Source organism: Eremococcus coleocola ACS-139-V-Col8 (genome assembly GCF_000183205.1).
GTDB lineage: Bacteria > Bacillota > Bacilli > Lactobacillales > Aerococcaceae > Eremococcus > Eremococcus coleocola.
Genome location: NZ_AENN01000015.1, coordinates 403,700 through 502,470 on the forward strand (window position 1 = coordinate 403,700; position 98,771 = coordinate 502,470).

Consider the following 98,771-nt stretch of genomic DNA (forward strand, 5'->3'; position numbering starts at 1 on the left):
CAATCATAGCCTTGGTCCGACGTTTTTGCTTATAAGGCCGGTAAATGTCTTCTAAGGTTTGTAATTTAGTCGCCTTAGCAATCTCTTTTTGCAAGTCTTCCGTTAACTTACCTTGTTCATCAATCAAACGAATAATTTCATCTTTACGGTCAAAAAGTTGAGTTGCATAATGGTGGGCTTGTTCAATATCATGGATTTGAACTTCATCGAGGGAGCCAGTGACCTCTTTCCGGTAGCGGGCAATAAAGGGAATGGTATTCCCTTCACCTAAAAGGTCCAAAACGGCCTTGACTTGACTGGCTTTAATTTTAGTGGCGGCCGCTACTTCTTTGATAAATGTTTGAGTTTGTTCTGGGCTATATTCTGTCATAGGTCTCCTTCTTTTCTGATCTGATTGTCACGTCAATCGACACGGTTGGGCACTCATTAAACACCTATTGAGCCGACGAACGAGTATCCCTTGCTGATTCAACCGGGTCTAGTTTGTCATTCGTGGTTGTTTCTTGGCCTTTCTTTTTACCTTTAAAAGTCTGGGTAGCTGGATTGACTACTTGGTCTTTGGTTGAGATGGTAAAAGAGTCAATGACTTCTTCCCGATTAATTTTAAGGCCAATTAACTTCTCACCGTAGACTGCTCCACCATCAATACCAATCTTACCATCATCGGCGAACCAAATTCCGCCCCCTTTTTGTAAGAGAATGGTTGGGGTGTGGCCAAAAATAATGGTTTTTCCGGTATTATTCGGTTCATAATGGAAACCATCCCGGATCCATAAGAAATCATGTTGACTCGACTGCCTCCAATTATCCAGGGTTAAGTTCACCCCAGCATGGGCAATGATAAAGTCACCAAACTCAATATAATAAGTTAAATGGTCGAGCCATGGCCGCAACCAAGGATAATAACGATCGACTTGGGTTACATAGTTAGCAGCCCGCTGACTAAAGACCGCATCTTCATTAAGCTTCAATAATTGGCTCAGGGTTGTGGTGCCATGATTCGCAAAATAAACCGGCCACTTTTGCTCAGGATCTTTCAAATAATCCAGAAACATCTGTTCATGGTTCCCCCGCAAAGCATGAACGGACGGATCTTGGCTTAATTCATAAACACGTTTTAGAACTTGACGGGCATTAGGACCACGGTCAATATAGTCGCCAACAAAAATCAGCTCTTCTTGAGCCGGGTTCCAGTGGCCTAACATGTCTTCTAGGGCCTGATCCATACCGTGGATATCCCCAATAATAAAGGCTTTGTTCTTCATAAAAGTGTCAATCTCCTCTTAGCAATACTGCTTCTAATTATAGCATAAATTTAAAGATTTTCTGGAAATAATTTTTTCCGAACATTATTTTTTAAATTTAAAAATTAGTTTGTCTTTGTCTGATTTTAATGCTATACTTGACCCATCAAATTATTTGGAGGGAATCTTTTTGGACACAATCAAATCTTTCTTTAAAATTGAAGAAAATGGCTCTAGCATTTCGACAGAAGTCTATGCTGGGATAACCACTTTCTTGGCCATGTCTTATATTATTTTCGTGAACCCTGCTCTTTTATCTTTATCCGGCATGCCAAGTCAAGCAGTTTTCTTAGCTACCATTTTTGCTTCAGCTATCTCTACTGTTTTTATTGGTGTTTTTGCTAATGTACCTTACGCTCTAGCCCCAGGTATGGGACTGAACGCCTTCTTCACCTATACTGTTGTTTTTGGTTTAGGTTTTACTTGGCAAGAAGCCTTATCCATGGTTTTCATCTGTGGTCTTTTCAACGTCTTAATTACTGTAACTAAGATCCGTAAATTGTTGATTACTGCTATTCCAGAAATGTTACAACATGCCATTTCTGGTGGGATTGGGATTTTCATTGGTTATTTAGGAATTAAAAATGCGGGTTTACTTCAATTTACTTCTGAAGCACCCAACATCTTATCGATCAATGGTGGCGATCCTTTAGCCACTGAATTCGCCGACGGCGTAAATACTGTTGTGACGAATGGTTCTGCCCTTCCTGCCTTAGTTAATTTCACTCAACCCGGTGTCTTAATCGCTTTATTCGGTTTATTCTTAACCATTATCTTAATGTTACGCAATACTAAGGGTGCCATCCTAATCGGTATCTTAGCTGCTACTATTTTAAGTATCGTTACGGGTGTGACTGACTTATCAGCCATTGACTTCAATCAAAATTCTTTAGGGTCTGCCTTTGAAGAATTCGGTCAAACCTTTGGTGTGATCTTTACTTCAGCTGGTCTCCCTGCCTTATTCGCCGATGCTAGCCGGATTCCTTTAGTCATCATGACAATTTTTGCCTTCTCACTTTCAGACGTCTTCGATACAGTTGGTACTTTCATCGGTACCGGACGTCGGACTGGTATCTTCTCTGACGAAGACGAAGAAGCCCTTGAAAATGGTTCAGGTTTCTCTTCTAAAATGGATAAAGCCTTATTCGGTGACTCTGTCGGTACGATCTTTGGTGCTATCTTCGGCACTTCTAATACCACTACTTATGTTGAATCTGCTGCTGGTATTGGTGCGGGTGGTCGGACTGGCTTAACCTCTGTTGTAACTGCTATCTGCTTTATCGTCGCCATGTTCTTATCACCAGTGATTGGTATCGTCCCTTCACAAGCCACTGCCCCAGCCTTAATTATCGTAGGTATCTTAATGGTATCTTCTCTCCGTGAAATTGCTTGGGATAATTTTGAAGATGCTGTGCCAGCCTTCTTCACTTCCGTCTTCATGGGCTTTGTTTACTCAATCTCTAACGGTATTGCTGCTGGTTTCATTACATACGGTTTAGTTAAAATTGTCAAAGGTAAAGCCAAAGAAATCCACCCAATCCTTTGGATTTCTATGTTACTCTTCATTTTGAACTACATCGTAATGGCATTTATCTAATCGAATTCAAAAATGAGCCTCTGCCGTTGCGGCAGAGGCTTTTTGTGTGGCGTGAGTTTGGATAGACTTGGGTAATCGGGTTCCACTGGGTGGGACTTGTGACGACTTTTGACTCAACTCATCCTAAAAGAAAAATTTATCTGACTTAGCTGGGGTCACCCTAATTGATTACTCCCGCTTTAAATACCCACTACAAACGCCGCCGATTGAAAACCGGAATCGCAAGCACAAGCAGAACAAGGCCCATAATCAAAGTAACAATTACCGGAGTAATTAAATCGTCGGTAGCTAATTGCTTTGTAATCAGCTGTGACCCTTGACCCAGCAGTAGAGGTGAGAATTTTTTAAACTTAGGCCACAAAGATAAAAGATAAATCAAGCCAAAAGAAAGCCCCGTCCCTAACAAAGCACTGGTACTGGTCTTGACGACAACTGAAAAGAAAACAAAGAAAGTAATGACTAAAAGCCCTAAGAGCCAGACCCCCAAGGCGGCTGAAAAGACATGGAGTACAGTTGCATTATCCCAATAATAATCACTATAAATATAGGTTAATCCGAAACTTAAGAGCAAGCCCAAGGTCCAAGCGGTGACTAAAACCACAAATTTAGCCAGCACAATCTTATAACGGGACAATCCTTTAGTCACACTAATAAGCAAAGTACCCACGGCATATTCCTTACTGAAAATATCCCCTTCTACCAACAAGAAAATAATCAAAACCAGGAACCAATTTTTGAAGAATTGGAGCCAAGCATCCAGCGCCGTAATCTTCATGGCATGAATTTCTAAACCAGAGCTAGCCAGCGAATCTTTAGCTAATTCCAAGAGTTTGGGAGTTAATTTGGCCGTCGCGGGATTTAAAATACCAAACAGCATAAATACAATGACTAGGATCACAAATTGACCATTGCGGATGTGGGATAAAATCTCTTTTTTCAAAAAAGCACTCATAATGACACCACCTGCATGAAAAGATCTTCTAGATTCATGGCCTGCTTTTCAATTTTTACGAAGGAGATTTGCTTTTCAGCCAAATAGGTTAACAGGCGAAATTCGGATAAATCCTGTTGGTTAAATTCTAGAAAGTTGCCACCCAAATCCTTAAGTCCGGGGAAGGTAGCCATCAAATGAGCTTTATCTGCTGACGCTATTAATTCCACTTGGAAGCTATGATGTTGATAGGCTATTTTAAGATCTGCTAAAGACCCTTTAAGAACAATTTTGCCCTTATCTAAAACCGCAAGGTCGGTACAAATGCGTTCAATATCCGAAAGAATATGGGTAGAAAATAAAACAGTTGTTTCACCCTTGATCCCTTTCAAAATATCCAAGATTTCTTTACGACCCAAAGGATCGAGGGCAGAACTCGGCTCATCACAAATCAATAATTTAGGCTGATTTAATAAGGCCTGAGCAATCCCCAGCCGTTGCTTCATCCCCCGCGAATACCCTTTAATCCGGTGACTTTCCTGGCCTAAACCAACCAAATCTAATAAGTATTTACTCCGTTGTTTAATATCATACTTGGATAAACCTGTAATTTCACCGCAAAAATTCAAATATTCACTTGCTGTCATAAAGCCATAAAATTCAGGAACATCCGGTAAATATCCGATAAAACTATTACTAGCCGTTTGACCATAAGTCACTGGCTCCCCCGCCACTTTTATTTGACCGCGCTCTGCTTTAAGAAGACCTAGAATCAGTTTCATGGTGGTCGTTTTACCTGCTCCATTCTTACCAATAAAGCCAAAAATACTATTTTCTGGCACGGACAAAGAAATATCATCGAGAATGATTTTTTCACCAAAAGCCTTATGAATATTGGTTAATTCTAAAATGTCCATTAGGCATCTTCCTTACCAAAGACTAAATATAAAATCGGACCGACAAAATTCATTAAGATGATACTAACCATTAACCAAAGCGTACGACTGCCTTGTTTATAGTGCGAATGGGTCATAATATGATGGATAACATAAAATAACAAACTAAATTGGACAATGATCAAAGGAATCAATAAGGGTAGGTATTCATGAATGTCTTTCATCTTGCTCTTCCTTTCGGTAAATTTCGACACAAAAACCTTGGTGATGACAATGAGGACAGGTTAACTGGCGCATAGTTGGAGTATGTGAAGCCCAAAACACTTGTTTAAAACTTGGTTTGAAGACTTCATGACAATTAGGACAAATATAGGCAGTCGATTTAAAATAATAACGGGAAATGATAATACCATAAGGGACTGCTACGGCTAACCATATCAGCACATAGCCCCAGTTTCCATGAGCGAGTCCTTCATATAAAGCAAACCACTGCAAGAGAGTGACCGGAATACCTGTCATGAGAATAACCCACCGCATTTGACTCAATTCTTTTTTTGATGCCATAATCCTTGAGATATCTCCAATTTTTTCTAGCGAAGCTTCACTCCCTTTATCAAGCTGACTCTTTAATTGCTTGATTTTGTTTAATTTTTCATGGATATCTAGCAGCTGAGCGTGTAAATCTTTACTTTGCTCTTCAAGCACTAAATCAATCACATGCCCTGCATCTTCTTCTTTAAGTAATGACTCAATCGCTTTGAGTGACAGACCTAGCTCACGGAGGAAACAGATAAGTTTTAATTGCTTCACATCCGCTTCGGAATATAAACGTCTGCCGCCCTCACTTAGGGTAGTGGGGCTTAAAATTCCCCGCTTGTCATAGTATTGCACCGTCCGCACCGTTACCTGACAAATTTTTGCAATTTCTCCACTGGTATAAGTTGCCATTTCCTGGTTTCCTCCTTTAATTACCCATATTTTACAATATGACCTTAGGTCACAAGCAATACCTTCCACTCAATTTTCTATTTATTTTTTCAACTTTACAATAATTATCATAATTTATTAAAAATAGTTTGGTTTCAAAGATAAAAACTATCCTCCTGGATAGATGATAGACTGAAATTGTATTTTTGGTCTAAAACTTTTTTAACCTTCATTCAGCAAAATAATTTGTTATAATAAAACAAATTCAATCAAAAGGAGCACACCATGAGTTTATTAGACGTATCCAATTTAACCCACGGTTTTGGTGACCGTGCTATTTTTGAAGATGTATCCTTCCGCCTGCTTAAGGGCGAACATATCGGTCTGGTTGGGGCCAATGGCGAAGGAAAATCCACCTTTATGAACATTGTCACCGGCAAACTCCAACCCGACGAAGGAAAAATTGAATGGGCCAAACGGGTCAAGGTCGGCTATCTAGACCAACATACGGTACTTAAGCCAGGTATGACCGTCCGAGACGTGCTCCGCATGGCTTTTGACGACCTTTTTAAAGACGAAGCCCGCATCAATGAAATCTACATGCAAATGGGGGACGCCGACGATCAAACTATGGCCGACCTGATGGAAGAAGTCGGCGACCTGCAAGAAGGCCTAGAAGTCCATGATTTCTATAGTTTGGATGCTAAAATCGACGAAGTCGCTCAAGCCTTAGGTGTGACCGATTTCGGCATGGATTCCGATGTCACCGCCCTATCTGGGGGACAACGAACTAAAATCTTATTAGCCAAACTCCTCTTAGAAAAACCTGACATCCTCTTATTAGACGAACCGACTAACTACTTGGATGCCGAACATATCGAATGGCTGAAACGTTACCTACAAAATTACGATAATGCCTTTATCCTTATTTCCCATGATATTCCATTCCTTAACCAAGTGGTCAACCTGATTTATCATGTAGACAACCTCCACATTGATCGCTATGCCGGTGACTACGACCAATTCCAAGAAGTCTATGCCATGAAGCAAGCCCAATTGGAAGCCGCCTATAACCGCCAACAAAAGGAAATCGCCGACCTTAAAGACTTTGTGAACCGTAACAAGGCCCGGGTAGCCACCCGGAATATGGCCATGTCCCGCCAGAAAAAATTAGACAAGATGGATATCATTGAACTCAAGGGGGAGAAACCGAAGCCTAAATTCAATTTCAAATCAGCTCGGACCCCAGGCCGCTTTATCTTTCAAGCAGAAGGCTTAGAAATTGGGTATGATTTTCCTTTAACTAAACCCTTGAACCTGGTTTTTGAACGTAACCAAAAAATTGCTATTATTGGGGCCAACGGGATTGGTAAAACTACCCTCTTGAAATCCTTAATGGGCTTGATTCCTGCCTTAGGTGGTCAAGTTGAACAAGGTGACTACTTAGAAATTGGTTACTTTGAACAAGAAACCGCTTCTGGTAACCGGCAGACACCCTTAGAAGCCGTTTGGGATACCTTCCCAGCCCTTAACCAAGCCGAAGTCCGGGCGGCCTTAGCCCAAGTTGGCCTGACTGCCAAGCACATCGACAGCCAAATCCAAGTCCTTTCCGGGGGTGAACAAGCCAAGGTCCGCTTCTGCCTCTTGATGAACCAAGAACACAATGTTTTGGTACTGGACGAACCGACCAACCACTTAGACCCCGACGCCAAAGACTCGCTCAAGACTGCCCTCCAAGATTATAAGGGCTCTATCTTGATGGTCTGCCACGAACCCGACTTTTATGAAGGCTGGGTTGATGACATCTGGGACTTCAACCAATTGCTTTAATTAATCATGTGGCTCCCCGGATTGCGGGGAGCTTTTCTTACTATATTATGATATTAAGCCTGACTGGCTATGGCGCCAGGTCAGTCTTTTTCCTTTATTTGATCAAGGGATTTGAGACTGATTTTGGGGTAGGGTTACCAAGATTCTAATCTTGGTAACTTTTCCTAGCCAAGAATTGCGAAGAATGAATTTTTGACAACTTTTCCCAACCAAGACTTGCGAAGAAAAATTTCTTAGCAACTCACTCCTCCTGCTTGAATCCCACCCAAAATCGTGCTACACTCTTGTTAGTTTATAAACTAACAAGAGGAGTGATTTTATGTTTTCCGGAGACCAATTAAAGCGCCGCCGCCAAGAACGCCAACTGAGTCAAGCTGACCTAGCCCGGCAACTGAACATTGCCCGGTCATCCTACTATAACTGGGAAACCGGCAAAACCCAGCCCAACCAAGCTAACCTAGAACACCTAGCCAAACTATTACTCGTCACCCCTGACTACTTTGACCAAGACTATCGTCTTCTCCACCCCTACCACCAACTCCAATCCGCTCGTCAAGACCAGGTCGTCGACTTTACTGACCAACTATTAGAAGAGCAAAAACGGGCCCAAGCTCCCAAAATTGCCGCCCTTTTTGCCTACAAAGTCTACGAAAAACTATCAGCCGGGACTGGTTATGGTTACTTTGAAGACCGGTCTTACGATACCGTCTTCCATACTGAGAAAATCGACCACGACCTAGCTTCCTGGGTATATGGTGATTCCATGGAGCCCCTCTACCTCAATGGATCGGTGGCCTTGATCAAGGATACTGGTTTTGATTATGATGGTGGGATTTACGCCGTCGACTGGGACGGTCAGACCTACCTTAAACGGGTCTACCGCGAAGCCGAAGGCCTCCGCCTAGTCTCCCTCAACCAAAAATACCAAGATAAATTCGCCCCTTATAGTGAAGAACCCCGCATCATTGGCAAACTAGTGGGCAACTTCATGCCCGTCGTTAACTAATGGGTCTTATTGACTATAGTCGCGAACCCCGGTCAGACATCGCCTTTGTGGACATGAAGTCTTTCTATGCCAGTGTAGAATGTGTCCAACGAGGCTTAAACCCTCTTACGACCAGCCTCTGTGTTATGAGCCGGTCGGATAATTCTAAAGGCCTGATTCTGGCGGCCTCTCCTACTTTTAAAAAAGTCTTTGGCCGCGATAATGTCAGCCGGTCTTATGACCTGCCCTTTAATATCCACACCCGGCGCTTTAATTTCTACCGGGCCAAACAAGCTGGCCTAGCGATTGATCCAGACTATATTCATTTTATTGAAAGTTGGGCTCGGCGGACTCTGATTGTTCCACCCCGCATGGGACTTTATATCGAACAAAATATAGCCATCCAAAAAATCTTCCAAAACTATGCGCCTAAAGAAGATATCCTACCTTATTCTATTGATGAAGGCTTTATTGACCTCACCCATTCACTCACTTATTTTGCCGGCCGTCCTAGCAAAGACCGCCGCCAAGACTTGGACGATTTGGCCGACCAAATCCAACACCAAATCTGGCAAGAAACGGGGATTTATTCGACCATCGGATTGTCGAATGCTAACCCACTTTTGGCCAAGCTAGCCCTGGATAACGAAGCTAAAAAAACTCCCACCATGCGGGCCAACTGGTCCTATGAAGATGTAGAAAGCAAAGTTTGGGCCATCCCCAAGATGACTGACTTTTGGGGCATTGGTCACCGGATGGAGACCCAGCTTAATAAACTCGGAATCCGTTCCATTAAGGACTTAGCCAATGCGAATCCTGACTTGCTCAAGAAAGAACTCGGCGTCATCGGTTTGCAATTATTTTTCCACGCCAATGGGGTCGATGAAAGCAAGGTCCGCCAACCCTACCAACCCAAAAGTAAAGGACTTGGCAATTCACAAGTTCTCCCTAAGGATTACTACCGCCAAGAAGATATTGAATTGGTCTTGGCCGAAATGGCCGAACAGGTAGCCATCCGCCTGCGCAAACGCCGAAAGCAAACCGCCTGTGTGGCCATCTATGTGGGCTTTAGCCTGGACTGTGACCACCGCCCCATTTCTTGCCAGATGACCATTGATCCCACCCAGCACACAGGAACTTTAATCCAGCACGTCCTCTATCTCTTTCGCCGCCACTACCAAGGAGGGCCGGTCCGTAATATCGGCGTCCGCTATGATAAGCTGATTGACCAAGATATCGTATATTACTCCCTCTTTGATGACCCGGTCCAAGCAGACCACCAGCAAAAATTAGACCACACCATTGATCAAATTCGCACCCGCTTTGGCTTTATCGCGGTCCAAAAAGCCTCAGCCCTCAAAGAAAATTCCCGCAGCATTGCCCGGTCTAAATTAATCGGCGGCCATTCCGCTGGGGGATTGGATGGCTTGGTATGACGGTTGACCGGTCTTACTTACCCTACCCATCGGCCCGCCACTACCAGGACCGCAAGATGGCCAAATGGATGGGCTTTTTCCTATCGGAACACCAAACTGCCCTGGCTAAGCATGCCCACCCTCAAAACCTACCCGATAAACTAGCTTGGGATCAAATCTTACTCTACCTCGGTCAAGCTTATAGCCAACAGCTTCCTATCCAAATTGACTACTTAAGCTCTGTCCACGGTCAAAAAGAAGCCGTCCTCGCCCATAGCCAAGGCAAGGTCCTTAGCTTAAGTGCTGACCGGGTAGACCTTACAGGCCCCCATACTTTTAAGAGTATTCCCTTAGAACAAATTATCGATTTACACATGATTGAGGAGGAGGATTATGACCCAAAATAAAGTTGACCAAGCTAGCCTACAATTTGACTACTTTAGCCAAAATTACCGTCAATTCCAAGAAGACTTTTATACCTATTCCCGCATCCCCCTGCCCCTCACCTTTATGCGGGATGACCTCTTGCTGAACATGGCCAATGGCCAGCGTAATTATTTCAAACTCAATGCCCAAAATGCCCAAGATAACCATGACCATTATTTTCACTTTACCCTCCATACCCAAAAGCAAAGTCCTTATATCAGGACTTATAAGTATGTCGGCCATACTCTTGAATTTCCCACAAACTAACTCCGAAAACCCTAAGTACACAAAAACAGCCAAGTAAGTCATTGCCCTCCTTAAAGGATAAACAATGGCCAACTTGGCTGTTTATTACATTAAAAATAAGGATGAACTTTCTTCAATACACCATACAAGAGATTCCAAAATATATTAACCAACAAACACAAAATCACCGTTAAAAGCGTACCCCAGACCAACTTGATTAAATCCATGGTCCGCAAGCCTTCAAACAAAATCTTACCTAAGCCACCGCCATTAATCACTGCAGCCATGGTGGCGATTCCCACTGTAGAAGTGGTGGAAATTTTCAAACCGGTCACAATCGTAGGCATGGCTAAAGGAATTTGGACCCGATGCAAGACTTGGCGCTGGGTCATCCCCATGGCATCAGCCACTTCCAAGACTCTGTCATCTACCTGATCTAAGCCCAATAAAATATTCCGTACTAAAATATATTGGACATAGACGACTAAAACAATTATAGCGGTTGTCTTCCCTAAACCGGTCACCGGTATCAATAAGGCAAAGACTGCTAAAGAAGGAATGGCATAAATAACGGATAATAGGTAAATTGAACCATTCCGCAAATTGGGCCAGCGTCGAATCAAGGCAACCAAGGCCAAGGAAAACAACAAAGCAAACATCATAGCTAAGCTCACCAACTGCACATGCTCAACAAAAGCTTGGATTAATTTATCTGAGGATTTTTTCCAGTATTCCATCATGATAATTCACTCCATAAACGACTTTGTTGCTTGACTGTATCCATCAAAGCCGCCACAAAGGGTGTGGCCGGTGCTTGGATAATGGCTTGTGGCCGGTCAAATTGACATAATTGCCCTTGGTCCATAATCATGACCCGGTCACCTAAGGTGAAGGCCTCCATAATATCATGAGTCACCAAAACAAAGGTCTTGTCATCAAATTGTTGTTGAATTTCCTTTAATTCGGTCTGCATGGAAGACCGGGTGATGGCATCAATGGCACCAAAGGGCTCATCTAATAACATCACCTTGGGATTGGCTGCCAAGGCTCGGGCCACACCCACTCTTTGCTGTTGGCCGCCGGACAATTCCTTGGGATAACGGTCGCGGTAATCCGCTGCTGGCAAATGAACTAAGTCAAGGACTTGGTCCACCCGGGCCTTAATTTGACCTTTGCTCCAACCCAACAGTTCTGGCACCACTGCAATATTGCCAGCCACAGTAAGATGGGGGAAAAGCCCCACTTCTTGGACCACATAGCCCATTTGCCGTCTTAAGTCCGTGACATCCTGACTTTTAATATCTTGGCCGTTGAAACGAATGGTTCCTGAATCTGCCTCAATGAGGCGGTTAATCATTTTTAAGGTAGTGGTTTTACCCGACCCTGACGTGCCCAAGACCGTGATAAATTCACCCGAGAAGATATCAAAGGACAGGTCGCGTACGGCCTGAGTCTTCCCTTGGGGGAAATTTTTATTAACATGGTCAAATTGAATCATTGGTGCTTGCATGTATTTACTCCTTTAAGCTGAAGGTGACTTGATTGATGCGATGAAGCTGACAAAAATCAGCAAGACTCAGTCCGGATTTTTGCCTAGAAAGCCTAAGGCCGAGTCAATCTACTTAAGTGATTGATAGAATTCTTTAGCGACATCTTCATAGTCTTGACCATCCACATCCACTTTGGCATTCAATTCAATCATGGTCTTAGTATCGAGCTTGGCTGACAGTTTATTAATAATATCTGCCACATCTTGATGGTCCTTTAAGAAATCTTGACGAATCACTGGGGCCAAATTATAAGGTGGCCAGAAGGCTTTGTCGTCCTCTAAAACCACATATTGGTCACTGTTCACTAATTGTCCTTCCGTCGTATAGGCCGGTGCTAAATCAGCTTCATTTGAGGCCAAAACTTGGTATTTCAAACTATTATCATAGATGGTAGATGATTTAAAAGCGAAGTCACCGTAAGTTTGGGCTAAACCAAGTAAACCATCTTCCCGTTGGTCAAATTCCCCTTGGGAGGCAAAACGCACGTCTTTGGCCTTAGCTTGAAGGTCAGAAATAGTCTTAATACCTAATTTATCGGCACTTTCCTTACGCATCACTAACCCCTGGCTGTCAGAAGCAGGTGAATAATCTAACCAAGTTAATTTAAATTGCTTTTCATACTCGGCTTTAACCATATCGTAAACCTTTTGTGGATCAGTTTCTAAATGTAATTTCAAAATAGATAAAAGCGCAGTCCCAGTATATTCAGGGTACAAGTCAATTTCATCGTTAACAATAGAAGTATGGATGACCGAAGAGGCAATCGAAGAAACTCGGTCAACCTTATAGCCTTGGTCTTCCAGGGCTAGGGCATAAATTTCCCCAACAATTAAAGATTCGGTAAAATCTTTAGATCCCACGCGAATACTTTTATCCGCCGCTAAAGCGCGACCAGGCAATAAGGCTAAGAGACTAACTAAAACTAAAATAGACATAAGAACTTTTTTCATGATTTTTCACTCACTTTCACTAAATAATCCATCAGTATCAAAGAAAACAAGGATAGGATGGCCACCGAACCACCACCAATAACTAAAAGGTCCATCCGGTAAAGGCCTAGACCGGTAACAATCAAAGAACCCAAACCACCGGCACCAATATAGGTAGCCAAGGTGGCTGAAGCAATGATTTCGACCAAGGCTAATTTAATCCCCGTTAAAATATGAGGTAAAGCCAAAGGCAAGGTCACCCGTTTAAATAATTGACCACTCGACATGCCCATAGCCAGACCGGTTTCTTTTAATACCGCCGGCACTTCCATAAAACCTAGGGTCATATTCATAATTAAGGGTGGCAGGGCTAGAAAAACTAAGGCCAGCAAGGCAGGCGTCCGGCCAACGCCCAAAAAAGGAATCATAATAAAGAGGACCGCCAAGGAAGGAATGACCCTTAGGCCTTGAGCCAGAAAGAAAATCATTTGCCGACTTAATTGATGACGACTAGCCCAATAGGCCAAGGAAAAAGCTAGGATAAATGCTGCTCCTAAAGCTGTCAGGCTTAATCCAATATGTTGGCCCACATAGAGCCAATACATTGAACTATTACTTTGAAAATATGTAATCATATCATTGAGCATGGCTGATCTCCTCGACTAAATTTGTTTTTTCTATTTCTACTCGCATCAAAATTATCCTTAATTTTTCCATCAATAATCTTTCTGAGCCAAATTATGTTGAATCCGTTGTAAATAAGCTTCAAATTCTTTAATTTCAGCCGGCAAAAAACCTTGATAAAAAACCTGGTCCAACTCTTCTGATATATGCAAGGCAATTTCTTCCTGCTGACGACCCAAGTCTGTTAGGAAAAAGACTTTTTTACGTTGGTCTTGGGCGTGAGCCCGGCAATCAACCAAGCCTAGGGATTCTAATTTTTTTAACATAATGGATGCGGTGTTGGTGGCTAACCCAGTAGCTAAAGCCAAGTCTGTACCAGTTTGGTCCCCTTTTTCATAGAGGACAGCTAACAATTTATTTTGCTCCGCTGTAAATAAGATATCTTTTTCTTGAGCCAGTAGCTTGTTATAAAGCCGGCCATTTAATAATTTGATGTTATGAATGAGATAACCGCCATTTTGTAGTTGCGACATAGAATCCTCCCCTTTCACTAACTTTTTAATCTAAATAAAATTAGTTCTATTTAGATATATTATAGTTCTATATAGACACAAAGTCAATTTACTTGCTCACAAAAAATCAGCCACCTTCTTTCATAAGAAAGTGACTGATTTTTTATCGAATAATTCGTTTTAACCATCTGAACGATGGAAAGAATTTTGCATGCGGTTAGAAGCAAGGAAGAGGATTTGATCTAATAATTTGTCCGTTGCAGCCTTAGCTAGATCCGCCATGGCCTGGTTGGCTTCTTGGCATAGGTCTACTACCGCCTTATTCTCAACATAAAGACCATCAAATTTGTGTAGATGGGCGTGGCCTTGAGCCTGTAAATTCAATTGATAACGTTCAATTAAAGGTAGGGCCTTTTGATAGTGGGGATCGGCTAGGGCCGCGATTAAGCGATTAGCCCAATAAAAGTTATCCGTACGAATCATTTGGTTAGTCTGGCTAAGATAAGATGGCATGGTCTTAACATTGGCATAAAATGGAATTAAGGCATTAAAAGGATTAGAACCAAAAGCTAACCATTCGATGGCTTGAATGGCAGGAGCGACATAAGGACGAATTTGAATCAAACCAAGCACATTATTCCGATTAATCCCAATCGGCCGATACGGCTTAGAACTTTTTTTATCATAGACATCATAAGGAGTGCCTTGATAGTGGTTAGACAGAATGGTTTTTACATCCTCAATCGTAATCTTACGGTCAGGGACCAAAGCCCAAGGAATATTATCTGAATCAGGGCCAAAATCAGCTTGAGGACCATCCCAGGCATAAGATTTTCCATTAAAATATCGACCCATGACCCAAGCTCGTGGCGTATTATAAACATGGTCAGCATCACTTTGACTACCAAAAGCCCAGCGGGGATTGAAGTCGCCTTCTTGACCTAAGTCTAAATGATGATCCTGAATAAAATCCTTTAAATCTGCTGAACATAAGTGATTATTTTGAGCGCCGAAAGCATCTTCTAAGTCAAACTGGTCAATACCTAACTGGTTAGGCATCATGACATAAGCATCGTCGGGAACCCGCTTAGCAATCCAATGGTGCCCCCCCACAGTTTCTAGCCACCAAATTTCGTGTTTATCTTGGAAGGCAATCCCGTTCATTTCATAAGTTCCAAATTCCTCTAGGAGACCACCTAAGCGCACCACCCCTTGACGGGCTGATTTAATATAAGGGAGAACCAGGGTGACAAAGTCTTCTTCGCCAATGCCACCAACTTGTTCAGGGACATAATCCGCTTGTCCTGGCTGACCTTGACTCGCATGGTATTCAACCAAGGGGTCAGCCCCTAAGACGCGGGCATTTGAAGTAATCGTTTCGGTAGCAGACATGGCCACATTGGCTTGGTTGACCCCAAAAGCACCATAGATACCATCTTTACCCAAGGCATCCGGTGTCACCGTATAGGTCATAGGGTTATCTGGTAGGTCAATTTTCACATGGGATAATACGGATTGATAGTGTCGTGGCTGGTCTTGTGCTAAGACCACCGTTTTCTTTTTCTCAATAAAAGAACCGGCGCCAGAGTCCTCATTCCGTGCCACCATCGTGGACCCATCATAAGAAGCTCCTTTACCGATTAAGATTGTTGTACATGCCATTTGCTTATCCCCCTTTTTAATGTGACTCTATTATAGGCGGGTCGACAGCAAATTGCAAAAATTGGTGTTGAAGTGCGCGCGTTTCTAAGGAATAATCACTGCGCACACCTGCTTCCAGTATCTTGAAAGTAGAACTTTTCTGAGGTATTTCATGCGAGTTTTTCAAAAACTGGAACTTTTCTGGTCCTTTTCATAAAAGTATTCATAACCTAAACCTTAGATTTACCATTTACCCGCCCTTAATTAATAACGAAAATCAAATTCTAATTCAGTTGGATCAACAAACTTATAATGGCGTTCAACCAAAGCGGGAACAAACATACCTAGCGCATCAATTGAAGCTTGATGGCTATCATGGAAAAGTACCAACATATCATCCGAAAGTTGCGACATAATCTGATCATAAATTAGTTGGCCCTCAGCGAACTTCCAATCCATGGTATCTGTATTCCAGGTAATGGAGGTCAAATCAGGGATTAACTGGTAAACCCGCTTGCCCCCAGATCCATAAGGCATCCGATAATAACGCGGCGTCACCCCAGTTACTTTTTGGATAATCGCTTGAGTCTTATTAATTTGGTCTAAGACAGCTTGGTCCGAAATCTTAGCAAAGTCTGGATGGTCATACGAATGGTTGCCGATTTCATGACCCGCCTTAGCTACCCGTTGTGCAATGTCTGGATAAAGTTCAACCGACCGTCCCACCATAAAGAAGGTTGCCTTAACATGGTATTTATCCAGAATTGCTAAAGCCTGATCGGTGGTATCTAGAGCAGGACCATCATCGAAAGTCAAAGCGATTTTCGGGCGAATATCTAGATCAGTATCATTCAACTTCTGGGCTGCATAATCAATATCAAATATATCAAGTATTTCAGCTTTAGTGAAAACCTTTTGTTGATGTTCTTTAGCTAGCTTATCAATGAATTGATCCAAGAATTGATAAAATTCAGTCTGGTCTTGGTCAACTTGAGGATGGTGGGCTACCTTTTTTAACGACAGATTAAAGTTCACAGCCGTCTGAACAATTTCTTTTACTTGCGACCGGTCAAAGTTTCGATACTTTTCTAACTTAGCCAAGGCTTGATTCAGTCCGATGATAGTCTGCCAGTCCGCCTGGGCTTGTCTCTTTGCCTGATCTAATAGCTCAGTCATAGCATCCGAGTTTGACCAAGCAAAATCTTGGTCTAAAAGCGCCACTTGCTCAGAACTTAAATCTGCTTTAAATTTCGCCTGACCTTCTCTCAATTGAGTGAGGTTGGGTTTTTGGTAAAGTGAAAATAGGTCCGCTTGAATCTTAAACTTTGCTTTGCCTTGGTCCAAGATTCTTTGCCATTGATATCTAGGTTCACCTACCAAACGCTTAACCGCACCTTGAGCCCGTTTAAGATCACCAGAATCTAGCTTTTCATTTAAAAAAACAAAGTCCTTATCCTGATAAAGCTGAGCAACTAAAGCTTCAGCATGGTTGAGTCGATAACTGGTATTAAACGGCACAAAATGAAAAAGCAAGACTAAACAGACCAGGGTAAGCAAGGTTAAAACGAGGTGCTCACGTCTAATTAACCTTTTTAGCTTGTTTGAACTTGCTTGTCTGTTGAAATCTTGCTTCATGGCTCTATCTCCTTATTAAATCCCAGCTTCTCCTTTCCTTATATTTTACCAAAATAAACCGCAATATCTATTAATTTTTTTAATAATTGGAGCAATTTATCTCAATAAAACTAGGTAAAAACCAAGGAAAGTCTTCATGCATATTCTTTACTCACAATTTATGATGATAAGCCTAAGGAATAATAAGTATTTGGCCAGGGAAAATTAAATTTGATGTTAAATTATTTGCTTGCTTCAGCGCATCGAGACTAATCCCAAATTTACGCGCTATATTATAAAGATTATCGCCGGACTTAACGGTATACTGTTTTTCCGGACTTGGATCGGGATCTGGTTCTGGTTCCGGATCTGGGTATTCTTTTGCCGGATCTGGAATAATGAGCACGTCACCTATCTGGATAAAGTTTGAGGTTAATCCATTAATTTTTTTAAGGGCATCGAGACTCACACCAAAGCTCCGAGCAATATTATATAAATTGTCGCCGGCTTTAACCGTGTAGAGTTTTTCCGGACTTGGGTCGGGATCTGGTTCTGGTTCCGGATCTGGGTATTCTTTTGCCGGATCTGGAATAATGAGCACCTCACCTATCTGAATAAAGTTTGAGGTTAATCCATTAATTTTTTTAAGGGCATCGAGACTCACACCAAAGCTCCGAGCAATATTATATAAATTGTCGCCGGCTTTAACCGTGTAGAGTTTTTCTGGACTTGACTGCGGTTCTGGATTAGGCTCTGGATTGGGTTCTGGGTCGGGATCTGGTACCGGATCTGCCTCTCCTTGACCAGAATCAGGAATGATTAAAATATCCCCTATTTGGATAAAATCAGAATCTAAGCCGTTAATCTCCTTAAGATCTTGCAAACTTATTCCAAACCTAAGGGCAATTTGATAAAGATTATCCCCCGCTTGCACTTCATAAGTTGTTTGACTTGATCTGGAAGTTGTTACTTCATCCTGTGATTGATTGGCATACACTAGGTCATAATCCGAAGGACCTATGGCTAAAAAACTTACAAGTGCAATACTCGCTAAACTCATTGAAACATATGTCTTTTTCATTTTCCACAACTCCTTCTATAATTTTCAATTTTATTTCCCTACACTTCAATTTTAACGGAAACAATTTGTAATGTAAACGTAATAAACAAAAATTCAATAATTATTCAAAATTGTAATGAAATAAGCGTTTTTCTTAATGAACAAATAACAATTATTACAAATAAATTACATGAAATCGTTTTATTATCAAAATAAATAAAAATCATAAGTCAACTTTTATCATAAATATAAGACAAATTATTGGTAGATTTTAATTTTATATGATCAATAAATTGGTAAAGCTTTCCTATAAGTCAGTCTAATACCCTCCACTAATTTTTATAGAATATTCATAATTAATCCTAAATTTATAAAATATGCCAGACGAGTCATTTCAGTTAGATTTTCAAACATAAAAAATAAGCCTCGAAAAGACTCTAAACTAGTCTTTATCGAAGCGTAATTTATGGTGTTTTCACAAAAATTATTTAAACAATACCTTTTCTATGCTTTTTCCCTTATACAAGTTATCTACTAACTTATCCAAATACCGAACATTTTGCACTAAAGGGTCTTGGATTTTTTGAACTTTCACCCCACAGATTGACCCTGTAATCAAACTCCGATTAGGATTCATTTGAGGAGCTTGGTCAAAAAAGCTTTCCAATGTTAATTCTGGGTTAATCTTCATGGCAGCAATCTCTGCAGGACTATAACCCGTTAACCATTGAATGACTTGGTCTAATTCAGCCTGGCTCCGATTTTTGCGAGCTAACTTAGCTACATACAAGGGATATACTGTCGCAAAAGTCAACTGGGCCATTTTATCATCTTGGTTCATAAACTTCTCCTAATCTACCGGGACTTGCCAGTGAGGGTCATGGTGGGCTTGAAAACACAGTTGGATTTGCGCTGCCGTAGTCTTACCCACTGATAAGTTAGGCAACTTATCTAAAGCAAAATATTGGGCATCAATAGTTTCACTATTTGCTTGAAATTGACCGCCTAAGGACCGACACTCAAAGAAAACTTTTTCGATATTGTGCATGGTTTTGACGGGATTATTTTTGGCATGGTCTTGAATAGCAATTAAGCGCAGGACTTCAATTTCAAGACCAGCCTCTTCATGAGCTTCTTTAATCATGTTGGATACCAGGGTTTGATCCACATCAACCCAACCACCCGGCAAGGACCAGCGTTCGTCTTTTTCTTGAACTAATAAAATTTGGTCTTGGTCATTAAAAATAGCAGCTCGACAATCCAATTTAGGGGTCTGATAGCCCGTTTCATTCGCAAAAACCGCCACCAATTGATCGCTAGGATAGTCACTCTGGCTAGCTAGCATAAGGCTTGCAATCTGCCGAATTTCTTCAAACCGTTCCTGGTCATAAACATCCTTGGTGTAGTGTAAACCTGCTTGGGCCAAGGCTTGTAGACGAATAGCCCATTCAGATAATTGATTACGTTCCATTGAGAAGCCTCCTAGAAATTATCCCGTAAATCACGTAGCGCCTTAAAAGTGTCCACTGATGAAGCCCGCATAAAAGGATTACAATTTAGTTCAATGGCAATCGTGGAAGGTAAGGATGGAAATCCTGCTTGGATGCGGCGGTCCACTTGTTGACTTAAGGCTTTGACATTGGCTTGGAACTCCTCATCATCTAGGTTGACGGTTTGGGCAAAAGCAAGATTCGTTTGGGTATATTCATGACCGGCAAAAACTTGCACGCCCCCTTCCATGGCCGCAAATAATTGGAGGGTCTCAAATTCCGCATGGTAGTCCCCAGTAAAGACTCGACCACACCCAGCCATAAACAAGGAATCCCCACAGAAGAGGTTTTTGTCATCAATTAAATAGGAAATATGACCAGAGGTATGACCGGCCGTCAAGTAGACAGCAAGCTTATGATTTTTGAGGGTGATAGTGTCCATAGGTGCTACTTGAACGCTATTAAAATCAGCCGTTTCTTGAGGACCATAAACTGGCAGGTCCGGAATTTGCGCAAGGATTTCCCTAACCCCACCCGTGTGATCATCGTGATTATGGGTCAAAAGAATAGCATCAAGTCTTATATTTTGATCTTGGATATAATCAAGGACAGGTTGAGCCTCACCGGGATCAACAATAAAATTAAGGTCAGGACTTTGATAGACCCAAATATAGTTATCAGATAAGGCTGGAATTGGATGAACTGGCATAAAAATCTTCCTTTCTTCTTATGTGGACTGACATCTTAAAAACGGAGCTTAACATTATTGGTTATGGTCATAAGTCCAAGCGGCAATTTGGGTCAATAAGTGACGGGGGACCAGCTGGTCATAAGGAATTTTAATCGTACCTTTGGACAAAGCATAGTCTTGGAGCTGGTCTTTAAAATATTCGATGGCAGCAGCAGCCGGATAGATACCGATATGTTTACTTTGGGCAGAAAAGTGAATCAAATTCTTCCGGTCCCGGTAGGTTGGCATTTGATAAGCTAAAGTAGTCGTAAATTGTGGTAAGCCTGCCTCAATCGCTTGGCGCACTTGCTCTAGCGCTTCCTGATGTTCCGGCTTTTGGTCGGCTATATATTTGTTAATTAAATCCCTGGCGCCCCTCCTCATCTGTATTATTATACCATCTAAAATTTTTTATTAAAAAAATTCGTTTAAAAAGACTTTACTTTTTAGAACTTTATATATAATTATCCACAATATTATCATACTAACTCATCCTTGGCCGCCATGCAATTCAAGGTTATGCTAGCTCTAAGGTTATCGAAACTCTTGGCTTAGATCCTAATTGCTATGTGCCAGGTATGGCCATTGCCATCGGTAAAGAAGATATGGAAAAACGTGGCGAAGCCATTCGTTCGTCCGCTACCCTGTTTCCAATGTTCTTTCTTTCATGTAGCCCATCTTATTTATATGCAGCGTCTGGTCTTTAGCTAGACGCTTTTTTGTATTTAATATAGAAAGGGAGCGGGCAAGAAGTAGAAAATCTACGATTTTCGCTTGCTGGAGCACTCGGAGCAAAGCGACATAGTGATCCAGTAGCTGAGTGAACAAGTGAGATCAGCTGCCTTGATTCCCCGCCCAGCGCACTCTTGACTAGGATAGAACAAGTCGTTTTGCGACGCAGTTTCCATCCAGTCAACCACTGCTCAAAAACATCTAGTATTTAGTGAAAAGCACAAGACTGTTTTTTCCCAAGACCCCTTTAATGTGTTGATAGGGGTGGATTGGCTTGGGCGAATCCAGGGTCCTTATTAACTGTAGTATAAATCTTTCCACTTTTTGAAAACTTGAATCTTTTTTGGATAAATCATTCTACTTGCTCTAAACTCGAATCTTTTGCAGCAAATTCATGCCACTTTGTAAAAATTCGAATATTTTTCAGCCAAATCATTCTACTTTTTCTAAACTCGAATCATCATTCAAAAATCACTCCACCGCCAACCACAATTGCATTTGGTAGTCCATGGCGGTACGGTCGCCGGCCGGATACACTTCCACACTCCACTTGTAATCCTCAGCTATACCTTCTTGGGGACAAACTTCATCAAAGAAGTAGCCATAAGCCATAGCTAAGCTAAACCCGGCGGGCCCTTCTAAATCAATGACCACATATTTGCTAGCAGGCACCACTTTAGCTTCCGCTTGGTCTACCGCAACGACTTGACCCAGCTGATAAATCACCGCACCATATTCTTTAATCTCATAAGTATAGCCATAAGTAAGACCGGCCTCGGGATTTTCCTCCAAATAGTCCTGCCACAAACCCAAATAATCAGTCTGGGCATTGGCGGGATAAAAAGGCCCGCTCACAGCAAAACTTTCTTTTTCTTCAATATGATAATCCATCTTAGTCCCCCTCAATCAAATTAGCTAGCCCGTAAGTCCGTAACTGGTCCATACTTTTCAAAGTTTGGGGTGGATTAGCCAGGGGCGCTAATTCTTTATACATCCATAAAATATCAAACCATTGGCCAAACTTATAACCGATTTTGGGAAAATGGCAGATATATTGGTAACCCAAGGCTTCATAGAATTTAGGGCTGGCCCCAGTCACATAAGCTTCTTGCTCGTCGGCACCAGTGATACAGGCATAGGCGGTTAAGACCCCTTGAACCCGCAATAATTTCTCCAAGGCTTCATACAAAAATCGGCCTTTGCCCTGGTCCCTAGCATTCATGTCCATATAAATTGATAGTTCCACCACCCAGTCATAGGCTGCCCGGGTCCGGTAACGAGAAGCATAAGCATAGCCTAAAATCTGACCTTCTTCTTCCAAAACTAGATAAGGATAGTGCTTAAGGGTCGCTGCAATCCGGCCCTCAAAATCAGCCACCGTTGGAATCTCGGTTTCAAAGGTAATGGCAGTATTTTCAACATAAGGTTTATAAATCGCTAGGATAGCAGCCGCATCGGTGACTTGGGCATAACGAATCATGATTGAGCTCCTTCTATTTGACTAGGCAACTGATTCCAAGCAAAAAACATCTGGGCGATTTCTTGAGTCGATTCTTTGCAACCCTTGCGGATCCAGTGCAAGATAATCCCAATATTGGAATTAATAAAAACCTCGCGGGCATACTCAGGGTTAAGTGCGGGACGATGGTTCAAGGCTTGTTCTAGCTCCGGCACCCGGTCAATCAATTCTAGTAGAAAAGACCGCAAAATATTAGAGATATAATCCGGGCGGGACAAAATTAATGATTGGACAAAATCAAAATCAGCTACGACTAAGTCTAAAACTGCTACCACCGATGGTAGCCATTTCTCTTTGGCTTGGCCAATCGGTAACTTGGACATAATTTCCTGTAAGATATCGGCAATAATTTTATCAATCATATCCAGTTTATCCAGATAATGTAAATAGAAAGTGCTCCGGTTGATGCCAGCCGTCCGCGTAATATCGGAAATAGTGATGGCTTCAAAATCCTTTTCTTGGAGCAATTTAACCAAAGCTGCCTTTATATCAGCCTTGGTCGAGGTTTGTCTTGCTTGGGTCATGGGTTTTCCTCCTTAAATCAACAGATTGTTGATAATTGTCGCTTGTAATTTTCTCCAGTTTATTATAAAGTACTAGCAGACAAAAATCAACACGTTGTCTATTTAGTTAATTTTAAGCAGGGTCACCATGGTGACCACTTAATAATATTTGACGACGTTAAAGAAAAGGAGTTCAAGAAATTATGGCTTATATAGAAATGAAACACAGCTACAAACGCTATCAATCAGGCGAATCTGAAATCATCGCCAATAATGATATTTCATTTGAAATTGAACAAGGAGAACTTGTCATCATCTTAGGCGCTTCAGGGGCTGGCAAGTCAACCGTCCTAAATATCTTAGGTGGGATGGATTCCAATGATGAGGGTGACGTCATTATTGACGGCAAAAATATTGCCCAATTTAACAATAAGGAACTCACCTACTACCGGCGCGACGATGTCGGCTTTGTCTTCCAATTTTATAACTTGGTGCCAAACCTAACCGCCAAAGAAAACGTGGAATTGGCTTCTGAAATTGTTAAAGATGCCCAAGATGCCACTCAAGCTCTTGAATCTGTGGGTCTTGGTCACCGACTCAATAATTTCCCGGCCCAACTATCTGGGGGCGAACAACAACGGGTTTCCATTGCCCGGGCCATCGCCAAGAAACCTAAGCTTTTATTATGTGATGAGCCTACCGGTGCCCTAGACTACCAAACGGGTAAACAAGTCTTACAAATCCTACAAACCATGTCCCGTCAGGATAATGCAACCGTCATAATCGTAACCCATAATTCAGCCTTAGCCCCCATCGCTGATCGGGTCATCCGCATGCATGATGCCAAAATCAAATCGGTTGAACTCAACCCTCATCCTCAAGACATCGCCAGTCTAGAATACTAGGAAGGTGGTTATGGTGAACAAAAAACAACTTAATAAAGAAATCTTCCGATCTCTTAAGGGCTCCCTAGGCCGTTTTTTCTCTATTCTTTTCTTAATGGCTCTGGGTGCCTTTGCCCTGGTTGGCTTAAAGGTGTCTGGTCCCGATATCGACCATTCAGCCTCCAGCTACTATGACAAATACCATACTTTTGATTTGGCAGTCATGTCCGATTACGGCCTAGATCAAAGTGACCAAGATAAATTAAACCAGCTCAAAGACCAAGCCAAGGTAGAGTTTGCTTACTTTGCTGATGTGGTCATTAAAGACACACCTAAATCCATGCGGGTTTTCTCAAACACTAAAGATATTTCCCAATTTGAATTGGTCCAAGGCGACTTTCCTAGCGCAAGTGATGAGATTGCCTTAGGATCAAGCTGGCAAGACCAATACAAGCTGGGGGACCAAATCGAATTAGAGGAAAACCAAAGCGGTCTAAACCTAGACTTGTCGATTGATCAGGACGAATATGAAGCAGACAAAGAATCGGAAGCTAAAGACCAAGTCCTCAAAAAACATCGCTTCACCATTACCGGCTTCGTCAATTCTTCTGAAATTATTTCAACCGGAGCCATGGGATCTTCTAATTCCGGATCCGGGACTTTAGCCGGCTATGCCGTGGTAACTCCAGAAACTTTTGATATGGATGTCTACACTATCGCTCGCATTGCTTATAATGACCTCCGTGACCTAGAAGCTTACTCCGATGACTACACTGACCGCTTAGCCCAACATCAAACTGACCTAGACAAATTAATCGAAGGCTCAGGTCAAGCGCGCTTAGCAGATATTAAGGCCGATGCTCAGGAAAAAATCGATGACGGCCAGGCCGATATTGATCAAGCTAAAGAAGATATAAAAGAAGCCGAGCAAAAACTTAAAGATGGTCAAAAAGAAATCAACAACAACCAAAAGAAACTCGATGACGGTCAAAAAGAAATTGCCGACAAGGACCAAGAAATCCAAAGTGCTAGCCAGAAATTAGAAGATGGCCGCAGTCAGTTAGCTGCGTCTAAAAGTCAACTTGATGCCGCTGCCGACCAAATCAACCAAGGCTATGCCCAATTAGAACCAGAAAAGGCTAAACTCGATGAGGTCGCCGCTCAATTAGCCGGTCCGCAAGCACAGTTAGATCAAGCCAAAGCTGATTTAGATTCTAGTATGTCACAATTAGACCAAGCCCAAGCTCAGATTGATGAAGGCCAGGCTCAGTTGGATGCCCTAGCAAGCCAACTCCAAGAGCAAGGGATTGACCCAGCGACTTCGCCAGATTATCAAGCTGGCCAAACTAATCTAGACTCTCAAAAACAAACATTGGCAGCTGGTCAAGCCCAATATGAAGCTGGATTAGCCCAATACCAAGAACAAAAAGCTTTATTTGGCCAAGAAAGTGCCCCTTATCAAGAGGGCTTGGCCCAATACCAAGCCGCCAAGGCCAAGTTAGATGCCAGCTTAGCTGAATATAATTCAGGTTTAGCCAAGTATAACCAAGGTTTAGCTGACTTCCAAAGTCAAGAAGCTAAATTCAAAGAAGGTCAAGCTAAATTGCAAGCAGCTAAGGATGAGCTGGCTACAAACCAAAAGAAATTAGATGATGCCAAAGATGAATTGGCTGAAAATAAAGCGACTTTTGCTGACGAAAAAGCCAAAGCTAATAAGGATATCAAGAATGCCGAAGACGACTTAGCCCAAGCACGTGATAATATTGAGGATTTGGCCGAACCCGCTTATACCTCTTATACCCGCAGGACCCTGCCTGGTTCCGATGGCTATGTCAAAGTTTACACCGCTTCGCATGGGATTTCCCAAGTGGGTAATCTATTTCCAGTTGTCCTCTACCTGGTTGCTGCTTTAGTTACAGTCACGACCATGACCCGGTTTGTTACCGAAGAAAGAACCAATGCCGGTGTGCTTAAAGCCTTAGGCTACCAAAACAAGGATGTTTATAAGAAATTTACCGTTTATGGTTTTACCGCTGGTATGCTAGGAACCCTTATTGGGGTCTTTGCTGGGATGTATTTACTCCCTTATCTTTTGGACAAAACCTTAATGGCAGACACCACCCTGCCCGCTTTATCCATGCCTTTCCACTGGACAATTACCTTATTTGCTCTAGTCTGCACGATTCTAGTATCAGTTTTACCACCCCTATATATTGCCCACAAGGAGCTGAAAGAAACTGCTTCACAATTACTATTACCTAAACCACCTTCTAAAGGCTCAAAAATCCTCTTAGAAAAAATTCCATTTATTTGGAACCGGCTCTCCTTCACCCATAAGGTAACGGCCCGTAACCTCTTCCGCTATAAACAAAGAGGCTTGATGACGATTTTTGGGGTGGCGGGATCAGTCGCCCTCCTCTTCTCAGGCCTTGGTATGCAGTCCTCCCTCTCCACCATGGGTCAACGGCAATTTGGCGATATTATTAAATACGATGCCATTGTCGCCCTACAAGATGATATTAATGAATCTGACCAAGCTGATTTAGACCAAGCCTTAGCTTCAGATACCATCAAGCAAAAAGAGGCTATTTATACCGAAAACTTCAGCAAGGAAATTAAAGAGGTTGAAGACAAGCAAAGCATCACTTTGATGGCCATCGATAATGATTCCTTCGCCCCATATATTCACTTGGCTAACCGCAAGGATGCGACAGACACCGCCTTGAAAGTGACCGATGACGGTGCCATCATTAATGAAAAATTAGCCAAGCTCATGAAATTAAAAGTTGGCGATAAATTTACTATTGAAGATAATTTAAATAATTCTTATGAAATTAAGATTGCTGGTATTAGCGAGATGTACGCCGGTCACTTCATTTACATGAATAAAGGCTACTATGAAAAGGTCTTCGGAAAAGATTTTGCCCAAAATGCCTACCTCATGACTTTTAACGATTCTTCTGCTGATAATGTCCAAGAAGAAACAGCAGATTTCATGCGCTTAGATGCAGTCAAAGCTGTGGTACAAAACACCTCGGCCATCTCCCTAGTGAATTCAATTGTAAATTCCTTGAATACTGTTATGAATGTCTTAACCATTGCCGCCTCCTTGTTGGCCATTGTTATCCTTTATAACTTAACCAACATTAATGTCAGCGAACGGATTCGCGAACTGTCCACCATCAAGGTTTTGGGCTTCCTCAACCAGGAAGTCACCCTATATATTTACCGCGAAACGATAGTACTTTCCTTAATCGGGATTGCGGTCGGTATGCTGGGTGGGAAGGTCCTCCACCGGATTATTTTAGAAACCGTAGCGCCTGACAACATGATGTTCAGTCAACACGTTTCGACCTTTATCCATTTGTTTCCAGTGGTCTTGATCATACTAATACTGATTGCCTTAGCATTCATGGTCAACCATATCTTAAAACGGGTGGATATGTTAGAAGCTTTGAAATCAGTAGATTAATGCTCTATTAGAAATCCCCGGGTGACTTGCCCCGGGGATTCTGCTTATTTAAGAATATGAAAACACTTCTAGCCTTAGATGGCTGGAGGTGTTTTTTCTTTATTGGGCTGATTTGGGATGTGGACTTGCAAAGATTTGATTTTTAGCAAGTCCCACGCCATCTTTGTTGCGAAGAACTTGTTCTTGGTAACTCTAGTCAAAAATTAGTGCAAAGAATCAGTTCTTGGCAAGTCTTACTCTAATTTAGTTACGAAGATTCGCTTTTTCACACCACTAAACCAAAAAACGGTGCCTAACCTTAATCCTTCGCACTACCAAACCACAAAACAGTACCAAACCCCAATCCTTCGCACCACCCTCCAATTCATAATAAAGAAAAACGACGGGCCAAGCCCGTCACTTCTTAATATCAAAATTATAATTACCAATCCACCTGCAAATACTTATTATCCTTATCCGCTTCCTTCAAAATCATCTGTGGGTACTGGGTTAAGAAGAAGGCCTTGGTTTCCGCTAAGTAGGGTTCATACTTAGCATAGTCTGCCGCTAATTCATCTTTATGTTCGGACACGGTACCAGCAAAAAAGTATTGGTTGAGGCGGCCGATAAAGGCCACAATTTCATCCTTTGGCGCCTGGTCCGACAAATAATTGTCAGTATAAACTGACTCAGCCAACTTAACCCGGTTAGCTGCTTGATACACTTGTTCAATATAAACCGGATAATTCAACAAATCATTATCAGTCTGTCCGCTAGCTTGGGCCCAGTCCGCCACATCTAAGACCTGACTGTCATAGGTCAAGCCTTGATCATCCATGACAATATGGCCTACTGAATTAGGATACACCGCAAAAGATCCTGTCGCAACATCATAGCGATCAAGTCCAGAAGCGGTCGTCCGGCGACCGATATTCTGGGCATGAATATGACCGCAAAAAGTCACCGCCATATGATAACGGTCTAATAATTGTTCTAAATCGGCCCAATTATCAATTGCGAAGGTCCCCTCAAAGCCTTTAAAATGGTTAAAAGCATTATGGTGGAGGACAAAAATCACATGCCGACCATCGGCTTGGGCTTGCGCTAATTCTTGGTCAAGCCAAGCCATAGTTGTTTCACTAATTCGCCCGCCGGCTTGGGGAGGATTGGTATTTTCTTGACCTTCATAAATATTCGAATCTACCATAAAAAGTCTATTTTTCTGGTCTAAGTCTACCGTATAGGAACGAGACTGTGGATCCTTACTTAGAGCTGTCTTATAGCCAAAATCAGCCATTAAACTTTCGAAATCCTCTGGCATTATTTGAGCAGTTTTAAACAGGTCATCTTTAGTAAATCCACGCGCCCAACCATTGGCTAGATCATGATTACCTGGCATGGTATAAACCGGCACCCCTAAATCCTCAATCCGTTTAAAAACTACCGCCAAATCTTTTATGGAAGCTAATTCCCCATTAAAAGTTAAGTCACCTGAAACAATGAGACCATCGGGCTTAGGCTCAGCCTGGTCAATAGCATAAACGAGGGCTTCTAAACGGTCAGCTGAATGATAAATCTCTAAACCAGCTGCAGTATCTTGCATATATTGAATCTTGTCACCTACCTCATAAAGGGTCGGCGATAGATGATGAATATCTGTAACTAACCATAAATTCAAGGACTTTCCTTCTTCCTCGGCCGCGATTTGGCCAAACGTAATTAATCCAAACAAAAATATGGTGATCAAGGCGACAAAAAATAATTTACCAAAAAATTTTTCATAAAACTCCATTCTAATCCTAAAAATTAAACAGCCACCTATAAAATTAGGCAGCTGAAGTAATTTAAAAAGCAAGTCCATCATGATTTTTGATAGGCAGCTAATAATAACTGGGTTACTTGAACTAGCCTTTCATCCACTTGGTCTTTCCTGATTAATTCATCTAAGTCGCTCAAGTAAGTCTTGATTAAATATCCGGGTAACTGCTTTAACAAAGCTTGATAATTTTCTAATAAGACTAGAGCTTGGTAACGGATTGAATCAGGTAAATTTCTTGCTAAGACTCGGCTCAGGGCGTCAAAGCCCACTTGGTCATTGCCGGCCCGGTAGGCTAAGTCAGCCACATCGAAGTCCAATAAGTAGTCAAAAACCGGCTGGTCTCCATCAGCTAACTGGCTAGGACGTGGTAACCCGATAATAGGCTTTAATAAATAATAGGCTAGAACCCAGTATCCTTCTTCTTTAAGGGTGTGGGCAGCATAATAAATGTGTTGGATCTGATCAGGGCTTTGATCAAATGCCAATAAATTAGCCAAAACGCCGTCAGATTCAGACGCTGAATGTTGATGATTTCTAGTTTCACTTGGCCGGCTGGATAGATTGAGGTCTTCCCAATCTTGTCTTTGAGCTAATTCTTTTGGAATTTCAACCTGCTTATATAGTTTTAAGTCGCCGGCTAATTTTTTCCAGGATATGCCTTTATTGGCATCAGTGGTTTGTAAAACTATGCCCTGCCATTGGAAGCGACCATCATTTTTGAAAATTAAGGGTTCTAAATATTCAGGCCCATCTTGGTCGGTCACTAATACCTTATAAAAATCGGCCGTCAACTCGCCCAAATCAGCCTGACCAACTAACCAACGTTGTCCATCTAAGCGGATCAAATAATCGCCTAAGCCTTGGGCATAGGCCAAGGCTTGGTTTTGGTTGTGGGTCCAGGAAACCCAGGCATCTTGGTGGTAGTGGCCTGGCAATCCTTTTTCCTTAAAAAATCCTTGAATGGCAGCTGCCTGGTCTTGGTCCCCAGAGGAATCAGACACCACATAGGTTGCCAAGTCAAAATGATCCAAAATATGTTGTAAATACAGGTCTAAATGGGTGAGTTTGGTCCTTAGGACGAGTAATAAAACCAATTTTTCGGTCATGACTTGACTCCTTTCTCAATAGGGCTAAAAAATAAAAGATAAAATCAAAGTAATAATAGCTAAACCACCTTGTTTAAATAAGATAGCTGGTTGGCTAGTGGCGCCACCATGGGCGGCAACTGCAATAATATAGACCAGTAAAGTCCGTAGCCAGAATAAGTCAGGGTGGATAAAGCTGGCAACTAAAATCAAGACAGCTAACAGTCCATTGTAAACCCCTTGGTTTTTAAATAAGGTGGTCACAGAGGAACGGCTTAATTCAGCTTGATCCATATTAAACACCCGACTGGTCGCGTCTGACTGAGTGGCGAACGTTTCTAAGTACATAATATAAAAGAATTCTAAGGCTACTAGCGTAGCGAATATTTTAATGATAATTGACATGTGTTTTCTCTTTTATATTTTAAATGAGGATTCCGGCTAAATGATCCATTTCATGTTGGATAACTTGGGCCAAGGGTCCTTGGAAACGACGATTTTTGGGATGAAAGTGTTCATCTAAGTATTGAACTTGAATTTCTTGATAACGTTGGGTAGGTTTTTGACCAGTGTGGGACAAACACCCTTCCTGGGTCTGATAAGGTTTAGCTTGAGACGTAATTTCCGGATTAACCATAACTAGGTCTAGCGGCCCCATGGCTACAATGATGATAGCCTTGTTGATCCCAATCATATTGGCAGCCATACCCACACAATGATGGCGGTGAGCCTTTAGGGTGTCTTTTAAGTCTTGAATCACGGCTTGGTCTTCCTTGGTCGCTGGCTTAGCCTTCTGACTCAGGAAAAAATTATCGGTCACTATTTCTTTAATCATGACGATCCTTTCTATCTGCCGCGGTTAGAGAATATCTAGGTAGAACTGGTTCCCGACATCCAAACCATAATCGGTAAAGTAAATATGATCCCCCTCGATTTGAATCACCTTGTACTTCAAGTGTTTTTCCAGCGCATCCTTATATTTTTCCTTGAAATCAATGCCAAACCGTTGGTTAATAACCGAAATATCAAAACCTTTACGCAAGCGCATATTGAGCATGATAAATTCTTTTTCCCGTTCTTCTAGGTCCATCATTTCTGAACTTTCAACGGGCATCTGCCCTTGGTCAATGGCGGCAAAATAATCTTTAAAACGACGGGTATTGGTAAAGCGGCGTAAGTCAATATTAGACGAGGCCCCCATCCCGACACCCAAGTAATTTTCAAGTTGCCAATATTTTTTATTATGCCGGCTTTCTTTACCATCCCGGGCAAAGGAAGAAATCTCATATTGGTTAAAGCCAGCTTGACTTAGGCGGTCCTGAATATTGTGGTACATGTCGCGGTCGGTTTTTTCATCGAAGAGTTTAATCCGACCAGCCTTGAGCCAGCGTTGGAAGTTGGTATTATCCTTAATCATCAGTGAATAATAAGAAATATGGTTGGGATTGAGTTCGATAGCTTGGTCAATATCCCTATTCAGGATATCCATATCTTGGCGGGGATTATTGAACATAAGATCAATCGAGACATTATCGCAACCTAAGTCGCGGAGTAAATGGAATTTATCAATGGCCGTTTGCCGTGAATGGAGGCGACCCATAATTTGCAAAACCTTGGGGTCAAAGGATTGGACTCCCATGGAAAAGCGGTTAAAACCCTTGGCCTGGTAGGTCTTGATTTTTTCTTCAGTGACAGATTCAGGATTCATCTCGATTGAAACTTCGCAATCATCGGTTACCTTGAATGTGGCATAAATCCCGTCCATAATTTTGGCCATCAAGTCTGCCTCCAAGTGGGAGGGAGTCCCCCCGCCAAAATAAATAGTATCCAAAATGTAGTCCCGGTCTTGGTAAAGTTGCATTTCTTTAATTAAATAATCCACATATTGGGGAATAACATCATCTTGGTCTTCAAAAGTCAAGAAGTCACAATAATGACAGAGCTTTTGGCAAAAAGGAATATGTACGTAGAGGCCAATCGTTTCAGCCATGGATTTCACCTAATTTCTTTGGGTTTAGCAAGGTCTACGCCAAGCTCATTAGATTCATTATATCATTTTTGCAATGGCAAACTAATATTTTTTGAACTTAAGAATTTTCTAGAGCTGCGGCTAAGGTTTGCTTAGCGGCTTCATAATCTGAAGCCATTAAAACTGTGGTTGGATGACTGTCCGCCACCTTACCTGAAGCAAGGGTTCCACCAAAGGTTGTATTGAAGGCTTTGACCACCTTAGTTTCTGGCAAAGCAGCTTGTAATTCTGCAGCGGCTGAGCTATCAGCAAAAATAAAAGCCCCAGTCCAGATAATTCAATAGTAAAACCCCAAAACAATCACTATAAACAAGAGGTAAGTCAGACTTATCTTGGAGCCACAAGCTTTGGTCTTTTTGAACAAGAAAAAAACATTAACAAAATACAAATAACACCTAAGATTTTTTCGCAGATATTTAAAATGGGAGCTACTTCCACCATCTTCATAATTGAATTAGAAAACAAGCAAAGCATTGGCAGGACCATATAGGCTAGCTATTGGAGGAAAAATAATAAGAGTCCAGACCACCAAAAAACCCAATACTGATCATGATAGATTTCCAAAGGCGCACCATAATATTCCTCCATTTTTTGAAGTTATTTTAAACTAAGTAATCAAGCAGCTTTTGCCAAGCAGTCACCAGGTCTTCTAAGCGATAACGGGCATTGGCAGGACTGGTCGACGGTACTTGCTGAGCAGGGATGCCGGTTTCCTTAGCCTGGTATTTTTGATAAGTTTTGTAGGACAGGCTTCCATTACAAAAAACTGCCTGAATGGTCGATTCCTGAATTATTTTATTCAAATCTGAAGGGACGACATTTTGAATCGAGGCATCGGCTGACCCAATGATGTCACATTGGTAAATCGAATCATAGACTGCCAAGTGGTGGTCCAGGAGAAATGCTTTACGCTCTGGAATTTCCCGGCTCAAGTCAACCTCAAAGAGAGCCTCCATTAAGGGCCAAAACCGGTTTTGTGGATGGCCATAAAAAAAGCCATATTCCCGAGTTTTAACCGAGGGAAAAGACCCTAAGATGAGAACTTTTGACTCATGATTATAAACCGGATCGAGGGGATGAATAATCGTCTGATAGTCATCATTTGCCTGGATCATAACTATACTCCTATTCTTTAAGCAAAAAAATTATTTAAATAAATGTCACCATTATTATAGTTAATCCTGACCGAGGATTAAAGTCCAAATCCAGTTGATTCAGAAGATCAGTATATTTTTCATATAATTATCATTCAAATGCTTGCAATAATGTTGTTAATTAGCTATAATTAATTTCGAAATCGAAATAAGGAGGGGTGAGATGTCTCGTACCCACGATGCTTTGGATGCCTTCATTGGAATCAAACGCACCAATGAAATGCTTAATCAAGCAGTTCGTAAAGATGTTGCGCAGCATGGACTTAAGGTCAATGAATTTGCAGTTTTAGAGTTGCTTTACCACAAAGGGCCCCAAGTGACCCAAGATATCAAAGAAAAAATCTTAGTTGCTAATTCATCCACCACATATATTATAGATAAGCTGTGTGAAAAAGGTCTTACCTATCGCCAAGCTTGGGATCAGGATAAGCGTGTGATTTATACCCACCTTACGCCCAAGGGCCATGACCTAATTGTATCAATTTTCCCCAGCCATCAAGAGATGATTACCAACCTGTTCACTCATTTAAGTGATCAAGAAATCCAGACTCTTAAACTTTTACTCAAAAAAATGAATGGCTATCATCTTACCTAGTCAGCCTATTTGCTTGTCCCGCTTATGCTGGTCAGCAAATAGGTTTACTTTTTTAGAGATAATTCGAAAACGAAATAATTTTAAGCTAAAGAAAGAGGAATACCTATGTCACCCTTACTTGGAATCCACCACGTGACTGCTATTACCAATTAGGCCAAACGCAATTATGACTTCATCACCCAGTTTTTAGGCATGCGGCTGGTCAAAAAATCTGTAAACCAAGATGATATTCAAACTTACCATACCTTCTTTGCCTATGTGAAGCTCAGCCTGGCACGGACCTGACCTTCTTCGACTTTCCTGGAGTACCGGCAGGAGGAAAAGGAACCAATACTATTTCTCGGATTGGTTTACGAGTCTCTAATAATGCCGCTTTAAGCTATTACGCCGACCGTTTTGACCACTTCGACATTAACCATGGGCCAATTTATGATTTTAATGGCCACAAGGTCATGGATTTTTCCGAGTCAGATGGTCAGGATTATCGTTTATATTCAGATGAACACAATTTTATATCAAAGCTATGTTATGTCAACAAGGAAAATGCTCTAATATGAATTAGAATTTCGATAAGATTTTTTATCCACTATCATCCGATTGCCTAAATTGCAGAGGCGCTGATCTAGTTCTGCTTGAACAACAATCAGGTTATAAATACTATCTTCTGCCAAAACCCCGTGAGCCTGACCCTTAAACTTGTCCGTATGGTTGGAATCTTCCACATCTTATTAAGTAATCAAGACTATCATAATAGGCTAGTAAGGCTTCATAGTCAGATCGATTAGCCTCAAACTGGTCTAGGGGTGATTCCAATGCTTGTAAAACCCTTTGAGATTTATTTAATATTTTTTCATATTCAGCAACATGCTCGGACATAAAATCCCACCTTTTTTATTAGCTTACCCTTATTCTACTCTGTCTCACGTCAAAGCATAATTTATAATCCTAGACACAAAAAAAGCCACCTTAGGAGTAAGTGGCTTTATTTTGGTTTGTCTTTTAAACAAATTCAAAGGAGAGTGGGGACTCATCAGCGCTAATCTATAGTTTTCGCATAATCAATCTGCCTCCGCACAAGATATTAGAAAGACTCCGTCGCAAAGCAACACAAGTTTTCCCAACCAGCCCTTGCGGTTAAACTATTTAAGGCTTGTCCTGTTGGAAAACAAGCAGAACCAGAAATTAGTGGTTCATTTGGTCAGCGAAGATTTCATCGCCATCCCAGTCAGCTGGGTAATAAGTTGGCCAGTTGTCCATTTCTTCTAATAATTTTTCATGGTCGTCGTTAGAGAAGAAGATATGGAAATGTTCAACATGGTCACTTGGCGCGATGTTGTGGTCTGAGAATTGTACTGACATTGGAGCGGCTTCGTCGCCATCAGTCTTAGTGAATAAATAACGTACACCACGGTTACCTTTTTCATAGTCTAGAATCTTGTAACCTTCGTATTTGTATGTACCAGTGGCTTCTTCATCACCTTTGACAAAAGTTATTTGGTCGCCTTCGATATTAATATGGTCTACATCAGTTTCATAACCCACTTGGTAATATTCTTTATATTCTTCAGCGGTCATCTTAGCACCTTCAGCAGAAGCTTTTTTATCCATGACTGGATCTAAAGTGCCGTCTTCTAAGAAAGGTAAAACAGATTGCCATTCACCTGCATATTCTTCTAAAGAACGGTCTTTAACATCGGCATCATCAAAGTAACCTGCATAGATATCTTTTTGTTTATCATATGCTTCAGCCAATTCAGGATGTTCTTCAATATTTTTGTCAGCGGCAGCCACTTGTTCTTCAGTTAAGTCAGCGGCTTTAATTTTATGGAAGTGGTCACCATGGGCCATGATGTACATATCGTCTTCTTTTTTGACAACTTTTGAAGCGTCAAATTCGAATTCATGGTCATGATCATGGTGATGGTGATGTTCTTCTTCACCTTCATGGTCGTGATCGTGGTCTTCTTCGCCTTCGTGGTCATGGTCTTCCATTTCAGAAGATTCTTCCGCTAAGACAAAAGCAGTTTGGGGTACAAAACTATATAAAGCACCAGTAAATAAGGAACCAAGTAATAGTGCTGATACTAGGGATTTCTTCATAAAATATATTTCCTCCTAAAACGTAATAATTACATTCTACTTAAATTTCAAAAATTGTCAAGACTTTTTAAGCAATAAATTGTAATTAATACTATTTATTTAAAAGGTCTTGACTTTATACTAATTTTTATTTAAATCAACCAGATTGTCAGCATCCTGACCAGCTTCTAGACTGAGGCCATAATGGTCATCACCATCTTTGACTACCGAACCCCCGTCCACTTCATAAACGGATTCAGCCTGGTCATCCTCTAACAATAAACGTTTATCAAACTTAGCATCTTTGGGTGCTTCTTTCGGGAAGACAACCACTTGGTCCCCCATCAGTGTCGCAAAGCCATCCCGGTATAAATAAACCACCGTATAATCCTTGCCTAGGTTACTTTCTTTAAGATAGTCAGCCGGCATGAGTTTATTTTCAAAGCTGATTTTAGCATCTTCTTTAAGCCCTAAGTCGGCCTTCAATTGATAAATAGCCGTTGCATCTTGGGGATGAAGTCCGTAGGATTGTAAGGTAATTTCATCCTTGGTCCGCAGGTTTTTAGCTTGGCTTGGATCTTCATAGTAGAGATAGCACTTGTCGTCGATGGTGACGATATAGCCGCCTTCGACTTCAGTATAGACATCGGCTTGGTCGAATTGGTAGTCCTCCGGTGCTAACAAGCTATCAGCATAAATTCCTTCATAAGGCGGCTTACCATCATAAGTATGATAGTGGTCACCATGAGAGGTCACATAGCCTTCTTCTGAGATCCGGACAATCACTTGTTCTTGGGCTAGACCTTCGGCTTGGTCTACCTGTGCTTGTTCATCGCCTTCTCCGTTGGATTGATCTTGGCTCTCAGACGTGGACTCATCGATATAGTTAATCTCAGCCTGAACTGCTGGGGTGGATAGCCCCAAACTGATAAAACCAACTAAGGTCAAGGTCGTCAATGATTTTTTCATCGGAAAAATTCCTCCTATTTACTTAAGACATCTGATAGAACTTTCAATTGGGCTTCCATATTTTCTAAGAAGGTTAGGTCATTTTGAGGGTCAGACTCGAGCGGGCTCATTTCAACCACATCGACCCCTGTATTTTGGGCGACCACTTGCGACACCTTATTGGAAATATTAGGTTCTACAAAAATCGTTTTTACATTGTTTTCTTTAACAAATTGAATAACTTCATTTAATTGACGGGCAGAGGGTTCTTGGTCTGAGGAAATACCTGATATACCCAATTGTTTTAAGCCAAAGCGTTCAGCTAAATAATAGAAGGCCGTATGTTGGGTCACGAAGGTTTTTAACTTAGCCTTGTCAAAAATTGGTGTATACTTGTCCACCAAGGCTTGAGCCTTATCTTGGAAGGCCTTAGCGTTGGTTTGGTAATGGTCGGCATTATCTGGGTCAATTTTGGCTAATTGGTCCGCAATCACTTGGGCTTCTCGACCTGCTTCAATTGGATCTAACCAAGAATGTGGATCATATAAATTAGATTCATCTTTACCTTCCATGACCTCCATATCTTCAAGGCCCGGTACCTTCTTGAGTTCTAAGTCTTCGGTGGCTTGAATCATTTGCACCTTATGGTCACCCTTGTTGGCTTCCAAATTTTTGGTCCAAGATTCTAGCGATTTAGAATTGTAGATAAAAATGTCGGCGTTATAGATAGCTTTAATATCTGCGGCAGATGGTTCAAAATCATGGATTCCCTTGCCTGAATTAATCATTTTCACTTCATGCAAGTCCCCCACAATTTCAGAGGTAATAGCATACATAGGATAGAAAGACGTAACAATATTTAAGTCTTTCGCTTGGGATTGCACTCGGTTCAAAGGTAGGATGGTTGCGAGAGTCATTAAGACTGCTAGTACGAGTCGATTTATTTTTTTCATAGTCTGCTCCTTTTATTAAAAGTTAGCACTCGCTGTGCGAGTGCTTCATCTTTAAAATCGTAACAATTACTGTTTTAAATGTCAATTGCTTGGTGAGAATTTCTGTAAAAATCATGGAGTAACTGTGCGGGTGTTTCTGCTGGAGAGATGGTGCAAAGATTTGGTTTTTGACTTGCCAAGAGTTGATTCTTCGCAACTATATATAATACTTACCGTCAATGGATTTTATCCGTATTGGCATCCACAGGTTCTTTCCATATCATCCCTTTGAAGCGGTCTAAAATCTCTGGATCGGTAATTGAACCGTCGACCCCGTCGACACCATAGCCAACATGGTTTAAGACCACATTCACCATAATGGCAATGCCTCGGTCAGCCGCTTCGTCAATCAAGGGTCTTGAGTTCTGCTTCGGTATCTAAGTTTGGACTGATTTTTTCAAAATCGCTGGCCCAATAGCCATGGTAAGCATAGAACTCATCCCCAGCTGGTGAAGATATAGATTGGTTAATATTTTGTACGATTGGGGTTAACCAAATAGTTGTAACGCCTAAATCGGCCAAGTAATCTAAATTCTCAGTCACCCCTTTAAAGTCGCCCCCATAAGAAAGACCTTTAGGGTTTTGAGGATTTTCTGCTTGGTGGGAATTATTGGATGAATCCCCATCTTTAAAGGGGTCGGTCACCATGAGGCAGCCGCTACCTAACCGACAGCATAAAAAAAGAGATTGGGCAAAGCCCAATCTCTTCAAATTTACTGGTTAATAATTTTTGCTAATAGAATGACACATGGACATGGTCATAATGGTTGGCGGTGACTGAGCCACGGTCTTCCATTAGTTCCCAAGCGCCTCCGGTCCAATCACCATAAATTTGTTGTTTCCAAATAACATAAGAAACATCTTGGCCAACACGGCTAATTGCATACTGAGCCACTTGGTCACCTAAAGCTGAACTTTCAGGCACCATAAAGTCAACGGCCTTACCTTGACCATGATCACCGGGGTCTCCTGGACGGTAGGTTGAGAATGATGTAATACCATAAATACTTGCGACTTCATTCATAAAAGCAGCAGCTTGTGGTTGTAAACCAGATGTATCAAGATTAGCATCATAGGCCGGTTCTGCTGGTGTTTCTGGTTCAGTCGTTTCAGTTTCGGCTGGGACCACTTCTTCTGGAGTTTCAGTTTCAGCGGGTGCAACTTCTTCTTCACTCACTTCTGACTCAGCGGGAACAAGAGCATCTTCAATGGCTTGAGATTCGTCAGGAGTAGTTGCTTCTTCGCTCGTTTCTGCTTCAATCGGTTCAACGACTTCGTCAATAACAAGTGCTTGATCCGACCCGTCCGCTTCAACCTCAGCAGCAGCATTTTCACCCTCTTCAGTAACTTCCGCCACATCAAGTTCAGCTTGATCATTTTCAGCTGCACTTGCTTCAGCTTCAGTCGGTGCCACCCATTCATCAACTGGGTCGACGATTGCTTGAGTCTCTGCCACTTCTTGGCTAGCTTCATCTGGAGCAACCCATTCTTGGACAGGCTCTATTAGGTTGCCGCCCGCTTGGTCGCTTTCATTGACATCCAAGTCATAGCTTTGACCATTAAACGTCACTTCTTGGTCTTCCAGGTTTACTTCCGCAACTTGATCGGCACTTCCATCTTCTTGTGGAGCCGTAATCGTCACAGATTCAGCTTCTTGGTCGGCATTATAAGATGTCTCCAATTGAGTCCCTGGAAAAATTAGGTCAGCGTCAACAATATCATTTACTTGAGCTAAGACCGCTACATCAAAGTCCATCGCTTCAGCAATGACAGAAAGTGTATCCCCATATTGAATGGTATAAGTTAAGCCATGATTATTATCGCTGACTAAGTCAGCAACTACTTGGTCCACTGTACGTGCTTGCCAATCTAAGGCAAGAGTTGGTGCCATGGGTGACATCAAAATTGCAAGTGAGGAAACCATTATTATTTTTTTCTTTAAATTCATATATATCTCCCTTGTTTTTCTTGATAGAAAATACTTTAGCATATTTTTTCCTAAAAAATAGTCTAATTCCACCTTTTTAAAGAGAGCGGCATTAGACTGTAATAGTGATGTAATAATGAAATAAAAGTTACCTCACAATGACTACTTCTGTAATTTTGCTGTCATTTAAGTTGAAGGATAACTTAGATACGGCGGGCAACCGCATTAAAGACATAACAGGTAAAATAATAAATTGCTTTAGGTAAGGGTAGCTTTTCAAGATTATAATAAGTATTCCAGGTACGTTTTAGAGCCCCTAGCTTATTAGAAGAAATAGACCCTTCGACTTTACGATAGTGATTTAAGACCCTATCTAGGCCATATGCCTTAATCCCCCGTGTCCGCATCAATATCAACCAGGTTGCGGTATCTTGTCCCTTACGGACCAAAGGCATCTGAAAATCCCCAACGATGGTTCGATCAATCATCACGGTTGAACAAGCAATGGCTGTATTTTTGAGTAAATCCGTATAGGATAATTGTTTAGGTAGTTTGATCCTTTCCTTGGTAATCTGACCATCCTGACTCATTTGGGCAAAATTCGTATAAGTAAAAGCCAATTTTTCATGTTCCATAAAGGCCAACTGCTCGGCTAATTTATTAGGTGACCAGACATCGTCTGAATCGATAAAAGCAATGTATTGACCTTGGGCAGCCTCAAGTCCCCTGTTACGTGCTACTGCGGCGCCAGAATTTTCTTCCAAATTAATGAGGCGAATCCGGGAATCATATTGATATGATTCAATGATTTCTTGCGACCGATCCTGACTACAGTCATTAACCAATAAATATTCAAAATGCGGGTAAGTCTGACCCAGGACGGATTGGATGGTTTCATCCAAAAAGGCCTCAGCATTGTAGACAGGGGTAATAATTGAAATGAACATACTTTTATAATATGCCTTATCCATGATAAGACCTCCTTTACTCTGATTCATATACTTCTCCTTTGCTAAAAAGAAAGACAATTTCGCATAGGTAAGACATGACACACCTATTGTAAAGGCTTTCTTTGTTTTTTTCCAATAAAATTAATTTATGGACCCTATTAGTTTTTCCTATACTGGTCTAGGGCTATATATAAAAAGAGAGCAGGTATGAAGCAGAATCGCATGATTTCCGCTTCATATAACCGCTCCCTATCATCAACTAAATGTACCGACTAGGTCAAACTAGCTCCTAGATTAAGGATTAACCTAAATAATGGCTAGTCCTTTTTGACAAGAAAAATTTATACCACTTGAATAATCCTTAATGGCTTACGATACAAGGCAGCTAATTCTTTTTGAGCTTTATACCAAGCTTTAGACGTTTGATTAGAATAAATCAAAATGACAATCTCATCAATCTCTTCTAAGGAAGCTTGATCGGTCACTAAGTCATTCACCACTTGGGTGGTTTCGTTAAGGACTTGGATTTTTTCCGTTTCCAAATTATTATCGCCCTGGGTCACAACTAAATGACGGTGACCATAAGGAATGGCTAAGATACCTAACAAACGGTCAACTAAGGGACTAGCTTGTCCCTTATCTTTTGCGGCTACAAGGATTTGACGATCATGGAAGTCCCAGGCATAGTCAAAAGCATAAACAATTTGCTTCCGCATCAACTGCCGGATAAAAAGAATCAAAATCGTTAAGAAAATCCCTACCACAAAGCCTGCCACCCCATAAACTCCAAACATTACCGGCGAGGTATGACCATAAGGGCTCAAGGCTGTAGCTGTTTCAACTTCAGGCGTTAATTTAGGATCCAATAATTCACCAATTTGAGGCTCAGTAATCATAGTGATGGCCTGTTTATCGCCAAAGGGTTTATCTTCAGATTCTAATAAGTCAGCATAGGCTTGAGCAACTTTGAGATTTTCGTTCGGGTCTGGTGACACGACAAAACGAAAAGTTATGGCACTAGATGAAGTATCCCGGATTCCAGCAATACCTCCCCGGAACTCACTAGACTTCCGTAATTCCAAGTCTTTTTCTGCTTGCAGCATTTTAGAAATAGGAACCTGGGTCTTTGCTTCGATTTTCTTGACCACTGCTTCAGAGGTAAAATACTGGTCAAAAACATAAGAGTTATTAAAAACCGACCCATCATCAATAGTAACAATGGCTTGAAATTCAGCCGGTTCGCTCTGATAAACTTGCTCTAGGTAGTTATAGGCTACCTGGTTTTTATTAAGAATCAAGTGATCTAAGGCAAACCGTACTCCAACAGCTAGGCCGGCAAAGACTAGAGCGCCCAAGATAATCCGAAATAGATTATCCTTTAAAAAACGCCACAATTCTGCTAATAAGGTGGTGATACTCATTGATTACTCCTCACTTTCAATAGGGGTGATGCCACCCGCTTGTTCACTTAATTTGATATAGGCTAAGATAAAGGCAAAATAAACCCAGTGCCATTCAATCAACATATTCGAGGCTGATGTCACCAGAGCTACAGAAAAAGCAATAAGAAAGGCAAGGAGGCTATGGTGGATAATCCTATGGGAATTCCACTGTTTAGTTCGAGTTTGCCATAAGGACCGGATCATCAAAAGATACAAGCTGACATAGCCCGCAAAAACCAGGGGTCCATAGGTCACTAAGATTTCAACCCACCAATTATGCATATTCACAATAACTTCTGTATTGAGAAATCCAAACTCAACCATCCAAGACTCCACTTGACCTGCACCCACCCCCAGACCCAGGGTCTGGCCAAGGAAAATAAAACCATTCCGCCATAAATTGATGCGGACACCGTCCGCTGAGATGTCGCCGACCCCTCCTAGATAAATCAGGGCAGACACTTTTTCACGCAGGGGGGGAAGTGCAAAAATTGTAATCATACCTAGCACTAGACCAACCAAGCAAACTTTAAGCAATTTTTTGCCATTCAAATCCCATTTTAAGAAAGATAAACCATATACAATAAAGAAGAGAGCCACGGTAATTAAAGCCATCCGCGACTGGGTCCGGTAAATTAGGTAAACATTCAAAAGGCTTAAGCCATGATAGAACAAGGAAATCCACTGGCTTTTGGACCGGGCAGCCCAAATCAGGTTTAAGGGGAAATAGGCTAAGAGAAGAACTCCAAAATCATTCTGGTTCTCAAAGGTTGTAATCGGCATCCGGGTTAGAGGCTGACTAGCAAAGGTCCCGTTCTTATCCAGTTTAGCCATATTTGCTAGAAAATAATGGTTGGTGAGGATTTCAAAAAAGCCCCAAACTAAGAGAAGAGTCAACATAATCCAAATGACCCGGGCCAAGCGATACCAATCCTGCATCGAATTGACATAGATATAAAGGGACCAAATTGCAATGACCCCCAAGGTCAAAAGGAACATGGCCTGGATATAGGTCTTAAAGTTGATGATCCAAAAGACCGTCATCAAAGCCCAGAGCCACCAAATACTATAAACGGCTAAACCATAAGTGGCAGTTGAAGACGAGACTATTTTTAATTTTTGACTACCCCGCTTTAAATGGATGAGGGTTAAGGGAATCATACCTAGGGCGAGAACCCGGTAAAGAGTCAGTTGAGCTAAGGGTGTCGAAATGGCCAATACTTTTGACCCTAGAAATACCGAAGCGACCATCAACATAAGATACCAAATCATTGTCTTCCCCCTTCCATCAAATAATTCTGCCTTATTATACCAAAAGCAAGCACAAAAGCATAGACTTGCTAAAAATGAGCGGGGTAAAGGTAAATTATAGCTGATTTCTATTTAGTGATAAAAGCTGAGCCCAATTGCGAGCTCAGCTTAGACCTTCTACTTTATAGGGTATAAATGATTACACCGAGTATTTTTTCCTCAATAAATTATATCCTCCCAGTCAAACTCAAGATTCCGGTTATGCAGTCCCTGGAAACCGCGGTCAACTAAGTTAAAGTAAGCCATATTGGCACCCAACCAAGTACCTTTTTGACGGTCCGTCTCATCTAAGTTATATGAAGAAATCGACACCTGGCCATCACTGATTTCCAATTCACGGACACAAGGCTGGTCTAAGACGGCCGCTAATTGAATATAGGTCCACTGCCCTTCATGAACAATCGAATCTGCATGCACATGGCCACAGAGATACAAGCTCGGCTTAAGATGCTGGTCCAAAATTTCCTTCAGCCCAACTTGCGGAACCACCGACGCTTTTTCGGTATTGGAAAACAGAGTCGTATTATAAAGTGGATGGTGGCCGAAGACAATTAAATGCTTATCACGATGATTGTTTAATAAATTCTCTAACCAAGTCAATTGGTCCTGGTCAAGGTAACCCGACCAATCAAAGAAGTCTTTTTCCCGGCTGGTGTCTAAGAAAATTAATAAATAATCATCAACTTCAATTGCCCGGTAAAGTGGCTGGGCCAGAAATTCTTCTAGCTGGGCCTTGGTTAAACTATAGGCATCGTGGTTGCCCACAGTTAAAAGAAAGTGGTCCACTGCCTGGTGTTTTCGCAAGAGATCGTATACTCCCTGCCATTCACATAGGTCACCGGTATTGGTCAAGTCCCCCAAGGAAATATAATAATCCGCCTCAACTTCAAACAATTTCTCAAAAAATTTAGCAAAATAGATGTCCCGCTTAGCTTCAAAATCTGCTAACTGTAAATAATTCTTAGAATAGTGTAGGTCTCCAAATAGTCTTAAACGCATAACAAAACCCTTTCATAATTACTTGTTTATAGTATACAAAAGCTTTGTAAATTAATTATCAATTCTATGTAAAGTTGACGGATTTTTTGTTAGAGATAGTCAGGTCTGTAAATTCTATGTAAATATGATAAGATAAGGCAGATATCAAAGGAGGAAGGTCATGGCGAAACAAAAATACTATGCCGTTCGTAAGGGGCGGCAACCCGGCATCTACCGGACCTGGGCCGACTGTCAAAAACAAACCTCAGGTTTCCCTGGGGCGGTCTTTAAATCATTCCCTAGTCAAGCCGAGGCAGAAGCTTTTCTGCAAGGGGGGATTTCGAGTGTGGCCCCCCAGCCCCATTCTGCCGCCCGCAAAAATAAAAATAAACTTAATCAGTCAATTCAAAATCAAATCGACCAACTAAGACCCGGGCAAGCAGTGGTTTTTGTCGATGGATCCTTTACCAATCATGATGGCCGCCCCCGCTATGGTTATGGTGGGCTGATTTTCTTGCCCCAGCAGGCCCCCCATCAACTTTGCCAAGGCTTCAGCCCCGACCAATACATTGACGCCCGCAATGTGGCGGGGGAAATCCGTGGGATTATGGCCGCTATTGACTATTTGTTAGACCAAGCGGTAACGACAGCTTTTATTTATTACGATTACCAAGGCATTGAAGCTTGGGCGACTGGTGCTTGGTCCGCCAAAAAACCGATTTCCCAACTCTATGTAAACTTTCTTCAAGAGCGACAAGGCCGCATCAACTTACACTTCTGCCATGTCGACTCTCATACCGGAGTCGAATATAACGAAGTCGTCGACCGTCTGGCCAAAAAATCATTGGGCTTGTAGGTTAGATACTTTAAAAAGCTAGATTGTGTGCCTTGGGAGACTTCAATGCACAAGAATACTGAATTATGTGCATTGAAGAAGTTTAATGCACACTACCACAAAATGAGTTAATCAAACAAAAAAGGTTAGGATCAAATTTCATTTTTGATCCTAACCTTTTTTATAATCTCTAACCTACTTAAATAAATCCACCATTGCCTTTAATTTGCTGATATCTAAAGCTTGATAATCTCCTTGGCTTCCAGAGCCGAAGTCTACCCCGCCCTGGCCGTGACTAGTCTTATCTTGACGCCACTTCCCAAAGGAGGCATGAAGTTGGTTGGCTCCAGTTTGGTTTGCCAGTGCTAAAGCATTATTCGCATTAACACCAGAACCTAGACAGAATTCAATTTTGTCGCCATAAGTTTGAATTAACCGTGCTAATAAATCGGCGCCCTCAGGGGCAGTCACGGCTTGGCCGGAAGTCAGAATCCGGTCACAACCCCAAACAGCTAAGTCAGCCACGGCCGTCCAAGGGTCGGCCGCCACATCGAAGGCCCGGTGAAAAACAGCTTCTTTACCGGCTTTATGGCAAAGGTCAATCAAAGCTCGGTTAGCGTCTTCATCCAAACAACCATCTTCTTTGAGACATCCGAAGACCAAACCATCTGCTCCTTGGTCTAGCAAGAACTGAGCATCAGCGAGCATGACCGCTTTCTCTTCTTCAGAATAAGAAAAACCACCGGGACGAGGTCGAACCATAGCTATGATGGGGATAGTGACTGCTTGCCGCGCCAAAACAAAAGCCCCATAAGAAGGCGTCAAACCACCTAAGGCTAAAGCCGAATTAAACTCCAGCCGGTCGGCCCCGCCCTCGGCTGCCATGACAGCATCTTCATAAGAGCCCACACAGGCTTCAATTAACATTATATTTCCTCCATTTCTAAAAAAGCTGGGCCCAAGCCCAGCCTAACTTTAAATTGGTAGATTAATATGTTGACTCAATCACCTTAAAAGGACAGACCAAAACCGATTTGACTATTTACCAATTTTTATCCAAATAAACAAATTAATTATTATGGAAAAGGTCGCGGGTATAGACCTTGTCTTCGACATCATCCAAGCTAGCGTCATAACGGTTGGCCAAAATAACATCTGATTGGGCCTTAAATTGATCAAAATCATGGATAACTGGACAATTGATGACCATATCTTCCTTGACGGTTGGTTCATAAATGATAACTTCAATCCCTTCACCCATCAACAATTTGATAATATCTTGGATGGCTGATTGGCGGAAATTATCAGAGCCTGCCTTCATGGTTAAGCGGTAGATTCCCACTGTCTGAGGATTAAATTTCATGACTTGGTGGGCGATATGTTCCTTCCGCGTCTTATTGGCTTCGACCACCGCAGAAATCATATTTTGAGGCACGTTCCCGTAATTTGCCAACAATTGCTTAGTATCTTTTGGTAAGCAATAACCACCATACCCATAAGAAGGGTTATTATAATGGTTACCAATCCGAGGGTCTAAGCCAACACCTTCAATAATTTCCTTAGCATTCAGGTGATGCATTTCAGCATAAGTATCCAATTCATTAAAATAAGACACCCGCAGAGCTAAGTAGGTATTGGCAAATAATTTAATGGCTTCTGCTTCAGTTGGTCCCACCAAGAGCACTTCAACATCTTGGTCCACAGCCCCTTCTTTCAAGAGATCCGCAAACAATTGGCCACGTTGACCAGTGTCCCCCACTACAATCCGGGACGGATGTAAGTTGTCATAAAGAGCGCGACCCTCACGGAGGAATTCAGGTGAAAAAATAATATTTTCAACGCCATATTTTTCCCGAACTGACTTGACATAGCCCACCGGAATGGTTGATTTAATCACAATCAGCACTTGCCGATTCAAACGTAAGGCATCTTCAATGACAGATTCTACCGCAGAGGTATCGAAAGTATGTGTCTCATCATCATAGTTGGTTGGCGCGGCGATGACCAAGACTTCAGCCGCTTGGTGAGCCGCTTCAACATCTAGGGTTGCCTTTAAATTTAAGTCCTTATTGGCTAAAAAATCAGAAATTTCCTTATCTTCAATCGGGGAAATCCCTTGATTAATCATTTCCACTTTCTCAGGGACAATATCCAAAGCAGTGACCTCATTGTGTTGGGCCAATAAGACAGCCAAAGACAAGCCCACATAACCAGTACCAGCAACGGTAATTTTCATGAATCAACGTTCTCCTTTATATCTAAAAGCATCATTTTCAATACGAACAAAAATTATAAATAGCTTTCATTCGAATTATTACTGTTCTTATTATATACATTTGGAGAGGCTTAGTACATTAAAAGTGACTTAGCTTTAGCTTAAAGAGTGGATTAGAATCAGGCAGCAGAATTTATAATTGGGCCAAATCATATAAGGCCAAACAATAAATTAAGGTATTGGTCTCTAGGTCCTGCAAGTCCATCCATTCATCCGGTAAATGGGCAATATCTCTTTGGCCTGGGAACGATGGTCCATAAGCAATAATATTCGGTACTAATTTGGCATAGGTTCCACCTGTGGTCGTCACTGGTTCTGCTTCTAAATCAGTCACCTCACAATATACTTTTTGCAAGGTTTGAACATAAAGGGAATCTTTATCATATAAAATCGGATCCCAATTATGGATGACTTCTAAGGATAGGTTTTGTGGCAAGCCTTCTTGGATAGCAGCAACAATCTCCGCCTGACTGGTAACACCCGGATAGGATAAGGACCATTGGAAAAAAGCTTGCTTTTGGTCAGTCATGCCAAAATGGTAGCCCCGCATAATCATTTGACCAAAATCATCATCGCTAAAATCTACCCCTAGAGCTTGACCCGAAGCGGGCGCTTGAAGGATATGACTGTTCACAAAATTGAATAGACTGTCTAAAACCTCTAATTCAGCCAGGATCCGGACCTGCAGACGACCTCGTTCGCCGTAGACCACCGGCCATTTACAATCTGGGGTCCAACCAAAACGTGGGGCTGGTTCCTTAGTCAAATAATGTTTGATACAATCAAAGCCAGTCTCCTCATTAGAACCGAAGACAATCCGTACCGGAATCGGGAATTCAACCCCAAGGTCTTTTAATATTTTAAGGGCAAAAAGATTCGCCAAAATGGGTCCCTTATTATCCAGCACACCCCGACCATAAATCCGGCCAGCTTCAATTTCGCTTGCCAAAGGACCATGCTTCCAGCCCTCTCCTAAAGGCACCACATCCACATGGCCAAAAATCCCATAATATGCTTGAGGGTCATTGGGGTCTGCTTGACCATATTGGGCATAACCCACCTTGTTGTCAATATTTTTGGTCTGAAAGCCTAATGTGTGGGCGATTTCCAGTGCCTTGTCTAGTGCAGCCTTGGGACCCGGCCCATAGGGTGCTTGTGGTCTTGCTTCTCCCCGTACACTTTCAATGGCTACTAAATCCCGCAAAGCCGCGACCAGAGCTGCTTGGCTTGCTTTAACCTGGGCTTGGATTTGCTGGCGAATACTTTCTGGCATTCTTATTTCCTTCTTTCTTTTAATAAAACTTCATTTTCTTTCTGGGTTTTAGTTAGGTTGGGGTTTTAGTTAGGTTGGGGTTTTAGTCTATGAAACTTCATCTGGGCGAAACTACCTTTTGATTAGATTTAAGGGGCTATAAAAATTCACCGTTGCGAATTTACCTTTTGGTCTTAGATTGGTAGCTTTAAGATGATGAGTCCACCCTTTTACTCTTATCTTTGATTCTTTGTAGCGCGATTATTTGTGCATTGAAACTAATCAATGCACTAACCAATCAGCGTCCCCAAGCTAACACCAACTTAACCCATTACAACCGCTCTAAAGGCTTGGTCCGTTCTGCCATATAATTATCCAACCAGGCTTGGCTGGCCAGTTCATGGATCATGGTATCCCCTTGACGGCGGGTGACATAGACTTGACTCCCTTGGTCAGGTAGAGCCACCACAAAAGAAAAATTATCAATATTCGAAGCCACACCCCAGCTGCCATCAGCGGCCAAAGCAATCATGGAAATATCGCCAACTGATGTTCCCCGGTTCGCCATGTCTCGCTCAAAATCAAAGACTGCCGTTTGACAAGCTTCTTGGGCTGACTTGCCGGCCTTCATCAACCGCACAATCTCATAGGAAAGAATCCCTTTCATGATATCTTCCCCCATACCAGTCCCTGAAGCCCCGCCAATTTGAGCATCCACATATAAGCCAGACCCGATAAAAGGCGAGTCACCGACCCGACCCGGTTCTTTCATAAACAAGCCGGAAGTCGAGGTGCCGGCCACCATAAGACCAGCCTGATCAAGAGCTACCATGCCCACGGTATCATGACCGGAATAGGGTACCAAATTGTCGTCGAGACCTAATTGTTTTTGCCGATTATGATAATGTATTTGCGCCCGGTCGGTCAACATATCCTTGGTTTCAAACCCTTGCGCAATCGCATAGTCTCGGGCTCCTTGCCCCACTAAAACGTTGTTAGCCTTCAGCCGACTCAAGCGTCGGGCCACGGAAATGGGATTGGCAATATCCTGGATACCGCAGACTGCACCAAAGCCTAAAGTCTGACCGTCCATATAGGCCGCATCCAGCTCCACTTCCATCTTCCGGTTAGGCAGACCGCCATAGCCGACTGACTTAAAGTAGGGGAAATCTTCCACCGCCTGGATGGCAGTCTCAATCGCATCACTCGCTGTACCCCCATTTTTGAGAATCAATTCGGCGTCCTGGACCCCTTCCAAGGCCATCCGCCAAGTTGCAATCATTGCCCACATACTCATCCCTCTTTCTTTTGACAAAAAAGGACAGTCGGACAAGTTTAATTGTCTGAGCTGTCCCATACGAAGTGACACTATTATATCCTATAAATCTTCCATTGAAAAATCATCTAAGGATAGTTCATCTAATTCATCTAGTTCGTCTTCAAGTGGTTGATTTTCATCCTTCATATATTGATGGTCGAGGACCTTGAAGAAAGGATAATAAATAAGACAATCAATCACAATTAATACGATTTGTAAAAGACCTGCAATAACTGACCCTGTAGATAACCAACCTGAGAAGAAGGCCGGTGTCGTCCATGGCAAGGAGGCCCCAGTAGTATAAGGAATTAAGCCTGACATGGTCGCAAACGTTGCTAAGATAATATTAACCAATGGAGTCAAAATAAATGGCACTAAAATAATTGGATTTAAGACCACTGGTAAACCAAAGATAACCATTTCATTAATACCGAAGATACCTGGGACTAAAGATAAACGACCCAATTGTTTCATCCGTTGAGATTTACCCATGAAGGTCATTAATAAGACTAAGGCTAGGGTTGAACCGCCCCCACCAAAGTTAGCGAAGAAATCTCCAAATGGTTGGGTATAGATATTTGGTAAAGCTTGACCCGCCTTAAAGGCTTCTAAGTTCTCAGTGGTTAAGGCCAAGTGGATTGGGGAGAAGACCGTATTGGTTACCGCTGGCCCATTGATACCAAAGAACCATAGGAGGGTAGACAAGAATTGATATAAAGGTTCGAAAATAAAGGATTGACCAAAGCCCATTAATGGTGCTTGCAAAATCTTATAAATAAAATTATGAGCATATTGGTAAGGGGTAAAGGTGAAGATAATGTTAATAATTAAGAATACTAACATAACCAAGGCAGATGGAATCAAAGCCGCGAACGAATTGGTTACAGCGGGTGGTACCCCATCTGGTAACTTAATAACCCAGCCTTTTTTCTTCACATAGGCAAAAATTTGTACCGCAAGTAAGGCCGTGATCATAGCTAAGAAAAGACCAGCAGACCCTAGATTGGATAGGGCCAAGCCATTAAAAGCAGCCCCATCCGCATTGACAAAATCACTATGGCTTTGTGGTGTCAAAATCAAAAAAGCGACTAAGGAAACCGCTGCCGAAGCAATTGGGTCAACCTCTAATTGTTTACCATAAGCATAACCTATCCCCATCACTGAAATTAAAGCAATCATGGAGAAGGTTGAGTTAATCACTGGATTTAAAAAATCTTCCCAACCTGTTCCTAAAAATTGACCAATAAATTCTGAATAACCAGGAATTGGAAAGTTAGTAATAACCAAGAAGACAGATGCCACAATTAAGAGTGGCGTGGTAACAAGGAAACCATCCCGAATGGCTGTTAAGACCCGGTTATTGGAGAGTTTCTCAGAAAGAGGTGCTAAGATTTTTTCTAATTTTTCTAACATCCTACTTACCTCGGCTTTCTTTGAGGTCTAAGAGCGCCCGTTTCAAAATCCGTTCGGCATCGACATTGCCATAATCCTTGGCATCAATCACGGATACTGGAATCCCTTGATCAGCATATTTGTCCTTGGTTTCATCAAATTTGAATTTAACCTGAGGGCCTAAAAGTATCATATCTGGATTAGTTTCAGCTACGGTCGTGTCCATGCTAGCGATTGGAAAAGCTTGAATATCCAAGGGTAACTTATGGGCATCCGCTGCTGCCTGCATCCGCGCAGCCACTAAGGATGTTGACATCCCGGCACTACAAAAAAGATAAATCTTTTTCATTACAATTCCTCCTTTTTACCTGAACAAAACAAGCTCGTTACCTGCTTTGAAAAAACAGAAAAGACAGGTGCTTTGCCACACACATCCTCCTAAATTTATTTTCAATTAACAGCTCTGGCTTTTTGTTCAAGCAAATTTTTATGAGCCTAGCATACCATAAATAGTAATCGATTTCATTAAATTTTTCTATTCGCCTAAATTTTGTTAGGATAAGCTAAATTTCGCATCTATTTGAGCCTGGAAAAGCCTAGCTCAGGTCCGTTTATTCCGTAAGATGATCAACTTATCCCCTGCATGAATTTCGGTATCCCCTTGCGGTACAATCGATTCACCCTGAGCAGACCTCATCATCACTATCAGCTCATTATCAGCCATTTCAATATCTTGAAGTGCCATGCCAAGCCAAGGATGGTTGGCTGCCACCTTAATTTCAGTTAAGGCTGACCCATTCGGATCAAAGTAAGATTGGCCACCTAGGACTAACCGATCTCCCGCTTGAATCCGGGTATGCCCCCGGGGTACAATCACCTTCCCCGCCCGTATGAGTTTGGCTACAATGACCGCTAGATCAAGCTTTAATTCTGCTACAGATTGGCCGACAATTGGATTATCGGCTTCAATTTTCATCTCAATAAAGCCGATTTGATTACGGGCATTATAGTAATTAAAGGTATTATAGACGGTATCATTGGGGTCAAGCATTTGGACCCGTTTGGTGATGAAGGACATTAGCGAGCCTTGGATAAGGGATGACAAAAGACAGACCCCAAAGACAAGATGAAAGACATCACTTTCTAATCGGATAGGATAGTTAGTCACCATAATGGCAAAAGCAATCGAAGCCGCTCCCCTAAAACCCGCCATGGCAATCAGGATAATTTGGTTGTTTTTCAGACCTAAGGGTTTTAACAAAGCAAACGTCACCAAGGGCCGAGCAATAAAGGTCAGGAAAAGCATCAAAATTAAAGCATAAGGGAAGGCCTGAATAATTAGCTGAGGGTTAGATAAAAGTCCCAAAAGAAAGAAAAGTCCAATTTGCATAATCCGAGAAAACCCTTCAAAGAAGAAGACCACTTCTGGCTTCTTTTGATATTCAATTTGCCCCATATAAATCCCCAGGATATAAACAGCCAAAAAACCATTTCCACCCAAGAGACTGGTCAAGGCAAAGGTTAAAATTGCTATGGCTGAAATTAAAATGCTCAAAAGTCCGTCTTCCTCAAAAGAAATATTCTGAATAATCAATTGACTGAGCTTGCCAAGCCCAAGTCCTAAGCCCAAACCAAAGACCAGCTGACTGAGGATTAAGCCAGGAATAGACTGGTCACCCCCAGCTAAAAGGGCCAAAATAACCATAGTCATGGTATAAGCGGTGGGGTCATTGGATCCACTTTCTACTTCTAAGAGCGAGGCGGTCCCATATTTAAGATTTAGATTCTGCGACTTAAGAATCGCATAAACCGAAGCAAAGTCAGTCGATCCAATTAAAGATCCTAGTAGTAAGGCTTCAAGTAAGGAAACCCTTAAGACAAAAAAGGCAAAAATCCCCGTGAAACAGGATGTGAATAAAACACCCAAGGTGGACATGAGTATACTAGCCTTCATGACAGGCTTGGCTAAGGTCAAGTTAGTCCCAAAACCACCGTAGAACATAATGATTAATAAGGCCAATTGGGCCACTTCATCCACGAGGACATAATCTTCAAAGTCCACGCCTAAAAAATTAAAGGAGATACCCAAGCTGAAAAAGAGCAATAAAAAAGGCACCCCAAAACGGTTAGAAAACTTAATGGCCACAATTGCTGAAATTAAAACTAATGATACTATGAATAAAAGCACAGCCCCTTCCTCCTATTATATAATTTTATTTAAAATATTTTGATATACTTTAATTTTATCATGAATAAACCAGACAAGCAAAAAGCTTAGCCTATAAACATAAGCCCAACCTAAATATTTTTAGGAATAGCTAACTTTTTGCTTTACTTAGGTATGCCTAAAGAGTAAAATCAGCATATAGAAAAAATAGAAAGCTGGACCCATCGTGGAAACTCAATCCCAAACTATGACTAGACCCCAAGATCTCTCCTTGAGCGACATCAACAGTACCGTAGAAGTCCCTGAAGGACATTCCTTTTGGAAAACTCTCCTGGCTTATTCTGGGCCGGGTGCCCTTGTCGCAGTGGGCTATATGGATCCAGGTAACTGGTCTACCTCTATTACGGGCGGCCAAAACTTCCAATACTTACTCTTATCTATCATCGTAATTTCTAGTCTCTTAGCCATGCTTCTTCAAAACATGGCCGCCAAACTGGGGATTGTCTGCCAATTGGACTTGGCCCAAGCCATCCGGGCGCGGACCAGTCGCCGTCTTGGCTTCATCTTTTGGATTCTCACAGAATTAGCCATCATGGCGACAGATATTGCCGAAGTTATCGGAGCCGCCATTGCCCTTTACCTCCTATTTAAGATTCCCATCTTCCTAGCCGTTGTGATTACGGTATTAGATGTCTTCTTACTCTTGCTTCTTAACCGAATCGGTTTCCGTAAAATTGAAGCCCTAGTCGTCTGCCTAATTTTTGTCATTCTCTTCGTCTTCCTTTATCAAATTATTCTCTCTCAGCCAGCCTGGCATCAAGTAGCTAAGGGTCTCATCCCTTCCTGGGCCAGTGTCCAAACCAGCCCTAAGATTGGTGGCCAAACACCCCTATCTGCCAGCTTAGGGATTATTGGGGCAACCATTATGCCCCACAATCTTTTCCTTCATTCCGCCATTTCCCAAAGTCGCAAGATTGACCGTACTGATTCAAGCAAGGTCGCTGAAGCCGTCCGCTTTTCTAATTGGGATTCCAATATCCAATTAAGCTTAGCCATGGTAGTCAATGCCCTTCTCTTAATTATGGGGGTGGCCGTCTTTAAGTCAGGTGCTGTCCAAGACCCTTCCTTCTTTGGTCTTTATCAAGCCTTGTCTAATCCTGACATGGTAAGTAACCCTGTCCTAGCGGAAGCCGCCCGGTCTGGCGTTCTTTCCACCCTCTTCGCGGTGGCCTTACTTGCCTCCGGACAAAACTCAACGATTACTGGTACCATTACCGGCCAAGTGATCATGGAAGGTTTTATCCACCTTCGCTTGCCTTTATGGTTACGGCGGTTGGTCACGCGGTTAATTGCCATTATTCCGGTAGTTGTCTGTGTCGCCATCACTTCCCACCAAGGGTCCCTTGACGAACACCAAGCCCTTAACAATTTAATGAACAATTCCCAAGTCTTTCTGGCCTTGGCCTTACCCTTTTCTATTGTCCCCCTCTTAATGTTGACCGATTCAGCGGCCCAAATGGGCAATCAGTTTAAAAATACCCGCTGGGTGAAAGTCATGGGTTGGCTAACAGTCATCATCCTTACCCTCCTCAACTTGATTTCAATCTCCAGTCAGATAGCGGGCTTCTTTGGGGACAATCCTTCAAGTCAAGACCTCCTCCTCAGCCAAGTCATTTCTATTGGGATTATCCTAGCCATGATTGGTCTCTTAATTTGGACCATCATTGATATCCGTCGTTTTACCCATCCAAAGCAAAAATAATTTAAAGCAGGAAAACATTAAGACCGCCCCTAGCTCAGTGATCTAGGGACGGTCTTTTGGTTCTAGACTGGATGCATGGATGTGGTTTTTTTGTGCATTAACAAACCCAAATGTACAGCTATTGAGTTCCTTTTAATAAGGAAATTTTTTCTAAGGCCATTTTTAATAGAAATCCTTTTCTCAGCAAAAATCATCAAACTTAATCGAGCGACTTCACTGCCATAATCAAGTCTACTTACTGGTCCCGTAAACTAGACATTAAGGAATCATCCAAATTAGAATTCGTAATAAATGCATCTACATCCTTAAAATTACAAATTTTTTTCAATAAAAGGCCGATTTTTGAACTGACTAGCATCAGCCAACATATAGCGTTGTTTGCCGGCCAAACACTGGGCTCTTTCTGACCGCGGATCAGCATCCATAGAAATAAACCCCTTTTCCAAAGACACCGAATCAGTACCACAAAAAGCCTTATCCACTTGAATATCATTAAGATACAATTCAGCAAAGGGGCCGTTGCAAGCCCCATTCCGGGAAAGAATTGACCCACCACAAATATTGAAATTAATCGTTTTATCTTGCATTAACTCATAAGCGACATAAACCGAATTCGTTGCAACCGTTAAATCCCGTTTGCCATGGAGTTTACTTGCTAGTAAAAAAGCCGTTGAGCCACTACCAATTGCAATAAAATCACCATCTTCAACCATTGAAGCTGCAATCTCAGCCACCTCATTCTTTGCTGCAAAATTAGGAATACTACTGTTTAAATCTTGATTTGACTGAGTAATATTATGGGGCATATCAACTTTCACTGCGCCCATGAGTTCTCACCAAGAGACTACGATCATGCATATCTTGTAATTGCAGGCAAATGAAGGTTTTAAAACGATTAAAAACAATTGTATAATCCCCATAGACAAAACATAAATAATAAAAAGGCGGATGTATTAAACATGCCGGTAAAAGTCATCTCAAATAGTGAAAATATCGCTTGCATGGGTGGGGCAATCTTGGCTGGTGTTGCTAATGGTATTGGGCCATCCATTGAAGCAGCGACAGAACAGTTTATCAGCTTCAAGGACATTTATTATCCTAATCCAGACAATGTCGCAGTTTACTAAGAGATCTACGATAAATATGTTGAAATTTCCAAAACCCTAAACCCAACCTTTAGATAAAAATTTTCGAGTAGCCTTTCTAGAGCTACTCGTTTTTTTATCAATTATTTTCATAATTATCCGCTTACATCAACATTCCCTCTTTTCTTTCATAGTATATGGTGTATGATTGTAACTATGAAAATCTAAAAAGGAGCTGCAATTATGTTTATGCTTGCTGGACAACAGCTAATTATTATGGGTCTCTTAATGGCAATTGGATTTATCGCTTACAAGTCGCACTTCATTAAACCTGAAACGCAAAAGGATTTTTCCAATATCTTAGTCTATATCGCCATGCCTTCAGTTATTATTAATGTCTTCCAACGTCCCTTTGATAATGATACGCTCCGGATGATTGGTTGGGCTGCCTTAGCTAGCGCAAGCATCTATCTTCTTTCCATTCTTATCGCTGAAATTTGCTTTAGAGACTCCAAAGTGGCTAACCCCGAACATCAAGTCGCTTTGAAATTCGGGACCATATTTACAAACGCCTCCTTCATGGGCATTCCCTTGGCCCAAGCGGTCCTCGGCGACGATGGCGTCCTCTTCATGGTCATCCACTTGATTGGTTATACCCTCTTCCAATGGACCTATGGCATCACTCTCTACCGCAAAAATCCTGAACCTTGGAAAGCTCAATTGAAAAAACTTTCGCTCAATCCTAATATGATTGCGACCGTGGTCGGTATTGGTTTCTGGCTCGCCTCTTTCAAATTACCAACCCTGATTGGCCAGCCGGTTTCTTACCTGGCCAGTCTAAATACCCCATTATCAATGATCCTAATTGGTTCAAACATTGCCACCGCCCAAATCCAATCGGCCTTTAAACGTAAACACATTTGGCAAGGCTTTGCCTTAAGTAACCTAATTATCCCTCTGATTAGTATCTTTGTCCTTCAACTATTCCCACTATCACCTGTGGCCTTTCAATCCTTGGTCCTTGGCGTGAGTTGTCCTGTGGCCGGGATGGTGGTTATCTTTGCCGTCCTTCATGACCACCACAATCAATTCCCGGTCCAACTGATGTGCATGTCGACCGCTCTTTCAGTGGTAACCATTCCCGTGATCTTATCTGTCTTGGAATGGATGCACTAACAAAAATCATCTTCTGCTCTGCCCAAACCTACCAATAAGATAGGCCTAGCAGAGCTTTTTATTTTAAGAGTGAGCCAAATTTTGTATCTTGACTAGCTACACCTCACCTACATTTACCTTAAAAAATAACACTCAATCTAAAGTAAGATTGAGTGTTATTTCCTATTCTAAATAAATTCTATAATAAATTTAGAATCATTTCATATGGTATGAATATTGAATTTTTTTAATTTAATCAAACCTTAGACTCTTATTAATAATCTAAAAAAAGAAAGGACCGAAGTCCTTTCTGAAAAATTATATAGTATTCTTCAAATGGTTTTAATTTAAAGAATGAAGATAAAAATTCTACTAAACTCACTAAATGTGTTTACGAATATATCATATCACTTTTTGAAGTTTCTTATCTTCTTAAATTGATTACAATCCATCCGTTGCGGTGAAGGTATAAGTTGCTGGGTCATAGGACCATTCTAAATCACCTAAACCATTATTATTTACATAATCTCTGAAGTATTGTCCTGCTAATTCTACAGAAGATGCAGTATATTCTGAAGTAATTTGAGCGTCTTCGGAATTCACAACTAATTTATAAGTCTGTTCTTCTGCAGCTACTTCTTTTTCAGTGAAGGCATAAACTAAACCATCAGCATTTGCAACCACATTATATTCACCGTATTCAGCTACCAATGAATCTGCTACAGCAACTGATGTTTGTTGCATTGCGTCCCAATCGGTCCAACCACTTTCAGCTTGAAGTGTTTCAATTGTTCCATCTAATTTATGGTATTCATACGTTACAGAATATTCTTGTGTAACTGGTTCATCAGAATGTTTATTATCCTCATCTAATGCTTTGGCCGCATCTACAACTGCTTGGATTTCATCTGGAGTGTTTGCCGCAGTTAAATCATTGTTATTGAAAGCTGATTTTTCTTCTTCTAAATAATTTGCTAGTTCGCTTTATTAAGGTCCCGTAACTTTTCTTCCATATATTGAATAATTTCATCGGCGAATTCACGTTCTAAAGCAAAGTCTATTGTAGTCTTAATGAAGCCTAGTTTCTCACCCACGTCATATCGCTTGCCGACAAAATCATAGGCATAAACATCTTGGACTTGGTTTAACATTTGGATAGCGTCGGTTAGTTGAATTTCGCCGCCGGCACCTACTTTTTTCTTAGCTAGATAATCAAAGATTTGTGGAGTTAGGACATAACGTCCCATAATCGCTTGGTTGGATGGAGCTGTCCCTGGAGCGGGTTTTTCTACAAAGTTGGCCACTTCGTATAGCCGGCCATCCTTAGAAATAGGATCAATCACCCCATAACGATGGGTTTGGTCTTCAGGTACGGTTTGAACCCCAATCACAGAAGATCCCGTTTGTTCATATTCTTCAATCAGTTGTTGGATGGCAGGTAAGTCCCCTTCTTCATGAACTACAATATCATCCCCTAATAGGACAGCAAAGGGTTCATCGCCAATGAAGGTACGGGCGGTATAGATAGCATCCCCCAAGCCCTTCATTTGTTTCTGACGGATGAAGTAAATATTAGCTAAGTTAGAGGCATGTTGGACGGATTCCAACATTTCCAGCTTGCCTTTACTTTCTAAGTCATTTTCTAATTCAATATTTCGGTCAAAATGGTCTTCAATGGCTCGTTTTGATTTACCGGTGATGATAATAATATCTTCAATTCCTGCTTCAACAGCTTCTTCCACAATGTATTGAATGGTTGGCTTGTCAATAATTGGTAACATTTCTTTAGGCATGGCCTTGGTAGCTGGTAAGAACCGAGTCCCATAGCCGGCAGCTGGAATAATCGCTTTTTTTACTTTAGGTATCATAAAAAGACTCCTTTAAATTTACTAATCTTCAGTTTAAACAAATTATGAAATAATTACAAGTTATTTTCTGATGAGAAGACCGACTTAAATATGGTCAAGGCGGGTCTTCAAGTCTTGCATCACTTGGGCAAAGCCAGCTTGAATAAATAAATCTACCTTAATCGGCTGAATTGAAATCTCATCGCAATTAATGACCACTACTGGGCCGCCCGTATAGGAACGAGCTAGACGTTTGGCCCGTCCAGTGGCTAGGGTGGTGCCGACAATTAAGAGTAAGTCGGCGGCAGCGACCGCCCGTTCTGCCTGGGCCACAATTTTAGGATCAATATTCTCACCAAAGTACACCACATCCGGACGGACCACCCCATTACAGATATAACACCGTGGGACGTGTTGGTGGTCATAGCGGAGTTCTTGAAATTTATAAGGCCGGTCACAACCCATACAATACCAACGGTGGTGACTACCGTGAAGTTCAACTACGGACCGGTGGCCCGCTTCTTGGTGGAGACCATCTACATTCTGGGTCACAATTCGGATATCTTTACCAGCACCCTCCATCTGGGCCAGGGCATAGTGGCCTGGATTGGGTTTAGGACCTGGACCGTTGCCAATGCGGCGGCCAAAGAATTCTGCTGGATCTTCAACGAGGCGTTTATAGTGGGCGAAGTATTGAGGGTCTTTCCCCTCTTCTTCCATCTTGGTCCAAATACCGAAGCGGGACCGGTAATCAGGAATGCCAGATTCAGTGGAAGCGCCAGCTCCGGTAAAGACACACACTGTTTTAGCTTGCTCAACTAGATGGGCGAGGTGGTTAACTTGTTGCTTATAATCTTGTGGATGATTTAAGGAATTATTTTGAGGGTTCTTTTGCATAGGCTCGCTCCTTTGTGTTTTCATTGTAGCCCATGTCCTCTTAAAGAACAAGAATATGCTCTAGTGAACTAAGGCGCTTAATCTGAAATAAATTGCTGATTTATTGACTTATATCCGTCTCTAGTCTATGGACAGTGCTAGTCCTTATGGTATACTTGAGCAAGAAATAGGAAGGAGCCTTGCTTCATGCTTACCATTAATATGATGTCCCAAGCCGAATCCGTGGCCGGACAAGGGGTAGGATCAGCCTACCGTGAACTCGTTAATCTGCTAACTAAGTACTATCCTGACCAATTGGATATTCGTTACAATGAATTCCAACCGGCTGATATTACCCATTTTCATACCATTAATTTTCCCTATTATTTAGCTGCCTTAAATTGGAGGCGGCGTGGTGTTAAGGTGGGCTATGTCCATTTCCTTCCCCACACCTTGGATGGGTCGATTAAATTGGCCTCACCCGTCCAATGGGGCTTTAAACATTATTTGTTAAATTTCTACCGGGCTATGGACCATCTAGTGGTCGTGAATCCTGTCTTCAAGGATGAGTTAGTCAAACGCTATGGCTTTGACGCCGATAAGATTACCTATATCCCTAACTTTGTGGCCAAGTCTTCTTTTTATAAAATGTCTGAACCTCACCGTTTGGCGGCACGCCAAGAAAATGGTCTCGCCGCAGACGATTTTGTCATCTTAGGGGTCGGTCAAATTCAAAAACGTAAAGGCATTGATGATTTCATTCAATTGGCCCTTGACCATCCAGACATAAAATTTGTGTGGGCCGGTGGCTTCTCCTTTGGTAAGATTACGGATGGCTATGAGACATACAAGGCAGTCTATGATAATCCCCCTGCCAACTTAACTTTTGCTGGAATTGTCGACCGAGATAAAATGAATGCCTTATATAATATGGCTGATATTTTCTTACTTCCTTCCTATAATGAACTCTTCCCTATGGCTATTCTAGAGTCTTTCTCAGCCCAAACTCCGGTCATGTTGCGGGACTTAGACCTGTACCATGCTATTATTGAAGACGATTATATTCCGGCAGTTGACCGAGAAGATATGGACAAATGGCTCATCGAATTCAAAGAAAATCCTAAACGATTAGAAGTCTATGTCGACAAAGCCATTGCTGCTTCTAACTTCTATAGTGAAGATCGTATAGCTGGCTTGTGGTTGGACTTCTACCAAGGGTTGGTCGCAGATAAAGAGAAATAGAATATAATGAAGAAAAGAGCAGCCTCGGCTGCTCTTTTCTTCATTATTATATAACTTTATCAACTTATTCATTCAGTATCCTCTATATCCATGTAATAAAGCAGATAATTCATCATTCTTAGAGATAAAATCTAAGAGAAATTGTTCAGTTATATTAAACTGTTCATTTTATTTTTTTAGGCGGTGAGTAAAAGCTTGGCCGATAGTGGTCTCAGGATGGCTGGCACATGAGGGAGCGGGCAAGAAGTAGAAAATCTATTATTTTCGCTTCGTCTGCCCGACCCGTACAGTTGACTCGATGGAACAAGTCGCTTTGCGACACCGTTTCCATCCAGTCAACCACTGCGATAATTAATTTATATTTTATTAATATAAGAGGGATTGGTTTTTCCCAGCCCTCCACAGCCAGACAAGTCTGGAGCTCGACGACAATCAAGCAGAAGACGTGCCACCACTGTACGGTCCAAGCTTTTGCAGCCGCCTTAAAATACACAACAATTTTCCCCGCACCCTGCCCATTTATTTCTCTCAACTCTCCTTGCGAGTACTTGCTGATTTTTGCACGCAAAAAGGACCCCATCAGGGTCCTTTTACTTTTGACTTAATTAGAATAAATCATAGATTTGGTCGAATTGGTCCGCTTCAGCTTGAATCTGGGTCTTATTCCCAATAACCACCTTAGAATAGCTTGCCAAGGCTTGACGGAAGCTATCAGCTAGGCCTTTCAAGTCAGCTTCTTGGACCGCCAGCACTTCCTCTTTATAAGTCTTGAGACTATCCACACCTTGACCAGTTAAGTAAAGCGACAAGGCCTTCACTCCTTTATCATAGGCAGATAAGGGTTGGTCCATACTAGACAAGGTTCCGATAATATATTTCAAGAGGTCTTGGTCGGTCAAGGCCAAGTTATCAATATAAGCTGGCGTATTCAAGTAAGTGGCCAGAGTCTTATCAATATTTGGATCGCGGTAGGAAGCAAACTCAATATTCCCGGTCCGCACATGACGGAAGCCAGCGCCATAAGCGCCCCCCTTGACCCGGACATTATTCCATAGATAGTCTAAGCGGAGAATGGTGCCTAAGACATAAACCTTACCAGCATAAGTCAAGTCAGCCAAGGCTGGGGTTGAAAGCCCCACATAATTGACATCTTGGGCGGTGACGAAGGCTTCGTTTTGAACTTGACCGGTCGGATGGGTCACAGCTGGCCCCATGGCTTGACTGGCTAAATCTTTAAAGCTAGTTGCGACTTTGGCTTTGATCGTATCCAAACGGTCAGCTTGGCCAACATAGAAGAGAGAGAGCCGGTCAGGGTTGGCCAATTGGTCCGCTAAGGCTTGGAGTTCACTCGTTAAAGATTCGCCTTGATCAGCCTTTAAAGCATCCCGGCTAGCTTTTAAGAAGTTATAGAAGTCAATTCCTGAAACTTGTTCGTTCAAGAACATCGAAGCTTTATATTGGGCAAGCGCACGATTCATGACCAGCGCATTGGCGCCATAATTAATCCGGTTTTGGAAGGAGGAAATCATGGCTTGAATCCGTTGCAGAATATCTTTTTGTGCCGTCCATTGGCTTTCCAAGAAGATTTCCTTCATTAAATCAACCATTTGGTCCAGTGAGGCTTCTAAGGCCTTGCCTTTAATGACAAAGTAGGTTTTTGGTTCTTGGCCCGGCACTTCATAAATATTGATACCAGCAGCTAAACCACCCGTATGCAGGTCCATAAGGGTTTGTAAATCAGTCTCGGAATGAGACTGGGTCGGAATCCGGCCCATTAAGGCAGCTAATAAGCCTAAGTGTGGGTAGGCTGAATTTGGGAGATCAGAAATATCAATAAATAATTGAAGGTAGTCAATGCCAGACGTAAAGAGGTCAGCATTATAGGCCTTGCCTTTTATACCAAAAGCTGACACCTTGACTGCTTCTAAGTCTAGATCAGCCTTCAAATCTTGCCGGGTGAGCATTGGAATGGTTGCCAAGTCTTCTGGTGTATCAGACGCTTCTTGCCGTTCAATCAAGGCTTGGGTCTTATCCACCATGGCTTGGACTTGGTCTGAATCTAATTGAGCCTTGTAGGCTTGAAGGTCTGCCAAAACTTTTTCCTCATGCTTATCAGATTTACCCGGTTCAGCAACAAGCGTGATTTGGGCCAGGTAATCATTGTTGACTAATTTTTCCCGGATGAGGTCTTCCAAGTAGCCATTGGCTGCCTTGGTCCGTAATTCATCTAGGATAGGGGTAAATTCTAAGTTTTGGTATGGGTTACCTTGATATTGCCAGCTTGACAAGACCTTCATTCCGGCAATCACGCCCCGCGGTGAGGATTCAGAAATGGCTTCTTCTTTAAGGACAAAGGTCAAACGGTTAAGGGCTGCTTCAATTTGATCTTTATCAAGGCCTTGGACTAAGACTTCTTGCAAGCTATCAAAAACAATTTGCTTGAATTGAGCTTGCTTTTCCGCATCCGTGTGTTTAGCTACGATAGCATAACCGGTTGGATAGCCAAAATCGTTGACTTCGCCCCAAACATCGGCGGCGATATCTGCTTCGAGTAAAGCTTTCTTCAGCGGAGCTTCATTATGACCCATCAAGAGTTTATTAATAACTTCCAGGGCAGTTCCTTCCAGGCTATTGGTAGTTAGGCCGGTATGCCAAACCAAGGCGAGGTAATCTTTATTGGTTGGGTCATCACCCTGTGCTAAGGAATAGCTGTCTTTAAGGTCGCGGACGGCAGGTTTTTGGATGGGGATTTGTAGGTCGACTACTTGGCCCTTGCCCTTACCGTCAAAATATTCGCCTAATTGAGCTAAGGCTTGGTCGATATCCAAGTCGCCGTATATAATCGTTAAGGAGTTAGATGGATGGTAGTGCTTGCGGTGGTAGTCGATAAATTCCGCTTGAGTCAGATCCGTAATGGCTGAAGGTAGCCCACCGGATTCATATTGGTAGAAGGTATCTGGATAAAGCATCCGCATCATATGGTTGTAAAGTTGTTGTTCCGGTGAAGCAGTGGCCCCCTTCATTTCATTGAAGACAACCCCTTTATAGATTAGATCGTCTTCGGCTTTTTCTAAGTGATAGTGCCAGCCTTCTTGGGCTAGGATCAAATCATTGTCATAGAAGTTGGGTTGGAAAACCGCATCCAGATAAACTCCCATCAAATTGGAGAAGTCTTTTTGGTTGGTGGAAGCCACTGGATAAATGGTTTTATCTGAGAAGGTCATGGCATTAACAAAGGTATTAAGGGAGCCTTTGAGCAGTTCTACAAAAGGTTCTTTAGTGGGGTATTTTTTAGAGCCGTTGAGGACGGAGTGTTCGATGATATGGGTAATCCCGTTATCAGAATATGGCGGGGTATTAAAGGAAATGGTGAAGGCCCGGTTGGTATCATCATTTTTTAGCCAAAGGACTTGGGCACCGGTTTCGGGATGGAGGTAGAGTTGACCTTGAGACTGGATGTCTTCAAGGGAATGCGTTTCGATTAATTGAAAGGTCATGCATCTTCCTACTTTCTAACTGCTCGGCTAGTAGTTGGAGGGAAGTGTTGGATTGTCAGTCCCCCCTCCCTTGCCTAGCCAGCATTTTTTATACTTAATATCTATTTTACTCTATTTTTCAAGGGGGTGCTATGGATTTGGAAGTAAAAATTGCTTGTGGCTTATGTGGTATTTGGAAAGTTTTTTATTTTAATGAGGATTTTTTTGAGCTTGTGCATTGAAACCCGGCAATGCACAAAACGCGCAGAGCTCCCGTCCTGGCTACATAAAAAAACTGTACCAACTATTGTTTTTGGTACAGTTCCATACTTTAAAATTTAGCTAATTAGATTTGCTTTAGGCGGTCCGACCTGATTTAGGACGGAAGGCCGCAATTATATAGGCAATAATTAAACCAATCATGGCCGGTAAGATCCAGCCCATGCCAAACTTAAAGAAAGGTAGGTAATCTTTACCCAGCTGAATTAAGGTTTGGGCCCAGGGCTGTTTTTTGAAAGGGTCAGGCAAGGCATTGACCGCATCAATGGTGGCAGCCACCAGGGTCAAGCCGGTCACCCAGTAAAAAGCAATCTGAGGAAAATGACGGTCAAGTAAGACTTTCAAGAATTGGAGCAAGATCAGGGTCATAGTTAAAGGATAGATAAACATCAAAATCGGCAAGGTATATTGGATAAACCGACTAAGTCCAATGTTAGCCAGAATCGTTGGAATCACTGAAATGATCACGGTTAAAGCCTTATAGGACACCGCCGGAAACAATTCATGGAAGCTCTCGGAACAAGCCATCACCAAGCCGATACTGGTCTTAAAACAAGCCAGGAAAATAATCAAGGAGACTAGAATAGACCCGTAATGGCCAAAATAATGCTGGGAAATTAAACCCAGGCCGAGACCACCATTTTCTTGGAGGCCGATGGTCGCCACTGAAGAAGCTCCAGTATAAGCCAAAAGGCTATAAATGATTCCCATCATCAGGGTGGCTAGGACACCCGCCTTGAAGACTTCTCGGGAAATATGCTTGGGTTGGGTCACGCCGAACTGTTTAACGGCCGCAATGACGAGGATACCGAAAGCCAAACCTGCCAAGGCGTCCAGAGTATTATAGCCTTCAAGAAAGCCCTTGGTTAAAGGTGATTGGTATTGGGTGTCCACCGCGGTAGCCATGGGATCCCCCATAGGATTCAGAATGGATAGGATAAATAGAATTGATAAGAGCAGTAAAAAGGCGGGGTTCAAAAACTTGCCGACATAGTCGAGGATTTTGGAAGGATTTTGCGAGAACCACCAGACACCGATGAAAAAGAGGACGGAGAAAATAGCCAGGAAAAGGTCGTATTGGTCAGCTTGGATAAAGGGCACAATGCCAATTTCGTAGGAGGTCATGGCTAAACGCGGAATGGCAAAAAATGGCCCAATACAAAGATAAAGCAGGATGGTAAAGATTTTGGCGTAGGTCTTGGAAACTGGGCGAGCCATTTCCAGCACGTCCCGGCTATTGGTCAAGCCCATAGCTGCCACTGCTAAAAGAGGCAAGCCAATTCCAGTAATCAGAAAGCCAATGATGGCCGGGATGAGGTTAGCGCCAGCTAATTGGCCGAGTTGGACCGGGAAAATTAGGTTACCGGCACCAAAAAAGAGGCCGAATAAGGTGGAGGCTAAGAGGAGGATTTCTTTAGAGCTAAGTTTAGTTTTCATTAATATGGCTCCTTTGGTTAAATGATAGCACTTGGGTCTGAAAAATTAAAATTATATTAGCATAAAATTAAAGAACCTACAAGTTTATTTGAGAAGCTCCTCCTAATTCTCCCTAGTTTAACTAAAAAACAAAAACCAACCCTTTTAGGAGTTGGTTTTTCTTAACAAGGGCTGGTTTATATGATTAGAAAATTCACTGGCCCTTTGATAAGTATGTTTATATGGGTAACCTCACTATTTTACGCGCGGTTGGTTGTTGGCTTTGTATTTGGCTTCTTGTTTATTATAGTAGCGTTCTGCCTTATCGGATTGTTCAGAAATATAGTTGCTAGTTGATTCAGCTGCATTAGAGAGACGGTCTTGAACAGTGACTTGTTCTGCTTCGTATTGTTGATGGGTCTTCACATCAACGACATTGACATTGACTTCAACAACTTCTAAGTCTGTCATTTTATTGATTTCAGCAGAGACGACTTCTTTGATTTTGTCGTAGATGGTCGCAACATTTTCACCGTATTCGGCTACTATATCTAAATCGACCGCTACTTGTTCTTTACCGACTTCAACGCCCACACCGGAAGTTTTGTCATCGGTATTGACTATCTTACCGGCCACATTTGAAAAGAAGCCTCCAGAAACCCCTAATAAGCCTGGGATATCTTCTAAGGCAATCCCTACAATTTTCTGGATAACCTTATCTTCATAAGTTAACTCTCCGCGGATTCCAGTATGGTTTTCAACGGTTTCAACAGCATTGATATCTTGGTTTGTATAGTTATTTTCTTGGTTATTCATAATTTTTCCTCCTATGGTTTGGGTAACAGTTCAACTTTCTCTATATAAAATTAAGCTTGGGGGCTGGTTTATTTTCAGCTAGTTTGTCTTGTAGGCTGACTTGACTTTGTTCAAATTCTTGCCGGGTCATAATATCGGTCACATTCACATTGACTTCAATGACTTCTAAACCGGTTTGTAATTTAATTTCATCGTAAGCTAACTGCTTAATATCTGCTTGAATTCGAGGCAAATCTTGGTCGTATTCAACTACGATATCAAGGTCAGCTGCCACTTCTTCTTGTCCCACTTCGACACTCACGCCGTCGGTTTTATTGGCGCGGTTGACCAGTTTATCAGCTAGACCGGAAGCAAAGCCACCTTTAGCAGCTAAGACACCTGGCACTGATTCTAAGGCACGTGTGATAATTTTCTGGATGACTTGGTCTGCAAAATTTAAGTCACCAGCAACTTGAGGGTTTAGATTATTATTTTCCATGATTCAGATTGCTCCTTTTAATAATTGACTCGGTTAACGGAAGTAGCCGTTTTTTTCCAGGTAATGGCCAATGAAGCCACATAGGGCCGCAAAAGCAAATACAAAAATAGTTCTGAAAAATCCGACTGTGACAAAGAGTAATGCCGTAATAAAGCCCACTAGCGCAAAGATCACTAGAAATTTATGGGCTTGATATAAATATTTTAAATCCTTCATAAAATCCTCCTTAAATGACCCGTGCTTGGCTTGACTTAACATTACCGCGATCGTTACGGGCAATGTCCTTAAAAGTAACATTGATTCGAGCAGGATAATCTTGGCCTAATAAATCATTAATTTCGCTTTGAATCCGGCGGGCAATTTCTTGTCCTTGACCATAAAGACCAGAGGTACGTGCGATTTGACCTTTGATATCCACATCAATCCGTTTATCATATATGGTTGCCTTAGTTGAAGCTTGTTCAACCGCTCTTTCCGATGCAAGAATACTTTGGACTAAGCCTTCAATGGCAGAGGGTTTGACCACCAATTGTCCTTTTTCTTGGTTATCAGTGAGTTCCACTCCTGCTTTAGCAGAAGGTGAGAATAGAAAAATTAAATAAGCAATGAGTAAGATCGCTGCTAAGGCGATACTTCCCCAGAATAAATAGTGTGGCATGTATTGCCCAATCAAGGGATAAGTTTGGGGCATTTCTAAGCCCTTAAGGCCAGCAACTGCTTGATAGGTTACAATATTGGGCCACAAAATACTTAAGGCAAATAAAAATAGAATGAAAAGTAAAATTTTTATTGCTTTTTTCATCGTTGCTTGTCCTCCTTTGTTTTTTTATTTATTAAGAATTCTTAATTACATCATAACATGGTTTTGTAACATTTCTAAATGATATGCTCAGACTACACAATGTAAAGTGTTAATTTGTCAATTTATCACTTCTAAAACCTTTATTTAACAATGTTTTATAGGTTATCATTTTTTAGCTTCACAAATAGAATGTTACATTAATATTACGATTGTTACAGAGAGTAAGGGAAGCTTATTACCCAGCAAAAAATCATGGTCAAATGGACTTAATAAGATTAATTTTTGGACTTTTGGGATAGGCACTCCTTAGGGCTAAGTCCCTGAAATTTACCAAGCTAGCTTAATAAATTTTCTTTAGAGAACTAGGTATGTTTACTCGTTGAGGCTAATTTTTAAGAATTGACGACTAGACGCTCCTATTAATGCCCCAATTTGAAAGGAAGACAGTATATGTACCAATACGAAATGGTTTCAACCGCTTCGATTTTGCCCCGCTTTTATCAAAGGCTTTTGGCGTCTAAGTCCGGTCAGGACAAGCCCTCTCCTCTCGGTCTTTACTTCGGGCTCAAGCGATGGTCCAAAACTTAGGAATCCAAACCGCCTATGGGGACTATCACTATGCGACGACCAATGATTTCGTCTATGAAATTGACTACTTTAATACTTGCTTAGACCAAGGCTTGATTGAAAGTCCGATTATGTCTGCTGAACGAACTTTAAACTGCACTCACCGCGTCGACCAGCTTTACCGAGAGTGGGGATTGATTTAATAAAGCCCTGGCCGATACGGCTAGGGCTTTCCTCATTATCAAATTAAATTGAAGTGTCGGACCACGTCCGACACCCACCTATCACATAATTAGTCTTCCCATTGGGCAGCAGCCATATCAACGTAGCCTTTTTTCTTAAATGGGATCCCTTCTGCCTGCAAAAGCCAAGCTTGGTCGGCCCAACCGGGTACTAAGCGACCGGCCTGGTTGACGACCCGATGACAGGGATAGTCACCGAAATATTCAGCCCGACTCAGAATTTTGCCAACGAGGCGGGCCTGGTTGGGCTGGCCGATTAAGCGAGCAATCTGACCATAGGTGGCCACCTTACCCCGTGGTATTTCACTAACTACTGCCAGCACTTCAAAGTCTAGGTCTTCGTTTAATTGTGCCATCTTAGATTTCCTGATATTCCATCTCTAAAGCGGCTTGAACAGCGGGCCGGGCCGCAATTTTATCCGCCCAAGTCCCTAGATTTTTATAAGTGTCGGCTGCAAGAAATTGGGCCGCACCTTCGTATAAATCATCCTTGATTAATTGGCCATACCAAGACCAAATCATAATATCCGCAATGGTATAGTTTTCCCCTACCATATAGGCATGATCGCCAAGCCATTGGTCTAATAAATCCAATTGGCGTTTGGTTTCCATAGTAAAACGGTCAATCGGATATTTCTGTGGTGTCGGTGCGTAATGGAAGAAATGACCAAAGCCACCGCCCACATAAGGACCCGTTCCTGTTTGCCAGAAGACCCAATTTAAGGTCTGCGTCCGTCCAGTTAGGTCATCAGGCAATAAGGCTTGATATTTTTCTGCTAAATATAGCAAAATTGATCCCGATTCAAAAATAGGCAAAGCGGGTGTCTGGCTACGGTCAACCATGGCTGGAATTTTAGAATTAGGATTGATGGCCACAAAGTCAGACCCAAATTGGTCGCCCTCACCTATTTTGATTTTAAACAAGTCATAATCTTGGTCACTTATTTTACCTAGGGCAAGTAGTTCTTGGACCATAATAGCCACCTTGATGCCGTTGGGTGTTCCCAACGAATAAATTTGTAAATCGCCTTGACCGACAGGCAAGCTTTGGTCAAACCGAGCGCCCGCGGTTGGACGGTTGCCAGCTAGGTCATCATTAGCTTGGTCCCACTCCCAAACTTGAGGAATTTGATAATCAGTCATAAAATCTTCCTTTCTCTCTTGAGGTCTCTTCATTTAGTATAAAAAGTCCTCCCTGTAAGTTCAAGTAAGACACAAGCTGAGACTCAATAAAGCACACATAAAAAACGACGAGTTTGGACTCGTCGTTTTTTTATTTTTTGCAATGCCATAGATACCAGAGACTTCTTCTAATAGAAGTCTTATAGGCGGCTGTCAGAGTATTTGGGACCCTTTCTACAGCCAAGTAAGGCTTATAAAAAGAGCTCGGGCAAAAGTTTCTTGTCCAAGCTCTTTTTTATCTTAATCAGGATCTATATAATCGTTGCCTTTAATGAACCCCTATTCCAAGTCCTCTCGACTACTTTGAGCCGGACCGACATCGTCGCCTAGACGACGGAAATAGTCCCGCACTTGACCAGCTGAGGCCAAATTACACATGATTGTTAATTGGTCTAAACCAGCGAGTCGGGTTCGTCCTCTCGGAATCAAGGAGACTTCAGACCGGACAAGGTCGATAATTAAGGCATCTTCTGGTAGGGCCATGTCTTTAATTTCCATGCCGACCAGGTCAGAAAAAGCAGGCACCACATATTGGAGGGTTACTTTTTCTGGAGATAAATTAATGGCCTTAACATTATCAAACATCCGTTCATAAAGTGAATCATAAATTGGTTTAAGTTCCACGACTTCAGTAGCTAGGTAAGCCACCGCCGCCACTATGGCAATCGACAAGATATGACTTAATGAACCCGTCATTTCAGACACCAAAAGAATCGAAGTAATCGGTGACCGAACCACAGCGGTCAGAATCCCTGCCATCCCGAAAATAACAAAGTGTCTCATAAAGGGGTCCACATCAAGGCCTAGAGATGTCAGTCCTTGAAAATAAACCATACCTGATAAGGCACCAAGGACAAGGACAGGTAAGAAAATGCCGCCTGGCACACCGGAATCATAACAAATACAGGTATAAATTAGTTTGCCGGCTAAGAATAAAACGAGAAATTGGAGCCCAGCCGGTTGGTTTAAGAGTTCAACCACCTTATCATGGCCAGATCCCGTCAAATTAAATAAGAAATAGCCTGTCAACCCGGCCACCAAGAAACCCAGGGTAACCCGGAGCCAGATATTGGGAATAAAACGTTTATTCAAAGTCTGTAAGGACAAGAGCAATTGAGAGAAACAATATCCTACTACAGCTGTTACCAGACCAAGGCCAATCAGATAGCCATAATCTTGCCACGGCATAGCTTCTTGCACCCGGATATGGAAGGACGGATCCATACCAAAGACCAATTTAGAAATAAAGTCAGAGGTCAAGGAAGCCAAGAGCGCTGGCAACAGAATCCGCGTGCCGATATTCTTATGGACTTCTTCCATGACGAATAAAGTCGCCGCAATCGGGGCATTAAATGCAGAGGCCAACCCGGCTGCTGCACCCGCCGTAATTAAAATCCGCTCCTTGGTTAAATCCCGTTTCAGGTAACTGGAAGTCATTTTTCCTAAGGCTGAACCAATTTGGATAGATGGGCCTTCCCTTCCTAAAGACATGCCAGCGAGCATGGACAAAAGCCCACCTACATACTTGGAGACCACAATTTTACCGGCCTGCATGTTCATGAGTCCTGAGAATTCACCCATCACTTGGGGGATTCCAGACCCACCAGAATAAGGCGCCCAAACCAAGAGCTTATAGGTAATCCAGGCTGACAGCAAGAGGAAGGCAATCACTGCTAGAATCCCGTAGATATCAAGATGGCTGTACATCCAGCCAGAGGCTTGGCTGGCATATCCTAGGAGATAACGATAACCCACGGCACCACAACCTGCGACCAGACCGACGAGGATGGAATCCAAGATAATTTGATAATTAAAATGCGATTTTTCTGAATCGTGCACCTATCTAGACCTTCTTTCAATCATAGTTACTTTTCCTATTATAACAGACTGAGACAGGCTGACTAATTTTTTTTAGGAAATTTCTAGCTTAGGCTGAGGTTTCGAAAAAAATCATCTATGCTTAATTACTGGGTTGTGCTTGAGCTTGGTCTCTTAAGGCCACTAATTGACCCCCTTCTAAATGATAGACCCGGTCAACTAGATGGAGAATCCGTTCATCATGGGTCACCATGACTGCGGCAGTGCCCCGACTTTTGACTTCTTTACGAATTAATTCTGCAATTTGATGCCCCCGATCACCGTCGAGGCTGGCAGTCGGTTCGTCTGCTAGAATTAATTGGGGTTGGCCTAGAAAGGCTCGGGCAATGGCTACCCTTTGCTTTTGGCCGCCTGATAATTGGTGGGGATATTTTTTTGCTTCCCCTTCCATACCCAAGTCTTTCAAAAGATCTTGGATATCGGCCTTGATTTGTTTTTTATTCGGACTAGCTTCTTTCATTTGGGCTACTAACTCCAATTGGTCCATAACTTTCAGATAAGGAATCAGTTCATGGGATTGGAAGATAAATCCGATTTGATTGCGGCGGACTTGGGTCCATTCAGCTTGCTTAGCTTTTCCATAATCTTGGCCGCCTAGAATAACTTGACCTTCATCGGCTGATAAAAGCATGCCGGCGATGGATAGGAAGGTTGATTTACCTGACCCTGATGGGCCGACTATGGCAATAAACTGACCAGCTTCCACCTCTAAGTTTATATCATCTAAGACGGTGTGTTGATTTTGACCGTCAGGATAGGCTTTGGAAATATGTTTTAATTCTAAGACATTCATTAATCTTCACTCCCTCCAATAATACTTGCTGGATCAATCTGGCTAATGCGGCGAATGGAAGCCAAGCTGGTTAACAAGGTAATGGCAATAAAGGCTAAACATTCTAGGGCCACTTGGAGGTAATTCAAGTGGAAAGGCATGGTCACTGGTAAGAGTTGTCCCAAACCAATGGCCAGACCAGCCCCTAAGACTACACCAATTAAGGCTAAGAGAAAGACTTGCCATAATTGAATCCGAGAAATCTCAGCCATGGTCATACCGATAGCTTTTAAAACGCCAAACTGTCGGGTCTTTTGGATGGTCATGATATAGAAGAAAACGCCGAGAATAGCAGCAGAAGCTCCTAAAAGAACCCAGAGAATCATATTCAAAGTAGATTGTTCGGCCGAGTAGCCAGGGATTTTTTCAATGAGGTCAGCCTTGCCCATAAGGACTAAGTCTTGACTTTCTTCAGCCTCGATTTTGTCTTCAAAGGCATAGGTCTGAGGACTGTAAGTATAATCTTTTTGCTTGCTTTGACGGATTTGAGTAAAGATCTCAGGGCTAATGAAGCCGACCGGGCTATGGCCGTAATAAGCATCCTTAGCAAAACCAATCACTTTTAATTCTAGGTCAGAACTTGAATCTTTTAGGGTATCCCCTACTTTTAAGCCGTCCGCCTTGAAGGACTCATTCAGGACAATCCCTTTGGCGTCTTGGCTGAGATCTTGACCTTCAATGGTTTGGGGCGCCAAGAACTTATCTGGATCTACCACGAAATAAGTGATGTCTTGCTTGTCAGCGACATCATTAAAGGTGACCCCTGACCGTTGAATGGTTAGGCCAGCTCCCGAATCAAGGTCATACTTTTCTAAGTCCGCTTGATTTTCCAAATCTGAAAAAGTAACCACTCCTTCAGAATCCGATGACAATAAATATTGGTTGGCCGTTTGGTTTTCAATTCCAGCCGAAACCCACCGCCCCAGTCCATTAGTCAGTCCGGATAAGAAGACCACCATAAAAATCATCATAAAAAGTAAAAATTCAACCAGTGCATATTTTTTGAGATTAAAACGAATCTCTTGCCAAGCTAATTTCATCTTCTACCTCCTTCTTGTGTTTGTGAATCTTGTCTTGCATATACCGATTGGGTCAGCCAGAAATGGAGATGACTTAACTCGTCCAAAACTGCCGGCAAAGGCCAGGCTTGACTCACCAATTTATCAACCGCATTCATGACCCAATCGCCAAGAAGGCCTTGGAAGACTTGGTAGTCTTTGGTATCAAAAGCCCAATTAGCCTGGTCGCCAAGTTTTTGGACAGTCTGGCTTAGGGCAGATTGCATGGCGAGATGGCCATGAGGGGCATGTAAGCGGCGACGGAGTCCAATCAAACGAAGTTGTTTGTAAGTTTTACTTTCAGGGTCTAAGGCAGCGACCGCCTGTAAGTATGCCTGAGTCCCTTGAAAAATATCCCCAGTCTGGTCTAGGTGTTTTTGAATATCTTGATGGATTTGGACAATAGCCTGCTTGAGCAGGTAGTCAGAAACGTCATCGATATCCTTGAAATACTTGTAAAAAGATCCGCGTGCAATCTCTAGACCTTTGACAATATCAGTCACCGAGATGGCCGCATTGGTTTTATTATGGAAAATATCTAAAAGTTGGTTTGTATATCGGTCCCGGGTTTCAGGACTTAAGTTTAAAAAACGTTGTTCAACCATTTTTTCGGCCTCCTTTTTTTGAGTATGGGACTACTTTACCACAAAAGTGACAATTTGTCACTTATTATATTTTAGACGATCAAAAAAACTTGAGCCCTTGTTAGGAGTGCAAGGCTCAAGTTTTCATTGATTATTTCAACAAAAGTCGGAAAAAGACAGAGAAGAAGAAAGTTACTTTTGTTGATCGTTTTATTATAGGGGGTGAAACTAAAATGGACTTAAAACGGGTAAATAAAGTTATGCATTAAAATCAGGGCAAACTTGGGATAGACGGAAAAGTTTCCTTGTTTTGTGCATTGTAAGGGTTGAATGCGCACGGGTGACATTTTTTGTGTATTGAAATGGCGCAATACACAGGTGTATTTTATTTTATTTGCGCATTGAGACTAATCAATGCACACGCGTGGCTATTTTTGTGCATTTAGACCGATTAATGCACACGGTTACTATTTTTAGTCATGATTACACTAAAAAAGGACTGAACAAAATGTCCAGTCCCTTGATTTGAAAGAGAGATTCTCAGCACTTTAGATTGTCCCTCACTTGTTGGGCCACTAAAAAAAACGTCACTTATCGGCCCATTTTGCGAAAATCAAAGATTTTCGACTTTTAGCCTGCTGCTTATTTTTCTACTTTTTTTCCTAAGTAAGCAGATAACATCCATACAGCAGTATCTACGGAAGTTTTGATTTCAATTAGTAAATCTTCTAGACAAGATTCATCGTCATCTTGAGCTGCATGCATGGCTTCTTGGATTTTTGCAGAAGTCGCCTTGTAGTCTGCTAATAAGTTAGCCACCATTTCATCGGCAGCTAAATTTTTGTCGTCTTTGTTTTCTTTAACGACGGATAATTCTTGGTTTTCTGCTTGGGTTGCCACAGGTTCTTGACCCATAGTTAATAACATTTCAGCAAGATCATCATATTGTTCTGCGATGTCATCATACATTTCTTCAAATTTAACGTGTAATGAATAGAAGTGAGGGCCTTGTACATAGAAATGATATTGGTGGAGCTTAGTCCATAAAGTACCAAGGGTTGCCACTACTTCATTTGAAACTTCATATGCTTTTTTGTCTGCCATAATAAATTCCTCCTATTATAAATTTAAAATATTTTTCTTGGTATTATTTAGAGAAATTCTAATTAACTACCATACCTATACTATACTCTCTTTATTTTTAATTGCAAGAGAAAAGGGGTGTTGAGACAAAAATATTTTCTTGCACTTTAGTCGGATCCTATTCGGTCAGTGTTTTACGCCGCTTATCGTTAGAAATCCGCATCAAAAATCGGCTGAAGTCATGCTTAAGTCTTTGGTTTTTACAACAGTCTTTCCTAACTTTAGGTCCTGGTATGGAATTCTACAAATGGCTTTCATGACTGTAGGTCCTAGTCTGGAATTTTTTATTGACTTATCCATCAAGTAAAGAAAAATCTACTCTCTTTTCCTAACTTTCGGAAAAGTAAAGAATTACAGCTAGTTTTTTCCTGACTTTCGGAAAAGTAAAGAATTACAGCCAGATTTTTCCTGACTCCTGCATAAAGTAAAGAAAATACCGCCAATTTTTCCACACTTATCAGCCAGGTAAAGAATCCATCTTCCTCCTTTCCATAATTATATCCCATTCAAAAATCCAGCCCACACCCTAATCCAAACAAAACAAAAAGCCGAGACTATATTCAGTCTCAGCCTTGGTAAAGCCTATTAAATATCAATCGAACCGGAGAAGGTGTCGCCGTGTTCGAAGTCGCCATATTGGAAACCACGTTTGAACCACTTGGTCCGTTGTTCAGAACTACCATGAGTAAAGGTATCCGGCATAACCCGGCCATAGTTTTTTTCTTGGAGGGTATCATCCCCCACTGAATAAGCCGCTTGAATGGCTTCTTCAATATCACCTTGATCTAAAAGGCCTTCACCTTGAACATAATTAGCCCAAGCACCAGCTAAATAGTCAGCCTGTAATTCCAACCGTACATTTAATTGGTTAGCTTGACTTTCGGATATGCCTTGACGGGCTTGGTTATATTCATCCATGAGCCCCACTTCATTTTGCACGTGGTGCCCCACTTCATGAGCTAAGACATAGGCCATAGCAAAGTCACCCTTAGCCCCATAACGGTTGGCTAATTCCCGAATAAAAGAGGTATCAATATAGACTTTCTTATCCCCCGGACAATAGAAAGGTCCCGCTTGAGCTTGCCCCACACCACAACCATTGGTCGCAGTAGCGCCAGAATATAAGACAAGGGTCGTCGGCGTATAAGTCCGACCTTCTTCTTGGAACTTCTTCGTCCAGAAGTCTTCAGTTGAAGCTAAGACTTTAGACAGAAATTCTCCCTCCGCATCGGTGAGATCACCCGTTTGCGTTCCTTCTTGTTGAATAATTTGAGAGTCAGTTGTGGTTTTGGATCCTGAGAACATATCTGTTAACGAGAAGCCACCACCAAAAATCATAAAGGCTAGGACAATAAGAATGAGCCACTTTGAGCCACCCCGTCCGGATAATAATAATTGTAGGAGTAAGCCTAGGCCACCAGAACCCATGCCCATACCAGTCCGGCCCCCGTACGAGCCCGAGGATTGACCACGACGGTCCTCCACATTACTACTTTCGCGCATATTGTCTGATTTCATAATAGTTTCTCCTTTATCTATTAAAACCTGTTCTTTTCCTCATTGTACTCTATTTTGCCTTTAAAAGCGACTAATAAGGCAAGCGCTTACTTTCCAACAGGCTTTTGAGGCCCTAAAAAAGCCTTGATGAGTGCTAGTTCATCTGCTTTTAAAACTCGGTATTGTCCAGGGGCGAGATCAGGGTCTAAGTCAATCCCAGCAAAGCTAAGACGTTTGAGTTGGGTGACTTTGACACCAAGAGAAAGAAACATTTTTTTGACTTGGTGGAACTTGCCTTCATGGAGGGTAACCTGGGCGCGACTGGCACTTGAACCTGCTTGAATAATCTGGAGTTGAGCAGGTTGACATTGATAGCTTTGATCGATCACAATCCCTTGAGCAAAGGCTTGAACCTGGTCATACCCCAAAAAACCATTCACTTCCACCGCATAGGTTTTGGCAACATGTTGGTGGGGCTGTAAGAGACGCCGGCTCAAAGGTCCATTGGTGGTCAAAATCAAGAGTCCCTCGGTAAACCGGTCCAACCGACCCAAGCTATAGAGGTCAGGATGGCGGTCTTGGGCTTGTAATAAGTCAAAAACCACCGGCTTGGTGATATCTTTATTGGCAGTCACATAGCCGGCGGGTTTATTCATCATCCAATAGTATTCTTGGGGACCAGTAATTAAGTGGTTCCCTACTTTAATGATCTGTAAGCCTGGATCCACATTGATGGATCCGTCGGTAATCACCCTTTGGTCAACGGTGACAATTTTTCGTTGAAAAAGATGCTTGCGGTCACTCTTGGAACCAAAATCATTGACTTGGAGTAGACGGTCTATCCGCATGTAAGAACCATCCTATCCCAGATCAGAACTTGAGTCTAAGGCAGCCATACCGCCTTCAATATTGGTCACCTTAAAGCCTTGGCTAGCCAAAAAGTCACACGCCTTGGCTGAAGTTTGACCGATAGCACAAATAACATAATAGTCCTGGTTGGAATCTAAATCTTTGGACCAAGTAAGAATGTCGGCATAGGGTTTAGACTGGGCTTGGGGCAAGTGGCTAGCTGCAAAGCCTTGCGGACCACGAACATCTAAGAGATTTAGGGCTGATTTTTCTGCGCGGCTTAAGAATTCTGAGATTGAAATTGTAGGATACATTCCTATTCCTCCTTAGAAGGGTGAGTTAAAATTGGTTTGGCTTTGACAAAGTAAGCAATGGTTAATTGGATGGCCATAATCGTCCATAGAATTGGCTCGGTAATCATCACCCCTAGATAACCCAGGGTCGGGATTAAGAAGATGACGAAGAGAATTTTCCCAATCATTTCGATCACCGATGACATGAGCGGGTCCCGTTTGATACCGAGACCTTGAAGGCCATTGCGATAGTTCATCAAGACTGAAAGGAAAGGCGTAAAGGGCAAGGCCCACATAATATATTGGAAGCCGGTATTCAACAAGACCGGATCATTCGATCCAGTTAACAGGTGCATGAGGTTCTTAGTGACAAAAATCATAAAGATGCTGCCAACTAAACAATAAAGGATACACATGAGATTGGATTTAAAAAGGGACTGGCGAATCCGCTCAAATTGACGAGCGCCAAAGTTTTGTGAGACAAAGGTGGTTAAAGCAGTAGAGATAGACCCCGTCGGCATAGTAAAGAAGAAAAGAATCCGACGAGCAGTCACATGAGCCCCAATGACAGCCACACCAAAACTGTTGACCGAAGTTTGGAGTATAACTGATCCAATGGAAACGATAGAAGACATAAAACCCATGGCCATGCCTTGGCTCATTAATTCTTGGTAGAGTTGGGGCTGGTTTTTGAATTGTTGCTTAGTGGGCACGAGGACGGGAGCTATTTTATAAATATAAATAAAGGTAATAACCACTGAGATAGCTTGGGAAATGACGGTTGCATAGGCGGCCCCTTTAACTCCCATTTGAAGGACGGTAATCATAAAGATATCCAGACCGACATTCAAGAAGGAAGTAAACACCAGAATAAGGAGCGGCACCATGGAGTTCCCAATCGATCGGAGGAGGCCGGCGCCTAAATTATAGGCAAAGGAGACTAAGATAAAAATCAGAATAATATAGATATAGTCAAAGGCCTGGTCAAAAATTTCAGCAGGGGTGTTTAGGACTTTTAGGAGTGGCTTTAAGCCAAAGTGACCAATCACCATGACCATGAGAGAAATGATTAGTCCGATAATTAGGGAGGCCGCCGTGGCGCGCTTGACCATTTGATAATTGCGGGCACCATAATACCGGGCCACAATAATGGACAGGCCTGCCCCAATCCCCAAGGCAAAGCCCACAATCAATTCGAAGATTGCCGTCGTCGCACCGACGGACGCCAAGGCTTGGTCTCCCAAAAAGTTCCCCACAATCACGGAATCCATGACCCCATACAATTGTTGGAAGAGATTAGAAATTATAATTGGTAAAGAAAAAATCAGCAGGGATTTAATAATCGGTCCCTGAGTTAAATCCAGTTGTTGTTTACTTGCTTGCATGAGTCATCCCCTTTTCGTTCGCCCACTATTTTAGCATACGTCAGGGGGATGGCAACTGTTCTGGTCTAAAAAGTGTGTGAATCTATCTCGATTGGCACATTAAATTCTATAAAGATTCTAGTTTTCCGAAACTCGAATCTTATTCCCATACACCACTCCACTTTTTCAAAACTCGAATCTTTGCCCTAGCCGAGGGTGGCTAAACGAACATTTTTGCTGGACTAATGTAGAAGCGAGCTGGGTATAACTAGCTCGCCAATCAAAGCTACCAGACGCTAGCCAGCACCCAAACAAATTGGCAATGATTTTTGATAGAAAAAAAGAAGCCCAAGCACGCAGCTTGGGCTCCCTCAAAGATTAATTATTTAGCGGCATTTTGGCCAGCCATACGACCAAAGGTGATAATGTCAGCAATGGCGTTACCGCCTAAACGGTTGGTACCATGGATAACCCCAGTAACTTCACCGGCAGCATATAGACCTTCGATGGCCTTGCCGTCTTTGTCTAAGACGTGCGTATCCTTGTCGATGACCAAACCACCCATAGTATGGTGAACAGATGGTTTACATTTCATTAAGTAGTATTTACCTTTAGATAAGTCATGGAGACCAGCCCGGTGGTTGAAGTCTTTATCCTCACCTGACTTGGCGTATTCATTGACTTTATCAACGGTGGCTTTCAAAGCATCCGCATCAATTTCAAAGAAGTCAGCCACTTCTTCTAAAGAATCAGCTTCAACTAAAAGACCGGTTTTCAATAATTCTTCGTATTCTGCCTTATGAGTCTCTTTTGAATGAGAAATTTGGTCCAATTCATCATTCCATAATTCGTAAGCGTAGCCGCCTGTTTGGGCTAAAATGGCTTTAGAAATTACGTCACGCCGTTCCAATTCTTCCACAAACCGGTTACCTTCTTGGTTAATCAGGATTGCACCATCAAAACGAGTATCTGCTAGTAAAGAAATCATACCCGTTTCAGGGTTAGCTACAGGATAGGTTTGGATGGAATCCATATTGGTTGTCGCAGCGCCGACTTTTTCAGCCATGGCAATGCCATCACCGGTTGTTCCAACAGTATCCGTAGATAAGTAACGTTCATCGTATTCTGGGTTGGCTTCTTTCCGCATTTCCACGTTAGAACCAAAACCACCAGCAGTTAAGATCACTGCGTTTTTAGCCATATAAGTTATTTCTTGGCCATCTTGAGTCGTTGCTTTAACCCCTGTGACCCGGCCGTTTTCGTCTTGGATTAATTCATTAACTGTCGTATTTAAGTCAGTCCGAACACCGACTTCATCGGCTTTGGCTTTTAATTTAGTCACTAACTCAGCACCAGTATGACCTTTAGGAATCAAGGCCCGTTTTACAGAGTGGCCGCCAAATTGGAAGAGTTGGTCTTCTAAGAATTCTACACCCACTTCATCTTTAAGCCATTCCGCAGATTTCAAGGCATTTTCAGCCAAAATCCGCACCATTTCTGGATCACCTTTTTGGTCGCCACCCTTCATGGTATCTTCATAGTAAAGGTCTACACTGTCATCTTTGATGCCTAATTTTTCTTGAACCCAGTTACCAGGCGCATTCATTTCGCCCCCAGAAATTAAGGTGTTACCCCCAACAGCTGGCATTTTTTCAACTAGGACAACCTTTTTACCTGCTTGGGCTGCTTCAATAGAAGCTGAAAGACCGGCACCACCAGCACCTACGACTACCACGTCGAATTCTTCTTCAGAGGCAGTTTGGTCTTTGTCTTTACTTTCATCTTTCTTTTGAGAGACCGCAGCCAGACTCACTCCTGCTTTTTCGATGGCATCTTGGACGGCTTCGATGTAACCCTTAGAGGTTGCGGAAGACCCTGAGACCACATCCACATCGGCAGAGTTTTGCGCAATAATGGCTTCACGTAGTTCGGTAAAAACCGGCTCAGCCAAGACTTCATTTTCTCCACTTTCCTTGACTTGAATATCCGTAATGGTATCTTGATCGATTGTGACTTCCACCTTGATATCTCCGTGTTTGCCGGCACCGACCCCTTCATAGGTATCTGCCGCCAAGACAGATGGGATGCCCACAAATACGGACAACACCATTGCTAAAACCGCAATGATTTTGACAAATTTAACTTTCATTCTTACTCCTTCTTTCTTATATAAATTTGCTCAGAATACGGTTTTATTCTATCGTTTTGTGAAAAATTGTCAATACTATTTTCAGGGACATCTCTTTCTAATATTGATTTAATCTTATCCTAAACTTTCTATTCTCAGTACTTTGTGACAAATATCTTAATTAGACTACTCATTAAACTTTAAGATTATCCGCTCTTTTTTTCAAGAATATTAGACCTGGTCTTAAATAAACGAAATCATGCACTCACCACTTCTGCATTATTCATACTACTTCAATTTAAATAGTGGCCTCGCATCATCCACTCCAACGATTTTTAGATAACAACACCTAAAGCCAGAAAAAAGCTGACACAAAGTCCAACTTTGCACCAGCTCTAATTTCTTCGATTAAACTGACTTATTTTGCCATCCTTTTCGCTTGAATGCCTTTATTCAAGGCTTGGGCTTGTTTTAGATTTTCCTTATAAAAACCGTACCAAATCAAGCCAGCAATCAATACTGCGCCAGCAAGTACAGCTAGTCCCATTAAGAGACCATGTCCTTGTGGTAACCAGCCTTCCCAGATGAAGACGCCCACCATCACCAGACAGCCCGTCCCCATATGGATGAGACTTTGCATGCCCATGCTTAACCGGTCATTTTCATAAACGACACTGGGTAAACCAAAACCTAGACCAATCACCAAACTACCCAAGGCCATCTTAGAAAAAGCATAGCTCGCAAACACTAGTTCTCCTTGGTTGACCCAATCAAAGACGAGGCCCACCAATATAAAAATTAAACAAGCGACTCCAAGACCAACAAAACTACTTTTCAATACTTCTTTTACTGTCATAATGTTGCCTCCTTTATGGTTTATATTCCGAAATATTTTTTCAACTCTGGTAAAAATTTACGACTAACATAATCTCCTTGGCCATTATCCAATTTTAAAAAGAGGGATCCAGAAAAACCAGCTTCAATTTCCCGAATTCGGTCCAAATTAACCAAGGTCTGCTTAGAAATTTGCTGAAAGTCGGGACCTAACAATTCTAACAATTCATACAGCCGATAACGGGATTGAAAGACTTGGTCTTGGCTATAAATCATCACTTTCCCTCCTTCAACCCGGGCCATATAGACCTGGTCCGCAGTCAGAACTACTTGTCGGTCTTCCTTGAGGCCCAAGATTGGCTTAGGTTTCCCTTGACCTAAAGTGATTAAGGCAGATTCAATTTCCGAGTCCATTTGCGCCGCATATATGACTGCAAAAGTCTCTGAATATTTGGGCGAAAGTTCTAACTTTACTTGCATCTCCTGCCACCTCCTTTTTCTTGCCTTCCTTCTCTTGACACTTAAATTGTAGACTAAATTTATTTTGTCGTCTCGTTTTTTTGCCTAAGTGGTCAAAAATCGACCCCAAGTTGCAACTAAATCGGCTAAAATAAAAAGCGGAAGAAGCTGAACAACAGTCCAGCTCCTTCCACTCTCGGAAAACTATTTATTTACTTAGGTTATTTACTATGGTTGCGGCGTCCTTTCATTAAGAAGAAACCTCCACCTGCAAGAACTAAGGCGCCTAAGGTAATTCCTAAACCAGTTGATTCACCGGTATTTGGTAAGAAACCACCTTTTTTAAGTAGGTTCACTGGCCAAGTCATATTGCCATTTTCTTTAATGGCAATGGTATCTTCCATACTTGGAAGGTCATAACCTTGAGGTAATTGGGTAATCGCAAATTTATATTCACCGGCTGGCATTTCAAAACTTGCATTACCTTGGGCATCAGTGAGAACCGCTTTGTCACCCACAGTAACTTGTACCCCTTGAACACCATGATCATTTTCGTCTAAAACTTGTACAGTTAAACGACCATTGGCTACCTTAACGGGTGGAACTGACTCAGATGAATCGCCACCAACCCGGCTTAAATTCAAGGGGAAGGTCATGTCTTGGTCTGGATCCACTGCAAACGTAGATTCACTTTGATCAATGGTATAACCTTGAGGTAAATTGCCTATTTTGTATGTATGCTCACCCACTGCAAGGGTAAAGGCAGCGTTACCTTTATCATCAGTTGATACTGTTTGGTCATCCACAGTGACACTTACACCTTTAACCGGTTGGTCTTTTTCATCTAAAATTTGGAAGGTCCATTTACCTGTTTGGGTCGGTTGGTCAGAAGAGCCATCCCCACTTTCCACAGGAGTTAAATTCAATGGGAAAGTCATATCTTGTCCTGGATCAATAGCAAAGGAAGATTCCGCCTCTTCAATCGTATAACCTTTTGGTAGATTAGAGATAGAATACTTGTAATCACCGACTGGTAAAGTAAAAGCAGCTAAGCCTTGGTCATCTGTGGTTAAACTTTGGTCACCGACAGTTACCGTCACACCTTTAACTGGCTTATCGTTTTCATCTAAAATTTGGAAGGTCCATTTACCTTCTTGAGCTGTCGCATCATCACCAGGTGCTTGCGATTGATCATCTTCCGCAGTGGCAGTCAAATTCAATGGGAAGGTCATATCTTGACCCGCTTCCACTGCAATTGAAGGTTCGGTCACATCTAAAGTATAACCTTCAGGAATTTCAGTCACATTATAGTTATAAGTACCTGCGGGTACTTCAAAGACAGCTAAACCACTTGCATCAGTCGTCACCGCTTGTTCACCTAAGGTAACCACGGTATTTGCCACAGGTTGGTCTTTGTCATCTAAAATTTGGAAGGTTAATTTACCTGTCTCAGCAGCCGCTACTTGTTCTGGAGCTGCTTCAGAAGCAACTTCTGAACTAGCTTGAGCTGGGTCCGCAGCTACACCAGGATTAGCTTGACCCTCACTACTTGAAGTTTCCCCATCGGTTTGGCTTTCAGTAGGTGCTGCTTCGATACTTTCACTTACAGCCGCTTCAGAGTTGGCTGCTGGATTCTCAGCTTCATTTGCTGTCCCCGCACCAGCATCTCCGGTTTCACTCTCACTGGAAGCTGCTGATTCAGCCTCGCCGCTCGCAACTTGGTTAAAGTATACATCAAGCTCGGAGACTAATTTAGCTGAAGTATCTTCAGCATCTTGGGCGACTTCAAGGGTAAATGGTAAGTCATATACCACACTACCATCATCGAGTGTATTTAAGGCACCCTTTTGACTGGCATCCGTATAATTACCAGAAGCTTGCCCTTCTGGATCCATGGTTTGTTGAACTTTTTCAGCGGTTACATCTTTATCACTACCGACTAAATCAGCAATGTTATAAAGACGGTAAATATAATTACCAGCTGGCAAGCTTAACTGACCTTCAGATTTATTATCTTTGGTTTGAGACCAAACTACTTCTTGGGTATCTGCATTTAAAATTTGGAATTCTACGTTTCCTTGAACTTCCGGAGCTTGACCCTCTTTTTGAACATAAACTTCAGGTTCTAAATTCACTGCTGCTTGAGCATTAATCATTGGTGTTACGCCGGCTAAAATTGCAAAGCTGGATAAAGTTAATAAGGTTTTATTTACTTTCAACATCTAAATCTCCCCCTTTTTCTTTCTGACCTTAGAATACCATAAATTTTTTCTTTGTGACCAAATCACCAAAGAAGTCACAGATTCTTGAAGAAGCTAATAATTTCTCCATAAAATATTCATAATTGCTATAAATACCATAATAAAGCTATTATTAGCGAAGCATTTTCTCATAAAATATTCATGAATCTTGACAAAATCGTTGATTGGAGATCAAATTTATTATCATTTTTATTATAACAATATTCCTCTAATTACTTGGTCATCTATTTGCCCACACAAGCATCAAAAAAATAAGATTCCATTTTGATTTTATTAACAAAACAACAACCACTTAAAACCCTTGATAATATAAGGTTTTTAAGAAAAATATTTTCAGATAAACCCATATAAAACTAACAGGAACAAGTCACTTTACATGTCACTTTGACACGCAAGAGGAAATTAAATCCCCCCCTTAGGCAAATGGAAATGAAAAGAAATTCCGGATAGTGCAACGTTGCACCATTTTGGGGTATCAGCACTATACTTGATTGCCACTCTCCTAGAATAAGACAACAACAACTTCAACATAAAAAATTAGCCAATAACTTAATAGCTAGTGGCTTTTTATTTTTTAAAATTTTTAATGAAGAGATCACACCGATAAATTCCAAATTGGACGACATCGCCAAATTTGAAAGAAACCATAACATTATTCAATAGCTAGCTTTTAAATCTGAACGTTGTTAGTTTATAAACTAACATTTTGTTTCTTTCCTTAATCTTCTATGGTATAATAAGGTTGTAGGAAATTCCTCCCTACAAGGTTGTTTCATTATCTTTCTCCTTTCTAGCAAAGATACATGTAACTATGTTTCCTTTAATGGGTTAGACATAGAAATACCCCCCTCAGTATGAATTAACATACTCTGGGGGTATTTTTGTGCAATTGTTTAATGGCTAACCTATAAAACTATCTAACTTCATAATGTAAGCGGTTAAATCGAGGTGTATTTGACGTTTAAAAACTAAATCAATATGATTGTTCCATATTAAGGTATAACGTCTTTGCCCCCTATTTATGCAGCATTGGTTGATTTAACTAGCACTATGCAGTCAATGAACATAGTTCATATTATCAATGCCATAACTTTCCCCGTACATTTCAAGAAATGAAACCAAATCAATTACATTAACTATATGTTCTCTTTTCACTATCGTTAATAACTCATTTTTTAAACTTCGTTTTTGACTTTCGTCGGTAGCTTGTAACCCTTGTCGCTCTAAGTCTAAGGCCCGATTTTTTATAAATTTGGAACTCAGCACAGTATGGGGGTCGTAGTAGTCCCCCTTTTTCCAACTAAATTTGATAAATTCTAAACCAAAATACAAAAACAGGGCTAACAGATCACTTCGTGAAGTTAGCCCTAAAACCTAAACCATTAAATCAATTCATTTCTTTATACTCATTTTCTAAGAGACCCATATTTATAATATCCTGATACAAACCATTTCTATAAATAGCCTCTCTATTACGTCCTTCTTCTTTAAACCCTAGTTTTTTATATAAATTAATAGCCTTATCATTAAATGAAAATACTTTTAAATAAACTTTATGCATATTCAATTCATTAAAAGCGTAACTTAATATCAAACTCGTAGAAGATTTTCCGTATCCTCCACCCCAATAATCTTTATTCCCAATATCAATAATCATCTCACAATTTCTGTTTTTAAAATCTATATTAACTAAAGAGATAATCCCAATACTAATTTCCCTAGACTTATCTACAATGATATAACCATGACTATTTTGAGAATTTAAAATCACATTTTTAAAAAAATTTTTTGTATCCTCGAGAGTATAAATATCTAGAAATGGACTAGTCGTTTTCATTACATCAATATTATTTCTCCAAGAATGATATAAATCAATATCACTTTCTTCCACTTTTTTTAAATATAATTTTTCGTTTTCAAACATAATATTCTCCCCTTTTTTAGAAGTGATTCTAACAAACTTAATAATTTTATTCCAATTTCTTGTCTTAAAGTTTGCGTCCTTAACAATCAAACCAAAGTCTAAAAGCACTAGAATGAGAAGTTATAACATCATGGTCTTTGTCTTCTATATGGTATATAGTCAAAACTTAAATCATAAAAAATAAAAATCCATCCCCCTCTAAGCGTTTTAAACTCGATGAGGGGGATGTGCTTTAATATACAAAATAAAACTTAAAAATGTTTATCTATTCTTTTTTAATAATTTACTAATGGTAACTGCAATGAGTATAGGTGCCCCAACAAAGCACATGATCAAAATCACCAAAAACGCGATAAGATAGACAATTGACATAATTTAAAATACCTCCTCCAAAAGTTTTAAAGTGTCAGAAACTCCTACAAGCAAAACTCTTTTAATCTAAATAATTGATATTTCTTTTATAACAGTATACCACCAGGAAGTGCCAGGGACAAATCAAAGCCTTCCGATTTTCCTTTAGAAAATACGATGAATTATATTAGTTATACTAATGGTTTATTAGTCTATCTTAATACTGGGAAGTTATTTGCTCTTATATAAGGACTCTGTCAGCCAAGTCCTTGGTTTAGAATCCCCTCGAATCATCATTATGTTCTCAATAACTTATTACCTCTTAGCAATTTTGGGCTTTTTCCTGGTTCTCAATAACCTAGAAACAATGGCTTATATTTGGAATTTTGCTACTGTCCTCTTCACCTTCTTCATATTGAGGATAAAACCACTAATTCACTAAACTAACTCAACTTTGAGATAATGAAACGAAAGAAACTACCCAATGACACAATACAAGATATTGCCTTGTGATTGTATCGTTTGAGAGGCACATAGAATTAAGAGTTTATGTTTAATCTAAAGTTACATAGTAACCAGCATTAGTGTCATTAATCACATCATCAAACCGTAGCATAAGCATTAGATTGATTCCGTATAGGGAATTATCTACCCAGCGTAAAGTGTCTCGTTGTCTATCAATAAAGCTAGCGTAAGCGTGTAGGTCTCCTACAAAGGCAACTTTATCCCCTACCGCATTACCAATCACTTCATCTGGTAAAACAATTACTTCACGACTTGATAAAGTCCCAAGAACATTATCTAATAGATTATTCTGGTCATATTCGTTATATAAGGTAGTTGACATAACAACTTGAATATCTGTTGTCTTTTGCCCCATTTTCGTATTAATAATATCTTTAATATCTTCTAACCTTGATAGGCTCTCTTGTGGGGCTTTCTTAAGTTGTTCAGCAATGTAGTAGTTCTCAGTATCAATAGTCTTATCAGTCATCATGGAAAGTACAACATCTTCAATAGCGTTATCAGTATCATCTACATCTTCTTGCGAAATTGGCAAGTATCCACGATAGTTTTTGATTTTGTAAGCTACCGTATTAAACTCAATATCCAATTTAGGAGTTGGATCTAATGGAGTAACTTCTTTAAGTGGTTCATTGGATAATGGTAATACTTTAAGGTCTCCCAATGGACTTAGACTATTATAGTGACTGATATAATTGAATAAACGTAACTTGTCTGATTGCTCCAGTGCTGAATTCAATTCGTCTGATACAACAAGACCATTCTCAAAATACAAATTGCTATCTGGTTGTTTAGTGTTAAATGTGACATCTCTCAATAACTTGCTTAAATATGTTCCCATATAAAATACCTCTTTCTATAAATATAAATAAATTGATAAAAAATATTATGAAATTACGCTGGAGAGGGAAAGAATCCCCTCACCTCGGTGTCCCCGTAGGTCTATTTTTATTTAACAGGTGGGGGGTTACTGTTGTTTTGGTAAAATAGCTACTCTTCTCATTTTTGAATGTCTAGGGTCTTCTTTCATCTCGTTGTACATATACTGAGTTACTTTAAAGTCTGAGCCACTATCATAAATATATCCAAGCCGTCCAAGATACAAGTCAATCTTATTCTTAATTTCTTTTAAGCGTTTCAATTCAGCATTGAGTTGTTGCTCGATTGATTGAGCTTTGATTATATTATCAGCGTGTTCTTGTTGTGCCTTACTCATGACCTCTCTCACTTCATCAGTGTTTACTAGATCGTTACGATACTTACCTAAGTCAATATAAGATAGGTCTTCTTCTTCAGATAATTCTTGCTCTAAAGATTTAATTGATTGTCTTAATTCAAATACTCTATGACTGTCTTCTTCTTCTTTTGCAATGGTCAATTGATACTTCATTGAATTAAGCTCTTTCTGCTTAGCCTCTAACATACTGGTATTATCATTGACTTTCTCTAGCATAGCGTTATATTTCTTAGCTTTATCTACAATTAGATTGTAAGCCTCGCTACCCATTAATTCTTGTAAGTCTATATCTATCTGAAAATCGTTTGTCTGTTTCATTATTAATTTCCTTTCTATTATCGTCCGTATCAATATAAATGCTCCTATAAAATGTTAAGTGGTGAATATTAATATGATCATAATGATGTTCTGTCTCCGTTATCACCTCATACCTATCGTAATCAAAAGCTTTAAGATAGTTATCAGCAAAGTGGTGTATGTACTCTTGAGGTGTAACAAGTAATGGGTAAGTAAATTTATGGTACAGTTCTTTGACCTCTTTACCCTCTTTCTTGTATTCCATTAATTTAATAGCCATTTCTTCCATTGCTTGAAATTCTAATTTGCTTAACCTACCTGTAGACATCTTTAATAATCTACATAAATCTCTTTGTTTGGGTACAGTAGCTGAATAGTAATCTCTTATCGTTAAACCTGATTTATCAGTAGGTAATTTCCTCTTGGGTGTTACCTTAGCCAGCTGGATATACTTTAAATAAATAATCTTTCCTAGATCTTTAGGCATAGACTTTATTGCATTTAAAGATTGTTTGTAATAAGTTATTTCTTCATCTGTAGCCTCCTTTTGGTGTCGGCTTATGATTCCCAACGTAAGCAAAGAATGAAGATTGACATTTACAATAAGATTTAAATCTTCAATAAACACACTTCTCAACTATGTGTCTCCTTTCAGTTGAACAAGTCTTTTAATTCATTTTCCAGTTCAATCAATGGGTTATTTTCATCTGGTATATCTACAACATGATTCTGCAAATAGAATTCGTATTCATCTTCTATGTATTCAATCACTTGATATACTTCAATCTCTTTACTTGAAAGATGATTCCGTTTATTCAGTTTCCTGAGCACTTTCAAATCATAGCCAACTTCTTCTAGAAACATGTCTAATTTCTGTTGATACTTATGTATTTGTCGCTTTAATAGTGATTCATTGAAACAAATAATTAACGTTGCAGTTTCTGGATAAACTGCATGTGTAGCTGTATCGTCTACCACATCAGCAATGTGGATAGGGTAAAAGGTTCTTTCTTGATAGAATTTCTTACTACAATTATCCAATTCATAACTTAGTCATCTGATTCTATACGGTAGATCTAAATAAGATTTAATAGCTAATTTTATCTCTTCTGTTTCTTGATTCATTACATAACCACCACCCCCATAAAATGAGAAAAGGACAAATAAGCATGACGCCTATCTGTCCTATGGTTTTTCCATTCGGATATGATTAATTAAATTGATTGACCGTTTCTAGTTTCCTAACTTATATGTTTCCTTAGTCTCAAGTAAATTAGGTTTCCCGTTATTAAACTTTAAAACCACTTCTCCATATTTAGGGCATTTCACTTCTACAGGTTTACCATTGATTAAGATTTCTACTTTATTTTCCATTAGCTACCTCCATATTCTTCAATGTATTCATTGGCTTTACAGTGTATCTATTCAGTTTCTGCATTTGTTCTAATGTTCGATATTTTCGTTCTAACACTAGTAACCTATGCTCCAATTCTGATAACTTTCTATTCAGTTCTTCTGTCATATCATTATCCTTTATGTAATCTTATGAATGTGTTCTATTTGTCCAATCATTGGACAACATCACCTAGCAATTAAGATTTGACTAGCCCGTTACTATCTGAAATTATTATTTTTCCAAATTTTGGAAAAGCTCAACTGATTGTTGGACAACTCTCAATATCAGTTACATTAGAATATAACCACCGCGGTATATTTCTGATTTAACTTCTTTCCGTTATACTCTCCATTTGAGGCAGTATAGTTAGGTACTGTAACTTTAACATCAATCAATTCCTCTACTGTAAAAGTATTGAGGAAACTATAAAATCACTTTTCTAGATTGTATTTCTAATTAAATTTAAATAAAAAACAGATGATTCTTTTTGTATAACTTTTCTCAAAGCATCTACAAATCGAATAATCTGTTATTTTTTCTATTAAATTAAGCTACGTCATCTTCTGTTTCTTCAAACTGACTATTATATAAGTCAGCATAGAAACCATCTACGGCCATCAGTTCTTCATGGTTACCCTGCTCAATGATATTACCTTCATTTAGGACCAGAATCAAATCAGCATTGCGAATGGTTGAAAGTCGGTGGGCAATCACAAAGGAAGTCCGTCCTTGCATCAACTTATCCATAGCTTGTTGGATTAATTCCTCGGTCCGGGTATCCACAGAAGAAGTCGCTTCATCCAAGATTAAAAGCGGTGCATCTTTAATGAGGGCACGGGCAATGGTCAATAATTGCTTTTGGCCGACAGATAGTGAAACAGAATCATCTAAGACCGTATCATAGGCCTCGGGTAACGTATTGATAAAATGATCAATTCCCACTGCCTTACAAGCTTTAATCATGGCTTCATCACTAATCCCACTTTGGTTAAACTTGAGGTTTTGTCGGATAGTCCCCTCAAAGATCCAAGTATCTTGCAAGACCATAGCAAAATAATCATGAATTTCAGCCCGGGGCATCTCTTTAATATCTACCCCATCAATCGAAATCTTGCCGCCATTCACTTCGTAGAACCGCATCAATAAATTAACCAAGGTTGTCTTTCCTGCTCCGGTCGGACCTACAATCGCCACCTTCCGCCCTGGTTTGGCATAGGCCGAGAAGTCATGAATAATGGTTTGGTCTTCATTATAGCCAAACTTAACATGATCAAATTCAACCAAGCCTTGAACTTCACTTAATTGACGTTCCTTGTGACTTTCATCAGTCATTTCAGTTTCATTTAAGAATTCAAAGACCCGTCCCATGGCTGCATTAGCTTGGGCCACTGATTGACCCGCTTGGGCAAGTTGTTGAACTGGTTGGGTAAACATCCGAATATACATCATGAATGCAACAATCACACCCATGGTAGCATCGCCATTAATCACTAGACTCGCCCCCACCACACAGACCAAGACATAACCGAAGTTACTAATAAAGCCCATGATTGGGAAAGCAATCCCTGAGAAGAATTGAGTCTTCCAAACGGCAGATTCTAACCGTTGATTAATGACATTGAATTGATTTTTGGCCTTTTCGACCCCATTATAAGCTAAAACAACATTATGACCAGAATACATTTCCTCGATATGGCCATTAACCTGGGAAAGTTCATTTTGTTGGGCTTTAAAAAAGGACCGAGATTTCTTCATCAAGAGAATTGTTCCACCAAAACCAATCACGACCGTGGCAATCGATACCCAAGTTAAGGTTACATTGGTGCGGAACATCATTATTAAAGAGCCCACCAATAAGGCCACAGACGAAATAATAGAGGCTAAGGATTGGTTAAGTGATACCCCCAAGGTATCCAAGTCATTGGTGACCCGAGACAAGGTATCCCCTTTAGAATGAGAATCAAAATAATTTAAGGGCATCCGGTTAACTTTTTGGCTAATATCATCCCTTAAGTTTTGGGTCAACCGTTGGCTAATCGTTGCCATAATATAAGAGGACCCATAATTAAGGACGGCACCAATTCCATACAACACAGCTAAACCATAGGCAATCTTAGAAATCTTGTCTAAATTCATATTCCCCATGATGCCTTGACCAATTAAATCAGTAATTTCAGAGATACGGTCAGGCCCAATCACAGAAATATAGGCACCAATCACAGAGAAAATAGCGGCCACACCGATTAATATTTTAAAGGGCCCGGTGACATAGGTATTGAGTCCAAGCTTGTTTTCTTTATTCTTAGGCATGGGCGAGTTCCTCCTTACTTAATTGAGAATAGGCAATTTCTTGATACACCTGATTATGGGCCAGTAACTCTTGGTGAGTACCTTGTCCCACCACTTTACCTTGGTCTAAGACTAGAATTAAGTCTGCATCCATAATAGTCGAAATTCGTTGGGCAACAATCAACTTGGTCGTTTGACTGGTTTCATCATTCAAAGCCTGGCGTAAAGTCTTATCAGTCTTATAATCCAGGGCAGAGAAGGAATCATCAAAAATTAAGAATTCTGGTTTACGGGCAATGGCACGAGCAATCGCCAACCGTTGTTTTTGACCTCCAGAGAAGTTAGTCCCTCCCTGACTCACATGAGCTTTTAGTTGGTCCTCTTTATTAAGAACGAAGTCTTTTCCTTGAGCAATATCAAGGGCCTGCCACATTTGGTTTTCATCCAAAGGACTGACTTTGGACTGACCAAAGTCTAGGTTAGAGGCAATATCACCATTAAAGAGAACCGCTGTTTGAGGAATATAACCAATCAAATTATTTAAGTCTTGACGGCTATAGTTACGGACATCCTGACCATCTAAGTAAATATATCCCTGACTTGCATCATAAAAACGGGGCACTAAAGAAATCAAAGTCGACTTACCTGAGCCAGTTGACCCAATAAAGGCAACAGTCTGGCCCGCACTAGCTTGGAAGCTGACATCTTCAATCACTGGATTAGGGGCTCCAGGATAGGTAAAGGAAACATGATCAAATTCAATGGATCCCGCTTGACTAGGGTCACATGCTTTAGGATTTTCCGGGTAAAACAGACTCGCTTTTGTATCTAAGACGGCATTAATCCGGCCGGTAGAAATTAAGGTCCGGGGTAAAATAATAAAAATCGCCGTCATCATCATAAAACCAAAGACTACTTGCATGGCATAAGAAGAAAATACAATCATATCAGAGAAAATACCAACTTTTTCTTGCAAGGCAGCAGCTGAGATTAAGTAGGCCCCAATCCAATAGACAGACAGGGTTAAACCATTGGACACAATCATCATCATGGGTTGCATCAAGCCCATCATCCGGTTAATAAACAAATTCAAACCAGTTAATTGATCATTGGCTTGACTAAACTTATGGTTTTGATAGTCTTCGGCATTGTATGCTCGAATGACCCGCATTCCCAGTAGGGACTCCCGCATAACTCCATTTAATTTATCGGTCAGTTCTTGAACTAATTTTTGCTTGGGGAAAACTAGGGTCATCAGTACAATTAAGATAATCAACATGACACCCACGGCGGCACCAGTAACCATAAGCCACTCAAAATTTTTATCCGCTATTTTGGTCATGGCCCAAACCGCCATCACTGGTCCCCGCACAATAACATTCAAGCCCATCGCAATAAACATTTGTAATTGAACAATATCATTGGTAGTTCGAGTGATTAGCGATGGAACTGAGAAATGTTTGATCTCAGCGGTAGAAAAATCCATCACATGTTCAAAGACATCTCGCCGTAAATCCGAAGCAAACGAGGCTGCTACCCGTCCTGATAAGTAAACCACTACAATAGATAGAACTAGAGATAAGAGCGACAAGCCAATCATTTTGGAACCTGGATCATATAGGTCTTCTACGGCCACCCCTGGGGTTTGTAGTAACTTAGTAATATCTGACATATAATCTGGAATATTCAATTCAATCCCGACACCGAGACCAATGAGTATAACTGCAAGCACAATCATCAGCACTTCTTTAGCTGTCAGTCGTTTAAAGAGACGTATCATTTTGTGTTTCCTCCTTTTGGTCAAGCAAATGATTGACCTTTTCAATATTTTTGGATAACTGGTTGAATACCTTTATCACTTGATCTAACTCAGCTTTTGATATTCCTTCAAAGAGAAAGTTTTCAATCATAAAGGAGAAATCTTTGATAATGGGTAGTTTTTCCTGGCCCAAACCTGTGAGTCTCAGACACTTATAACGTCGGTCCTTGTCATAAGGCACAACCTCAATAAAACCATTCCGCTCCATCCTTTGGACTAATTGACTGGCTACTGACTTAGAAATTTCTAACTCAGCTTCAATGTCTTTTTGGAAAACATCTTCAGCCTGGTGTTGACCTAAATAAGAAACAACATGACCTTGGGGACCATCCAAGTGTTCCAAGTCAAAATTCTTAGCCAGTCGACCGGCTAAATTATCCAAATTTTGGACAATTATCTTAAATTGATTATGGATATTAATCTCTCCTTTTTTATAAATAGTTCTCTAGAAAACTATATTAGTTAGCATGAGAACTATTATAACCTTTTAAAAGAAAAATGCAAGCAGTTTGTATCCAAATTTTTAAATTTGGTAATTATATTATATACAGTTTAAAAAAGTATGGACCACAAAGGTTTGAAATAAGTATTAACATAAAAAAAGACTGTACCAGAATTTAGTACAGTCTAAAAAAAATAAAATATGGTAAACTATCTGACTTGACCCCGCTGATATAAATGATTATATACCTGAAAATCATGGTCATGGAGTTGCTTGGCTGCGTCGGCTAACCAGTTGTTATTACTTATTAAGACACGTCCATGCATAATCGCATCGACATGACCACTAGCCAAGGCATATTCACATAAACCAGGATTATCTAATACCCCACCCCTGTGACATCAATCGAAACAAATTCCTTTATTGCTTTTGTAAAGGCTAATTGATGGTTTTCTCAAATTTCAAAACTAGGCATAATTGGCAACAAACCACCCGTGGAAATATCAAGCGCTGCAACCCCTTGACTTTCTAACCAAGTAGCAAATTCTTGATAATCCGCCAGTGAATTTCCAGACTCATGATAGGCAGAAACCGATAAACGCGTCAAAACTGGTCCAGTAAAGGTTTCTGTAACAGCAGCCAATACCTCTCCTATTCAATATACTTAAAAATCAAAAAGAAAATTTTTAAAAAAAACACCTCATCCTAAGATGAGATGCTAGAAGCCAAAGGCTATATACCGGTGATCGGGGTCGAACCGATACGCCCTCGCGGGCACTGGATTTTGAGTCCAGCGCGTCTGCCAATTCCGCCACACCGGCATGAGAAGTGTTAAAGGCGGTAACCGGATTTGAACCGGTGATCGAGGTTTTGCAGACCCATGCCTTACCACTTGGCTATACCGCCGAATAGATTATATAAAAAAAACTGGGGTAGCTGGATTCGAACCAACGAGTGACGGAGTCAAAGTCCGTTGCCTTACCGCTTGGCTATACCCCAATAATAAAATAGGCGATTGATGGGAATCGAACCCACGAATGTCGGTGCCACAAACCGATGCGTTAACCACTTCGCCACAACCGCCATGATTTAACAGGGACTGTAGGAATCGAACCCACACTAACGGTTTTGGAGACCGTTGTTCTACCGTTAAACTAAGTCCCTATCGTGAGTTGAGAACCGATTCGATCAATTTCCCAATCAAAAATTAATAATGGAGGGAAGAGGATTCGAACCTCTGAACCCGAAGGAGCGGATTTACAGTCCGCCGCGTTTAGCCTCTTCGCTATCCCTCCATATGGCTTTGGACAGAATCGAACTGCCGACACCTTGAGCTTCAATCAAGTGCTCTACCAACTGAGCTACAAAGCCAAAACGGTCCGGACGGGATTTGAACCCGCGATCTCCTGCGTGACAGGCAGGCATGTTAACCCCTACACCACCGGACCATAATATTAAATTAATGGAGGTTAACGGGATCGAACCGCTGACCCTCTGCTTGTAAGGCAGATGCTCTCCCAGCTGAGCTAAACCTCCAGTTGTTGCACTTATAATAGTCCGTACGGGATTCGAACCCGTGTTACCGCCGTGAAAGGGCGGTGTCTTAACCACTTGACCAACGGACCATAATTATATAAAAACGGAGAGTAAGGGATTCGAACCCTTGAGACACCTTTTGGGCGCCTACACGATTTCCAATCGTGCTCCTTCGGCCAGCTCGGACAACTCTCCATGCTGACTTA

At 41.4% G+C, this 98,771-nt stretch carries 97 protein-coding genes, 11 tRNA genes and 1 pseudogene (1 of these 109 cut by a window edge); 16 read left to right on the plus strand and 93 right to left on the minus strand.

The window, feature by feature from the left end; genetic code table 11:
* Together HMPREF9257_RS05595 and HMPREF9257_RS05600 are read right to left on the minus strand one after the other, a co-directional pair.
* A protein-coding gene (locus tag HMPREF9257_RS05595) for a Tex family protein (RefSeq protein ID WP_006418253.1) crosses the window boundary here: on the minus strand, positions 1–370 show its 5' end (the start). Its footprint begins 1,808 nt before the window's first position; only the first 370 of its 2,178 coding nucleotides appear in the window; its start codon is at positions 368–370; its stop codon lies beyond the left edge, outside the window.
* 64 nt (positions 371–434) lie between these two features.
* Positions 435–1,265 carry a metallophosphoesterase family protein gene (locus HMPREF9257_RS05600; RefSeq protein WP_006418531.1) on the minus strand — a complete coding sequence of 277 codons (831 nt, stop codon included), beginning with the start codon at positions 1,263–1,265 and terminating at the stop codon, positions 435–437.
* A 178-nt stretch (positions 1,266–1,443) separates the two neighbouring features.
* On the opposite strand from HMPREF9257_RS05600, the gene HMPREF9257_RS05605 reads away from it, so the two are divergent.
* Positions 1,444–2,901, plus strand: coding sequence for an NCS2 family permease (locus tag HMPREF9257_RS05605; RefSeq protein ID WP_176686286.1), 1,458 nt, complete (start codon positions 1,444–1,446; stop codon positions 2,899–2,901).
* Positions 2,902–3,091: 190 nt separating this feature from the next.
* Here the strand turns inward: HMPREF9257_RS05605 and HMPREF9257_RS05610 are convergent, their stop codons facing one another.
* From HMPREF9257_RS05610 to HMPREF9257_RS05625, 4 genes are read right to left on the minus strand one after another with little or no spacing between them, the layout of a single operon-like run.
* Complete coding sequence (locus HMPREF9257_RS05610; RefSeq protein ID WP_006418210.1) at positions 3,092–3,853, minus strand: ABC transporter permease subunit; 762 nt, start codon at positions 3,851–3,853, stop codon at positions 3,092–3,094.
* Positions 3,850–4,749, minus strand: coding sequence for an ABC transporter ATP-binding protein (locus HMPREF9257_RS05615; RefSeq protein WP_006418602.1), 900 nt, complete (start codon positions 4,747–4,749; stop codon positions 3,850–3,852). Before HMPREF9257_RS05615 ends, HMPREF9257_RS05610 begins: the two co-directional genes overlap by 4 nt.
* Positions 4,749–4,952, minus strand: a complete 204-nt coding sequence (locus HMPREF9257_RS05620) for a PLDc N-terminal domain-containing protein (protein ID WP_006418379.1) — start codon at positions 4,950–4,952, stop codon at positions 4,749–4,751. The genes HMPREF9257_RS05615 and HMPREF9257_RS05620 overlap by 1 nt, the downstream gene beginning before the upstream one ends.
* Positions 4,936–5,676, minus strand: a complete 741-nt coding sequence (locus tag HMPREF9257_RS05625; protein ID WP_006418512.1) for a MerR family transcriptional regulator — start codon at positions 5,674–5,676, stop codon at positions 4,936–4,938. Before HMPREF9257_RS05625 ends, HMPREF9257_RS05620 begins: the two co-directional genes overlap by 17 nt.
* Positions 5,677–5,940: 264 nt before the next feature.
* Here HMPREF9257_RS05625 and HMPREF9257_RS05630 point away from each other — a divergent pair, with 264 nt between their 5' ends.
* The 5 genes from HMPREF9257_RS05630 to HMPREF9257_RS05650 all read left to right on the plus strand — a co-directional run bounded on the left by HMPREF9257_RS05630 (position 5,941) and on the right by HMPREF9257_RS05650 (position 10,578).
* Entirely contained in the window at positions 5,941–7,485 is a 1,545-nt protein-coding gene (locus tag HMPREF9257_RS05630) for an ABC-F family ATP-binding cassette domain-containing protein (protein ID WP_006418409.1), read from the plus strand.
* A gap of 319 nt (positions 7,486–7,804) precedes the next feature.
* Positions 7,805–8,491 carry a LexA family transcriptional regulator gene (locus HMPREF9257_RS05635; protein WP_006418566.1) on the plus strand — a complete coding sequence of 229 codons (687 nt, stop codon included), beginning with the start codon at positions 7,805–7,807 and terminating at the stop codon, positions 8,489–8,491.
* Positions 8,491–9,906, plus strand: a complete 1,416-nt coding sequence (locus tag HMPREF9257_RS05640) for a Y-family DNA polymerase (RefSeq protein WP_006418198.1) — start codon at positions 8,491–8,493, stop codon at positions 9,904–9,906. Before HMPREF9257_RS05635 ends, HMPREF9257_RS05640 begins: the two co-directional genes overlap by 1 nt.
* Positions 9,903–10,292: a hypothetical protein gene (locus HMPREF9257_RS05645; RefSeq protein ID WP_006418335.1), complete on the plus strand. Its 390-nt coding sequence runs from the start codon at positions 9,903–9,905 to the stop codon at positions 10,290–10,292. Before HMPREF9257_RS05640 ends, HMPREF9257_RS05645 begins: the two co-directional genes overlap by 4 nt.
* On the plus strand, positions 10,279–10,578 hold the full coding sequence (locus tag HMPREF9257_RS05650) for a DUF5960 family protein (protein ID WP_006418527.1): 300 nt from the start codon (positions 10,279–10,281) through the stop codon (positions 10,576–10,578). The genes HMPREF9257_RS05645 and HMPREF9257_RS05650 overlap by 14 nt, the downstream gene beginning before the upstream one ends.
* Before the next feature lie 89 nt (positions 10,579–10,667).
* Here HMPREF9257_RS05650 and HMPREF9257_RS05655 read toward each other — a convergent pair whose 3' ends face one another.
* The 12 genes from HMPREF9257_RS05655 to HMPREF9257_RS05710 all read right to left on the minus strand — a co-directional run bounded on the left by HMPREF9257_RS05655 (position 10,668) and on the right by HMPREF9257_RS05710 (position 21,091).
* On the minus strand, positions 10,668–11,297 hold the full coding sequence (locus tag HMPREF9257_RS05655; protein WP_006418559.1) for an ABC transporter permease: 630 nt from the start codon (positions 11,295–11,297) through the stop codon (positions 10,668–10,670).
* On the minus strand, positions 11,294–12,067 hold the full coding sequence (locus tag HMPREF9257_RS05660; protein WP_006418298.1) for an ABC transporter ATP-binding protein: 774 nt from the start codon (positions 12,065–12,067) through the stop codon (positions 11,294–11,296). Before HMPREF9257_RS05660 ends, HMPREF9257_RS05655 begins: the two co-directional genes overlap by 4 nt.
* A 108-nt stretch (positions 12,068–12,175) precedes the next feature.
* On the minus strand, positions 12,176–13,057 hold the full coding sequence (locus tag HMPREF9257_RS09245) for a glycine betaine ABC transporter substrate-binding protein (protein WP_006418408.1): 882 nt from the start codon (positions 13,055–13,057) through the stop codon (positions 12,176–12,178).
* Positions 13,054–13,683, minus strand: a complete 630-nt coding sequence (locus HMPREF9257_RS09250; RefSeq protein ID WP_006418142.1) for an ABC transporter permease — start codon at positions 13,681–13,683, stop codon at positions 13,054–13,056. Before HMPREF9257_RS09250 ends, HMPREF9257_RS09245 begins: the two co-directional genes overlap by 4 nt.
* Before the next feature lie 69 nt (positions 13,684–13,752).
* On the minus strand, positions 13,753–14,193 hold the full coding sequence (locus HMPREF9257_RS05675; protein ID WP_006418313.1) for a MarR family winged helix-turn-helix transcriptional regulator: 441 nt from the start codon (positions 14,191–14,193) through the stop codon (positions 13,753–13,755).
* Positions 14,194–14,352: 159 nt separating this feature from the next.
* Positions 14,353–15,834, minus strand: coding sequence for a C69 family dipeptidase (locus HMPREF9257_RS05680; protein WP_006418284.1), 1,482 nt, complete (start codon positions 15,832–15,834; stop codon positions 14,353–14,355).
* A 243-nt stretch (positions 15,835–16,077) separates the two neighbouring features.
* Positions 16,078–17,448, minus strand: a complete 1,371-nt coding sequence (locus HMPREF9257_RS08780) for a polysaccharide deacetylase family protein (protein ID WP_006418385.1) — start codon at positions 17,446–17,448, stop codon at positions 16,078–16,080.
* A 172-nt stretch (positions 17,449–17,620) separates the two neighbouring features.
* Positions 17,621–18,508 carry a LysM peptidoglycan-binding domain-containing protein gene (locus HMPREF9257_RS05690; protein ID WP_006418604.1) on the minus strand — a complete coding sequence of 296 codons (888 nt, stop codon included), beginning with the start codon at positions 18,506–18,508 and terminating at the stop codon, positions 17,621–17,623.
* Positions 18,509–18,971: 463 nt separating this feature from the next.
* Complete coding sequence (locus HMPREF9257_RS05695; RefSeq protein WP_006418232.1) at positions 18,972–19,328, minus strand: DUF2200 domain-containing protein; 357 nt, start codon at positions 19,326–19,328, stop codon at positions 18,972–18,974.
* A 9-nt stretch (positions 19,329–19,337) separates the two neighbouring features.
* Positions 19,338–19,958, minus strand: a complete 621-nt coding sequence (locus HMPREF9257_RS05700) for an NUDIX hydrolase N-terminal domain-containing protein (protein ID WP_006418311.1) — start codon at positions 19,956–19,958, stop codon at positions 19,338–19,340.
* An 11-nt stretch (positions 19,959–19,969) separates the two neighbouring features.
* Positions 19,970–20,686, minus strand: a complete 717-nt coding sequence (gloB, locus tag HMPREF9257_RS05705) for a hydroxyacylglutathione hydrolase (RefSeq protein WP_006418221.1) — start codon at positions 20,684–20,686, stop codon at positions 19,970–19,972.
* A gap of 54 nt (positions 20,687–20,740) precedes the next feature.
* Positions 20,741–21,091 carry an iron chaperone gene (locus HMPREF9257_RS05710; RefSeq protein WP_006418435.1) on the minus strand — a complete coding sequence of 117 codons (351 nt, stop codon included), beginning with the start codon at positions 21,089–21,091 and terminating at the stop codon, positions 20,741–20,743.
* Between the two features lie 194 nt (positions 21,092–21,285).
* Between HMPREF9257_RS05710 and HMPREF9257_RS09525 the strand changes: the two genes are divergently transcribed.
* Positions 21,286–21,414 (plus strand): hypothetical protein, encoded by a 129-nt coding sequence (locus HMPREF9257_RS09525; RefSeq protein ID WP_006418367.1) that lies wholly within the window; start codon positions 21,286–21,288, stop codon positions 21,412–21,414.
* Positions 21,415–21,910: 496 nt separating this feature from the next.
* On the opposite strand, the gene HMPREF9257_RS05715 is transcribed toward HMPREF9257_RS09525, so the two are convergent.
* The 3 genes from HMPREF9257_RS05715 to HMPREF9257_RS05725 are packed head-to-tail and all read right to left on the minus strand — an operon-like array spanning position 21,911 to position 23,482.
* Positions 21,911–22,330 carry a GyrI-like domain-containing protein gene (locus tag HMPREF9257_RS05715; protein WP_006418174.1) on the minus strand — a complete coding sequence of 140 codons (420 nt, stop codon included), beginning with the start codon at positions 22,328–22,330 and terminating at the stop codon, positions 21,911–21,913.
* Position 22,331: 1 nt separating this feature from the next.
* Positions 22,332–22,919: a GNAT family N-acetyltransferase gene (locus tag HMPREF9257_RS05720; RefSeq protein WP_006418470.1), complete on the minus strand. Its 588-nt coding sequence runs from the start codon at positions 22,917–22,919 to the stop codon at positions 22,332–22,334.
* Positions 22,916–23,482 (minus strand): TetR/AcrR family transcriptional regulator, encoded by a 567-nt coding sequence (locus HMPREF9257_RS05725; RefSeq protein WP_006418424.1) that lies wholly within the window; start codon positions 23,480–23,482, stop codon positions 22,916–22,918. Before HMPREF9257_RS05725 ends, HMPREF9257_RS05720 begins: the two co-directional genes overlap by 4 nt.
* A 182-nt stretch (positions 23,483–23,664) precedes the next feature.
* On the opposite strand from HMPREF9257_RS05725, the gene HMPREF9257_RS05730 reads away from it, so the two are divergent.
* Complete coding sequence (locus tag HMPREF9257_RS05730; RefSeq protein WP_006418404.1) at positions 23,665–24,366, plus strand: ABC transporter ATP-binding protein; 702 nt, start codon at positions 23,665–23,667, stop codon at positions 24,364–24,366.
* A 13-nt stretch (positions 24,367–24,379) separates the two neighbouring features.
* Entirely contained in the window at positions 24,380–27,817 is a 3,438-nt protein-coding gene (locus HMPREF9257_RS05735) for an ABC transporter permease (RefSeq protein WP_006418517.1), read from the plus strand.
* A gap of 421 nt (positions 27,818–28,238) precedes the next feature.
* Here HMPREF9257_RS05735 and HMPREF9257_RS05740 read toward each other — a convergent pair whose 3' ends face one another.
* The 7 genes and pseudogenes from HMPREF9257_RS05740 to HMPREF9257_RS05770 form a co-directional block, all read right to left on the minus strand.
* Positions 28,239–29,474, minus strand: a complete 1,236-nt coding sequence (locus HMPREF9257_RS05740; protein ID WP_176686277.1) for a metallophosphoesterase — start codon at positions 29,472–29,474, stop codon at positions 28,239–28,241.
* Between the two features lie 182 nt (positions 29,475–29,656).
* The gene (locus tag HMPREF9257_RS05745) at positions 29,657–30,721 is read right to left on the minus strand and encodes a hypothetical protein (protein ID WP_006418297.1); all 1,065 of its coding nucleotides are present in this window, start codon (positions 30,719–30,721) and stop codon (positions 29,657–29,659) included.
* Positions 30,722–30,745: 24 nt separating this feature from the next.
* Positions 30,746–31,105 (minus strand): DUF1304 domain-containing protein, encoded by a 360-nt coding sequence (locus HMPREF9257_RS05750; protein WP_006418414.1) that lies wholly within the window; start codon positions 31,103–31,105, stop codon positions 30,746–30,748.
* Between the two features lie 19 nt (positions 31,106–31,124).
* Entirely contained in the window at positions 31,125–31,535 is a 411-nt protein-coding gene (locus tag HMPREF9257_RS05755) for a peptide deformylase (protein WP_006418585.1), read from the minus strand.
* 24 nt (positions 31,536–31,559) lie between these two features.
* Positions 31,560–32,690: a radical SAM family heme chaperone HemW gene (gene hemW, locus HMPREF9257_RS05760; RefSeq protein ID WP_006418211.1), complete on the minus strand. Its 1,131-nt coding sequence runs from the start codon at positions 32,688–32,690 to the stop codon at positions 31,560–31,562.
* A 106-nt stretch (positions 32,691–32,796) separates the two neighbouring features.
* Positions 32,797–32,979 (minus strand): annotated as a pseudogene (locus tag HMPREF9257_RS05765) (diguanylate cyclase); the annotation flags it as partial.
* Positions 32,980–33,331: 352 nt separating this feature from the next.
* Positions 33,332–33,844 (minus strand): DNA-deoxyinosine glycosylase, encoded by a 513-nt coding sequence (locus HMPREF9257_RS05770; RefSeq protein ID WP_006418532.1) that lies wholly within the window; start codon positions 33,842–33,844, stop codon positions 33,332–33,334.
* Between the two features lie 202 nt (positions 33,845–34,046).
* On the opposite strand from HMPREF9257_RS05770, the gene HMPREF9257_RS05775 reads away from it, so the two are divergent.
* Positions 34,047–34,478: a MarR family winged helix-turn-helix transcriptional regulator gene (locus HMPREF9257_RS05775; protein WP_006418233.1), complete on the plus strand. Its 432-nt coding sequence runs from the start codon at positions 34,047–34,049 to the stop codon at positions 34,476–34,478.
* A gap of 690 nt (positions 34,479–35,168) precedes the next feature.
* Here HMPREF9257_RS05775 and HMPREF9257_RS05780 read toward each other — a convergent pair.
* The 11 genes from HMPREF9257_RS05780 to HMPREF9257_RS05825 all read right to left on the minus strand — a co-directional run bounded on the left by HMPREF9257_RS05780 (position 35,169) and on the right by HMPREF9257_RS05825 (position 45,126).
* Positions 35,169–35,354, minus strand: coding sequence for a DUF4298 domain-containing protein (locus HMPREF9257_RS05780; protein WP_006418374.1), 186 nt, complete (start codon positions 35,352–35,354; stop codon positions 35,169–35,171).
* Positions 35,355–35,660: 306 nt separating this feature from the next.
* Entirely contained in the window at positions 35,661–36,578 is a 918-nt protein-coding gene (locus HMPREF9257_RS09660) for a ZinT/AdcA family metal-binding protein (RefSeq protein WP_006418157.1), read from the minus strand.
* A gap of 120 nt (positions 36,579–36,698) precedes the next feature.
* Positions 36,699–37,526 (minus strand): pneumococcal-type histidine triad protein, encoded by an 828-nt coding sequence (locus tag HMPREF9257_RS08785; RefSeq protein ID WP_006418495.1) that lies wholly within the window; start codon positions 37,524–37,526, stop codon positions 36,699–36,701.
* Between the two features lie 14 nt (positions 37,527–37,540).
* Positions 37,541–38,458, minus strand: coding sequence for a metal ABC transporter solute-binding protein, Zn/Mn family (locus tag HMPREF9257_RS05795; RefSeq protein ID WP_006418458.1), 918 nt, complete (start codon positions 38,456–38,458; stop codon positions 37,541–37,543).
* A gap of 215 nt (positions 38,459–38,673) precedes the next feature.
* Entirely contained in the window at positions 38,674–38,850 is a 177-nt protein-coding gene (locus HMPREF9257_RS09445) for a hypothetical protein (RefSeq protein ID WP_006418350.1), read from the minus strand.
* A complete protein-coding gene (locus HMPREF9257_RS09450; RefSeq protein WP_006418353.1) occupies positions 38,843–39,145 on the minus strand; it encodes an alpha-amylase family glycosyl hydrolase in 303 nt (100 codons plus the stop codon). The genes HMPREF9257_RS09445 and HMPREF9257_RS09450 overlap by 8 nt, the downstream gene beginning before the upstream one ends.
* A gap of 85 nt (positions 39,146–39,230) precedes the next feature.
* The gene (locus HMPREF9257_RS05805) at positions 39,231–40,445 is read right to left on the minus strand and encodes a LysM peptidoglycan-binding domain-containing protein (protein ID WP_006418214.1); all 1,215 of its coding nucleotides are present in this window, start codon (positions 40,443–40,445) and stop codon (positions 39,231–39,233) included.
* Between the two features lie 182 nt (positions 40,446–40,627).
* Positions 40,628–41,395, minus strand: coding sequence for a glycosyltransferase family 2 protein (locus HMPREF9257_RS05810; RefSeq protein ID WP_006418450.1), 768 nt, complete (start codon positions 41,393–41,395; stop codon positions 40,628–40,630).
* Between the two features lie 320 nt (positions 41,396–41,715).
* Positions 41,716–42,795, minus strand: a complete 1,080-nt coding sequence (locus HMPREF9257_RS05815) for a YveK family protein (protein WP_006418535.1) — start codon at positions 42,793–42,795, stop codon at positions 41,716–41,718.
* Between the two features lie 3 nt (positions 42,796–42,798).
* Positions 42,799–44,088, minus strand: a complete 1,290-nt coding sequence (locus tag HMPREF9257_RS05820) for an O-antigen ligase family protein (protein ID WP_006418293.1) — start codon at positions 44,086–44,088, stop codon at positions 42,799–42,801.
* Between the two features lie 198 nt (positions 44,089–44,286).
* Complete coding sequence (locus tag HMPREF9257_RS05825) at positions 44,287–45,126, minus strand: metallophosphoesterase family protein (RefSeq protein WP_006418572.1); 840 nt, start codon at positions 45,124–45,126, stop codon at positions 44,287–44,289.
* Positions 45,127–45,286: 160 nt separating this feature from the next.
* On the opposite strand from HMPREF9257_RS05825, the gene HMPREF9257_RS05830 reads away from it, so the two are divergent.
* A complete protein-coding gene (locus HMPREF9257_RS05830; protein WP_006418165.1) occupies positions 45,287–45,961 on the plus strand; it encodes a ribonuclease H1 domain-containing protein in 675 nt (224 codons plus the stop codon).
* A gap of 174 nt (positions 45,962–46,135) precedes the next feature.
* Here the strand turns inward: HMPREF9257_RS05830 and HMPREF9257_RS05835 are convergent, their stop codons facing one another.
* From HMPREF9257_RS05835 to HMPREF9257_RS05865, 7 genes are all read right to left on the minus strand, one after another.
* Positions 46,136–46,867, minus strand: a complete 732-nt coding sequence (locus tag HMPREF9257_RS05835) for a copper homeostasis protein CutC (protein WP_006418306.1) — start codon at positions 46,865–46,867, stop codon at positions 46,136–46,138.
* Positions 46,868–47,009: 142 nt separating this feature from the next.
* Complete coding sequence (locus HMPREF9257_RS05840; RefSeq protein ID WP_006418303.1) at positions 47,010–48,176, minus strand: nucleotide sugar dehydrogenase; 1,167 nt, start codon at positions 48,174–48,176, stop codon at positions 47,010–47,012.
* A 172-nt stretch (positions 48,177–48,348) separates the two neighbouring features.
* Positions 48,349–49,488, minus strand: coding sequence for a Sapep family Mn(2+)-dependent dipeptidase (locus HMPREF9257_RS05845; protein WP_006418380.1), 1,140 nt, complete (start codon positions 49,486–49,488; stop codon positions 48,349–48,351).
* 310 nt (positions 49,489–49,798) lie between these two features.
* Positions 49,799–50,758: a glycosylasparaginase gene (locus HMPREF9257_RS05850; protein ID WP_006418506.1), complete on the minus strand. Its 960-nt coding sequence runs from the start codon at positions 50,756–50,758 to the stop codon at positions 49,799–49,801.
* 87 nt (positions 50,759–50,845) lie between these two features.
* Entirely contained in the window at positions 50,846–52,198 is a 1,353-nt protein-coding gene (locus HMPREF9257_RS05855; RefSeq protein WP_006418397.1) for a PTS sugar transporter subunit IIC, read from the minus strand.
* Between the two features lies 1 nt (position 52,199).
* Complete coding sequence (locus HMPREF9257_RS05860) at positions 52,200–52,526, minus strand: PTS sugar transporter subunit IIB (RefSeq protein WP_006418218.1); 327 nt, start codon at positions 52,524–52,526, stop codon at positions 52,200–52,202.
* Between the two features lie 252 nt (positions 52,527–52,778).
* Positions 52,779–54,365, minus strand: coding sequence for a potassium/proton antiporter (locus HMPREF9257_RS05865; protein ID WP_006418579.1), 1,587 nt, complete (start codon positions 54,363–54,365; stop codon positions 52,779–52,781).
* A gap of 226 nt (positions 54,366–54,591) precedes the next feature.
* Here HMPREF9257_RS05865 and HMPREF9257_RS05870 point away from each other — a divergent pair, with 226 nt between their 5' ends.
* On the plus strand, positions 54,592–56,106 hold the full coding sequence (locus tag HMPREF9257_RS05870) for an Nramp family divalent metal transporter (protein WP_040466753.1): 1,515 nt from the start codon (positions 54,592–54,594) through the stop codon (positions 56,104–56,106).
* A 311-nt stretch (positions 56,107–56,417) separates the two neighbouring features.
* Here the strand turns inward: HMPREF9257_RS05870 and HMPREF9257_RS05875 are convergent, their stop codons facing one another.
* Positions 56,418–56,933 (minus strand): DeoR/GlpR family DNA-binding transcription regulator, encoded by a 516-nt coding sequence (locus tag HMPREF9257_RS05875; protein WP_006418132.1) that lies wholly within the window; start codon positions 56,931–56,933, stop codon positions 56,418–56,420.
* Positions 56,934–57,065: 132 nt separating this feature from the next.
* On the opposite strand from HMPREF9257_RS05875, the gene HMPREF9257_RS09260 reads away from it, so the two are divergent.
* The gene (locus HMPREF9257_RS09260) at positions 57,066–57,233 is read left to right on the plus strand and encodes a hypothetical protein (protein ID WP_006418262.1); all 168 of its coding nucleotides are present in this window, start codon (positions 57,066–57,068) and stop codon (positions 57,231–57,233) included.
* Between the two features lie 201 nt (positions 57,234–57,434).
* Entirely contained in the window at positions 57,435–58,367 is a 933-nt protein-coding gene (locus HMPREF9257_RS05880) for an AEC family transporter (protein ID WP_006418398.1), read from the plus strand.
* 420 nt (positions 58,368–58,787) lie between these two features.
* Here the strand turns inward: HMPREF9257_RS05880 and HMPREF9257_RS05885 are convergent, their stop codons facing one another.
* From HMPREF9257_RS05885 to HMPREF9257_RS05895, 3 genes are all read right to left on the minus strand, one after another.
* Positions 58,788–59,090, minus strand: a complete 303-nt coding sequence (locus HMPREF9257_RS05885) for a hypothetical protein (protein WP_006418556.1) — start codon at positions 59,088–59,090, stop codon at positions 58,788–58,790.
* A 230-nt stretch (positions 59,091–59,320) separates the two neighbouring features.
* Entirely contained in the window at positions 59,321–60,214 is an 894-nt protein-coding gene (gene galU, locus HMPREF9257_RS05890) for a UTP--glucose-1-phosphate uridylyltransferase GalU (RefSeq protein WP_006418208.1), read from the minus strand.
* 84 nt (positions 60,215–60,298) lie between these two features.
* Entirely contained in the window at positions 60,299–61,090 is a 792-nt protein-coding gene (locus tag HMPREF9257_RS05895; protein WP_006418192.1) for an SIR2 family NAD-dependent protein deacylase, read from the minus strand.
* 186 nt (positions 61,091–61,276) lie between these two features.
* Here HMPREF9257_RS05895 and HMPREF9257_RS05900 point away from each other — a divergent pair, with 186 nt between their 5' ends.
* The gene (locus HMPREF9257_RS05900; protein WP_006418301.1) at positions 61,277–62,311 is read left to right on the plus strand and encodes a glycosyltransferase family 4 protein; all 1,035 of its coding nucleotides are present in this window, start codon (positions 61,277–61,279) and stop codon (positions 62,309–62,311) included.
* Between the two features lie 605 nt (positions 62,312–62,916).
* Here the strand turns inward: HMPREF9257_RS05900 and HMPREF9257_RS05910 are convergent.
* The 6 genes from HMPREF9257_RS05910 to amaP all read right to left on the minus strand — a co-directional run bounded on the left by HMPREF9257_RS05910 (position 62,917) and on the right by amaP (position 69,578).
* Entirely contained in the window at positions 62,917–65,808 is a 2,892-nt protein-coding gene (locus HMPREF9257_RS05910; RefSeq protein ID WP_006418574.1) for an insulinase family protein, read from the minus strand.
* A 336-nt stretch (positions 65,809–66,144) separates the two neighbouring features.
* Entirely contained in the window at positions 66,145–67,503 is a 1,359-nt protein-coding gene (brnQ, locus tag HMPREF9257_RS05915) for a branched-chain amino acid transport system II carrier protein (protein ID WP_006418396.1), read from the minus strand.
* Positions 67,504–67,737: 234 nt separating this feature from the next.
* The gene (locus tag HMPREF9257_RS05920) at positions 67,738–68,298 is read right to left on the minus strand and encodes an Asp23/Gls24 family envelope stress response protein (protein ID WP_006418578.1); all 561 of its coding nucleotides are present in this window, start codon (positions 68,296–68,298) and stop codon (positions 67,738–67,740) included.
* 40 nt (positions 68,299–68,338) lie between these two features.
* A complete protein-coding gene (locus HMPREF9257_RS05925; protein WP_006418546.1) occupies positions 68,339–68,776 on the minus strand; it encodes an Asp23/Gls24 family envelope stress response protein in 438 nt (145 codons plus the stop codon).
* 33 nt (positions 68,777–68,809) lie between these two features.
* Entirely contained in the window at positions 68,810–68,992 is a 183-nt protein-coding gene (locus tag HMPREF9257_RS05930; RefSeq protein WP_006418281.1) for a DUF2273 domain-containing protein, read from the minus strand.
* A gap of 10 nt (positions 68,993–69,002) precedes the next feature.
* Positions 69,003–69,578 carry an alkaline shock response membrane anchor protein AmaP gene (gene amaP, locus HMPREF9257_RS05935; RefSeq protein ID WP_006418412.1) on the minus strand — a complete coding sequence of 192 codons (576 nt, stop codon included), beginning with the start codon at positions 69,576–69,578 and terminating at the stop codon, positions 69,003–69,005.
* Positions 69,579–70,150: 572 nt separating this feature from the next.
* Between amaP and HMPREF9257_RS05940 the strand changes: the two genes are divergently transcribed.
* Positions 70,151–70,348, plus strand: a complete 198-nt coding sequence (locus HMPREF9257_RS05940; RefSeq protein ID WP_006418590.1) for a hypothetical protein — start codon at positions 70,151–70,153, stop codon at positions 70,346–70,348.
* Between the two features lie 89 nt (positions 70,349–70,437).
* Here HMPREF9257_RS05940 and HMPREF9257_RS05945 read toward each other — a convergent pair whose 3' ends face one another.
* The 37 genes from HMPREF9257_RS05945 to HMPREF9257_RS06125 all read right to left on the minus strand — a co-directional run bounded on the left by HMPREF9257_RS05945 (position 70,438) and on the right by HMPREF9257_RS06125 (position 98,760).
* The gene (locus HMPREF9257_RS05945) at positions 70,438–70,743 is read right to left on the minus strand and encodes an MGMT family protein (RefSeq protein WP_006418338.1); all 306 of its coding nucleotides are present in this window, start codon (positions 70,741–70,743) and stop codon (positions 70,438–70,440) included.
* Position 70,744: 1 nt separating this feature from the next.
* Positions 70,745–71,530, minus strand: coding sequence for a glutathione-dependent disulfide-bond oxidoreductase (gene yghU, locus HMPREF9257_RS05950; protein ID WP_006418391.1), 786 nt, complete (start codon positions 71,528–71,530; stop codon positions 70,745–70,747).
* A gap of 318 nt (positions 71,531–71,848) precedes the next feature.
* Positions 71,849–73,408 (minus strand): ClC family H(+)/Cl(-) exchange transporter, encoded by a 1,560-nt coding sequence (locus HMPREF9257_RS05955; protein WP_006418505.1) that lies wholly within the window; start codon positions 73,406–73,408, stop codon positions 71,849–71,851.
* A gap of 121 nt (positions 73,409–73,529) precedes the next feature.
* Positions 73,530–74,240 carry an ABC transporter ATP-binding protein gene (locus HMPREF9257_RS05960; protein ID WP_006418237.1) on the minus strand — a complete coding sequence of 237 codons (711 nt, stop codon included), beginning with the start codon at positions 74,238–74,240 and terminating at the stop codon, positions 73,530–73,532.
* Positions 74,240–75,319 carry an ABC transporter permease gene (locus HMPREF9257_RS05965; RefSeq protein WP_006418168.1) on the minus strand — a complete coding sequence of 360 codons (1,080 nt, stop codon included), beginning with the start codon at positions 75,317–75,319 and terminating at the stop codon, positions 74,240–74,242. Before HMPREF9257_RS05965 ends, HMPREF9257_RS05960 begins: the two co-directional genes overlap by 1 nt.
* On the minus strand, positions 75,316–75,942 hold the full coding sequence (locus tag HMPREF9257_RS08790; protein ID WP_006418324.1) for a TetR/AcrR family transcriptional regulator: 627 nt from the start codon (positions 75,940–75,942) through the stop codon (positions 75,316–75,318). The genes HMPREF9257_RS05965 and HMPREF9257_RS08790 overlap by 4 nt, the downstream gene beginning before the upstream one ends.
* Before the next feature lie 621 nt (positions 75,943–76,563).
* Positions 76,564–77,025 (minus strand): Dps family protein, encoded by a 462-nt coding sequence (locus HMPREF9257_RS05975; RefSeq protein ID WP_006418417.1) that lies wholly within the window; start codon positions 77,023–77,025, stop codon positions 76,564–76,566.
* Between the two features lie 624 nt (positions 77,026–77,649).
* On the minus strand, positions 77,650–78,582 hold the full coding sequence (gene ypfJ, locus HMPREF9257_RS05985) for a KPN_02809 family neutral zinc metallopeptidase (protein WP_006418433.1): 933 nt from the start codon (positions 78,580–78,582) through the stop codon (positions 77,650–77,652).
* Between the two features lie 86 nt (positions 78,583–78,668).
* On the minus strand, positions 78,669–79,409 hold the full coding sequence (locus HMPREF9257_RS05990; RefSeq protein WP_006418373.1) for a 16S rRNA pseudouridine(516) synthase: 741 nt from the start codon (positions 79,407–79,409) through the stop codon (positions 78,669–78,671).
* A gap of 12 nt (positions 79,410–79,421) precedes the next feature.
* Entirely contained in the window at positions 79,422–79,724 is a 303-nt protein-coding gene (locus HMPREF9257_RS05995; RefSeq protein WP_006418568.1) for a rhodanese-like domain-containing protein, read from the minus strand.
* Positions 79,725–79,726: 2 nt separating this feature from the next.
* Positions 79,727–81,088 (minus strand): MATE family efflux transporter, encoded by a 1,362-nt coding sequence (locus HMPREF9257_RS06000; RefSeq protein ID WP_006418189.1) that lies wholly within the window; start codon positions 81,086–81,088, stop codon positions 79,727–79,729.
* A gap of 361 nt (positions 81,089–81,449) precedes the next feature.
* Complete coding sequence (locus HMPREF9257_RS06005; RefSeq protein ID WP_006418162.1) at positions 81,450–83,216, minus strand: flavocytochrome c; 1,767 nt, start codon at positions 83,214–83,216, stop codon at positions 81,450–81,452.
* Positions 83,217–83,613: 397 nt separating this feature from the next.
* A complete protein-coding gene (locus HMPREF9257_RS06010; protein ID WP_006418451.1) occupies positions 83,614–84,051 on the minus strand; it encodes a DUF3021 domain-containing protein in 438 nt (145 codons plus the stop codon).
* 20 nt (positions 84,052–84,071) lie between these two features.
* Positions 84,072–84,509 carry a LytTR family DNA-binding domain-containing protein gene (locus tag HMPREF9257_RS06015; RefSeq protein WP_006418589.1) on the minus strand — a complete coding sequence of 146 codons (438 nt, stop codon included), beginning with the start codon at positions 84,507–84,509 and terminating at the stop codon, positions 84,072–84,074.
* A 200-nt stretch (positions 84,510–84,709) separates the two neighbouring features.
* Positions 84,710–86,710: a SpaA isopeptide-forming pilin-related protein gene (locus HMPREF9257_RS06020; RefSeq protein WP_006418592.1), complete on the minus strand. Its 2,001-nt coding sequence runs from the start codon at positions 86,708–86,710 to the stop codon at positions 84,710–84,712.
* A 1,426-nt stretch (positions 86,711–88,136) separates the two neighbouring features.
* A complete protein-coding gene (locus HMPREF9257_RS06030; RefSeq protein WP_006418323.1) occupies positions 88,137–88,673 on the minus strand; it encodes a GNAT family N-acetyltransferase in 537 nt (178 codons plus the stop codon).
* A 904-nt stretch (positions 88,674–89,577) separates the two neighbouring features.
* Entirely contained in the window at positions 89,578–90,288 is a 711-nt protein-coding gene (locus HMPREF9257_RS06035) for a phage major capsid protein (RefSeq protein ID WP_176686278.1), read from the minus strand.
* Positions 90,289–90,516: 228 nt separating this feature from the next.
* Positions 90,517–91,104, minus strand: coding sequence for a hypothetical protein (locus HMPREF9257_RS06040; protein ID WP_040466702.1), 588 nt, complete (start codon positions 91,102–91,104; stop codon positions 90,517–90,519).
* Positions 91,049–91,720, minus strand: a complete 672-nt coding sequence (locus HMPREF9257_RS06045) for a hypothetical protein (RefSeq protein WP_006418377.1) — start codon at positions 91,718–91,720, stop codon at positions 91,049–91,051. The genes HMPREF9257_RS06040 and HMPREF9257_RS06045 overlap by 56 nt, the downstream gene beginning before the upstream one ends.
* A gap of 14 nt (positions 91,721–91,734) precedes the next feature.
* A complete protein-coding gene (locus tag HMPREF9257_RS09265) occupies positions 91,735–91,920 on the minus strand; it encodes a hypothetical protein (RefSeq protein WP_176686279.1) in 186 nt (61 codons plus the stop codon).
* 396 nt (positions 91,921–92,316) lie between these two features.
* Positions 92,317–92,457: a hypothetical protein gene (locus HMPREF9257_RS09270; RefSeq protein ID WP_006418152.1), complete on the minus strand. Its 141-nt coding sequence runs from the start codon at positions 92,455–92,457 to the stop codon at positions 92,317–92,319.
* Positions 92,458–93,025: 568 nt separating this feature from the next.
* Positions 93,026–94,789 carry an ABC transporter ATP-binding protein gene (locus HMPREF9257_RS06055; RefSeq protein ID WP_006418249.1) on the minus strand — a complete coding sequence of 588 codons (1,764 nt, stop codon included), beginning with the start codon at positions 94,787–94,789 and terminating at the stop codon, positions 93,026–93,028.
* Complete coding sequence (locus tag HMPREF9257_RS06060; RefSeq protein WP_006418541.1) at positions 94,782–96,548, minus strand: ABC transporter ATP-binding protein; 1,767 nt, start codon at positions 96,546–96,548, stop codon at positions 94,782–94,784. The genes HMPREF9257_RS06055 and HMPREF9257_RS06060 overlap by 8 nt, the downstream gene beginning before the upstream one ends.
* Positions 96,532–96,969, minus strand: coding sequence for a MarR family winged helix-turn-helix transcriptional regulator (locus HMPREF9257_RS06065; protein WP_006418278.1), 438 nt, complete (start codon positions 96,967–96,969; stop codon positions 96,532–96,534). The genes HMPREF9257_RS06060 and HMPREF9257_RS06065 overlap by 17 nt, the downstream gene beginning before the upstream one ends.
* Before the next feature lie 269 nt (positions 96,970–97,238).
* Entirely contained in the window at positions 97,239–97,382 is a 144-nt protein-coding gene (locus HMPREF9257_RS09275; protein ID WP_006418441.1) for a hypothetical protein, read from the minus strand.
* A 101-nt stretch (positions 97,383–97,483) separates the two neighbouring features.
* Positions 97,484–97,672 carry a hypothetical protein gene (locus HMPREF9257_RS08795; RefSeq protein ID WP_006418513.1) on the minus strand — a complete coding sequence of 63 codons (189 nt, stop codon included), beginning with the start codon at positions 97,670–97,672 and terminating at the stop codon, positions 97,484–97,486.
* A 94-nt stretch (positions 97,673–97,766) separates the two neighbouring features.
* Positions 97,767–97,850: transfer RNA gene (locus tag HMPREF9257_RS06075), tRNA-Leu, on the minus strand.
* Between the two features lie 14 nt (positions 97,851–97,864).
* Positions 97,865–97,935 (minus strand) — tRNA-Cys (locus HMPREF9257_RS06080).
* 21 nt (positions 97,936–97,956) lie between these two features.
* A tRNA-Gln gene (locus tag HMPREF9257_RS06085) sits at positions 97,957–98,028 on the minus strand.
* Positions 98,029–98,039: 11 nt separating this feature from the next.
* Positions 98,040–98,112 (minus strand) — tRNA-His (locus HMPREF9257_RS06090).
* 10 nt (positions 98,113–98,122) lie between these two features.
* Positions 98,123–98,193, minus strand: a tRNA-Trp gene (locus HMPREF9257_RS06095).
* A 50-nt stretch (positions 98,194–98,243) separates the two neighbouring features.
* A tRNA-Tyr gene (locus tag HMPREF9257_RS06100) sits at positions 98,244–98,324 on the minus strand.
* Positions 98,325–98,327: 3 nt separating this feature from the next.
* A tRNA-Phe gene (locus tag HMPREF9257_RS06105) sits at positions 98,328–98,400 on the minus strand.
* Between the two features lie 4 nt (positions 98,401–98,404).
* Positions 98,405–98,477 (minus strand) — tRNA-Asp (locus HMPREF9257_RS06110).
* 15 nt (positions 98,478–98,492) lie between these two features.
* Positions 98,493–98,565, minus strand: a tRNA-Val gene (locus tag HMPREF9257_RS06115).
* A 17-nt stretch (positions 98,566–98,582) separates the two neighbouring features.
* A tRNA-Glu gene (locus HMPREF9257_RS06120) sits at positions 98,583–98,654 on the minus strand.
* Positions 98,655–98,669: 15 nt separating this feature from the next.
* Positions 98,670–98,760 (minus strand) — tRNA-Ser (locus HMPREF9257_RS06125).
* Positions 98,761–98,771 lie beyond the last annotated feature (11 nt).

Excerpts from the sequence above, each read along its gene's own strand:
- HMPREF9257_RS05600 (WP_006418531.1), bottom strand. The coding sequence starts at position 1,265 with ATGAAGAACAAAGCCTTTATTATTGGGGATATCCACGGTATGGATCAG.
- HMPREF9257_RS05610 (WP_006418210.1), bottom strand. The coding sequence starts at position 3,853 with ATGAGTGCTTTTTTGAAAAAAGAGATTTTATCCCACATCCGCAATGGT.
- HMPREF9257_RS05615 (WP_006418602.1), bottom strand. The coding sequence starts at position 4,749 with ATGGACATTTTAGAATTAACCAATATTCATAAGGCTTTTGGTGAAAAA.
- HMPREF9257_RS05620 (WP_006418379.1), bottom strand. The coding sequence starts at position 4,952 with ATGAAAGACATTCATGAATACCTACCCTTATTGATTCCTTTGATCATT.
- HMPREF9257_RS05625 (WP_006418512.1), bottom strand. The coding sequence starts at position 5,676 with ATGGCAACTTATACCAGTGGAGAAATTGCAAAAATTTGTCAGGTAACG.
- HMPREF9257_RS05630 (WP_006418409.1), top strand. The coding sequence starts at position 5,941 with ATGAGTTTATTAGACGTATCCAATTTAACCCACGGTTTTGGTGACCGT.
- HMPREF9257_RS05635 (WP_006418566.1), top strand. The coding sequence starts at position 7,805 with ATGTTTTCCGGAGACCAATTAAAGCGCCGCCGCCAAGAACGCCAACTG.
- HMPREF9257_RS05640 (WP_006418198.1), top strand. The coding sequence starts at position 8,491 with ATGGGTCTTATTGACTATAGTCGCGAACCCCGGTCAGACATCGCCTTT.
- HMPREF9257_RS05645 (WP_006418335.1), top strand. The coding sequence starts at position 9,903 with ATGACGGTTGACCGGTCTTACTTACCCTACCCATCGGCCCGCCACTAC.
- HMPREF9257_RS05650 (WP_006418527.1), top strand. The coding sequence starts at position 10,279 with ATGACCCAAAATAAAGTTGACCAAGCTAGCCTACAATTTGACTACTTT.
- HMPREF9257_RS05655 (WP_006418559.1), bottom strand. The coding sequence starts at position 11,297 with ATGATGGAATACTGGAAAAAATCCTCAGATAAATTAATCCAAGCTTTT.
- HMPREF9257_RS05660 (WP_006418298.1), bottom strand. The coding sequence starts at position 12,067 with ATGCAAGCACCAATGATTCAATTTGACCATGTTAATAAAAATTTCCCC.
- HMPREF9257_RS09245 (WP_006418408.1), bottom strand. The coding sequence starts at position 13,057 with ATGAAAAAAGTTCTTATGTCTATTTTAGTTTTAGTTAGTCTCTTAGCC.
- HMPREF9257_RS09250 (WP_006418142.1), bottom strand. The coding sequence starts at position 13,683 with ATGCTCAATGATATGATTACATATTTTCAAAGTAATAGTTCAATGTAT.
- HMPREF9257_RS05675 (WP_006418313.1), bottom strand. The coding sequence starts at position 14,193 with ATGTCGCAACTACAAAATGGCGGTTATCTCATTCATAACATCAAATTA.
- HMPREF9257_RS05680 (WP_006418284.1), bottom strand. The coding sequence starts at position 15,834 with ATGGCATGTACAACAATCTTAATCGGTAAAGGAGCTTCTTATGATGGG.
- HMPREF9257_RS08780 (WP_006418385.1), bottom strand. The coding sequence starts at position 17,448 with ATGAAGCAAGATTTCAACAGACAAGCAAGTTCAAACAAGCTAAAAAGG.
- HMPREF9257_RS05690 (WP_006418604.1), bottom strand. The coding sequence starts at position 18,508 with ATGAAAAAGACATATGTTTCAATGAGTTTAGCGAGTATTGCACTTGTA.
- HMPREF9257_RS05695 (WP_006418232.1), bottom strand. The coding sequence starts at position 19,328 with ATGAACCAAGATGATAAAATGGCCCAGTTGACTTTTGCGACAGTATAT.
- HMPREF9257_RS05700 (WP_006418311.1), bottom strand. The coding sequence starts at position 19,958 with ATGGAACGTAATCAATTATCTGAATGGGCTATTCGTCTACAAGCCTTG.
- gloB (WP_006418221.1), bottom strand. The coding sequence starts at position 20,686 with ATGCCAGTTCATCCAATTCCAGCCTTATCTGATAACTATATTTGGGTC.
- HMPREF9257_RS05710 (WP_006418435.1), bottom strand. The coding sequence starts at position 21,091 with ATGAGGAGGGGCGCCAGGGATTTAATTAACAAATATATAGCCGACCAA.
- HMPREF9257_RS09525 (WP_006418367.1), top strand. The coding sequence starts at position 21,286 with ATGGCCATTGCCATCGGTAAAGAAGATATGGAAAAACGTGGCGAAGCC.
- HMPREF9257_RS05715 (WP_006418174.1), bottom strand. The coding sequence starts at position 22,330 with ATGGATTATCATATTGAAGAAAAAGAAAGTTTTGCTGTGAGCGGGCCT.
- HMPREF9257_RS05720 (WP_006418470.1), bottom strand. The coding sequence starts at position 22,919 with ATGATTCGTTATGCCCAAGTCACCGATGCGGCTGCTATCCTAGCGATT.
- HMPREF9257_RS05725 (WP_006418424.1), bottom strand. The coding sequence starts at position 23,482 with ATGACCCAAGCAAGACAAACCTCGACCAAGGCTGATATAAAGGCAGCT.
- HMPREF9257_RS05730 (WP_006418404.1), top strand. The coding sequence starts at position 23,665 with ATGGCTTATATAGAAATGAAACACAGCTACAAACGCTATCAATCAGGC.
- HMPREF9257_RS05745 (WP_006418297.1), bottom strand. The coding sequence starts at position 30,721 with ATGACCGAAAAATTGGTTTTATTACTCGTCCTAAGGACCAAACTCACC.
- HMPREF9257_RS05750 (WP_006418414.1), bottom strand. The coding sequence starts at position 31,105 with ATGTCAATTATCATTAAAATATTCGCTACGCTAGTAGCCTTAGAATTC.
- HMPREF9257_RS05755 (WP_006418585.1), bottom strand. The coding sequence starts at position 31,535 with ATGATTAAAGAAATAGTGACCGATAATTTTTTCCTGAGTCAGAAGGCT.
- hemW (WP_006418211.1), bottom strand. The coding sequence starts at position 32,690 with ATGGCTGAAACGATTGGCCTCTACGTACATATTCCTTTTTGCCAAAAG.
- HMPREF9257_RS05770 (WP_006418532.1), bottom strand. The coding sequence starts at position 33,844 with ATGATCCAGGCAAATGATGACTATCAGACGATTATTCATCCCCTCGAT.
- HMPREF9257_RS05775 (WP_006418233.1), top strand. The coding sequence starts at position 34,047 with ATGTCTCGTACCCACGATGCTTTGGATGCCTTCATTGGAATCAAACGC.
- HMPREF9257_RS05780 (WP_006418374.1), bottom strand. The coding sequence starts at position 35,354 with ATGTCCGAGCATGTTGCTGAATATGAAAAAATATTAAATAAATCTCAA.
- HMPREF9257_RS09660 (WP_006418157.1), bottom strand. The coding sequence starts at position 36,578 with ATGAAGAAATCCCTAGTATCAGCACTATTACTTGGTTCCTTATTTACT.
- HMPREF9257_RS08785 (WP_006418495.1), bottom strand. The coding sequence starts at position 37,526 with ATGAAAAAATCATTGACGACCTTGACCTTAGTTGGTTTTATCAGTTTG.
- HMPREF9257_RS05795 (WP_006418458.1), bottom strand. The coding sequence starts at position 38,458 with ATGAAAAAAATAAATCGACTCGTACTAGCAGTCTTAATGACTCTCGCA.
- HMPREF9257_RS09450 (WP_006418353.1), bottom strand. The coding sequence starts at position 39,145 with ATGGTGACCGACCCCTTTAAAGATGGGGATTCATCCAATAATTCCCAC.
- HMPREF9257_RS05805 (WP_006418214.1), bottom strand. The coding sequence starts at position 40,445 with ATGAATTTAAAGAAAAAAATAATAATGGTTTCCTCACTTGCAATTTTG.
- HMPREF9257_RS05810 (WP_006418450.1), bottom strand. The coding sequence starts at position 41,395 with ATGGATAAGGCATATTATAAAAGTATGTTCATTTCAATTATTACCCCT.
- HMPREF9257_RS05815 (WP_006418535.1), bottom strand. The coding sequence starts at position 42,795 with ATGAGTATCACCACCTTATTAGCAGAATTGTGGCGTTTTTTAAAGGAT.
- HMPREF9257_RS05820 (WP_006418293.1), bottom strand. The coding sequence starts at position 44,088 with ATGATTTGGTATCTTATGTTGATGGTCGCTTCGGTATTTCTAGGGTCA.
- HMPREF9257_RS05825 (WP_006418572.1), bottom strand. The coding sequence starts at position 45,126 with ATGCGTTTAAGACTATTTGGAGACCTACACTATTCTAAGAATTATTTA.
- HMPREF9257_RS05830 (WP_006418165.1), top strand. The coding sequence starts at position 45,287 with ATGGCGAAACAAAAATACTATGCCGTTCGTAAGGGGCGGCAACCCGGC.
- HMPREF9257_RS05835 (WP_006418306.1), bottom strand. The coding sequence starts at position 46,867 with ATGTTAATTGAAGCCTGTGTGGGCTCTTATGAAGATGCTGTCATGGCA.
- HMPREF9257_RS05840 (WP_006418303.1), bottom strand. The coding sequence starts at position 48,176 with ATGAAAATTACCGTTGCTGGTACTGGTTATGTGGGCTTGTCTTTGGCT.
- HMPREF9257_RS05845 (WP_006418380.1), bottom strand. The coding sequence starts at position 49,488 with ATGCCAGAAAGTATTCGCCAGCAAATCCAAGCCCAGGTTAAAGCAAGC.
- HMPREF9257_RS05850 (WP_006418506.1), bottom strand. The coding sequence starts at position 50,758 with ATGTGGGCAATGATTGCAACTTGGCGGATGGCCTTGGAAGGGGTCCAG.
- HMPREF9257_RS05855 (WP_006418397.1), bottom strand. The coding sequence starts at position 52,198 with ATGTTAGAAAAATTAGAAAAAATCTTAGCACCTCTTTCTGAGAAACTC.
- HMPREF9257_RS05860 (WP_006418218.1), bottom strand. The coding sequence starts at position 52,526 with ATGAAAAAGATTTATCTTTTTTGTAGTGCCGGGATGTCAACATCCTTA.
- HMPREF9257_RS05870 (WP_040466753.1), top strand. The coding sequence starts at position 54,592 with ATGACTAGACCCCAAGATCTCTCCTTGAGCGACATCAACAGTACCGTA.
- HMPREF9257_RS05875 (WP_006418132.1), bottom strand. The coding sequence starts at position 56,933 with ATGGGCGCAGTGAAAGTTGATATGCCCCATAATATTACTCAGTCAAAT.
- HMPREF9257_RS09260 (WP_006418262.1), top strand. The coding sequence starts at position 57,066 with ATGCCGGTAAAAGTCATCTCAAATAGTGAAAATATCGCTTGCATGGGT.
- HMPREF9257_RS05880 (WP_006418398.1), top strand. The coding sequence starts at position 57,435 with ATGTTTATGCTTGCTGGACAACAGCTAATTATTATGGGTCTCTTAATG.
- HMPREF9257_RS05885 (WP_006418556.1), bottom strand. The coding sequence starts at position 59,090 with ATGCAACAAACATCAGTTGCTGTAGCAGATTCATTGGTAGCTGAATAC.
- galU (WP_006418208.1), bottom strand. The coding sequence starts at position 60,214 with ATGATACCTAAAGTAAAAAAAGCGATTATTCCAGCTGCCGGCTATGGG.
- HMPREF9257_RS05895 (WP_006418192.1), bottom strand. The coding sequence starts at position 61,090 with ATGCAAAAGAACCCTCAAAATAATTCCTTAAATCATCCACAAGATTAT.
- HMPREF9257_RS05900 (WP_006418301.1), top strand. The coding sequence starts at position 61,277 with ATGCTTACCATTAATATGATGTCCCAAGCCGAATCCGTGGCCGGACAA.
- HMPREF9257_RS05910 (WP_006418574.1), bottom strand. The coding sequence starts at position 65,808 with ATGACCTTTCAATTAATCGAAACGCATTCCCTTGAAGACATCCAGTCT.
- brnQ (WP_006418396.1), bottom strand. The coding sequence starts at position 67,503 with ATGAAAACTAAACTTAGCTCTAAAGAAATCCTCCTCTTAGCCTCCACC.
- HMPREF9257_RS05920 (WP_006418578.1), bottom strand. The coding sequence starts at position 68,298 with ATGAATAACCAAGAAAATAACTATACAAACCAAGATATCAATGCTGTT.
- HMPREF9257_RS05925 (WP_006418546.1), bottom strand. The coding sequence starts at position 68,776 with ATGGAAAATAATAATCTAAACCCTCAAGTTGCTGGTGACTTAAATTTT.
- HMPREF9257_RS05930 (WP_006418281.1), bottom strand. The coding sequence starts at position 68,992 with ATGAAGGATTTAAAATATTTATATCAAGCCCATAAATTTCTAGTGATC.
- amaP (WP_006418412.1), bottom strand. The coding sequence starts at position 69,578 with ATGAAAAAAGCAATAAAAATTTTACTTTTCATTCTATTTTTATTTGCC.
- HMPREF9257_RS05940 (WP_006418590.1), top strand. The coding sequence starts at position 70,151 with ATGGTCCAAAACTTAGGAATCCAAACCGCCTATGGGGACTATCACTAT.
- HMPREF9257_RS05945 (WP_006418338.1), bottom strand. The coding sequence starts at position 70,743 with ATGGCACAATTAAACGAAGACCTAGACTTTGAAGTGCTGGCAGTAGTT.
- yghU (WP_006418391.1), bottom strand. The coding sequence starts at position 71,530 with ATGACTGATTATCAAATTCCTCAAGTTTGGGAGTGGGACCAAGCTAAT.
- HMPREF9257_RS05960 (WP_006418237.1), bottom strand. The coding sequence starts at position 74,240 with ATGAATGTCTTAGAATTAAAACATATTTCCAAAGCCTATCCTGACGGT.
- HMPREF9257_RS05965 (WP_006418168.1), bottom strand. The coding sequence starts at position 75,319 with ATGAAATTAGCTTGGCAAGAGATTCGTTTTAATCTCAAAAAATATGCA.
- HMPREF9257_RS08790 (WP_006418324.1), bottom strand. The coding sequence starts at position 75,942 with ATGGTTGAACAACGTTTTTTAAACTTAAGTCCTGAAACCCGGGACCGA.
- HMPREF9257_RS05975 (WP_006418417.1), bottom strand. The coding sequence starts at position 77,025 with ATGGCAGACAAAAAAGCATATGAAGTTTCAAATGAAGTAGTGGCAACC.
- ypfJ (WP_006418433.1), bottom strand. The coding sequence starts at position 78,582 with ATGAAATCAGACAATATGCGCGAAAGTAGTAATGTGGAGGACCGTCGT.
- HMPREF9257_RS05990 (WP_006418373.1), bottom strand. The coding sequence starts at position 79,409 with ATGCGGATAGACCGTCTACTCCAAGTCAATGATTTTGGTTCCAAGAGT.
- HMPREF9257_RS05995 (WP_006418568.1), bottom strand. The coding sequence starts at position 79,724 with ATGTATCCTACAATTTCAATCTCAGAATTCTTAAGCCGCGCAGAAAAA.
- HMPREF9257_RS06000 (WP_006418189.1), bottom strand. The coding sequence starts at position 81,088 with ATGCAAGCAAGTAAACAACAACTGGATTTAACTCAGGGACCGATTATT.
- HMPREF9257_RS06005 (WP_006418162.1), bottom strand. The coding sequence starts at position 83,216 with ATGAAAGTTAAATTTGTCAAAATCATTGCGGTTTTAGCAATGGTGTTG.
- HMPREF9257_RS06010 (WP_006418451.1), bottom strand. The coding sequence starts at position 84,051 with ATGACAGTAAAAGAAGTATTGAAAAGTAGTTTTGTTGGTCTTGGAGTC.
- HMPREF9257_RS06015 (WP_006418589.1), bottom strand. The coding sequence starts at position 84,509 with ATGCAAGTAAAGTTAGAACTTTCGCCCAAATATTCAGAGACTTTTGCA.
- HMPREF9257_RS06020 (WP_006418592.1), bottom strand. The coding sequence starts at position 86,710 with ATGTTGAAAGTAAATAAAACCTTATTAACTTTATCCAGCTTTGCAATT.
- HMPREF9257_RS06030 (WP_006418323.1), bottom strand. The coding sequence starts at position 88,673 with ATGTTTGAAAACGAAAAATTATATTTAAAAAAAGTGGAAGAAAGTGAT.
- HMPREF9257_RS06040 (WP_040466702.1), bottom strand. The coding sequence starts at position 91,104 with ATGAAACAGACAAACGATTTTCAGATAGATATAGACTTACAAGAATTA.
- HMPREF9257_RS09270 (WP_006418152.1), bottom strand. The coding sequence starts at position 92,457 with ATGGAAAATAAAGTAGAAATCTTAATCAATGGTAAACCTGTAGAAGTG.
- HMPREF9257_RS06055 (WP_006418249.1), bottom strand. The coding sequence starts at position 94,789 with ATGCCTAAGAATAAAGAAAACAAGCTTGGACTCAATACCTATGTCACC.
- HMPREF9257_RS06060 (WP_006418541.1), bottom strand. The coding sequence starts at position 96,548 with ATGATACGTCTCTTTAAACGACTGACAGCTAAAGAAGTGCTGATGATT.